Source organism: Pseudolactococcus chungangensis CAU 28 = DSM 22330 (assembly GCF_002441885.1).
Taxonomy (GTDB): Bacteria; Bacillota; Bacilli; order Lactobacillales; family Streptococcaceae; genus Pseudolactococcus; species Pseudolactococcus chungangensis.
Map to the genome: position 1 here is coordinate 57,672 of NZ_JXJT01000002.1, position 115,343 is coordinate 173,014.

127 protein-coding genes, 1 tRNA gene, 1 pseudogene and 1 riboswitch (2 of these 130 cut by a window edge) are annotated in these 115,343 nt (G+C 38.6%); of the genes and pseudogenes, 105 read left to right on the forward strand and 24 right to left on the reverse strand.

Features of this window, described 5'->3' with window-relative positions; all coding sequences use genetic code 11:
* The 14 genes from RR45_RS01565 to RR45_RS01630 form a co-directional block, all read left to right on the forward strand.
* Positions 1-682, forward strand: partial view of a DEAD/DEAH box helicase gene (locus RR45_RS01565; protein WP_031366493.1) — the final stretch only. 2,432 nt of this gene lie to the left of the window's left edge; the window shows 682 of its 3,114 coding nt (coding positions 2,433-3,114); its start codon lies off the left edge, out of view; it ends in the stop codon at positions 680-682.
* A 135-nt stretch (positions 683-817) separates the two neighbouring features.
* Complete coding sequence (locus RR45_RS01570) at positions 818-1,417, forward strand: hypothetical protein (protein WP_031366494.1); 600 nt, start codon at positions 818-820, stop codon at positions 1,415-1,417.
* Between the two features lie 235 nt (positions 1,418-1,652).
* On the forward strand, positions 1,653-2,987 hold the full coding sequence (gene murC, locus RR45_RS01575) for a UDP-N-acetylmuramate--L-alanine ligase (protein ID WP_031366495.1): 1,335 nt from the start codon (positions 1,653-1,655) through the stop codon (positions 2,985-2,987).
* Between the two features lie 84 nt (positions 2,988-3,071).
* Positions 3,072-3,560, forward strand: a complete 489-nt coding sequence (locus RR45_RS01580) for a GNAT family N-acetyltransferase (RefSeq protein WP_031366496.1) — start codon at positions 3,072-3,074, stop codon at positions 3,558-3,560.
* A 281-nt stretch (positions 3,561-3,841) separates the two neighbouring features.
* Positions 3,842-4,777: a class I SAM-dependent methyltransferase gene (locus tag RR45_RS01585; RefSeq protein WP_031366497.1), complete on the forward strand. Its 936-nt coding sequence runs from the start codon at positions 3,842-3,844 to the stop codon at positions 4,775-4,777.
* A gap of 277 nt (positions 4,778-5,054) precedes the next feature.
* Positions 5,055-6,248 (forward strand): acetate kinase, encoded by a 1,194-nt coding sequence (locus RR45_RS01590; RefSeq protein WP_031366498.1) that lies wholly within the window; start codon positions 5,055-5,057, stop codon positions 6,246-6,248.
* 226 nt (positions 6,249-6,474) lie between these two features.
* Positions 6,475-7,194, forward strand: a complete 720-nt coding sequence (gene pyrH / locus RR45_RS01595) for a UMP kinase (protein WP_031366499.1) — start codon at positions 6,475-6,477, stop codon at positions 7,192-7,194.
* Between the two features lie 30 nt (positions 7,195-7,224).
* A complete protein-coding gene (gene frr, locus RR45_RS01600) occupies positions 7,225-7,782 on the forward strand; it encodes a ribosome recycling factor (protein ID WP_003139483.1) in 558 nt (185 codons plus the stop codon).
* 155 nt (positions 7,783-7,937) lie between these two features.
* A complete protein-coding gene (locus tag RR45_RS01605) occupies positions 7,938-8,801 on the forward strand; it encodes a CvfB family protein (protein WP_031366500.1) in 864 nt (287 codons plus the stop codon).
* Positions 8,798-9,319, forward strand: coding sequence for a peptide-methionine (S)-S-oxide reductase MsrA (gene msrA / locus RR45_RS01610; RefSeq protein WP_031366501.1), 522 nt, complete (start codon positions 8,798-8,800; stop codon positions 9,317-9,319). The genes RR45_RS01605 and msrA overlap by 4 nt, the downstream gene beginning before the upstream one ends.
* Entirely contained in the window at positions 9,316-9,525 is a 210-nt protein-coding gene (locus tag RR45_RS01615; protein WP_031366502.1) for a YozE family protein, read from the forward strand. Before msrA ends, RR45_RS01615 begins: the two co-directional genes overlap by 4 nt.
* Positions 9,526-10,414: 889 nt before the next feature.
* Positions 10,415-10,840, forward strand: coding sequence for a 50S ribosomal protein L11 (rplK, locus tag RR45_RS01620; protein ID WP_003139488.1), 426 nt, complete (start codon positions 10,415-10,417; stop codon positions 10,838-10,840).
* Between the two features lie 173 nt (positions 10,841-11,013).
* Positions 11,014-11,700: a 50S ribosomal protein L1 gene (rplA, locus tag RR45_RS01625; RefSeq protein ID WP_031366503.1), complete on the forward strand. Its 687-nt coding sequence runs from the start codon at positions 11,014-11,016 to the stop codon at positions 11,698-11,700.
* A 455-nt stretch (positions 11,701-12,155) separates the two neighbouring features.
* Complete coding sequence (locus RR45_RS01630) at positions 12,156-12,482, forward strand: hypothetical protein (RefSeq protein ID WP_031366504.1); 327 nt, start codon at positions 12,156-12,158, stop codon at positions 12,480-12,482.
* A gap of 83 nt (positions 12,483-12,565) precedes the next feature.
* Here the strand turns inward: RR45_RS01630 and RR45_RS01635 are convergent, their stop codons facing one another.
* Both RR45_RS01635 and RR45_RS01640 read right to left on the reverse strand, forming a co-directional pair.
* Positions 12,566-12,865, reverse strand: a complete 300-nt coding sequence (locus RR45_RS01635) for a hypothetical protein (protein WP_218838353.1) — start codon at positions 12,863-12,865, stop codon at positions 12,566-12,568.
* Between the two features lie 87 nt (positions 12,866-12,952).
* Entirely contained in the window at positions 12,953-13,354 is a 402-nt protein-coding gene (locus RR45_RS01640) for an HIT family protein (RefSeq protein WP_031366506.1), read from the reverse strand.
* Between the two features lie 396 nt (positions 13,355-13,750).
* On the opposite strand from RR45_RS01640, the gene RR45_RS01645 reads away from it, so the two are divergent.
* The 4 genes from RR45_RS01645 to RR45_RS01660 all read left to right on the forward strand — a co-directional run bounded on the left by RR45_RS01645 (position 13,751) and on the right by RR45_RS01660 (position 18,414).
* Positions 13,751-14,959, forward strand: a complete 1,209-nt coding sequence (locus RR45_RS01645) for a PTS sugar transporter subunit IIC (RefSeq protein ID WP_031366507.1) — start codon at positions 13,751-13,753, stop codon at positions 14,957-14,959.
* Positions 14,949-15,794, forward strand: a complete 846-nt coding sequence (locus RR45_RS01650; RefSeq protein ID WP_072353443.1) for an alpha/beta hydrolase — start codon at positions 14,949-14,951, stop codon at positions 15,792-15,794. Before RR45_RS01645 ends, RR45_RS01650 begins: the two co-directional genes overlap by 11 nt.
* A gap of 858 nt (positions 15,795-16,652) precedes the next feature.
* Positions 16,653-17,396, forward strand: coding sequence for an ABC transporter ATP-binding protein (locus RR45_RS01655; protein WP_003139501.1), 744 nt, complete (start codon positions 16,653-16,655; stop codon positions 17,394-17,396).
* A complete protein-coding gene (locus RR45_RS01660) occupies positions 17,389-18,414 on the forward strand; it encodes an ABC transporter permease (RefSeq protein WP_031366509.1) in 1,026 nt (341 codons plus the stop codon). The genes RR45_RS01655 and RR45_RS01660 overlap by 8 nt, the downstream gene beginning before the upstream one ends.
* Positions 18,415-18,438: 24 nt before the next feature.
* Here the strand turns inward: RR45_RS01660 and panD are convergent, their stop codons facing one another.
* The 3 genes from panD to panB are packed head-to-tail and all read right to left on the reverse strand — an operon-like array spanning position 18,439 to position 20,551.
* Complete coding sequence (gene panD / locus RR45_RS01665) at positions 18,439-18,825, reverse strand: aspartate 1-decarboxylase (protein WP_031366510.1); 387 nt, start codon at positions 18,823-18,825, stop codon at positions 18,439-18,441.
* 2 nt (positions 18,826-18,827) lie between these two features.
* Positions 18,828-19,679 carry a pantoate--beta-alanine ligase gene (gene panC, locus RR45_RS01670; protein WP_031366511.1) on the reverse strand — a complete coding sequence of 284 codons (852 nt, stop codon included), beginning with the start codon at positions 19,677-19,679 and terminating at the stop codon, positions 18,828-18,830.
* 2 nt (positions 19,680-19,681) lie between these two features.
* Positions 19,682-20,551 (reverse strand): 3-methyl-2-oxobutanoate hydroxymethyltransferase, encoded by an 870-nt coding sequence (gene panB, locus RR45_RS01675; protein WP_072353444.1) that lies wholly within the window; start codon positions 20,549-20,551, stop codon positions 19,682-19,684.
* 430 nt (positions 20,552-20,981) lie between these two features.
* On the opposite strand from panB, the gene RR45_RS01680 reads away from it, so the two are divergent.
* Positions 20,982-21,620: a carbonic anhydrase family protein gene (locus tag RR45_RS01680; protein WP_084463378.1), complete on the forward strand. Its 639-nt coding sequence runs from the start codon at positions 20,982-20,984 to the stop codon at positions 21,618-21,620.
* Between the two features lie 39 nt (positions 21,621-21,659).
* Complete coding sequence (locus RR45_RS01685; RefSeq protein WP_031366514.1) at positions 21,660-22,118, forward strand: RpiB/LacA/LacB family sugar-phosphate isomerase; 459 nt, start codon at positions 21,660-21,662, stop codon at positions 22,116-22,118.
* 74 nt (positions 22,119-22,192) lie between these two features.
* Here RR45_RS01685 and RR45_RS01690 read toward each other — a convergent pair whose 3' ends face one another.
* Positions 22,193-22,825: a copper homeostasis protein CutC gene (locus RR45_RS01690; RefSeq protein ID WP_031366515.1), complete on the reverse strand. Its 633-nt coding sequence runs from the start codon at positions 22,823-22,825 to the stop codon at positions 22,193-22,195.
* 66 nt (positions 22,826-22,891) lie between these two features.
* Positions 22,892-24,373 carry a helix-turn-helix domain-containing protein gene (locus RR45_RS01695; protein WP_031366516.1) on the reverse strand — a complete coding sequence of 494 codons (1,482 nt, stop codon included), beginning with the start codon at positions 24,371-24,373 and terminating at the stop codon, positions 22,892-22,894.
* Between the two features lie 502 nt (positions 24,374-24,875).
* On the opposite strand from RR45_RS01695, the gene RR45_RS01700 reads away from it, so the two are divergent.
* From RR45_RS01700 to tpiA, 7 genes are all read left to right on the forward strand, one after another.
* Positions 24,876-25,235, forward strand: coding sequence for a hypothetical protein (locus RR45_RS01700; protein ID WP_031366517.1), 360 nt, complete (start codon positions 24,876-24,878; stop codon positions 25,233-25,235).
* Complete coding sequence (locus tag RR45_RS01705; RefSeq protein WP_031366518.1) at positions 25,219-26,046, forward strand: putative RNA methyltransferase; 828 nt, start codon at positions 25,219-25,221, stop codon at positions 26,044-26,046. The genes RR45_RS01700 and RR45_RS01705 overlap by 17 nt, the downstream gene beginning before the upstream one ends.
* Before the next feature lie 175 nt (positions 26,047-26,221).
* A complete protein-coding gene (locus RR45_RS01710) occupies positions 26,222-28,003 on the forward strand; it encodes a PTS mannitol transporter subunit IIBC (protein ID WP_031366519.1) in 1,782 nt (593 codons plus the stop codon).
* A gap of 98 nt (positions 28,004-28,101) precedes the next feature.
* Positions 28,102-30,075, forward strand: coding sequence for a BglG family transcription antiterminator (locus RR45_RS01715; protein ID WP_031366520.1), 1,974 nt, complete (start codon positions 28,102-28,104; stop codon positions 30,073-30,075).
* 202 nt (positions 30,076-30,277) lie between these two features.
* Positions 30,278-30,718, forward strand: a complete 441-nt coding sequence (locus tag RR45_RS01720; protein ID WP_031366521.1) for a PTS mannitol transporter subunit IIA — start codon at positions 30,278-30,280, stop codon at positions 30,716-30,718.
* Positions 30,719-30,823: 105 nt separating this feature from the next.
* A complete protein-coding gene (locus tag RR45_RS01725) occupies positions 30,824-31,972 on the forward strand; it encodes a mannitol-1-phosphate 5-dehydrogenase (RefSeq protein WP_031366522.1) in 1,149 nt (382 codons plus the stop codon).
* Positions 31,973-32,154: 182 nt separating this feature from the next.
* Positions 32,155-32,913: a triose-phosphate isomerase gene (gene tpiA, locus RR45_RS01730; RefSeq protein WP_031366523.1), complete on the forward strand. Its 759-nt coding sequence runs from the start codon at positions 32,155-32,157 to the stop codon at positions 32,911-32,913.
* 122 nt (positions 32,914-33,035) lie between these two features.
* Here tpiA and RR45_RS01735 read toward each other — a convergent pair whose 3' ends face one another.
* Positions 33,036-33,326 (reverse strand): DUF3270 family protein, encoded by a 291-nt coding sequence (locus tag RR45_RS01735; RefSeq protein WP_031366524.1) that lies wholly within the window; start codon positions 33,324-33,326, stop codon positions 33,036-33,038.
* A gap of 203 nt (positions 33,327-33,529) precedes the next feature.
* Here RR45_RS01735 and RR45_RS01740 point away from each other — a divergent pair, with 203 nt between their 5' ends.
* The 6 genes from RR45_RS01740 to RR45_RS01770 all read left to right on the forward strand — a co-directional run bounded on the left by RR45_RS01740 (position 33,530) and on the right by RR45_RS01770 (position 39,174).
* The gene (locus RR45_RS01740) at positions 33,530-34,459 is read left to right on the forward strand and encodes a peptidase U32 family protein (protein WP_031366525.1); all 930 of its coding nucleotides are present in this window, start codon (positions 33,530-33,532) and stop codon (positions 34,457-34,459) included.
* A gap of 220 nt (positions 34,460-34,679) precedes the next feature.
* The gene (locus tag RR45_RS01745; protein ID WP_425268459.1) at positions 34,680-35,708 is read left to right on the forward strand and encodes a zinc-binding alcohol dehydrogenase family protein; all 1,029 of its coding nucleotides are present in this window, start codon (positions 34,680-34,682) and stop codon (positions 35,706-35,708) included.
* Positions 35,709-35,808: 100 nt separating this feature from the next.
* Positions 35,809-37,095: a peptidase U32 family protein gene (locus RR45_RS01750; RefSeq protein ID WP_031366527.1), complete on the forward strand. Its 1,287-nt coding sequence runs from the start codon at positions 35,809-35,811 to the stop codon at positions 37,093-37,095.
* Between the two features lie 352 nt (positions 37,096-37,447).
* The gene (locus RR45_RS11585; RefSeq protein ID WP_179295321.1) at positions 37,448-37,663 is read left to right on the forward strand and encodes a TM2 domain-containing protein; all 216 of its coding nucleotides are present in this window, start codon (positions 37,448-37,450) and stop codon (positions 37,661-37,663) included.
* Between the two features lie 13 nt (positions 37,664-37,676).
* On the forward strand, positions 37,677-37,781 hold the full coding sequence (locus tag RR45_RS11590) for a DUF2752 domain-containing protein (protein WP_072353446.1): 105 nt from the start codon (positions 37,677-37,679) through the stop codon (positions 37,779-37,781).
* A gap of 250 nt (positions 37,782-38,031) precedes the next feature.
* The gene (locus RR45_RS01770; protein ID WP_031366530.1) at positions 38,032-39,174 is read left to right on the forward strand and encodes a nicotinamide-nucleotide adenylyltransferase; all 1,143 of its coding nucleotides are present in this window, start codon (positions 38,032-38,034) and stop codon (positions 39,172-39,174) included.
* A 4-nt stretch (positions 39,175-39,178) separates the two neighbouring features.
* Here RR45_RS01770 and RR45_RS01775 read toward each other — a convergent pair whose 3' ends face one another.
* Complete coding sequence (locus tag RR45_RS01775) at positions 39,179-39,505, reverse strand: hypothetical protein (RefSeq protein ID WP_143188713.1); 327 nt, start codon at positions 39,503-39,505, stop codon at positions 39,179-39,181.
* Between the two features lie 87 nt (positions 39,506-39,592).
* Between RR45_RS01775 and RR45_RS01780 the strand changes: the two genes are divergently transcribed.
* Positions 39,593-39,805 (forward strand): YdbC family protein, encoded by a 213-nt coding sequence (locus RR45_RS01780; RefSeq protein WP_003138959.1) that lies wholly within the window; start codon positions 39,593-39,595, stop codon positions 39,803-39,805.
* Between the two features lie 37 nt (positions 39,806-39,842).
* Here RR45_RS01780 and RR45_RS01785 read toward each other — a convergent pair whose 3' ends face one another.
* The 5 genes from RR45_RS01785 to thiT all read right to left on the reverse strand — a co-directional run bounded on the left by RR45_RS01785 (position 39,843) and on the right by thiT (position 43,261).
* Positions 39,843-40,193 (reverse strand): DUF3397 family protein, encoded by a 351-nt coding sequence (locus tag RR45_RS01785; RefSeq protein WP_072353447.1) that lies wholly within the window; start codon positions 40,191-40,193, stop codon positions 39,843-39,845.
* Positions 40,194-40,275: 82 nt separating this feature from the next.
* A complete protein-coding gene (locus RR45_RS01790) occupies positions 40,276-40,893 on the reverse strand; it encodes a biotin transporter BioY (RefSeq protein ID WP_072353448.1) in 618 nt (205 codons plus the stop codon).
* A gap of 259 nt (positions 40,894-41,152) precedes the next feature.
* The gene (locus tag RR45_RS01795) at positions 41,153-41,620 is read right to left on the reverse strand and encodes an aminoacyl-tRNA deacylase (protein WP_031366533.1); all 468 of its coding nucleotides are present in this window, start codon (positions 41,618-41,620) and stop codon (positions 41,153-41,155) included.
* A complete protein-coding gene (locus RR45_RS01800; RefSeq protein WP_167362560.1) occupies positions 41,617-42,471 on the reverse strand; it encodes an undecaprenyl phosphate translocase family protein in 855 nt (284 codons plus the stop codon). The genes RR45_RS01795 and RR45_RS01800 overlap by 4 nt, the downstream gene beginning before the upstream one ends.
* Positions 42,472-42,700: 229 nt before the next feature.
* The gene (gene thiT, locus RR45_RS01805) at positions 42,701-43,261 is read right to left on the reverse strand and encodes an energy-coupled thiamine transporter ThiT (RefSeq protein ID WP_031366535.1); all 561 of its coding nucleotides are present in this window, start codon (positions 43,259-43,261) and stop codon (positions 42,701-42,703) included.
* A 54-nt stretch (positions 43,262-43,315) separates the two neighbouring features.
* Positions 43,316-43,408: riboswitch (TPP riboswitch) on the reverse strand.
* 116 nt (positions 43,409-43,524) lie between these two features.
* Here thiT and RR45_RS01810 point away from each other — a divergent pair.
* The 21 genes from RR45_RS01810 (at position 43,525) to RR45_RS11495 (ending at position 64,066) form a co-directional block, all read left to right on the forward strand.
* A complete protein-coding gene (locus tag RR45_RS01810) occupies positions 43,525-44,355 on the forward strand; it encodes a lactate/malate family dehydrogenase (protein WP_072353449.1) in 831 nt (276 codons plus the stop codon).
* A 113-nt stretch (positions 44,356-44,468) separates the two neighbouring features.
* On the forward strand, positions 44,469-45,296 hold the full coding sequence (locus RR45_RS01815; protein ID WP_031366537.1) for a MetQ/NlpA family ABC transporter substrate-binding protein: 828 nt from the start codon (positions 44,469-44,471) through the stop codon (positions 45,294-45,296).
* Between the two features lie 133 nt (positions 45,297-45,429).
* Complete coding sequence (locus RR45_RS01820) at positions 45,430-46,476, forward strand: methionine ABC transporter ATP-binding protein (RefSeq protein ID WP_031366538.1); 1,047 nt, start codon at positions 45,430-45,432, stop codon at positions 46,474-46,476.
* Positions 46,469-47,146, forward strand: coding sequence for a methionine ABC transporter permease (locus tag RR45_RS01825; RefSeq protein WP_031366539.1), 678 nt, complete (start codon positions 46,469-46,471; stop codon positions 47,144-47,146). The genes RR45_RS01820 and RR45_RS01825 overlap by 8 nt, the downstream gene beginning before the upstream one ends.
* A gap of 176 nt (positions 47,147-47,322) precedes the next feature.
* A complete protein-coding gene (msrB, locus tag RR45_RS01830; RefSeq protein ID WP_031366540.1) occupies positions 47,323-47,766 on the forward strand; it encodes a peptide-methionine (R)-S-oxide reductase MsrB in 444 nt (147 codons plus the stop codon).
* 145 nt (positions 47,767-47,911) lie between these two features.
* A complete protein-coding gene (locus RR45_RS01835; protein WP_003138942.1) occupies positions 47,912-48,193 on the forward strand; it encodes a helix-turn-helix transcriptional regulator in 282 nt (93 codons plus the stop codon).
* Between the two features lie 24 nt (positions 48,194-48,217).
* Entirely contained in the window at positions 48,218-48,598 is a 381-nt protein-coding gene (locus tag RR45_RS01840) for an MmcQ/YjbR family DNA-binding protein (RefSeq protein WP_031366541.1), read from the forward strand.
* Between the two features lie 82 nt (positions 48,599-48,680).
* Positions 48,681-49,586 carry a LysR family transcriptional regulator gene (locus RR45_RS01845; protein ID WP_031366542.1) on the forward strand — a complete coding sequence of 302 codons (906 nt, stop codon included), beginning with the start codon at positions 48,681-48,683 and terminating at the stop codon, positions 49,584-49,586.
* A gap of 200 nt (positions 49,587-49,786) precedes the next feature.
* On the forward strand, positions 49,787-50,482 hold the full coding sequence (locus RR45_RS01850) for a phosphoglycerate mutase (protein ID WP_031366543.1): 696 nt from the start codon (positions 49,787-49,789) through the stop codon (positions 50,480-50,482).
* A gap of 512 nt (positions 50,483-50,994) precedes the next feature.
* Positions 50,995-51,882 carry a hypothetical protein gene (locus RR45_RS01855; protein ID WP_031366544.1) on the forward strand — a complete coding sequence of 296 codons (888 nt, stop codon included), beginning with the start codon at positions 50,995-50,997 and terminating at the stop codon, positions 51,880-51,882.
* A 180-nt stretch (positions 51,883-52,062) separates the two neighbouring features.
* Positions 52,063-52,773 carry a sortase domain-containing protein gene (locus RR45_RS01860; RefSeq protein WP_143188714.1) on the forward strand — a complete coding sequence of 237 codons (711 nt, stop codon included), beginning with the start codon at positions 52,063-52,065 and terminating at the stop codon, positions 52,771-52,773.
* Between the two features lie 84 nt (positions 52,774-52,857).
* Positions 52,858-54,972, forward strand: coding sequence for a penicillin-binding transpeptidase domain-containing protein (locus RR45_RS01865; protein ID WP_031366546.1), 2,115 nt, complete (start codon positions 52,858-52,860; stop codon positions 54,970-54,972).
* Positions 54,973-54,996: 24 nt separating this feature from the next.
* Positions 54,997-55,596 (forward strand): recombination mediator RecR, encoded by a 600-nt coding sequence (gene recR, locus RR45_RS01870; RefSeq protein WP_031366547.1) that lies wholly within the window; start codon positions 54,997-54,999, stop codon positions 55,594-55,596.
* A 342-nt stretch (positions 55,597-55,938) separates the two neighbouring features.
* Positions 55,939-56,988 carry a D-alanine--D-alanine ligase gene (locus tag RR45_RS01875; RefSeq protein ID WP_031366548.1) on the forward strand — a complete coding sequence of 350 codons (1,050 nt, stop codon included), beginning with the start codon at positions 55,939-55,941 and terminating at the stop codon, positions 56,986-56,988.
* 56 nt (positions 56,989-57,044) lie between these two features.
* Positions 57,045-57,776: a MurR/RpiR family transcriptional regulator gene (locus tag RR45_RS01880; RefSeq protein ID WP_031366549.1), complete on the forward strand. Its 732-nt coding sequence runs from the start codon at positions 57,045-57,047 to the stop codon at positions 57,774-57,776.
* Between the two features lie 277 nt (positions 57,777-58,053).
* Positions 58,054-59,352 carry a PTS sugar transporter subunit IIC gene (locus RR45_RS01885; RefSeq protein ID WP_031366550.1) on the forward strand — a complete coding sequence of 433 codons (1,299 nt, stop codon included), beginning with the start codon at positions 58,054-58,056 and terminating at the stop codon, positions 59,350-59,352.
* A gap of 89 nt (positions 59,353-59,441) precedes the next feature.
* Complete coding sequence (locus RR45_RS01890) at positions 59,442-60,866, forward strand: 6-phospho-beta-glucosidase (RefSeq protein ID WP_031366551.1); 1,425 nt, start codon at positions 59,442-59,444, stop codon at positions 60,864-60,866.
* Between the two features lie 10 nt (positions 60,867-60,876).
* Entirely contained in the window at positions 60,877-61,500 is a 624-nt protein-coding gene (locus RR45_RS01895) for a YehR family lipoprotein (protein ID WP_244148280.1), read from the forward strand.
* A 172-nt stretch (positions 61,501-61,672) separates the two neighbouring features.
* Complete coding sequence (locus RR45_RS01900) at positions 61,673-62,140, forward strand: YehR family lipoprotein (protein ID WP_072353450.1); 468 nt, start codon at positions 61,673-61,675, stop codon at positions 62,138-62,140.
* Between the two features lie 180 nt (positions 62,141-62,320).
* Positions 62,321-63,676 carry a UDP-N-acetylmuramoyl-tripeptide--D-alanyl-D-alanine ligase gene (locus RR45_RS01905; protein ID WP_031366554.1) on the forward strand — a complete coding sequence of 452 codons (1,356 nt, stop codon included), beginning with the start codon at positions 62,321-62,323 and terminating at the stop codon, positions 63,674-63,676.
* Between the two features lie 258 nt (positions 63,677-63,934).
* The gene (locus RR45_RS11495; RefSeq protein ID WP_279625289.1) at positions 63,935-64,066 is read left to right on the forward strand and encodes a hypothetical protein; all 132 of its coding nucleotides are present in this window, start codon (positions 63,935-63,937) and stop codon (positions 64,064-64,066) included.
* Between the two features lie 142 nt (positions 64,067-64,208).
* On the opposite strand, the gene RR45_RS01915 is transcribed toward RR45_RS11495, so the two are convergent.
* From RR45_RS01915 to apf, 3 genes are all read right to left on the reverse strand, one after another.
* On the reverse strand, positions 64,209-64,889 hold the full coding sequence (locus tag RR45_RS01915; protein ID WP_031366555.1) for a DUF1129 domain-containing protein: 681 nt from the start codon (positions 64,887-64,889) through the stop codon (positions 64,209-64,211).
* A 3-nt stretch (positions 64,890-64,892) separates the two neighbouring features.
* Positions 64,893-65,249, reverse strand: coding sequence for a PadR family transcriptional regulator (locus RR45_RS01920; RefSeq protein WP_084463403.1), 357 nt, complete (start codon positions 65,247-65,249; stop codon positions 64,893-64,895).
* Between the two features lie 107 nt (positions 65,250-65,356).
* A complete protein-coding gene (apf, locus tag RR45_RS01925; protein WP_072353451.1) occupies positions 65,357-65,977 on the reverse strand; it encodes an aggregation-promoting factor in 621 nt (206 codons plus the stop codon).
* Between the two features lie 206 nt (positions 65,978-66,183).
* Between apf and RR45_RS01930 the strand changes: the two genes are divergently transcribed.
* From RR45_RS01930 to pepO, 9 genes are all read left to right on the forward strand, one after another.
* Positions 66,184-67,740 carry a peptide chain release factor 3 gene (locus RR45_RS01930; RefSeq protein WP_031366558.1) on the forward strand — a complete coding sequence of 519 codons (1,557 nt, stop codon included), beginning with the start codon at positions 66,184-66,186 and terminating at the stop codon, positions 67,738-67,740.
* Between the two features lie 443 nt (positions 67,741-68,183).
* Positions 68,184-69,737, forward strand: a complete 1,554-nt coding sequence (cshA, locus tag RR45_RS01935) for a degradosome RNA helicase CshA (protein ID WP_031366559.1) — start codon at positions 68,184-68,186, stop codon at positions 69,735-69,737.
* 170 nt (positions 69,738-69,907) lie between these two features.
* The gene (era, locus tag RR45_RS01940) at positions 69,908-70,807 is read left to right on the forward strand and encodes a GTPase Era (protein ID WP_031366560.1); all 900 of its coding nucleotides are present in this window, start codon (positions 69,908-69,910) and stop codon (positions 70,805-70,807) included.
* A 15-nt stretch (positions 70,808-70,822) separates the two neighbouring features.
* Positions 70,823-72,451, forward strand: a complete 1,629-nt coding sequence (locus RR45_RS01945; protein ID WP_031366561.1) for a putative polysaccharide biosynthesis protein — start codon at positions 70,823-70,825, stop codon at positions 72,449-72,451.
* A gap of 30 nt (positions 72,452-72,481) precedes the next feature.
* Positions 72,482-72,625, forward strand: coding sequence for a hypothetical protein (locus tag RR45_RS11125; RefSeq protein WP_003138887.1), 144 nt, complete (start codon positions 72,482-72,484; stop codon positions 72,623-72,625).
* Positions 72,622-73,221, forward strand: a complete 600-nt coding sequence (gene nrdG / locus RR45_RS01950; protein WP_031366562.1) for an anaerobic ribonucleoside-triphosphate reductase activating protein — start codon at positions 72,622-72,624, stop codon at positions 73,219-73,221. Before RR45_RS11125 ends, nrdG begins: the two co-directional genes overlap by 4 nt.
* Positions 73,222-73,338: 117 nt before the next feature.
* Complete coding sequence (locus tag RR45_RS01955; RefSeq protein WP_244148281.1) at positions 73,339-74,220, forward strand: VOC family protein; 882 nt, start codon at positions 73,339-73,341, stop codon at positions 74,218-74,220.
* A gap of 81 nt (positions 74,221-74,301) precedes the next feature.
* Complete coding sequence (locus RR45_RS01960) at positions 74,302-75,333, forward strand: Gfo/Idh/MocA family oxidoreductase (RefSeq protein ID WP_031366564.1); 1,032 nt, start codon at positions 74,302-74,304, stop codon at positions 75,331-75,333.
* On the forward strand, positions 75,326-77,209 hold the full coding sequence (gene pepO / locus RR45_RS01965; RefSeq protein WP_031366565.1) for an endopeptidase PepO: 1,884 nt from the start codon (positions 75,326-75,328) through the stop codon (positions 77,207-77,209). Before RR45_RS01960 ends, pepO begins: the two co-directional genes overlap by 8 nt.
* Positions 77,210-77,305: 96 nt before the next feature.
* On the opposite strand, the gene RR45_RS01970 is transcribed toward pepO, so the two are convergent.
* Positions 77,306-77,845, reverse strand: coding sequence for an SLOG family protein (locus tag RR45_RS01970; RefSeq protein ID WP_031366566.1), 540 nt, complete (start codon positions 77,843-77,845; stop codon positions 77,306-77,308).
* 292 nt (positions 77,846-78,137) lie between these two features.
* Here RR45_RS01970 and recU point away from each other — a divergent pair, with 292 nt between their 5' ends.
* From recU to RR45_RS01985, 3 genes are all read left to right on the forward strand, one after another.
* Complete coding sequence (gene recU / locus RR45_RS01975; protein ID WP_031366567.1) at positions 78,138-78,737, forward strand: Holliday junction resolvase RecU; 600 nt, start codon at positions 78,138-78,140, stop codon at positions 78,735-78,737.
* Between the two features lie 22 nt (positions 78,738-78,759).
* Complete coding sequence (locus tag RR45_RS01980) at positions 78,760-80,733, forward strand: PBP1A family penicillin-binding protein (RefSeq protein ID WP_072353452.1); 1,974 nt, start codon at positions 78,760-78,762, stop codon at positions 80,731-80,733.
* A gap of 78 nt (positions 80,734-80,811) precedes the next feature.
* A tRNA-Cys gene (locus RR45_RS01985) sits at positions 80,812-80,882 on the forward strand.
* A 128-nt stretch (positions 80,883-81,010) separates the two neighbouring features.
* On the opposite strand, the gene RR45_RS01990 is transcribed toward RR45_RS01985, so the two are convergent.
* From RR45_RS01990 to RR45_RS02005, 4 genes are all read right to left on the reverse strand, one after another.
* Positions 81,011-82,081: a tyrosine-type recombinase/integrase gene (locus RR45_RS01990; RefSeq protein ID WP_031366569.1), complete on the reverse strand. Its 1,071-nt coding sequence runs from the start codon at positions 82,079-82,081 to the stop codon at positions 81,011-81,013.
* A gap of 139 nt (positions 82,082-82,220) precedes the next feature.
* Positions 82,221-83,279, reverse strand: a complete 1,059-nt coding sequence (locus tag RR45_RS01995) for a type I restriction endonuclease (RefSeq protein WP_031366570.1) — start codon at positions 83,277-83,279, stop codon at positions 82,221-82,223.
* A 57-nt stretch (positions 83,280-83,336) separates the two neighbouring features.
* Entirely contained in the window at positions 83,337-83,771 is a 435-nt protein-coding gene (locus tag RR45_RS02000; RefSeq protein WP_031366571.1) for an ImmA/IrrE family metallo-endopeptidase, read from the reverse strand.
* 13 nt (positions 83,772-83,784) lie between these two features.
* The gene (locus RR45_RS02005; RefSeq protein ID WP_031366572.1) at positions 83,785-84,117 is read right to left on the reverse strand and encodes a helix-turn-helix domain-containing protein; all 333 of its coding nucleotides are present in this window, start codon (positions 84,115-84,117) and stop codon (positions 83,785-83,787) included.
* A gap of 421 nt (positions 84,118-84,538) precedes the next feature.
* On the opposite strand from RR45_RS02005, the gene RR45_RS02010 reads away from it, so the two are divergent.
* Positions 84,539-84,730, forward strand: a complete 192-nt coding sequence (locus RR45_RS02010) for a hypothetical protein (RefSeq protein WP_031366573.1) — start codon at positions 84,539-84,541, stop codon at positions 84,728-84,730.
* Between the two features lie 166 nt (positions 84,731-84,896).
* Here RR45_RS02010 and RR45_RS02015 read toward each other — a convergent pair whose 3' ends face one another.
* Complete coding sequence (locus tag RR45_RS02015) at positions 84,897-85,049, reverse strand: YjzC family protein (protein ID WP_096823130.1); 153 nt, start codon at positions 85,047-85,049, stop codon at positions 84,897-84,899.
* A 175-nt stretch (positions 85,050-85,224) separates the two neighbouring features.
* Between RR45_RS02015 and RR45_RS02020 the strand changes: the two genes are divergently transcribed.
* From RR45_RS02020 to RR45_RS02060, 9 genes are all read left to right on the forward strand, one after another.
* Complete coding sequence (locus RR45_RS02020) at positions 85,225-85,410, forward strand: helix-turn-helix domain-containing protein (RefSeq protein ID WP_031366574.1); 186 nt, start codon at positions 85,225-85,227, stop codon at positions 85,408-85,410.
* A gap of 69 nt (positions 85,411-85,479) precedes the next feature.
* The gene (locus tag RR45_RS02025; protein ID WP_031366575.1) at positions 85,480-85,740 is read left to right on the forward strand and encodes a hypothetical protein; all 261 of its coding nucleotides are present in this window, start codon (positions 85,480-85,482) and stop codon (positions 85,738-85,740) included.
* Entirely contained in the window at positions 85,737-85,958 is a 222-nt protein-coding gene (locus tag RR45_RS02030) for a hypothetical protein (RefSeq protein ID WP_031366576.1), read from the forward strand. Before RR45_RS02025 ends, RR45_RS02030 begins: the two co-directional genes overlap by 4 nt.
* A gap of 3 nt (positions 85,959-85,961) precedes the next feature.
* Positions 85,962-86,219, forward strand: coding sequence for a hypothetical protein (locus RR45_RS02035; RefSeq protein WP_031366577.1), 258 nt, complete (start codon positions 85,962-85,964; stop codon positions 86,217-86,219).
* Entirely contained in the window at positions 86,206-87,462 is a 1,257-nt protein-coding gene (locus RR45_RS02040; RefSeq protein WP_031366578.1) for an AAA family ATPase, read from the forward strand. The genes RR45_RS02035 and RR45_RS02040 overlap by 14 nt, the downstream gene beginning before the upstream one ends.
* An 11-nt stretch (positions 87,463-87,473) precedes the next feature.
* Positions 87,474-88,529: an ATP-binding protein gene (locus RR45_RS02045; protein ID WP_031366579.1), complete on the forward strand. Its 1,056-nt coding sequence runs from the start codon at positions 87,474-87,476 to the stop codon at positions 88,527-88,529.
* Positions 88,530-88,546: 17 nt separating this feature from the next.
* Complete coding sequence (locus RR45_RS02050; protein WP_072353453.1) at positions 88,547-89,170, forward strand: hypothetical protein; 624 nt, start codon at positions 88,547-88,549, stop codon at positions 89,168-89,170.
* Between the two features lie 2 nt (positions 89,171-89,172).
* Positions 89,173-89,433, forward strand: a complete 261-nt coding sequence (locus tag RR45_RS02055) for a hypothetical protein (RefSeq protein WP_031366581.1) — start codon at positions 89,173-89,175, stop codon at positions 89,431-89,433.
* Positions 89,408-91,000 carry a DEAD/DEAH box helicase gene (locus RR45_RS02060; protein ID WP_031366582.1) on the forward strand — a complete coding sequence of 531 codons (1,593 nt, stop codon included), beginning with the start codon at positions 89,408-89,410 and terminating at the stop codon, positions 90,998-91,000. Before RR45_RS02055 ends, RR45_RS02060 begins: the two co-directional genes overlap by 26 nt.
* A gap of 26 nt (positions 91,001-91,026) precedes the next feature.
* On the opposite strand, the gene RR45_RS02065 is transcribed toward RR45_RS02060, so the two are convergent.
* Positions 91,027-91,779: a DUF4393 domain-containing protein gene (locus RR45_RS02065; RefSeq protein WP_072353454.1), complete on the reverse strand. Its 753-nt coding sequence runs from the start codon at positions 91,777-91,779 to the stop codon at positions 91,027-91,029.
* A gap of 57 nt (positions 91,780-91,836) precedes the next feature.
* Here RR45_RS02065 and RR45_RS02070 point away from each other — a divergent pair, with 57 nt between their 5' ends.
* The 28 genes and pseudogenes from RR45_RS02070 to RR45_RS11130 form a co-directional block, all read left to right on the forward strand.
* The gene (locus tag RR45_RS02070) at positions 91,837-94,119 is read left to right on the forward strand and encodes an AAA family ATPase (protein WP_031366584.1); all 2,283 of its coding nucleotides are present in this window, start codon (positions 91,837-91,839) and stop codon (positions 94,117-94,119) included.
* A gap of 313 nt (positions 94,120-94,432) precedes the next feature.
* Complete coding sequence (locus RR45_RS02075) at positions 94,433-94,654, forward strand: hypothetical protein (RefSeq protein WP_031366585.1); 222 nt, start codon at positions 94,433-94,435, stop codon at positions 94,652-94,654.
* The gene (locus tag RR45_RS02080; protein ID WP_031366586.1) at positions 94,647-94,877 is read left to right on the forward strand and encodes a hypothetical protein; all 231 of its coding nucleotides are present in this window, start codon (positions 94,647-94,649) and stop codon (positions 94,875-94,877) included. The genes RR45_RS02075 and RR45_RS02080 overlap by 8 nt, the downstream gene beginning before the upstream one ends.
* On the forward strand, positions 94,864-95,430 hold the full coding sequence (locus tag RR45_RS02085; RefSeq protein WP_072353455.1) for a RusA family crossover junction endodeoxyribonuclease: 567 nt from the start codon (positions 94,864-94,866) through the stop codon (positions 95,428-95,430). The genes RR45_RS02080 and RR45_RS02085 overlap by 14 nt, the downstream gene beginning before the upstream one ends.
* A 47-nt stretch (positions 95,431-95,477) precedes the next feature.
* On the forward strand, positions 95,478-95,912 hold the full coding sequence (locus RR45_RS02090; protein ID WP_031366588.1) for a hypothetical protein: 435 nt from the start codon (positions 95,478-95,480) through the stop codon (positions 95,910-95,912).
* Between the two features lie 181 nt (positions 95,913-96,093).
* The gene (locus RR45_RS02095; protein ID WP_031366589.1) at positions 96,094-96,519 is read left to right on the forward strand and encodes a universal stress protein; all 426 of its coding nucleotides are present in this window, start codon (positions 96,094-96,096) and stop codon (positions 96,517-96,519) included.
* Between the two features lie 57 nt (positions 96,520-96,576).
* Positions 96,577-97,008 carry a terminase small subunit gene (locus RR45_RS02100; RefSeq protein WP_031366590.1) on the forward strand — a complete coding sequence of 144 codons (432 nt, stop codon included), beginning with the start codon at positions 96,577-96,579 and terminating at the stop codon, positions 97,006-97,008.
* On the forward strand, positions 97,001-98,263 hold the full coding sequence (locus RR45_RS02105) for a PBSX family phage terminase large subunit (protein ID WP_031366591.1): 1,263 nt from the start codon (positions 97,001-97,003) through the stop codon (positions 98,261-98,263). The genes RR45_RS02100 and RR45_RS02105 overlap by 8 nt, the downstream gene beginning before the upstream one ends.
* 14 nt (positions 98,264-98,277) lie before the next feature.
* Positions 98,278-99,732: a phage portal protein gene (locus RR45_RS02110; RefSeq protein WP_031366592.1), complete on the forward strand. Its 1,455-nt coding sequence runs from the start codon at positions 98,278-98,280 to the stop codon at positions 99,730-99,732.
* On the forward strand, positions 99,725-101,428 hold the full coding sequence (locus RR45_RS02115; RefSeq protein WP_143188715.1) for a phage minor head protein: 1,704 nt from the start codon (positions 99,725-99,727) through the stop codon (positions 101,426-101,428). The genes RR45_RS02110 and RR45_RS02115 overlap by 8 nt, the downstream gene beginning before the upstream one ends.
* A 3-nt stretch (positions 101,429-101,431) precedes the next feature.
* A complete protein-coding gene (locus RR45_RS02120) occupies positions 101,432-101,650 on the forward strand; it encodes a hypothetical protein (protein ID WP_031366594.1) in 219 nt (72 codons plus the stop codon).
* Positions 101,651-101,834: 184 nt separating this feature from the next.
* Entirely contained in the window at positions 101,835-102,413 is a 579-nt protein-coding gene (locus RR45_RS02125; RefSeq protein ID WP_031366595.1) for a phage scaffolding protein, read from the forward strand.
* Between the two features lie 17 nt (positions 102,414-102,430).
* Positions 102,431-103,345, forward strand: coding sequence for a hypothetical protein (locus RR45_RS02130; RefSeq protein ID WP_031366596.1), 915 nt, complete (start codon positions 102,431-102,433; stop codon positions 103,343-103,345).
* 11 nt (positions 103,346-103,356) lie between these two features.
* A complete protein-coding gene (locus tag RR45_RS02135; protein ID WP_031366597.1) occupies positions 103,357-103,638 on the forward strand; it encodes a hypothetical protein in 282 nt (93 codons plus the stop codon).
* A 30-nt stretch (positions 103,639-103,668) separates the two neighbouring features.
* Complete coding sequence (locus tag RR45_RS02140; protein WP_031366598.1) at positions 103,669-104,199, forward strand: hypothetical protein; 531 nt, start codon at positions 103,669-103,671, stop codon at positions 104,197-104,199.
* Positions 104,199-104,513 carry a head-tail adaptor protein gene (locus tag RR45_RS02145; protein ID WP_072353457.1) on the forward strand — a complete coding sequence of 105 codons (315 nt, stop codon included), beginning with the start codon at positions 104,199-104,201 and terminating at the stop codon, positions 104,511-104,513. The genes RR45_RS02140 and RR45_RS02145 overlap by 1 nt, the downstream gene beginning before the upstream one ends.
* A complete protein-coding gene (locus RR45_RS02150; RefSeq protein WP_031366600.1) occupies positions 104,513-104,911 on the forward strand; it encodes an HK97-gp10 family putative phage morphogenesis protein in 399 nt (132 codons plus the stop codon). Before RR45_RS02145 ends, RR45_RS02150 begins: the two co-directional genes overlap by 1 nt.
* Entirely contained in the window at positions 104,911-105,288 is a 378-nt protein-coding gene (locus RR45_RS02155) for a hypothetical protein (RefSeq protein WP_031366601.1), read from the forward strand. The genes RR45_RS02150 and RR45_RS02155 overlap by 1 nt, the downstream gene beginning before the upstream one ends.
* Positions 105,289-105,909, forward strand: coding sequence for a hypothetical protein (locus RR45_RS02160; protein ID WP_031366602.1), 621 nt, complete (start codon positions 105,289-105,291; stop codon positions 105,907-105,909).
* Between the two features lie 55 nt (positions 105,910-105,964).
* On the forward strand, positions 105,965-106,207 hold the full coding sequence (locus RR45_RS02165) for a hypothetical protein (protein ID WP_031366603.1): 243 nt from the start codon (positions 105,965-105,967) through the stop codon (positions 106,205-106,207).
* Complete coding sequence (locus RR45_RS02170) at positions 106,204-106,725, forward strand: hypothetical protein (RefSeq protein WP_031366604.1); 522 nt, start codon at positions 106,204-106,206, stop codon at positions 106,723-106,725. Before RR45_RS02165 ends, RR45_RS02170 begins: the two co-directional genes overlap by 4 nt.
* A 68-nt stretch (positions 106,726-106,793) precedes the next feature.
* Entirely contained in the window at positions 106,794-107,042 is a 249-nt protein-coding gene (locus RR45_RS02175; protein ID WP_143188716.1) for a hypothetical protein, read from the forward strand.
* Positions 107,032-109,326 (forward strand): phage tail protein, encoded by a 2,295-nt coding sequence (locus RR45_RS02180; protein WP_072353458.1) that lies wholly within the window; start codon positions 107,032-107,034, stop codon positions 109,324-109,326. The genes RR45_RS02175 and RR45_RS02180 overlap by 11 nt, the downstream gene beginning before the upstream one ends.
* A gap of 10 nt (positions 109,327-109,336) precedes the next feature.
* Entirely contained in the window at positions 109,337-110,800 is a 1,464-nt protein-coding gene (locus RR45_RS02185) for a distal tail protein Dit (RefSeq protein WP_031366607.1), read from the forward strand.
* The gene (locus RR45_RS02190; protein WP_031366608.1) at positions 110,800-112,524 is read left to right on the forward strand and encodes a phage tail spike protein; all 1,725 of its coding nucleotides are present in this window, start codon (positions 110,800-110,802) and stop codon (positions 112,522-112,524) included. The genes RR45_RS02185 and RR45_RS02190 overlap by 1 nt, the downstream gene beginning before the upstream one ends.
* Before the next feature lie 16 nt (positions 112,525-112,540).
* Entirely contained in the window at positions 112,541-113,662 is a 1,122-nt protein-coding gene (locus RR45_RS02195) for a hypothetical protein (protein ID WP_031366609.1), read from the forward strand.
* A complete protein-coding gene (locus RR45_RS02200; protein ID WP_096823131.1) occupies positions 113,662-113,832 on the forward strand; it encodes a hypothetical protein in 171 nt (56 codons plus the stop codon). The genes RR45_RS02195 and RR45_RS02200 overlap by 1 nt, the downstream gene beginning before the upstream one ends.
* A gap of 40 nt (positions 113,833-113,872) precedes the next feature.
* A pseudogene (locus RR45_RS11130) lies at positions 113,873-115,343 on the forward strand (hypothetical protein) (its annotated part continues 155 nt past the right edge of the window); the annotation flags it as partial.

Below are 115,343 nucleotides of genomic sequence, written 5' to 3' on the forward strand. Positions count from 1 at the left end.
AGAGTCACAAAAAATTATCTATCTAGCACAGCTTGAGGCCATCCAAAATCGTGTGAGAAATATGAACGATTATGAATTTTCACGCTCGAAAATAGAAATTTTGGCGGGAATTACACGCTTACGTCAAATTTGTGATACACCTGCTTTATTTATGTCTGATTATAGAGGAATATCTGGCAAACTCAAAAGTTTGGCAGAGCTTTTGCAGCAAATCAAAGATTCAGGGCATAGACCACTCATTTTTTCTCAGTTTAGAAAAATGTTTCCACATATTGAGAGACAGTTGGAAGAAGCGGGGATTTCGAGCTATCAATTGACTGGTTCAACACCGATTAAAGATAGAATGAAAATGGTCAAGGCTTTTAATGCTGGTTCAAGAGATGCGTTTTTGATTTCACTCAAGGCTGGTGGGACAGGTCTTAACTTAACGTCCGCTGATGTCGTCATTTTGATTGACTTGTGGTGGAATCCTTCTGTCGAAGAGCAAGCTATTTCGCGAGCTCACCGCATGGGCCAAACGAAAACGGTAGAAGTCATTCGCTTGATTACCCGAGGCACGATTGAGGAGAAAATCATGGCGCTGCAGGATAGTAAACGTGATATGGTATCGACAGTTTTAGATGGTGGTGCGGATGATAGTACGATTTCTAAGGATGAAATGAAGTCTATTTTGGGGCTTTGAGTGGGAGAAATTCGTATAAGCCGAGACTATTCCTCAAAATTTTGGTACAATGTAGTTGGTATCTCTTGTCGATGATTCTTTAAGCGACTGGTGCTATTAAAACATTCTTTAACTCAAGTGAAAGTAAGGCCAATTATGGAAAAATCGTATTACAAAAATAAAATTACATTTCCGATTATGCCCGATGATGCGGTGTTAACACCAGATAATCGGGTTATTATGACCAATCAACAACTTTTAACCAAAAATCCAGATGCATCTCTCGAGCGTTTTGAGTCATCTACTGGTAATTATGCATCGTCTGGTAGTGTCTCCGAGTCGTCTACTGAAGAGGAGCAATTCGGTTCTTTTGAGACGCGTCGTCAAACGCCAACAGTCGCTGGAAAACGTCCGTTGAGCAAAAATTTTAAGGCGTCATCTGCAAATCAAGTACCGATTAAGAAAAAATCAACCTTGGTTGAAGATGCCAGAAAGCGCGCACGTGAAAATGCGGTTGCGCCTAAACCTGTTAAACCATATGTCAATCCATTGGAACGGGCATCAGCAGAAGAGCTAGGTATCAAAGGTCTAGCGAATAAAAAAGTTGCTCAAACGCAACATTCATTGGGGAAATCAGTCTCAGGCTTTGACAAAATAGCAGCTCGTGAGTCGAACGGCTCTTTATTTGATGAGCCAAAACAGGACTATTTTGCTAGTAAACATCGGCATCGTGATGGTTTTGATACAGTTGATTAATGCTAGATAATCAAGGGCCACAAAGATGACCATTCGTTATCGTTAGACATGACACTGAGAGCAGGACGACGATGTCATAAACTCTTGTAGAAAATGATTTATTTCGTACAAAAGTGAGCTCGAAGTTTAAATTAGGAAGGAATAGAGTTTAGTTGGACGTAGATAGATTGGAAATTTCATGAAAATTTTCAATCTATCTACACTATTGCCCAACCCAACTTAAAAGAGTAGACAAATGTCACAAAAAACTTATCATTTTATTGGAATCAAAGGGTCAGGTATGTCAGCACTTGCGCTCATGCTACATCAAATGGGGCACAAAGTTCAAGGGTCTGATTCAACAGATTATTACTTTACCCAACGTGGATTAGAGTTGGCGGGCATTCCGCTTCTACCATTCGACACTAAAAATATTACGCCAGACGTTGAAATTATCGCCGGCAATGCTTTCCGAGATGATAATAATATTGAATTGGCTTACGCTAATAAAAACGGGTACCACTTTGTCCGCTACCATGAGTTTCTTGGTCAATTTATGACTAATTTCACCTCGATCGGTGTCGCTGGTGCGCATGGTAAAACATCAACAACTGGTCTTTTAGCACATGTGATGCGTCACGTGACAGACACGTCATATCTAATTGGTGATGGGACAGGTCGCGGTTCCGAAGATTCTAAATTCTTTGTTTTTGAATCTGACGAGTATGAGCGCCATTTTCTACCTTACCATCCTGAGTACACAATCATTACGAATGTCGATTTTGACCATCCTGACTATTTCACAGGAATTGATGATGTCTTTGACGCTTTTCAAACCTATGCTAATCAAGTCACTAAAGGTGTATTCGTTTATGGGGATGATAAATATCTACAAAAAATAAAAGCTAATGTGCCAATTTACCGTTACGGTTTTTCTGACAGTGATGACTATATTGCTAAAGATGTGAGGCGGACAACAAGCGGTTCAAAATTTACAGCCTATTTCCATGACCAAAAAATCGGTGAATTTGTTGTGCCGACATACGGCAAACATAATATTTTGAATGCCTTAGCAGTTGTTGCCGTGACACATCAAGATGGTTTTGACACCGAAGAAGTTGCCAAATACATGGCAACATTTGGTGGCGTGAAACGTCGATTCACAGAAAAACGAATTGGTGAACAAGTCATTATTGATGATTTTGCACACCATCCGACTGAAATTGAAGCGACAGTGGACGCAGCACGTCAAAAATATCCGGATAAAGAAATTGTTGCTGTTTTTCAACCGCATACGTTCACAAGAACAATTGCCTTGATTGATGAATTTGCGACAAGCTTAAACCAAGCTGATGCCGTTTATTTAGCACAGATCTATGGCTCAGCGCGTGAAGTTGATCATGGTGAAGTCAAGGTTGAAGACCTAGCAGTGAAAATTGAAAAACCAGCTAAAGTTATTACAGTTGATAATGTGTCACCTTTACTTGACCACGACAATGCTGTCTATGTCTTTATGGGTGCTGGTGATATTCAAAAATATGAATATGCTTTTGAAACACTTTTATCACAACTGACAAGTAATGTTCAGTAATTTAAATAAAAAAACAAACGCCAATTTTTTACTAAAGTTGGCGTTTGTCTCATGTAGCGGACAAGATATAAAAAGGGGAGAGAGATGAATATCAGACATGTTACCTCAGCAGACCTAGAAGTTGCTTATAGCATAGAAATCGCGAATTTCTCAGAGAGTGAGGCGGCAAGCTACGAGGCAATTAAGGCACGAATAGCTAAAATACCGGACACCTTTTTAGTAGCTGAAATTGATGGTCAAGTCGCAGGCTACATAGAAGGTCCAGTGATTCATGCGCGCCATTTGACAGATGATTTATTTCAAACTGTGACTGAAAATCCCACAATAGGTGGCTATATTGCGGTCACTAGTTTATCTGTTGCAGATACTTTTAAAGGTCAAGCCGTTGGGACAAAATTGATTGCAGTTTTGAAAGACCTTGCGTGTGAGCAAAAACGTGAAGGGATTACCTTAACTTGTCATGATTACCTGATTCCCTACTATGAAAAAAATGGCTTTATCAACGATGGTCAATCGAAATCGGCACATGGTGGTGCTACTTGGTATGATATGGTTTGGGAAACGACAGATTAAACCAAAAAAATCTCGCAGGTTATCCAAGCCTACGAGATTTTTTGGGAGTTATTATGAAAAAATATTTTAGGAATGATTTAAGTATAACCAGGCTTGCTTAAATGAGACTTAAATCAAAGCTTAAAGTTCAAGAACAAATTGTGGAGACTCATATAAGGAAAGAGAGGGAACGAAATTTTTGAGATATTCCTCCGTCCAATCAAGATTTGATTGCGAGCAAGTAGTGGCAAATAGCAAAAAATGTTTGCTTTATCGACTTAATTGAGTATATAATAAAGGTTATGAATATGGAAAAAATCGAATCGGCATTTGGTCTGTTATTAGCCAATGTTCAGCAACTTGAAACCCATTTAGCCACGCATTTTTACGATGCCTTGATTGAGCAAAATGTGAGCTACATTGGTAAAGCTGTCTCGGATGACTTGCAACACCGTAATGAGCAATTACGAGAACTCCAGTTGACAAAACTAGAGTGGCAAAAAGTCTATCAATTTGCTTTGGTAAAAGGTGCAAAAGAAATGCACTTACAAGCCAATCACCAATTAACACCGGACGCGATTGGATACATTATCAATTTTATGATTGAGACCTTGACTTCTGCAACTAGCTTGTCTATTTTGGAGTTAGGTTCTGGTACAGGTAATTTAGCTGAGACATTATTGACTGGATTGCAGGATAAGGAGCTGACCTATACTGGCTTTGAGGTGGATGATTTGATGATTGACCTGTCAGCTAGTATTGCTGATGTCATGCAAACTTCAGCTCAATTTTTACAGATTGATGCAGTGCGGCCACAAGTTATTGATCCTGTCGATATATTGTTATCAGACTTACCAGTCGGTTATTATCCAGATGATGAGATTGCCAAGCGCTCAGCAGTTGGTAGTCAGCTAGAGCATACCTATGCCCATCATCTATTGATGGTGCAAGGTTTTAAATACCTAAAAACAGGCGGTTATGCCATTTTTGTTGCACCGAGTGATTTACTTTCAAGTCCGCAGGCCGACTTGTTAAAAAAATGGTTGCAGGATTATGCACGCGTCGTTGCTGTCATTACCTTACCAGAGGATATAGTCACTGAAAATAATAGCAAGGCAATCTTTGTTTTACAAAAGTCCGCACAGGGGAAAGTGCCATTTATTTTTCCTTTAACCAGCCTGACAAATCCGAAAATTGTGCAAACTTTTATGACGCAATTTCTTCAAAATATGATATAATTTAATGGAAAACGTTTTCAACATAAGCGTTTTTTTAGATAGTAAACGATATCTGATGTATTACTTAAAAACATCTGAGGCACTGGAGTCGTTGAGCTGACCAGAACGACTGCCACCAAAACAGTTGCCCCAACATTTTATTTAATTGAGTTTCGGCTCCTTGGTGTCAGGAAAATAGATAAAAAGTACGCAGACACTAATGTGTCTTTACATCTTTTTCCTAATTTTCTACACACTAAACCAGTCGCCTCAACATCTTAATTTAGGAGAATGGAAAATGTCAAAAACAATTGCGATTAATGCTGGTAGCTCAAGTCTTAAATGGCAGCTTTACCAAATGCCAGAGGAAACAGTGATAGCTAAAGGACTGATTGAGCGGATTGGCTTGCCAGAATCGGTTTCAACAGTTAGTTTTGATGGCGATAAACATGTCATAGTAAAAAATATTCACAATCATACAGAAGCTGTGGCGATTTTAATGAATGACCTTAAAAATCTGAATATCATTGCACACTTTTCAGAAATCACTGGGACTGGCCACCGTGTCGTTGCTGGTGGGGAATTGTTCAAAGATTCAGTTTTAATTACTAACGAAGTGGCTAAGCAAATCGAAGCGTTATCAGATTTAGCGCCGTTACATAATCCAGCGAATGCTGCTGGTATCTATGCTTTCTGTGCACTATTGCCTGAAGCGACTCATGTCGCTGTCTTTGATACCGCCTTTCACTCAACGATGCCTGCAGTTGCTTATCGTTACCCTGTGCCGAATGAATACTATGATAAATACGCAGTTCGCAAATATGGCGCGCATGGTACAAGCCATATGTATGTCTCACAAAAAGCTGCTGAATATCTCGGCAAGGCACCAGAAGACCTTAAACTGATTACGGCACATATCGGTAATGGTGTTAGTTTAGCGGCTATCGATGGTGGCAAATCAGTTGATACGTCTATGGGCTTTACACCTCTTGCTGGTGTTATGATGGGCACACGGACTGGTGAATTAGATGCCTCACTCATTCCTTATATTATGGCTAAAGCAGGTATTACGGATGTGGCTGAAATCATTGATATCTTTAATAAAAAGTCTGGTTTGGTGGGTATTTCTGAAATTTCATCAGATATGCGTGATATTATCTCCGCTTATAAAGCGGGCGATGAAAAGGCCATTCTAGCTTTCGACATGTATATCAACCGACTTCAAAAATATATCGGTCAATACTTAGCTGTCCTAAATGGTGCAGACGCCCTTATTTTTACAGCAGGTATCGGTGAAAACTCAGATGTTGTTCGTAAAGCAGTCGTTGATGGTTTATCGTGGTTTGGCTTAGATATTGACGAAAGCAAAAACGTTTTTGGTGCGGAGGGTATTATCTCAACGCCAGATGCTAGAGTGAAAGTGCTTGTCATTCCGACAGATGAAGAACTTGTCATCGCGCGTGATGTTGAAAAAATTAAGGCACAAGCCTAAAAAAGATAAAAAACTTCCTTGATGCAATGGCCTAAGGAAGTTTTGTTGTTTCTACAAGACTAGCAAGTCTGATAGGTGAGACGTTTTAGACCAAGCTACTGTTGGCGTGAGTTTAGAATGTGCTTGAAATAAACTTAGAAATCTGATTATGTTTTTTTAAAATTCTTCAATTTTGTGGTAAAATGGATAAGATAAAGTATGAAATGAACAGTATGAAAGGTGAATTATGTCTCAAGTAAAATATAAACGCGTCCTCATCAAACTTTCCGGAGAAGCACTTGCGGGTGAACGCGGTGTCGGTATTGATATTGCGACGGTTGAGGAAATCGCCAACGAGCTGAAAGAAGTTCACGATTTAGGTATCGAAATTGCTTTGGTTATTGGCGGTGGTAATCTGTGGCGTGGTGAAGAGGCTGCGGCAGCAGGAATGGAGCGTGTTCCAGCTGACTATACAGGCATGTTAGGCACGGTCATGAATGCCCTTGTCATGGCAGATGCACTTGAGCGAGTTGGTGTCACAACACGTGTTCAAACTGCGATTAATATGCAACAATTGGCTGAACCTTATGTTCGGGGACGTGCTTTACGCCATCTTGAAAAAGAGCGTATTGTGATCTTTGCTGCTGGAACTGGATCACCTTATTTCTCAACGGATACGACGGCTGCACTCAGAGCCGCTGAAATTGGTGCTGACGCCATTCTCATGGCTAAAAATGGGGTTGATGGGGTTTACAATGATGACCCACGCACCAATACGGCAGCGATTAAGTTTGAGGAATTGACGCATATTGAAGTGTTGAAGCAAGGTTTGAAGATTATGGACTCAACGGCATCCAGCTTGTCTATGGATAACAATATCGACCTTGTTGTCTTTAATCTCAATGAAAGTGGTAATATCAAACGTGTCGTTCTGGGTGAACATATCGGAACAACCGTGTCTAATTAATTTTGAAGAAAATATAAGAGGAAGACTATCATGACAAATGACATCGTAACAACGGCTCAAGACCGTATGAAACAATCTATTGACAGCTTGCAACGTGAATTTGGTAGCATTCGTGCTGGACGTGCTAATGCGAGCTTGCTTGACCGCATTACTGTGGACTATTATGGTGCTCCAACACCTTTGAATCAATTGGCAGGTATTTCTGTACCTGAAGCGCGTGTGCTTTTGATTACACCGTTTGATAAAACAGTGATTAAAGATATCGAAGCTGCGCTAAATGCGAGTGATTTGGGAATCAATCCGCAATCTGATGGTAATGTGATTCGCTTGGTTATCCCGGCTCTGACTGAAGAACGTCGGAAAGAACTAGCAAAAGAAGTGAAGAAAACAGCTGAGGGTGGTAAAGTAGCAATTCGTAACATCCGTAAAGATGCCATGAATGATGCTAAGAAATCTGAAAAAGCAAAAGAAATTACAGAAGATGAGTTGAAAACACTTGAAAAAGAAATTCAAAAAGTGACAGATGCTGCGGTTAAAGAAATCGACCAACACACTGCCAATAAAGAAGAAGAGCTTTTGACAGTTTAATTATTATAGAACCGCACAGTACACTAGTGTGGTTTTTTGATACTTTCGAACGCATACAACTCTGGACAGCAGTCGAGAAACAGTCTGCTTTTTATGGTATAATGGAGAAAATTGCATCTATTTAACCAATGAGATATGAAAATAAAGAGGATACTATGACAGATTTAAATGCCCTTATGGCAACTATGATTACCGGAAAAATCACTGATGAAAATGAGCAAAATTACTACATTCAAAAAGAGGGTCTGATTTTCAGATTACCGAAAACTGAGGGCGATTTTGCGATTGGTGACGATGTGACAGGATTTGCCTACACGGACAAGGCAGGAAAGCAACGATTGACTCTAACAGAACCCACAGCCACGCGAGACGCTTACGGTTGGGGGACTGTAACTGATGTTAGAAAAGATTTAGGTGTTTTTCTGGATGTCAACATTCCTGAAAAAGACATCGTCGTTTCAGTTGATGTTTTGCCTGAATTGAAAGAGTTATGGCCGAAAAAAGGCGATAAACTGTACGTTAAACTTGATGTTGACAATAAAGACCGTATCTGGGGAGAGCTAGCCTACCCTGAAACTTTTGTACAGATGGCTGGCAAAGCTTATGATAACATGCAAAATCAGAACTTACACGCTATTGTCTACCGCAATAAACTCTCTGGTAGCTTTGTTTATCTGCCAGAAAATAATATGCTTGGCTTTATTCATCCAAATGAACGTTTTTCTGAACCGCGCTTAGGACAAGAACTTGATGTGCGCGTGATTGGTTATCGTGAAATTGATAGAACGTTAAATCTTAGCCTTAAACCGCGCTCTTACGAGATGTTGGATGCTGATTCACAACTGATTATGACTTACTTGGCACAACAAGGTGGTCATATGCCTTTCTACGATAAATCAGCACCAGAGGCTATCAAAGCAACATTTGCCATTTCAAAAGGCCAATTTAAAAAAGCATTAGGTGGTCTAATGAAACAAGGTAAAATCAAACAAGATGAGACAGGAACGACATTACTATGAGCCAAGAACGAGCAATATTTGCGGGTGGCTGCTTTTGGTGCATGGTGCAACCCTTTGAGGAAATGCCAGGCATTTTGAGTGTTTTGAGCGGCTATACAGGTGGTACCACGCAAAATCCAACCTATGAAGATGTTTTAAGTCATCAAACTGGCCACACAGAGGCTGTTGAGATTATTTTCGATAACGATGTCGTCAGTTATCGGGAGTTAGTTGCGCTTTACTGGACGCTGACCGATCCGACGGATGCCTTCGGTCAATTTCAAGACCGTGGTGATAATTATCGTCCAGTGATTTTTTATGATAATGCTGAACAGGCGCAGGTAGCGACTGAAAGTAAAGCGCAATTACAGGCTTCAGGACGCTTCGATTTTCCGATTGTTGTGGCGATTGAACCGAGTCAGACATTCTGGCCGGCAGAAAGTTACCACCAAGGTTTTTATAAAAAGAATCCAACTCGATATGCCCAAAGTTCACAAATGAGACACGACTTTCTAGCCAAACAATGGGGGGAGAAATGAGTTTTTATATTTTTTTGATGAAACATCGGGCGTATAAAGAAATTGATGCTATCACTAAACTCGCTAACTTGGTTTATGATGACACGACGTTTCCAAAACAATCATCAAATTTCGATGAAATCTCATCTTATCTGGAAACTCATGCAAACTTTGCCTTTAATTTATCAACATTTGATGAGATTTGGGAGCTGTATTTAGCGGGTTGATTATTGCCTTACTTGATTTTTTCAAATTAAGCCACTAGTGATGGTGGTTTTTTTGTTCTTCTTTAAAATTTTAAAAAAGCTGTATTTTTGCTCTTCAAAAACTAATAGTATAGGGACAATATGTTAAATGTATACTTAAAACAACATTTATGAAACCCATTGTTATTGAATTGATATAAATAAAAAAATTTTGTGGTAAAAAGTAAAAGGAGAAAAAATGAAAAGCCTATCGGAACGTATCGGAGGTAAAATTAATAGTGTAACGGTTAAATATCGTGTAGTTATAAATACTGTATTGGTTTTGTTTTTAAGCGTCAGCATCGGGATCGGTACCTGCCAATCAAGCTGTTGCAACAAAAATAACACAAGAAAAAGTTATTAAAGAAAAAGTATTAGCTATTAAAGTAGAAAAACGATAAAGAAAATAGAATCAGTTGAAGAAGTACAAACTGAAAATGTGATAGTCGAAAGCAAAATAATGTTAAAGACAAATGATTTACCAGAAGAGGGTAAAGTTGCTGCACCATAAATTATAGAAGTAGAAGAACTATTACTTATCTAACAAAGTTTTGAATAGTCTCCTTTGATATGAAAAAAGTTTATTAAGAAATTGGTTTCTTGTTTAATTAGGAACGGCATTTTTATCATATTTTGTTTCTATAATTTTATCTCTGCAAATTGATGATCAAAACTATCATAAAACAGAAGGTGTTTTGGCACAATAAGACTTAGACAAGTCAAATAATAAATAACTTGACAAAATACAAAAATAGCGGTACAATGTTACGGTATGCTTTATAAAAAGCAGACTGCGTGGGAGGGCATTCGTCCATTAAACCACATCACGAGAAGAGATTTCGCAAGAAATCATTATTAGGAGGAAATTATCGTGGCTAAAGAAGTACAAAACATCGTTAAATTGCAAATTCCAGCCGGAAAAGCAACACCAGCTCCACCAGTAGGACCAGCACTTGGTCAAGCTGGTATCAATATCATGGGCTTCACAAAAGAATTTAATGCACGTACAGCTGACCAAGCTGGCATGATCATTCCAGTTGTGATCTCAGTATACGAAGATAAATCATTTACTTTCGTTACAAAAACACCACCAGCAGCTGTTTTGCTAAAAAAAGCAGCAGGTGTTGAAAAAGGTTCTGGTACACCTAACACAGTTAAAGTGGCAACTGTTACCAAAGCACAAGTACAACAAATCGCTGAAACTAAAATGGAAGACCTTAACGCTTCATCTGTTGAATCTGCAATGCGCATGATCGAAGGAACAGCACGTTCAATGGGCTTCACTGTCGAAGGTTAATTTTCGATTTTTCTGTCGTAATTTCAGATATGACTTTGGGTCATTTTTGAATGATAGAGAATATCAAAATGCTGCTTTCAGACTGAGGTCTGAATGATGTCAACCACCGATCGACTATGATGAAGCGGTGGAAGGTTGCTTGCAACCGCTAAAACCACAAGGAGAAATTTATAATGGCTAAAAAAAGCAAACAATTGCGTGCTGCTTTGGAAAAAGTAGAAGCAAGTAAAGTATACACAGTTGAAGAAGCTGTTGCATTGGCACAAGAAACTAACTTCGCTAAATTTGATGCGACTGTTGAAGTTGCTTACAACTTGAACATCGACGTTAAAAAAGCTGATCAACAAATCCGTGGCGCAATGGTATTGCCAAACGGAACTGGTAAAACAGCTAAAGTTTTGGTTTTCGCTAAAGGTGAAAAAGCTGAAGAAGCTAAAGCTGCTGGCGCTGACTATGTTGGTGAAATGGAATACGTTGAAAAAATCAACGGTGGTTGGTTTGATTTCGACGTTGTCGTAGCGACACCTGATATGATGGCTGTTGTTGGTCGTCTTGGTCGTGTACTTGGACCACGTAACCTTATGCCTAACCCTAAAACTGGTACTGTAACAATGGACGTTACGAAAGCAGTTGAAGAAGTTAAAGCTGGTAAAGTCACTTACCGTGCTGAAAAAGCTGGTATCGTACACGTGGCTATCGGTAAAGTGTCATTCGAAACTGAAAAATTGGTTGAAAACTTTAAAGCAATCAACGCTGTTATCGCCGCTGCGAAACCAGCAACTGCTAAAGGAACTTACATCCAAAGCTTGACAGTGACAACTACTTTTGGTCCTGGTATCAAAGTAGATCCAAACTTCTAATTCGAACGAATATTAAAAAAGTCATTTAGTTATGAATGGCTTTTTTCTTTGTTTTAAAATTGAATTGGAAATATGTTTTAAAATGATAGAGAAGACGTTTAACTCGTGATTTTTTTAATAAATAAAAGGCTGTTATTGAAAGGAAATAGGAACATTGATTTATAAAGGACTGTTATCAGTTGTCGTGACAGGGTTAGTAATAATAAGAGAATTTTAGCATTTATTATTATTATTTTAGTTGACATTAGGGTAGAGTTTGTATAAGATTTAATAAGACTAATATATTTCCGTATTTTAGGACGTTTTTTAGGTGGTAGATCGCAATATTTTCATGATTTATTGCCTAGATTAGAAGCATTAACAGGGATTTAATTCTTGTTTTATTATTTTTATATAATATCAGATATATAAATCTTAATATTCTGTTATTATTACTTTTCAGGGGGTGTTATTTTATGTTAAAATTTGTATGGTGTTACATGACGGCTGCGTTTGCTATTTTGTTTGCATTCCAGTCGATTGGAATGACGGTAATGGGCGATTACATGATGTTTGTTGGTATGTTATGCTTGAGCTTTGTCTTGATAAAAGATGATAGAATAAAGGAAATGATTGCGTCTAATATTTGTTTAGCAATTGTTATATTAACGCTTTGGTTTTCTGAGCATACCTTTCATTATATTCAAAACACAGGTATGTTGCTACTTTTTATTGGTGCCATGGTGACTGCTGAATTATTCGGAGTGTTCTGGGGGCGGAAGTTTGCTCGTAATCAATTTTAAGCAAGTGTTGTATCAATCATTAACGTTACGTTAATAGTTTCAAGATAAGCTACCATTAAGTACATAAAAAAACGAGTTCTCAATTACTTTGAGAGCTCGTTTTGAATTTTAGTCGATAGTGCATTAATCGCATCAATTCTTGGCTGTGCTTGGAACTGATATTCTTTGATGTCTTTTTTGATATCATCCATGACAAATTGTGCATAACCAAGTTCAAATTTGACGGCATCCAAATGTTTCTTAGCTTCAGCTGTTTCTGAAATAAAATCACCACTGATAGCTTTTAAGTCTTTAAAATAGTCGACAATGCCCATATTAGCTTTCCTTTCTACGACTTCACTTCCTGAAATCTTGAAACTTGACCTGCGCTCAGATCCGTCCAAGCGTGGTCATTCACGAACTTTCATTCGCACAAAGGCGTTCTCCTTTTAGTCAATGTTGCTAGATCTCTGATACCATTGTCCTAAGTATTAAGGGGCGGTTAGAGTACTCTGTAGTGCATTTAGGTCGATGTCGTGTTCTGTGAAACTAGCTTTGAAACCATCGTCTTTACTATAGCGTGGAATCAGGTGAACGTGTGCGTGGAAAACAGTTTGTCCTGCAATTGTTTCATTATTTTGAAGAATATTCATACCGCTTGCCCCTAGTGTTTTGGTAATGTGACTCGCGATTTGTGGGATTTTAGAAAATAACGTTGCAGCATCTTCGCCGGTCATTTCTAAAACGTTTCGGATATGTTTTTTTGGAACGACTAGCGTATGACCTTTGGTCGTTTGTGTGATATCGAGAAAGGCTAGGACATCATCGTCTTCATAAATTTGATAAGAGGGAATATCCCTAGAGATAATTTTACAAAAAATGCAATCTGTCATGAATGTCACCGTTTCTTTTCTGAAATTTGTTATAATTACATTATAACATCTTCTGACTTAAAAGTGTTGTAGGGTCAAGCGCTGTTGTTTTAATGCTTGAAAATTAATGTAATTAACCAAACAACTAACCAAGCAATCAAAAAAATCATTAGTTGGATACAAAATAAAGTCTACTAGTAAGAAAGAAACTGGTAGCTTTTTTTATTTGAAAATTGTAAATGACGTTAGCTACTTTGAGGGCAAGAAAAAATGCTATGAAATGTGAGACCTGTAGTTACGAAATACAAAAAATGAAATTGTATTAATTAAATAATACTGTATCTCTACATAATAGTGTCTACTCTGATATAATAGATGAGGATTGAATTGCTACGATTTTGATAGAAATGGAGTGATATGATAAAAAGAATAATAGATAGCGTAATCAGATGGGATAGTTTTATCTTAAAACAACCCATTTTTAATGCAATTTTTTCATCAATGAGGCAAACAGTACCAATACTTGCTGTAAGTGTATACTTGCAACTAACTATTAATATCTTTCTAAAACCTGATGCTCTCGTTACAAGACTCTTTGGCATATCTGTGAAGTTTCCTAATTTTATAAATTTACAGGAAATTTCTTCCCATTTAGACATTATAGTCTTAATGATCTTTGCAACAACATATAGTCTATCTTACCTATCTGTACGTCAAGTTTCTCAAAAGATCTTACCAACTCTTATTAATTTTTTAGGTCCATTCTTTATATTAACTGAGAACAATAAAGTAATGACTTACAGTACGATGCACTATTTGTTAATTATTATCGTTACAACAGTGAGTTGTGAAAGTTTTACTTATTATAAAAAGAAATTTTGTAGAAATGACTTGCAGCCTTTTTCAGCAAGATATTTATTGTGGGCTGGTATTATTTTGTCGTTTTATTTAACGATTCATAGATTTTCTATCGCCAATATATTTCAACAAATAGTAAGTGGAATATCAATAAATCAATTTTGGACTACTTTTCAAGGATTGATAATTTTTAGTTTTCTTGTTCCATTATTTTTTGGTATTGGATTTTCAATTCCAAATGAATTTTTTAGTAATCAAACTGCCCTTCCTTCAGTCATAAAAAATTTAGATGAGATATTAAAAAATAAAAATAGTATTCTCCCCTATCCTACGAATTTATACAGTGTCTACCATGCGTTTTCACAATTTGGAGGAGTCGGTAATACATTAGTACTTAGTTTTATGTTACTGTATGCTGTCTCAAAAAAACGTCAAAATTTAGGTTTTTTATCTCTTTTACCCAGCTTATTTGATCAAAACCAATTACTGTATTTTGGGTTACCGATTTTTTTTCGACCGATCATATTGTTCCCAATGTTAATTACAAGTATTATGGGAACTATAATTGGATATTTAGCAATAGTTAGTCATTTGATTAAGCCAGCTTCTTTAATAATTCCAAATGAGATACCCAACTTTTTATTAGCGTTTTTAGGAAGTAATGATGGTTGGACTTTAATTTTGAATACCTTTATTATTTTTATTTCAATTATTGTATATAGCCCATTTATTAAAATACAAAATAGTGAGGTAGATTATGAAAAATAAGATAGCTATCATCTTAAGTTTACTTTTTATGTCTGTCATTGCCTATTATGGTCACAATTGGGTTATTAACATGGATGATAAGGAATCAAAGCTTAGGAACTCTCGTTTAAAACCGATTATTTTTATTCCTGGCTCAAACGCTGATATCAATCGTTTTAATAGTTTAATATCCAAATTGAATAACACTGAACCTAAGCATAGTATCCTAAAAGTTCAAGTAAATACAGATGGTAGTTTGGATTATTTTGGTTCTTTAAATTCAAAAGACCTTCGACCGTTTATTGTTATTGGTTTTAAAAATAACAATGATGGATACAGTAACATAAAAAAACAATATGAATGGTTAAATATAGCGATGAATGATCTGCAAACAAGATATCATTTTAAAAACTTTCAAGCGATTGGGCATTCGAATGGGGGATTAATTTGGACGGGTTTTTTAGAAAATGGATATGATGAAGATAAATTTCAGATCTCTGATTTTATGTCTTTAGGTACACCCTATAATTTTTCGGAGACTTCACCAACACGTCCTACTGTTATTTTAAAAGAATATATTGAGAATAAAAATAAATTGCCTAAAAATTTATCAGTATATTCGATTGCTGGAACAGAAGATTACACTGATGACGGAGTAGTACCTGTTCAGAGCGTTATGGCAGGAAAGTATATTTTTCAGAAGCAAGTTAAGCTATTTACACAAATCACTGTTTCGGGCGAAGAGGCCCAGCATTCAAATTTGCCAGAAAATGATGAAGTAATATCTTTAATACAGGAATATTTATTGAAAACTTTCAAAAGTAAGGGAAAGAATAATTTTAATAGTAAGATATAAATCAGTTGAAAATGAGAAGATGCACTTGGAATTACCTTATAAAATAAAAAAAGACTATCAGTAAGAACCAAGTAGTTTATGATTATACAATTTTTTATCGTTTAATTTTATAGACATTGTGTAATGAAGGGATACGAAGTATTTAAGGTACAACTTTTAATTGCAAGGTGTAATTAGCTTATTGATGAAGTATGTTATCAAAATAACCCAAAAACTAACCAAGCAATTCAAAAATCATGAGTTGAATAAAAAAATAAAGTCTACCCGCATGAAAAAAAAACTGGTAGACTTTATTTTGTGTTTAAATTGATGTGTAATGCGTTATTTTATATTAAGTATGTGATTATTGAAATATTTATTATAAAAAAAGTTTATATGATATAATTGAATTATGATTGTGTCCTCATATAGACGTTGATGTGCATTGAAATTTCAAAATCTTGAGTTTTGATTAGGCTGTGGAAAATAGTTCATAATAGAATTTATAAAGAGGATGGCATGTGAATAAAATAAAGGATAGGATGATAAGTCTTTTTGAACTAGGTATAAATTCGGGGAAAATGTAACAATAGATCAACATAAAATTAGTAATAAATTGATGTATGAAATGCGGAATAGTATTAAAGGTGATAACTGTTTTTACTGTAATGCTTCTACCACTAGTTTTTGCAACTCACATTCTATCCCATCATTTGTTTTAAAAATATATCCGAGAATGATCAGCTTTTAAATTTGAATAGTTTTTTTAAAAAAATCCTTTATCTGATGAAGTAAGCAGATTAAGAAAATCGGGAGCATTTGAGATCAGCAGTTATCACATTATAGTATTTGATGTAAAAAAGAGTATAGAGAGCGTATATGACATTGAAAATTGAAAATTTAACAGGTGGTTATTTCGGGACGACCGTTCTGAAAGACGTGGATTTTACGGTCAATGACGGAGAACTTGTCGGCTTGATTGGCTTAAACGGTGCAGGTAAGTCGACGACAATCCAGGAGATTATTGGGTTGCTGACACCCTATCAAGGTCAAATTTTGCTAGATGGTTTGAGTATCCGTGAGGACGCTGAAACCTACCGTAAAAAAATTGGTTTTATTCCTGAGCAACCGTCTTTGTATGAAGAATTGACCTTGCGTGAGCATATTGAAGTCACTGCACTAGCCTATGATGTTGCGCCAGAAGTGGCTATGTCACGTGCTGAAAAATTACTGAAAACATTTAGACTTTCTGATAAGTTAGACTGGTTTCCGGCAAATTTTTCTAAAGGGATGAAGCAAAAAGTGATGATTATCTGTGCTTTTTTAACAGAGCCGTCACTTTATATTATTGATGAACCATTTTTGGGGCTTGACCCACTTGCTATAAATGACTTGATTGACCTGATGTTAGAGATGAAAAAAACAGGAGCATCCATCTTGATGTCAACGCATATTTTATCAACTGCAGAGAGGTTTTGTGATAAATTTATCGTCTTACACGAGGGTCGAGTCATTGCAGACGGTGACTTAGCAGCACTTCGTGTGAAATTTAACCTACCTGAGGCAAGTCTTGATGAGATTTATGTCGCTTTGACTGATGAAAGTTGGCAGGCGCATGGCTAAAGATATTTATGATTTATTTGCTAAAAGGCATGGCAACTGGCGGTCACAAAACCTCAAATATCTTCGCTATGTCTTTAACGACCATTTTGTTCTTGTTATCATGTTTCTCATAGGTTTTCTAGCCTATCAATACGCTGATTTCTTGAAAAAATTACCAGCGCATTGGCTACCGGGTTATGTGATAGCTGTCCTAGTCTCTATAGTGGTGTTATTTTTCGGGCAATTAGCGACATTTGTCGAACGTGCAGACCAACAGTTCCTCCTAGCAAAAGAAAAAGCTGTCCAAGCCTATCTGAAAAATGCTGTGAAAAAATCTCTGGTCTTTCCGGCGGTTGTGATTGTCTTGATGACGTTTATCATCAGACCACTGATAAGCCTACCCTTTACTTTAACGCTAGTCTGGGCTATCGTCTTAATCGCGATTAAATATATGCTACTCTCTAAAAAAGCTCAGTCCTTTGTTCAAAATGAGTTGATTCAGTGGCAGTCACTTATCAATTATGAGAAAAATCGGCAGAATGCGGTGCTGAAGGTATTTAGCCAGTTTACAGATGTCAAGGGATTACAGCAGCAGGCAAAACGTCGCAAGTATTTGGATGTCTTGCTACCTAAGACAAAAATGACCTATGATTACCTTTTTATCAGAACTTTTTTGCGAAGTGGTGATTATTGGCTGCTGATGTTACGTTTGTTAGGACTTGCTGTGCTTTCACTTATCTTTATTCATGCGGATATTTTTGCTTTGTTACTCGCTTTAATTTTTAATTACTTACTTGTTTTTCAACTGTTTCCGATTCGTCAATCTCAGGATTATCAGATCTTAACTAATCTTTACCCACTTAAAGCAAGTGCTAAAAATTTGGCAGCGGGTAAGTTGATTCGAAATCTGGTGTTTACAGTTAGTTTGGTTGAGCTAGTAGTGAGTCTGCTAACTTTCCAAAATAAACTGCTTGCAGGTATTTTTGTTCTACTTGCTGTCTTGATGGGTGTGCTTTATCCAAAATGGAAACTAAAATAAAAAATAGCGTTTCAGCGCTATTTTTTAATACCCGATTTTACCGATTTTTTCATAATCTGTGATTTTCTCTACTTTGTTGTCGTCTGTGACAAAGACAACTTGTGGTTTGAGAACTCTAGCCTCTTCTGGAGTGACTTGCGCATAGGCCATGATGATGATTTTATCCTGGACTTGGACTTTTCTAGCAGCAGCACCATTGAGGCAAATGACGCCTGTGTCCGCTGGACCTTCAATCACGTAGGTCTCAAAGCGCTCGCCGTTATTAATGTTCACGATGTGTACTTTTTCATAGGGAAGTAAGCCTGACGCTGCTAATAATTTAGCGTCGATAGTGATGCTACCGACATAGTCCAATTCTGCCTGTGTGACGGTTGCGCGATGAATTTTGCATTTTAGCATATCTAGTAGCATGATTAGGCCTCCAAGTGTATGAGTGTGTTGTCTATCAGTCGTGTTTGATCAACATAGACGGCAAGTAGCAGTAAGATGTCTGTGGTGATGATGTTGATGTCTTGTAGGGTAGCAGGGTCAACGATTTTGATATAGTCTATTTTGGTTAAGGATTGGGTCTGGATATGTGTTTTGAGGGCGGTTATAATGTTGCTCGTTTTGAGCTCACCATTTGAAATGAGGGTTTCAGCCAATGCTAGCGCCTGGGATAAGACGACGGCTTGTTGTCTAGCCTCTGTACTAAGATAGGTGTTGCGTGAACTTTTAGCTAGGCCATCTGTCTCGCGGATAATGGGGCAGACAACTAGGTCAATATTTTGGTTGAGGTCACGCACCATTTGTTGGAGTACAGCAACTTGCTGGGCATCTTTTTGACCAAAGTAAGCTTTGTTTGGTTGGACGAGGTTGAAGAGTTTGGTGACGACTGTTGTGACGCCGCGGAAATGTGTGGGGCGGCTCTTGCCCTCTAGGAGCTCGCTGATGCCAAATGTTGTGACATAGGTATTAAAGCCAGACGGATACATCTCAGAAACGCTAGGTGCGAAGATAAGGTCGGCACCTGCCTCTAGACATTTGAATTGGTCTTGTGCGAGGTCTCGTGGGTAGGTTGTTAAATCTTCACCTGCAGCAAACTGAGTGGGGTTGACAAAAATACTGACGACGACTCGGTCATTGTCAGTGGCGGCCTTGCGGATAAGGCTTTGATGGCCCTCATGTAAAAAGCCCATGGTTGGGACGAAACCAACTGTTTGATGCGCAGATTGCCATGATGCGAGTTTTGCTTTGAGTTCAGCAATGGTTGTGGCAGTTGAAATTGTCACGATTTTTCTCCTTGTCTACTACTAGTGGTACTAAATTCTTGTTTTAACTTTTGGATGATATCCGAATCAATTTTGTAGCTCTCAGTCTCGTTTGGAAAATCGCCAGACTGGACATCCTTTTGATAGCTGGAGACGGCATCTTTGAAGAGTGTGCTCCCCTCAGCAAAACGGCGAACAAATTTGGGTTGAAGGGTATCAATCATGCCGAGCATATCTTGATAGACTAGGACTTGCCCGTCAGTTGCGTTACCTGCACCGATGCCAATGGTCGGAATATGTAAAAGTTGACTAATGAATTCGCCCAATAGCGAAGGAATTCCCTCTAAGACAACCGCAAAAGCACCGGCGTTTTGCACGGCAAGGGCATCTTTAATCACTTGTCGGGCAGCAGTTTCGGTGCGCCCTTGTACTTTGAAACCACCAAAGGCGTTGACGGATTGTGGGGTTAGACCGAGGTGCGCGACGACTGGGATAGCAGCTCTTGTGATAGCGGTAATGACATCGGAAAAAGCCTTGCCACCCTCTAATTTAACGGCATTTGCGCCACCTTCTTGAATCAGACGGCCAGCATTGATGACAGCAGCTTCGGTGCTAATGTGGTAAGATAAAAATGGTAAATCGGCCACAACAAAAGCACTTTTTGCAGCGCGTGAGACGGCCTTGGTATGATGGAGCATATCAGCCATTGTCACGCTCAGTGTATCTTCATGGCCTAGCATGACCATTCCGAGAGAATCACCGACCAAAAGCATATTGATACCCGCTTCATCGAAGAGTCTGGCTGTTGTGAAGTCGTAGGCAGTTAACATTGTGATTTTTTGCTGTTTATTTTTTTGTTCTTGAAGTGAAAGGACGGTATTTAGCATGTTTTCTCCATGTTTTGTCAGTTAAAGTGCGACTTGGTTTTTTCTTTCTCATATCTTACCATAATCACGAGGATTTTAGAGTGATAAAATGTGTTTTATTTTTAAAAAGGTGTTGATTATTCGGATAATTCGGAAAATGGTCGCAAGATATCTATCTAGGACATCTTATATTTAGCATCATTAGATGATGATAACATTTGGAAATAACTTAGCGATGTCGCCTTTTATCACAATAAATCATATATTTCGGATGAAAAATTTTAGGTATCCAATCAAAATATGGTATGATAGAAGAGATAGAGTTTGGAATGAATACTTAATTAAGTGACCTTTATTTTAAAGTCTACATTCTATCTGACGCCATCTCTTATGAAAGAGATACTTATCGCATTTTTAGCGGGTTTCCCCGCTCATCATTAAAGGAGTTGCCATGATGAAACATCTAGATTACAGGCACCAAGAGAAGTGGGCGCTTGCTGATAATACTTTGATTCCTCAGTCGCCAATCGATGTGCAGACGGATCAGTTGCTAGCTAAGGTTGATACATCTTTGCAAATTAATTTGCCGAGTGATCAAGAAGTTATTGTGAAAGATACGCCGATAGGAATTCAAATCTATGCGGATGGTGATTTACAATGGCGCGGTCATGAATATATGCTCAACCGTTTCCATTTTCATGATGGTGCTGAACATTTGGTTGATGGTAAAAGACATGCAGCTGAGATTCACTTTGCTTTTGAGAGTGTTGATATCAACCAGCTTGTTTTGGCCGTATTTGCCGATGTCGATGAAGACTGTACAGATGACAGTATTTTAACTTTGTTAAATAGCTCACATAAGTTGGTTGACTTTGATATCAATAAATTGTTACCGCAAAATCATACTTTTTGGACTTACAAAGGTTCAATGACGACACCACCATTGAACCAAACGATTACTTGGTTGATTTTAGAAGAACCGATCAAAATTTCACCAGCTGAGAAAGATTTATTACAAGATAAATTACGGAGCAATTACCGTAATATTCAAGAAACGAAAGATCGCGATGTTTATCGGATTGAAGATTAAGCACCAAAAATAGAGAAAGTTGAGTAAAAAAACGAAAAAATGAAAATTATCATGGCAAGTGATCACGCAGGGGTCGAGTTAAAAGCAGAAATTAAGGCATTACTAGAAACAATGGGGCATGAGGTTGATGATATGGGACCTTATGACACAACTGCGGTTGATTTGTCAGATTTCGTCTATCCGGCAGCTCTCAAAGTGAGTCAGGAAAAAGTATGCGGCATTTTCGTTGATGGTGTGGGGTATGGTTCTGCCTTAATCGCCAATCGAATTTATGGTATTGATGCCGTTGTGTGTCAAGATCCTTTCTGTGCGAAATTAGCGCGTGAGCATACAGACAGTAATGTCTTATGTTTAGGTGGTAAAATCATTGGTTCAGCGCTTGCATTGGAGATTGTTCGGACTTGGATGACGACTGATTTTCTACCAGAAGAAAAATATATTCGTCGTGTTGAAAAAGTCAAAGCTATTTCAGAAAAACATTTGGTTAAAAATTTTTAAGCGGTTGAACTGCTATAATATAAAAATCCCTCAGACTACTATCTTGAAGTTTGAGGATTTTTTCTATTTAAAGCTTAAAGCGTCACAATTTTTGTACCATGCACATAGGAACTATTTGTCTCAATTGAAATTATTTCAGCGTTGGCAGCGCTCACGCCACCACCTGCTAAAATCTGGATACGGCCAGCAGCATAGCTGACAAGTTCAGCGATTTTAGCTGTATTGATGGGTTTATCAAGGCTGTCACCGTGCATGAGAATTTTATCAAATCCGAGAGTGATGAGTTCATCTAGGGCGGATTTTTGTAAGTCTGAGGGTATTTCATCAAATGCCATATGAAAGGTTATGGGAAGGCCCTGGCTCGCTATCACTAGCGTTTCCAAAGCTTCTAAGTCTAAGCTGTTATCATCTGTTAGTGCACCAAATACTAACTCATTTGTGCCAGCTTCAATGGCTTTCAAAATGTCAGACTCCATGATACGTAGTTCGATGGAGTTGTAGATGAAGTTACCACCACGTGGGCGAATCATACTAGCAAGGGTTGTTTTGGTATCCTTGAGGTAGTCGGCGGTTTCTTTGATGACGCCGTAGCTTGGGGTTGTACCGCCAACTGCGAGGTTGTCGCAGAGCTCAATGCGTTCAGCACCAGCAGCGACCGCTCGAGGAATATCGGTAAAGTTTTCAGCACAAAATTCTCTGATTAACAAGGGTGTGTCTCCAATCTGTTTTTTCAATTACTTTGATTATAACATACCTGTGTCTGCTCAGAAAGATTAGTTAGTTGAGCGACAAAAATTATTTTTACGGTCGGAGAGTTTGTTTAAGAATTTATCAAGTTCTGCTTTGTTCCAATTTGAGTAAAATAAGGAGGTTGAGAAGAACGGCACGTCGGCATATTTATTCTCTGGCATCCAGTTTGAGATGATGGCATCTGGCTTTTCGCCTTTGAGCTGATTAAAGGTATATATGATGATAGGCGCAGGTGTCGTATCTCGAATTTTAGAAATCAGCATCTCACGATGGAGTGGCGATGAGTTTGTTTGAACCAATATTTTAAGTGGTTTCTTGTGTTTTCTGAGAATGTTTTTAAAGAGGATAATGTAGTGATAGTAGAGATTAGGAAAATTTAAAATGAGTTTCTGAATTTTAGGATTATGGTCTCGGAGTTCGACAACAAAGTCATTGATAAATTCAAAAGTGATTGCTTCTGAGCGATAAATTTCTTCAGCTGTTTCTTCTAGGTCGAAGATTTTATTTCGTCCTCTAAAAATTTCCGCCTCTTTGTTCATGAGGGTGAGATTATAGTGGAGGTAGTGTAACTCTTCTGGTGACAAGCTAAAGGTAATATTTTTCTGGAATTGGGTAATCAAATCATGTACTTCTGACGATTTTGAGCGTTCAATCTGGAAATCAGTTGTTTGAAAAGTTTCCAACATGATTAAGTTTGCGCGACAAAAAATAAAGTAGAGGTAACGACCTTCTCGTTGTTTGGTCTCGAAATCAGGGCATGTATTGAGGAAACCAACCGCCTCTATTTTGTCGAAAAAATCATCAAATGTAACATAAGGTGAGTCGGGTATTGCAAATATATCCTCATCTGGTGTCAGGAAAGAACCATGTCTCGTATTGACTTGGAAAACGTAGAAACTCAATTTGATTCTCAAAAAAGTAGCATAATCGATGTTTGGTACAAAATCAATGATAAGTTGACTTGCTGCCTCGAGACTTGGTGTTTTCTGGATAATTTGTTCCAAATCTAATCCCCAAAAAATGTTGTGGTAGACAAATCTAACTTGGTACGCCTTGCCATGCATGGGCTTTCTTTGTAGAAAGTTAATGTAGCAGTTGTAGCAGTCCAGGTAGTCATTTAGCTGTTTGATATGAACGGAACATTTACTACGGCTAATTTCCAAATCTTTATGTAAGCTTGTAAAAGTTGTAGAAGTATCAGAGAAAATACGATACATCATTTGATATTTGACTGATTTTTCAACCAAGTAATGGTGGAGCTTAAAGAGATTGAAAGCTGTTTCTTGGGCCATTTTGAAATGATTGGCTTTGACTGAAAAAGTTGTTAGCCCTTGTTCATGACAATAGTCGAGTAGCTTATCAAAATAACTTTTAACAGTTTGTTTTGCAAGGCCCAACTCTGTCTCTAACTCGCTCAATGTAAGTTCATGATTGGGAGCGGCGTTAAGCAAATTAATCATTTTTAAGATATAATGTGAGTCTTTATCTAATAGAAAATTTTTCATTTCTAATGCTCTCCTTGTTTTTTTTAGTGGATAGTATCGGATGGCAGGTTGAATTCATCAATACCATATATTGGAAACTCTGATATCAAATAAGTGTGATATCAAGTATAGTAGAAAATAAAACATGTTTCTATTATAGCGCAAGTCATTTCGAAACTCTAATAATAAGTTAATCTTTTTTTGTTGTTTGATATAATTTTTTACGTTTGTTTTTTTTTATTATGATTATTTATAGTAAAAATAGGATAATCTACCTTTATTGATGTTTAACAATGTTATAAACATAGCTGGCAGAATGCCTGTATCTAAGCCATGAGTTACGCATAATTAGTGATAAAATTAGTATTCATATACTGTATATTATAGGGTATTATAGTTAAATAAATATATCTTAATTAAAATACTATATGATAAAAAAATGTTAAAAAGTGTAACTTGAGTAGCTATCAGTTTCTATGCTATAATAGATAAATATATCTATTAGAAGGGTAAGAGGGTCTAGTTGTACAATTATTTGAAAGCTGATTTATATCTTATTAATATGATGCTAGACCATGTTAAACTCTTGAAAAACACAGTTGGTCAGCAAATTGATATTGACTATATGATTGAGCTAGAACATATCGCTTACAATATAAGAGAAATTTCCGACGAAACCAAGCGAACCTTTCCTGAGTTGGATTGGACCTGTGTGTCGAAATTTCGTGATTTGATTACCTATGAAGTCTATCATTTTAAACCCGGTGATAAAATCGAAACCGTTAGTGATGAGATGTTATTGATGGCTGATAGACTCCCGCAGCTTAGAAACACGCTCTCACTGGAAGTGGAAAACGCTAATACTAATGCTAAAGAAAATTGATAAAACCGCCCACTATTTGGCACAAAACATTGACTTATTAAGATGCCCCCTATGTCACACATCTTTTCACCTTGATCATTATGCCCTTATCTGTGACAACCGTCACACTTATAATATCAGTAAAAAAGGTGTAGTGAATTTCCTGACGATTAAGCCAGACACCACCCATTACACACGTAAAATGTTTGAGCCACGTCGTAAACTGATTCAATCCGGTATGTACGCGCCAGTTTTGAACGAGATTCAAGCCATGCTTACCCCAGGCAACTTGCTAGATGTTGGCAGTGGCGAAGGTAGCTTTTTAGAATTGCTGGATGTAGCCGGTCATAAATTTGGCTTTGACATTGCCTTAGACGGCGTCAACATGGCGACCGACTTGACTGATATGCAAGCCTTCTTCAGCCTATCAGACCTCACCAACCTCCCTTTTGCTGACCAAAGCATGGCAACAGTCCTGAATATCTTTACACCGTCAAACTATCGAGAGTTCAATCGCGTTTTGGACCATGGTGCTCAAGTGATAAAGGTCATCCCTGACCGTTATTATTTGCAAGAATTACGCTCTGCTTTTGGTTTGCCGGTAGATTATGATAATCGGGATGTCTTAGCAAAATTTATTGAAAACTACCCTAGTCTGACGCAAAAAGAAATCAAATATGAGTTTGAGCTTCCCCAAAATCTCCAACAAGATTTTTTATCTATGAGCCCATTAGAATGGCGAATTTCTGAGGTAGACAAAAGAGAAATTGCTAAAAATCCACCCAAGAAAGCAACAATTCACGTTCAAATTTTACAAGGTTATAAGTCTTGACACACTTTTTTGTGTCAAGACTTTTATTGTTCCTTTAATTGGAAACGGTTACAATTAGTTTGTAAGTTAACCGATACTTGAAACAGGTAATGCTATTTTTATTGAACACTTTAACTTGTTTCAGCGTCAAACTTAAAAATCGTGTTCACACATCTGAATACATAAGGAGAAAAATATGAATGAGTCACAATTCAACTTAAAAGTTGCAGTTCAGCGTTTGGGAACAGCACTCTCAGGCATGGTTATGCCAAATATAGGTGGATTTATTGCTTGGGGGATTATCACCGCACTCTTTATTCCAACAGGTTATTTACCCAATAAAAACTTCGCTGAGCTAGTCGGACCGATGCTCAGTTATCTATTACCATTACTGATCGCTTATACTGGTGGTAAAAATATCTATGGTGATGGCCGTGGTGGTGTTGTTGGTGCGATTGCTGCTATGGGTGTCATCGTCGGAACAGACATTCCGATGTTTATCGGGGCAATGGCGATGGGGCCACTGGCCGGCTGGTTAATGAAAAAATTTGACCAAACTGTTCAACCTAAAATCAAAGCCGGTTTTGAAATGCTAGTGAATAACTTTTCAGCAGGTATCCTAGGCTTTGTCTTGGCACTATTTGGCTATACTTTAATTGGTCCAATTGTTGAGGCTTTGACAAATCTCATGGCAAAGGGTGTAGAGACGATTATCAACGCACACCTTTTACCACTTGCCAATATCTTTATTGAACCAGCTAAAATTCTTTTCCTGAATAACGCGATTAACCATGGTATTTTAACGCCAATCGGAACTGAACAAGTCGCAGCGACTGGTAAGTCTATTTTATTCTTACTTGAGGCAAACCCTGGACCAGGTCTTGGTCTCTTATTAGCATTCATGTTTTTTGGCAAAGGTTCAGCAAAAGCAACCGCACCTGGTGCTATCATCATCCATTTCTTGGGTGGTATACATGAAATATACTTTCCATATGTTATGATGAAACCTGCACTTTTCCTTGCAGTAATTGCAGGTGGTGTGACAGGGACATTTACGAACTCAATTCTAGGGTCCGCTTTGACATCTCCTGCATCACCTGGTTCTATTATTGCGATTGAGGCAATGGCACCAAAAGGTTTCGGGCCACATATCACTGTTTTATTAGGTGTCCTTGCGGCAGCGGCTGTCTCATTCTTAGTTTCTGCAATCATTCTAAAAAATGATAAATCAATGGTAGATGATACAGCACTCACCACCGCACAAGCTGATCTTGCTGCTAAAAAAGCAGTTGCTAAAGGGCAAGCACAAACATCATCTGTAGTTGTACCACTTAGCAATCTGGGCAATATTAAACACATCATATTTGCCTGCGACGCAGGCATGGGCTCTTCAGCGATGGGAGCGTCTATCCTTCGTGATAAGGTCAAAAAAGCTGGGCTCAGTATTGATGTGACCAATCGGGCGATTTCCAACTTATCTGATGCGGCAGATACCTTGGTCGTGACACAAGAAGAGTTGGCGCCGCGTGCAGCGCAAATGGCACCAAGTTCAACAAGAGTTGCGGTGTCTAATTTCTTAAATTCGCCCAAATATGATGACATTATCGAAAGTTTGACTGGTAGCACAAGTGCAGCGCAAACACCAGTTGCACAAGCGGTTTCTGAAGTGGATGACGAGATTGACTTGAATCTGATTGATGAGGTTGTCTTCGCACACGATGCAACATCTGTCGGTAGCGCGACTATGGGTAAAGAAACGATCCTAGCGATTTTCAGAAATCATGATGTGAAGATTCCGGTTTCAGATGTCGAGTTTCTAGCACTCGCAGCCTATAATGCACCGAATATTGTCGTTGTGACGACAAAGGACAATACTGAAATTGCAAAGCATCATGCACCTAACGCGCAACATCTCAGCGTTGACAGTTTGATAACAACACCTGAGTATGATAAAATGGTAGCACGAATGAAGAAATAGTCAGAAAAATCTAAAAATGTAAGACCCGCAAGTCGGGTTTTTGTGGTCTCTATCTAGAGTGCAATTTAATTACGATTTCAGATATTAAAGGAGGCGTTATGCTCGTTACGAAACGAGAACAGCAGATTATCGATGAAATTGTCAAGAAAGGACAAGTCAGCATTGCTGAGCTACTTGATGTTGTCGGTGTGAGTCGTAGAACGCTTTACAGAGACTTACAAAATTTGCAAGATTTTCTGCCCAATTACCAAGTCAGCCTAATCAAAATTGACCAATTTTACAGCCTTAAAGGTGAGTTATCTAACTTAACCGATAAGCGCGTGGTGGAGGATTATACACAAAATGAGCGTCATTTTATGGAGTTAATTATGTTGATTTTCGAGCAGGCTAAGTTGGCAGACTTCATAACACACTTTGCTATTAGCCAGCCGACAGCTACAAACGATTTGAAAATCATCGAAAAAAATCTGACTTTCGCTGGCAATGGTCTTGTGCGAGAGGGAGGATTAGAAGTCGTTGCAAGCGAGTATAGTAAACGAACGCTCCTCGTATCTTGTCTCGTTAGCAACTTGTCAACGCGTGATATTTTTAATTTTAATGACGCTATCTATCAAGAAAATAAAGTTGTTCAGCTTTTTCAAAAAGCGTATTTTGAGAGTGTTATGATTGCTTTCAAACGCTCAAAGATTAGCAATATTTCAGACCGCACGCAAGGGATTTTAAGACTGTTTTTCGTTGTAACATTAGAGCGATTGGGACAGCAACATCTGATTGAAAATCATTATCAGTTTAGACCGTCGAAAAAAGCTTTGGATTTTGTGACCGAAATTGTTCAAAACTTGCCTGATTTTCGAGTGAATCTTCCAGAAATTATGTATCTATCTCATATGGTAGATGTCTTGCACTTTGATAAAGGTGGGAACATCCTATTTAATGAAAAATATGATACGAGTTTTTCTTATAAAGTTCGCCAGTTCATTGAAAATGTTAGTGTAACCACTGGTCTTAATTTCAGTAGAGATGAGAAAATTTTTACCTTGTTAAATATGCATTTGCGCAGTAGTTTTATTCTACCTCAGCTTTTTTCGGATGATAAAAATGATTTGATCATTCGTGTTCAAGAAGAACATGCACGTTTATTTAAGGTGATTAATCGTTGCCTAGCTGATGTTTTTGATAAGAAATTTTCTAAGCATGAAGTGGCTTTAATTACACTCCATTTTTTAGCGACATTGGAGCGTTCTAGTCGTGTTTTCCCGATGACGGCACTTCTGATTACCAGTCGCGGGCGTGTGTCAATGGCTATTCTCGCACGTAATCTGCAGACTCAGTTTCCTTTCATCACATCAATTAAGATTATTCAAGTCAGTCAGATGCATCAGGAAGATTTATCGCATTTTGATCTGATTTTTACGACTGAAAAAATTGAAGATGATACGAAAGAATTGTCATCTGAGTTATTCATCCAACTGAGTTCAAATATCGGATTGTCCAATGTTTCAGGCATTGCGCGTGACATTCGTAAGTTGAGAGCAAAGCGGACACCACGCCAGCAAAATGATGCAACGATGGAAAATCCACTTGATTTTCAAGATTTCTTTTTGAAAAGTCAGGTCATTTTACAGAACTTTAGTATTTCTGAACTGACTAATATTGCTGATTTTAACGAAACAATTTATGATCTCATGCGTGCTGATAATTTAATTGATTGGGAGTTGCTAGAACGTTTTAAAAGGACATCGTTTGGCATTCCCAAAACTAATTTGGTTTTGATTCATGGTATTTCCAAAGTTGTGCCACGCCCGGAATTTAAAATCTTTGATTTAACGCAAGAGATTGAAGTGATAGGTATGGATAAAGAGCCTATGATGGCTAATCGGATTTTATTTTTGACAGCACCACAATCTATTGATGAGATTTATAACTATATCATGGGTAAAATCTCAAGTTCTATCATTGAAAATACCCTTTACACGACGATTTATAGCTCGGGTAATTATGATATCGTCTATGAACTATTGAGTAAAATTATTAGTGAAAGTTTTACTAAATATACGACAGAAGAGCAATAAATTGCTTAACACTCTACTAAGCCTTGTCACATTTTTTTGTGACAAGGCTTTTATTTACGCTTGTGTAGAAAGCGGTTACAATTAAAGTATCAAGAGGGAAATTAAAGGGAAAGACTTTGAGCAGATCCCTCACTTGGCAGGGTTACAAATGGAATGTCAAGTTTCAAGTTTTCATAAAGTGAAGGCGCAGAAAGAGGTAAAAATGAAGATACAAACGAATTTAATTAAGTTAGGTCAAGTCTTTGAAACACAAGAGGAGGCGATTGTGTTTTGTGGGGAACAATTACTAGCAGGAGGTTATGTCACCGCGGATTATATTCCTGCTATGATAGAGCGCAACCGCGAACTTTCGGTTTATATGGGAAATTTTATTGCGATTCCTCATGGAACGGACGCTGCTAAGAAAGAAGTTTTAAAAACTGGGATTACCATTGTTCAAGTGCCACGTGGTGTGAACTTTGGAAATGATGCAGATTCAAAAATTGCGACGATGCTTTTTGGTATCGCTGGTGTCGGTAATGAACACTTAGATTTGATTCAGAAGATTTCGATTTTCTGTGCAGATGTTGATAATGTTGTCAAACTAGCGGATGCCCAAACGGCAGAGGAAATCGCAGACTTACTTAATTCAGTAGAAGTTTAAGTTGTAGCAAAGGAATTAAAAGTCTAGGAAATTTAGAATGACTGAAGAGTTGTTTTATTTAAATGTTAACTTGTGAAAACATTCACTATTTAGAAGGGGTATAACATGAAAAAAGCAGTACATTTTGGTGCAGGAAATATTGGACGAGGTTTTATCGGAGAAATTTTACACAAGAATGATTTCGAGGTTGTGTTTGTCGATGTCAATGAAACGATTATTAATGCTCTAAATGAACGTGGTAACTATGAAATAGAGCTGGCAGAGGATGCAGCGACACGAATTCCGATTCATCATGTCTCTGGTCTTAACAATGCTAAACAACCAGAGGCAGTCATTGAGGCTATTAAAAATGCTAATATCGTGACAACAGCTATTGGTCCTAATATCCTACCTTTTATCGCAGAACTCATTGCTAAGGGCATTCAAGCACGTCAAGCTGCTAAGATTATGGCACCGCTAGATTTCATTGCCTGTGAAAACATGATAGGTGGCTCAGAATTTTTGAAATCTAAGGTTGATGCCTTTCTGACAGAAGAAAATAAAGCATACGCTACTACTTATATTGGATTTCCAAATGCTGCAGTTGATCGAATTGTACCCGGTCAAACTCATGCAGACCCATTATTCGTCGTCGTAGAACCCTTTAGCGAATGGGTTATCGATCAAAGTCAAATCCGCAATACTTTGATACATTTGAATGGCGTCCATTATGCGACGGATTTAGAGCCTTTCATCGAGCGTAAGCTTTTCTCAGTTAATACGGGACATGCGACAGTTGCTTATAATGGTTTTTACTATGGTAGTGAAACGATAGATGGTGCTTTAAAGGATGAGCGTGTGATGTCTGCGCTCTTACAAACGCAAGAAGAAACGCGTGAGCTTTTGCTGGCCAAATGGGATTTGTTCAACGAAGCGGAGCTTAGTGCTTATCACGAGAAAATTCGGGGCCGTTTTGTTAATCCCCATTTATCTGATGATATCTCTCGTGTTGCTCGTACACCTATTCGCAAATTAGGTTACGATGAACGGTTCATTCGTCCTATTCGAGAATTAAATGACCGGAATCTGTCCTTTGCAACACATCTGGCAACAGTTGCGAAGATTTTCAAATATACAGATGAGTCAGATGCCCAAGCAGTTGAACTTCAAAAACGTTTGGCGACAGAAGACTTAATTGAGGTGATTAAATCTGTCACTGGGCTTACAGATATCAAGTTAGTGACAGCAATTAAAGAGGCAGTTGTGGCACTGTAATGTGGTTGCTACTAAAAAATCTCGTTAATGCGAGATTTTTTAGTAAATTTTCTGTAGATTTTCAGCTATATCGCACTTTATTGTGAATATTCTCGCTTTTTATGTTAAAATAATAGTGCATGGATTTTATCTTGATGCAAGTCAAGTATAGTTCCAAATAATAAAATTTTAGAGGTGGACTCATGTCACGTAAACCGATTATCGCTGGTAACTGGAAAATGAATAAAACTTTGGCTGAAGCACAAGCTTTCGCTGAGGCAGTAAAAGGTAAAGCACCATCTGCTGACCTTGTGGATACTGTTATTGGTAGCCCAGCATTGTTCCTTGCACCGCTTGCTTACAACTTGAAAGATGACGTTATCCAATTGGCTGCACAAAATTCATATTTTGAAAATGCAGGAGCTTTCACTGGTGAAAACTCTCCAGCAGCAATCGCTGACCTTGGTATCGAATACATCATCATCGGTCATTCTGAACGTCGTGAATACTTCCACGAAACTGATGAAGACATCAATAAAAAAGCGAAAGCTATTATCGCAAATGGTGTGACACCAATCATCTGTTGTGGTGAAACGCTTGAAACTTATGAAGCTGGTAAAACAGCTGAATGGGTTGAAGGTCAAATCACTGCAGCTTTGAAAGATCTTACACCTGAACAAGTTTCTAACCTTGTTATTGCTTACGAACCAATCTGGGCAATCGGTACTGGTAAATCAGCTGATGCTAACACTGCTGATGAAACTTGTGGTGTTGTTCGTGCAACAGTTGAAAAACTTTACGGTAAAGCAGTTTCTGAAGCTGTTCGTATCCAATACGGTGGTTCAGTTAAACCTGAAAACGTTGCGGAATACATGAGCAAAGTAAACGTTGATGGCGCGCTTGTTGGTGGTGCATCACTTGAAGCTGATAGCTTCTTGGCACTTTTGGACTTCGTTAAATAATTTATATGAAAAGTCTCGGGTTTCCGAGACTTTTTTTGTTTGTTGTCAAATAGATGTTGACAGATTTTAAGATTGATTGGATAGAGAAAATCTTTAGAAAGCAAAAAAATAAGCCTTGTGGCTTATTTCTTTATAATCCGTAGGAATGTTTTGATTGCTTTTTTTGAAACTTTCAACATCGTAAGAGATAATGCAATCGATAGTAATACGCTCAAGAAACTTGACATAACTGTCGAGAGTATGGCGCAACTAAAAATCATGAAGATTGAAAATACAGCAATATTGAAGAAAAAGGCAATCTCGTTAAATCTTTCAGCCATCATCTTATCATATGATGCCTTTTCTTCTCTGTAATAGTCGCGCGTAGGCGCTTGCCAGTAATTTAAATCCTCATCGTCTTTAGGTGCTTCCATACTGTCTCCCTTATCGTACTTCCCTATGATACCACGCTAAGACAAAAATACACTTTACAATTAAGTTAAAATATTACATAATGGTTACGAAATCGTGTTATCCATAAATTTTCTGTTTATTTATAAATAAATGATAGATATTTCTGATGTTTTTTGGATAAAAAATATCAGACGAAAATGTCTTTTCTTGTTATAATAAATTTATGACTAAGAAAATAAAGATAACTGCAACAGCAGAAAATTTCGAACAAGCTAAAGCATTACTTGATTTGGGGATTGACACGCTCTATATTGGAGAAAGTGAGTACGCCCTTCGCTTACCAAATACTTTCACTTGGAATGAAATCCGTGACATCACAGAACTGGCACACGCAGTAGGAGCGCAAGTAACAGTAGCAGTTAATGCGATTATGCACCCTGAAAAAATGGCAGCAATCAAGCCTTATCTTGATTTTTTACAAACGATCAAAGTCGATCAAATTGCGGTTGGTGATACTGGTGTGATTTTTGTCTTGAATCGTGATAAATATCAGCTTCCTTATATCTATGATGCCTCGACTATGGTAACAAGTAGTCGCCAAGTGAATTTTTGGGGACAACAAGGCGCTATTGGTGCTGTCCTATCACGTGAGTTGCCAAAAGAAGAGTTGATTAGAATGGCTGAAAATCTCGATATTTTTGGTGAAATTTTGGTCTATGGCGCAACGATTATTCATCAATCTAAACGCCCACTTCTGGAAAACTACTATAATTTCATCAAAACTGATGAAGAAAAATCTAAAGCCAGAAATCTGTTTTTGAGCGAGCCTAAGGATGAAACAACGCACTATTCAATCTATGAAGATAGTCACGGTACGCACATTTTTGCTTCCGATGATGTTGACATGATGACCGAACTCGCTACCTTGTGTGATTTGGGTTATACCCACTGGAAGTTAGACGGCATCTACACGCCAGGTGACACTTTTGTTAAGATTGCTGAGCGTTTTATTCAAGCGAAAAAACTGCTAGAGGCAGGTGGGTTAACACCGATTCAAGCCTTTGTCCTAGACGAAGAAATTCGCAGCCTCCACCCGACAGGACGAACGCTTGGGCATGGTTTTTATGACTTGGATCCCGATGAGATTAAATAAGGTAATTGAGTTTCGACTCCTAGCTGGTGACAATTTCGTTGCCTCTATCCGTAGATTGAAAGCAGTGCTTTCAACTAGAAAAATAGATATTTTGTCCGCACGAACGTCGTTCGCTTACGACGAAATCCTAATTTGCATCTGCGATTACGCAATGCAGTGAAACTTTCTACGGAGCTGGTCAGTCATCTCAACACCTTGAATGATGAGAATGGAGAAAAAAATGGAAAAAATGTCTGCAATTGGTGCATTTGAAGGGATTGACATCACAAATAGTAAGGCACTCGTTGACTTGAAGCTTGATAAACCAACGGCAAAAGATCGTGATTTATTGGTTGAAGTCACAGCTGTGTCCGTCAATCCCGTTGATTTCAAGGTTCGTCAAGGTTTAAAAAAGAGCGAAACACCTTGCGTGCTTGGCTGGGATGCTGTTGGCACAGTGGTTGAAATTGGCGAACAAGTCACCGATTTCAAACTAGGCGATAGGGTCTACTACGCAGGCGAGTTCAGTCGTAGTGGAAGTAACCAAGCCTTTCAGTTGGTTGATGACCGCTTGGTCGCACTGGCACCTAGCAATTTGTCAGATGCCGAGGCTGCAGCTATGCCTTTGACTGCCTTGACAGCTTACGAACTCTTGTTTGAAAAAATGGGCTTCATACCCGCTGAAAATGCCAATCAGGGCAAAACACTCTTGATTATCAATGGTGCAGGTGGCGTAGGTTCTATCGCCATTCAACTGGCAAAATGGGCAGGTTTGACAGTCATTGCTACAGCGTCACGCCCTGAAACACTTGATCAAGTCAAAAAAATGGGTGCTGACGAAATTGTCAATCACCGGGAAAATTATGTTGACAGCATTCATCAACTAGGGTTTGAATTTGTGGACGGCATCGCTATTTTACATTCCACTGAGCGTCATTTTGGTCCTGCTGCAACATTAATTGCACCATTGGGACATATCGGATCAATTGTTGAGACTGATGACCTGTTACCATTGACAAATATCAAAAATAAAGCGGCTAGTTTCGACTGGGAATTTATGTTTGCCAAGGCGCAATACCGTGTTCAAATGGCAAGCCAAGGTGAAGCACTTGCGAGAATGGCTACTTTATTTGAACAAGGGAAATTGGTCAGCACCCTGAGCAAAACCTATGATGGCATCACAGCCGAAAACTTGCGATTAGCTCACGCTGACTTGGAACGCAATGCCACAATTGGCAAAATTGTTCTGACAGGCGGTTTTATTAAGTGAAATATATGTTATAATAAGAAAGTTAAAAAGTTTTGAAGTGCGACACACTTCTTTTCAAAATGATTTAAATATCTTACAATCTTGAAAATTGGAGAAAAAAATGTCTAGAAAATTGAAACGTCCTGAGGTACTTGCGCCTGCGGGTACTTTGGAGAAACTAAAAGTTGCCATTAGTTATGGTGCAGATGCCGTTTATATCGGTGGCGATGCTTATGGCTTACGTTCACGAGCTGGCAATTTCAGCTTTGATGAGATTCGCGAGGGTGTAGCTTTCGCATCAGCGCATGGTGCAAAAGTCTATGTTGCTGCTAATATGGTGACCCATGAGGGAAATGAAGTGGGCGCCGGGGAGTGGTTTCGAACGCTCCGTGATATCGGTATCTCAGCCGTTATCGTTAGTGATCCAGCACTGATTGCTATTGCAGCTAGTGAAGCACCAGGGTTACCTATTCATCTTTCTACGCAAGCAAGTGCAACTAACTATGAGACTTTGGAGTTTTGGAAAAATCTTGGTTTGGAACGGGTCGTTTTGGCGCGTGAAGTCTCTATGGCTGAATTAGCTGAAATTCGTCAACATACAGATGTTGAAATTGAAGCCTTTGTTCATGGCGCTATGTGTATCTCTTACTCTGGTCGCTGTGTGCTATCAAACTACATGAGTCATCGTGATGCCAATCGAGGAGGCTGTTCTCAGTCTTGCCGTTGGAAATATGATCTCTATGATATGCCTTTTGGTGTTGAACGTCGCTCAGTTCAAGGTGAGATTCCTGAGGATTTTTCAATGAGTGCTGTTGATATGAGTATGATTGAACATGTCCCAGATTTGATTGAAAATGGTGTCAACTCTTTTAAAATTGAGGGTCGGATGAAGTCAATTCACTACGTCTCAACTGTCAGCAATGTCTATAAAAAAGCAGTGGATGCCTATCTGGAAAGTCCAGAAACCTTTGAACAAATCAAACCTGCGCTTGTAGATGAACTTTGGAAAGTTGCCCAACGTGAGTTGGCAACTGGTTTTTATTACCAAACGCCAAGTGAAAATGAACAACTTTTTGGCGCTCGCAGGAAAATTCCGCAGTACAAATTTGTCGGTGAAGTTGTTGCTTTTGATGCCAAGACCATGACGGCAACCGTTCGTCAACGTAATGTGATTACAGAAGGTGATGAAATCGAATTTTACGGTCCAGGTTTCCGTCATGTCACAGCCACAGTAGAAAATCTTCGAAACGAAGACGGTGAACGGATTGACCGGGCACCCAATCCGATGGAGCTTTTAACTATGACCGTACCAACAGCAGTAGAACCAGGCGATATGATCCGTAAAAATGGGTCAGGCTTGATTAATTTGTATGAAAAAAATGGTGTAGCAAAAACGGTTAGAGTCTAGAAAAGTTAAAGCTAGTTTAAAAAAATTAGCTTTTTTATATAATTAGATATAAAATTTAAAAACATAAATCTGCTTGATATACTTTATTTATAAATGTCTTATTGCTTAAAGCTAATAAATAGAGTTGCGTGATATGGCAGATATTATTGTTATTAAAGGGTATGAAGTCTCAGTTGGACTAGGTAATAATAGATCTATAATTTTTTATCATATAAGTTGAACTATACATCCCCCTAAGATTGGAGATAGTGTTGAAGTTTATGGTAACAGTGACGATGTTATTGTAAGTAAAGTACAATCTCAAGCTTTTTCAGTCCCTGAATATGGTCCTAATACTAAGCCCGTTTCAAAAATTGCATATGTCCTTTTAGCTTGTCTGGACGGAGAGTTGGGTGTGCACCGCTTTTCACGAGGTCAAGTTGGGCTAGGTGTTTTATATATCTTAACTTTAGGTGGTTGTGATATTGCTACTCTTGTTGACGCTACTATTGCTTTGGTAAAACTGAGTAACTATGATGGACCTGATTTTATTTTGATTCAAAGGATGGTACTTGGAAATAAATTATAGGTGCCCTTTTCGTTTGGTGACAAATATACCTTATCCATGCTGTGGCATGACACGCGCTTTTTGTAGTGTGTTACTAGGTCATTTTACAAAAGCGTTTACTTTCCATGCCTTATTTTGATTAGTGCCAGTTTTCTTTCTTATATTAGTTTTATACTTATTCAAGAAGAAGCAGTCTTATTTAAAGCTACTCTTAAGTATGGGGGCATCAATTTTTTATATTATTTATACGCCTGTTTATGGGCTTTCCACAAGATTTTTAAGCAAATAATCCAGCATCTCATTCAGTTAAAAGCGAGTTTTATCGCTTTTTTTGATATAATCAAAATAGATTAAAATTTCTAGACTATCGGGAAAATGAGTGGAGAAAAATGATCACAAACAACATCTCAAAAGACAGATTAACCGGTAAGAAAATAGGGGTCTATTTTGGCACCTTCGCACCGCTACATACGGGACATCAGCAACAAATTTATAAAACTGCCGCTCTAAATGAGGGCGTTTTACTAATTGTCTCAGGATACGACGGTGACCGTGGTTCACAGATTGGACTACATTTGGAGAAAAGATTTCGTTATCTAAGGGAAGCCTTTAATGATGAACCCGTGGTTAAAGTGGCAAAACTTGACGAGAATGGTATTCCTGAGATACCATATGGCTGGGATGACTGGACTGATCGCCTGTTTGAGTTGATTCATGCCAACACTACATCTGAAAATCTTGAGGTCACTTTTTACGTTGGTGAAGCGGATTACGTCACTGAATTGGGCAAGCGTTTTCCCAAAAACGATGGTAATACCTATGCAGTCGAAATAGCTGATCGCAAGGATATCCAGATTTCTGCCACCATGATTCGGCAAAATCCACAAGCCTATTGGCAGGAAATCAATCGCGTTTTTCGTCGTCAGTTTTCAAAAGTTGTGACAATTATGGGCTCAGCCTCAACTGGCAAAACGACCCTAGTGCGTCGGCTTGCACGCTCGATTAATGCACCGTTTTCTGAAGAATATGCTAGAATTTATGAAGAACGAGCTAATCTTGATGATAATGAGCTGGGGATGGATGACTATGCCCGATTGATTACAGGTCAGTATGATGCGAATTCACACGAAATCAATTCACCAGCAAACCAAGGCATTGTTTTTCTTGATACGGATGCCATTGTGACGCGTGTTTATGCCAAACTATACTTGAGCAAGGCGGAGCAAGAACAGCTTGAACCCTTGTTCCAACAAACAATTCGCAATGAGCAGATGGATTTGATTTTGGTTATTCCGCCGATTACAACCTATGTCAATGATGGTTTTCGAAATATGGCGTGGGAGTCATCTAGGCAAGCTTTTCATGACGAGTTAATGCGCCAGCTAGCCGAGTTTGATTTAATGGATAAAGTTGTTTTGCTTGATGATACAGGTGATGGTCGCGACCAAGGTGGTTATCTCAGTCGTTATCATCATGCGATTGATGCTGTTAAAGCACGAACTGGTATCGAAATAAAACGCCTAGAATTTTAAAATTCTAGGCGTTTTTTTGATTTATGATTGATTTTTTGACATTTTCTGGCACAAAGGTGACTTTTTTGATTTTGCTCAAAAGAATAATCCGAATTTGATTGGATTGTAGATCCTTCATGACAACTTGCCGCTCAGTGATACTCGAGATGCTGCCAGTGAAACTAATAAGGTTACCATTTTTTTCATTAAAATGAAGATGAACGGCATGATTAAAGGAGTGGGCAAGTTCGAGATTGGCCAGAACTTCAAGATCAATTTTGGTATAATCCTGTTTTTGATGCACAGACTTCCCTGAAAAGAAGTTGTGAATTCCTTTAAAAAAATTTTTCATACAAAAATTATAACATATTTTGAGATAAATTGGTCTAGATTTCGTATAATAAGATATAGGGAAAAATAAAGGAGTTAAAGATAGAAAATGAGCGAATTTAAATTTGAAATTGAAGAACACTTGATTGTCTTGTCTGAAAACGAAAAGGGCTGGAAAAAAGAGTTGACGCGTGTTTCTTGGAACGGTGCACCTGCTAAATTTGATATCCGTCAATGGTCACCAGATTACACAAAAATGGGTAAGGGTGTCACTTTAACCAATGAAGAGTTTCAAAAATTAGTGGATGAACTCAAGAAGTAAAAAAATATCGTCAGATGATTGAAATCTGACGATATTTTTAATTGGTAAAGATGACGAAAACCATACAAATATAAAGCAGTAAGGTCATAAAGAAGGTCACTCTCCAGAAAAAATGTAGGAATTTTTTTGCACTAAATTCTCGATAATAAAATAAATCAAGTAGAAGCAAGATAAGCGCCAAAGTTGAGACAAGCAGTAAGAAATAAGGTAGGATACTCACATGCGTCACCTGGCGTGAAAAATAATGGAGACCGAAAATCAAGAAAAAAGTCGCGACATCGGGTACATTAAACGGCAGATGTTTTCTAATTTTGAAAAAGTTAAAAAAGACAGCGATGAGCGTAAATATTATTATCGGATAAAGCGTAATCAATAGTTTCATGAGCATATGACTATTTTAACTTTTTTAACTTGAAAATACAACTCGACAACAGTTTACTCGTTTATGCTTAAATCTTGAAAAGGATAGGCTAAGCTTTTTCGGTCAGTTCTGTTTTTTCAACTTTCTCAGCTTGTTTGGCAGGGATAACCGCGAAATAAGGATGTGTCTTTAAAGCACGACGAAGTGCATAACCGATGAACGCTGCCAGAATTGCTTTAACAATACCAGGAATAATGAAAGGCAGGAAACCAGACTTAAAAGCAACTTGAAGTGATAGACGTGCGACAAGTGATAACCAAATCGTGCCTAAGGCCAAACACCAGGCAGCACCGATAATGTTGGCTACGCTATATAAAATTAATTTACCACGTGCGCTTTTCACCATAAGAGCAGTTTGACCCAATAGTGAAACTTGTTGGGATTGGAGTAAGAAACCAATCAAAAATCCTCCTGTTGGTCCAAGAATCACACCAAAACCTGCAGCACCTCCAGCAAAAACTGGGATACCAATAGCACCAAGGATGAGATAGAGACAAATCGCTAAAATACTATCTAATGGTTTTAATAGCGTTGCAATAATACCTACTGCAAGGGTTTGAAGTGTGAGGGGCACAAGTGGTAGTGGAATTGTTAACTGACTTGCGACTGCAAGAAATGCCGTTGCAATGGCAATAATCGCTAAGCGTTGTACTTTATTAGTTGTCATGTTTCTTTGTTTGATGTCCTGAAACGCTTAGCGTTTTAGGAAACTTTCCTTTCTGTATTGTCACATCGTGAACTCTTAAAACTTGACCTTACGAGTTGTTTGGGTCAAGCGGGGGGATTGTGAACAGATATCCGCTCAAAGTCTCTAAAATAGCTCGGTTATTTGTAAACCCAAAATACTTTTTAAGTATACAACAAAAAATGAGACTTTGCAAATGCATTTATCGCAGAAAAATCAACCATCAGGTCGCTTTCATTCTTTATTCTGAAATATCAGCAAAATTTGCATGAACAAAATCGGCTAAAAGCTGAGGTTGAAGTTGAATACTGCGACCTACTTCACCAGCAGAGACAATCATGAAGTCTTTGTTGAGCGCAACTTCGTCAATAAAAATCGGAAAAGCATGCTTTTGACGGATACCGACAGGATTGTTAGCGCCGTGGATATAACCCGTTGTTTTTTGCAAATCTTTTTGAGGGATCATGCTGACTTTTTTATTACCGGAAACTTTAGCCAGTTTTTTCTCAGATAGATGCTGCGTTAGCGGGATGATACCGATCACCGGTCCATTGTTGCCTGTTAAAGCCAACGTTTTATAAATATCAGATTTAGAGATATTCTCTGGCAGATCATCTTTTAAAGCATTTAAGGCTAGCGGATCATGGGCAATCCCTGCTTTATCCAAGATTTGTTCAACCAGGGTTTTCTTCAACTTTCCTTTTTTCATTTATAGCGCTCCTCAAGTTTGCTCATCCATAGGCCTAACCACAGCCCTAGAACCGTAAAAATGACCGCTAATACAAGGGTAAGCAGGTTACTTCCGTCATAGGTGATACTTTCAGCGCTCTGGTTGTTTGGCACGAGGATAAGGATGGTAGAGGCAGATACGATACCTAAAATGAAATGAAAGACCCGTGAATGGTGATGTTCAAGGAGATATTCCATACTTTTGGCAAAAAGTAGCACGGCAAGGATACCACCAATTGTAATCGGTAGGAAAACATTGAGTAAATCAAAGTTTTTGAATCCGATTAACATCGGTGAGTAGAGTCCTAAAATCAAAAGGAGATTGGAAGGCGAAAGACCTGGAATTAAGACACCTAAAGCAATCAGAGCACCAGCTAAGATGAAAGTTACAAAATTGGCAGGCAGTGTGCCGAAGATATAGGGCATGCGATATAAAATGACAAGACTAGCAACAAATGTGCCAATCAACCAAGACCAGTCGATTTTATCGCGCTGTGACTGACTTTCTGCCTCTTGCCACAAGGCGGGTAAGCTCCCAACAATAGCGCCCGCAAAACCCCAGAGGACGATAACTTGATAATGAGCTAACAAGAATTCAAGCGGTCGTGATAGGAGTCCAATCCCTAAAATGCCACCAATCCCGACAGGCAGGAAATAGAAAAAATCTGCCTTGAAGTTGCGACGAATGTGTGCGAGAAAGGATAACATCCGCTCGTAAATTCCTAAGATTGCTGCGAGGACACCACCCGAAACACCTGGTAAAATGAAACCGAGAGCGATGATCACCCCTTTGATTAGTCTAATAAGCCATGACATGTTTAGTTTAACCACCTTATATTTTGTTTGTATGCTTTCATTATATCAAATATATCAAAATATAAAAAATGTGCATCAAAAAAGCGCCTGAACAGCGCTTTCGATTAATGTACTCGTTTAACTAAAAATTGATACACTTTTGATTATTTTCTGTCGCTTCGTCGTTAATAAGTCTCGACGTACATCTGTACACCGTCAACTTATTACCTAACATTAACAGAAAAATAAGTCAAAAGTTGAGTATTCATTTTTCTGTTAAAACATTATAATTGAATAATTTAGGATAGGCTTTCTTAACCGCAATGAGAATGATAATTGCAGCAAGGGCTGTCATGATACCACTTACACCGTTGATAATTAAAGAATAGCTGACAGCTCCCCAGCCTTTCCAGGCGTAGTCACTCCAGAAGATGACACCAGCGACGAAATGCCAGAAGTATTTGGCAAAGGCACTGATGATGACGGCAAGCACAATATAGCGATTTTTTCCTGTTTTAGCAAAAGGTTTCTGTGCTAGTCCTGCGAATCCCGCAAAAGTGAAAGCCAAGACGTACTCAATCAAAACTTGTGGGACGCTGAGGAAGTATACCTTTCCTAGAGCGAAATGAAGTAGTCCCCAGATGAGTCCGGTTATCAGCCCAACAAGTGTTCCGTGGCGTAGTGAAATCAAGACGATGAGTGTCGTCCCTAAGCTGATTTCAAACCAGGCAACTTGGAGCGGGATGAAAGAGAGCGCCATAGCCAATGCAGCGACAATCGCTACCTCAGCTAAGATGCGAATGCTGAATACTTGAGTTTGTGACATAAAAAAATCTCCTTATATTTCACAAGGAGGGGTCATCAGAAGTCATTCGATTGAGTCATCAAATTGACACATCCCTACGGCGGTATTAACCGCATCAGGTTCTGAGGGTAAATCTCAACCGCGATTGCGGTACCCCTTGTGTTTGTATTTTTTACAACATTAGTTTATCATGATACTAGTATAAATGCAAGCGGTATTTTTTGAAACTAGCAATATTATAGTTACAATGGCTAAGCAAAGAAGTTGAAAGTGGGGAAAATAGGATGAAAATCGGAATTATTGGGATGGGACATGTCGGCGCGACACTAGCTTATACGCTTTGTCTACAAGGATTAGCTGATGAGCTAGTCTTGATTGATACAAATGAAATGAAGGTTCAAGCAGAGTATCTTGAATTATCAGATACCGTGCAAAATTTGAACCATCATGTTAAACTTATCAAAAATGATTATGCCGCTCTTGAAAATGCTGCAATCGTCGTTTTTTGTGCAGGAGATATTACTGTTTTGGAAACTGCGACAGACCGATTGGCAGAATTGCGCGTGACATCTAAAATTGTTGAAGATGTATCACCAAAATTAAAGGCATCTGGTTTTTCAGGTATCGTCATTTCAATTACCAATCCCTGCGATGTCATAGCCCTATATTTGGCAAATAGGACTGGCTTTGATAAAGCCAAGATTATCGGAAGTGGGACATTGATTGATACCAATCGTTTGAAACATCGAGCAGAACGCGATGATGTGCTAGTCATTGGAGAGCATGGTGAAAGCCAAGTCGCACTTAATGTGTCGAGTGACATTGAAAAATTGGCGACTGGTACAGGTTGGGAGATATATGCTGCTAAACACCATACCGCCTTTGGCATTTCATCAAGTGTGGCACGCATTATTCATGTTTTAAAAGCAGATACGAGAGAATTGTTACCAGTTTCATCTTATGATGAGACTGAAAATTGTTTTTATGCCACTTTAACAGAATTTAACTTGAAAGATGGTGTTTTACGACGTGTTTTACCATCATTAAATAACTCGGAAGCCAATCGATTAGCTCAGAGTATCCAAACAATCAAGAGAAATTATCAAGAGATTTGATATAGAAAAATTTGAAGTCTGTTATAAAATTTTGGTAAGACGAGGATAGTCAAGTTAGTGTTATACTAGTTTTAGTTAACTAATGAAATAACAAATTTTGGAGGAATGAAGATATGAAAAAATGGACTAAAGTTTTGGCGGCACTTGTTGCTGTTTTGGCAATTGGAACACTTGCAGCCTGTGGCGCTAAAAAAGATGGTGTTAAAACCTATGTTGTAGGTGTCGCAAGTGACCAACAAAAAGAAATCTGGGAAAAAGTCAGTGATTCTCTAAAAGATGACAAGATTAAAATTGATGTGAAATTATTTAGTGGCTATACTGAAGAAAATCCAGCACTTGCTGATGGGTCTCTTGACTTAAACAGTTTCCAACATGTGGCATATTTGAACAACTACAATAAAGAAAACAAAAAAGATCTAACTTATATCGGCTATACTTTGATTTCACCATTCGGTCTTTACTCTGAAAAAATTAAAGACCCGAAAGACTTGAAGGATGGCGATACAGTCGCAATTCCAAATGACCCGACAAATGGTGGTCGTGCACTTCAAGCGCTCGAAGCACTTAATATTATCAAACTTAAAAAAGATGCGCCTGATTCACCAGAGGTAAAAGATATCGAGGCTTACAACACTAAAATCGAGATTAAACCAATTCAAGCTGACCAATTGGTTGCGACGTTACCAGATGTGACAGCTGCCTTTATCAATACGAACTATGTGACTGACCAATTGCATACAACACCTAAAAAATCTGCGATTTATATCGATACAGATCACTTGGATAAAGTAAGTGACCTGTATAAAAATATCATCGCTGTTCGCAAAGAAGACAAAAATAAAGAAGACTTCAAGAAAATTGTCAAAGCTTATCAAACACCAGAAATTGCGAAATTGATTGAGAAAACAAACGACTACCCAGCTTGGGAAGGCGCAAAATAAGATGTGTAAAACCGTTACACCTTTATCGCTTAGGGCCTGAGTTTTATACTCAGGCTTTTTGCTGAGTTATTAATAGGGAATCATCTATCAAAAAGGGCGACAGATTGTCTGAGAAAATGGTAAAATAATGGATATGATAAATTTAAAAGATATTAGTGTAAAATTCACACAGAAAGATCGTGAAGTTGTTGCGGTTGACAATGTCTCACTGAAAGTCGACAAAGGGGATATCTACGGCATTGTCGGTTATTCAGGTGCGGGAAAATCAACGCTTGTTCGAGTTATTAATTTACTTCAAAAGCCAACACAGGGTGACGTGAGTATTGAAGGAAAAAATCTGGTTGAATTATCCAATCGTGATTTGCGTGAAGAACGTAAAAAGATTGGGATGATTTTTCAACATTTTAATTTAATGGCATCACGGACGATCGCTGACAACGTTGCTTTTCCATTAAAAGGGTCAGGGTTGACCAAACATGAAATTGAAGTTAAAGTGGCACATTTGTTGGCGCTAGTTGGTATTCTAGATAAAAAAGACGCCTATCCGAGTCAATTATCAGGTGGCCAAAAGCAACGTGTTGCAATTGCACGTGCCTTGGCTAATGACCCCAAAATTTTACTTTGTGATGAAGCAACTTCTGCTCTTGATCCAAAGACAACGTTATCAATTCTAGAGTTGCTCCAAGAGGTGAACCGTAAACTAGGCATTACTATTGTCATCATAACGCATGAAATGCAAGTGGTTAAGGAAATTTGTAATAAGGTGGCGGTCATGGAAAATGGTCGTGTGATTGAGCGTGGCGATGTGATTGACATTTTCAATGAACCTAAAGCGGGTTTGACGCGAGATTTCATTAGAACGGCGACGCATGTCGAGCAGGCTGAGAAAAAATTACTGGCGCATACGGATCAACCTGTCTACGAACTTAAATTTTCAAATGCGACTGAACCAATCATTATCGAGCTTTACAAGCGGTTTGCTGTGACGGCAGATATTTTGTATGGGAATATTGAGTTTCTGCAAAATGTGCCGATTGGTACGATGATTGTGACGCTTGAGGGTGAGAGTGGTAAGCAACCTGATTTGGTGGCGATTACTAACTATTTAGCAGAACGACAAGTGCGAATTTCTGAAATTAAACGCTCAGAAGAAAAAGAAACAGAGGTACCAAATGATTAATCAACTTTTTCCAAATGCTGCCGATTTGTGGCCTGATTTTTGGACGGCGACGCTTGAAACTTTGCAAATGACTTTTATCACGGGCGTGATTGCGGGGATTTTGGGCTTGATTTTAGGTGTCATTTTGTTGATGACTGATGAAGGTGGCCTGACACCACAACGTTTGATTTATACGATTTTGGATAAGATTGTCAATATTGGTCGTTCTATCCCTTTTATCATTTTATTAGCTGTGATTATGCCAGTGACGCGTTTAATTGTGGGGACTTCTGTTGGGACTGCAGCAGTAACAGTACCATTGGTGTTAGGTACAATTCCGTTTTTTGCTCGTCAGATTCAAAATGCCTTGCTTGAAGTTGATCCGGGTGTTGTGGAAGCAGCGCGTGCGATGGGCGTCGGAAATTTCGGCATTATTTACCGTGTCTATTTAAAAGAAGGTTTAGTGTCGATTATTCGGGCGTCGAGCTTTACGGTGATTAATTTGATTGGTTTGACAGCAATGGCTGGCACTGTCGGTGGTGGCGGACTAGGCTCAATGGCTTTGCAACAAGGCTACCAGCGTGGTCGTGGTGATGTGACTTTCTTATCCCTTATTTTTGTTTTGGTGATCGTTTTCATCAGTCAAGTACTTGGTAATTTAGGTGTTAAAGCAGCCTCAAAAGGTCGCTGATTTTAAAGAATATTAATCCTATCAAATTAGTAAAGCCTTTGAGTGAGCGCAGTTCGCATATGCCCCCGCTTGGACGAAGCGTCACGTAGGTCAAATTTCAAGATGTCACGAAGAAAATCGTAGAAAGTCTTAGTGGGCATCATTCATAAAGATAAATCGTAGAAAGAGGTGTTGCTATGACAAAATACGACCAAAAGGAACTCAAGAAACGCTTGACCCAGGAAGAATATGCTGTCACACAAGAATCAGCAACTGAGAGACCATTTACTGGTAAATATGATAATTGGTGGCAAGATGGCATTTTTGTCGATGTTGTTTCGGGGAAACCTTTATTTTCATCAACAGATAAATTTGATGCAGGCTGTGGCTGGCCAGCATTCAGTAAGCCAATTGATACAATGGAAATTATTGAAAAGTTAGACCGTTCAATTATTGGGAGAGATAGAACTGAGGTTCGTTCGGCTGATGCAGATTCTCACCTTGGACACGTTTTTGAAGATGGTCCCCAAGAAACAGGTGGTCTGCGCTATTGTATTAATTCAGCAGCACTACGTTTTATTCCAAAAGCAGATTTGGTTCAGGCTGGGTATCCAGAATATCTTGCGTTATTCGTAGATTAACCAGTATAGTGCTTGCCTACCTATTTTGATAGCTTTGTAAAATGAAACTGAATGTCTTGTCAAAAATACGAATTTATAATACAATGAAAATATGTAAGGTCTGTTGACATTGTGCATCGGGAAATAGATTTAAGAAGGAGGTTCCATGGAGAATAATATTAAAAAATTGCGCAAGGCGATGAAATTTTCTCAGGAAGACTTGGCGCGTCTGACGCATTCCACTCGACAGTCAATTAATGCTGTGGAAAATAATAAGTATGACCCGTCTTTAGACTTGGCTTTCAAAATTGCCAAAGCTTTAGATGTTGAGGTTGATGATATCTTTATCAAGAAGACCAAGTCTGATGAAGCAGATTTCGAACTTTGGTGCGAAAAGTATAGCTGTGAATTGTGGCAAAACCAGAAACAAAAACCTTCTGTTTCTTAATATAAGTTGAAGGGACTCTAGTAGATGAAAGAAGTTGATATTTGTACTTATGCAGAGACGTTTCCAGAGGCTCATACTGATTATAAAGCAGAGTGGGGCGCGACTCGTTTACTACTAGATGATAAAATGTTTGGCATGCTAGGACAAGATAAATCAGGGAAACGAATTTTAACGGTTAAGTTGAGACCCGAAGATGGTGAATTACTGCGAGAGCAATATGCTGAAATCGTACCGGGTTACTACATGAATAAGGTACATTGGAATTCAATTGATCTCGCGGGTCAAGTTCCTGATGAGACAATTAAAGCTATGATACAGAACGCTTACCAGTTGATTTTACAAGGAATGACCAAGAAAAGACAAAGAGAAATCAATGAGTTAGTATCGGATTCGACTATAAGCTAGAGCCTTGTAAAGGACAGAGTCAGCTGATAAATAAGCAAAAAAAGTGTATAATGTATGTTATACACTTTTTATTGGAGTAAAAATGAACATTAAGCAATTAAGATATGTCGTCGCAATCGCTAATACAGGTACTTTTCGGGAGGCAAGTGAGCAACTCTATGTCAGCCAACCATCAATGTCTATCGCTGTTAAGGATCTTGAAACTGAGCTAGGGTTTAAGATTTTTGAGCGCCTTAACACTGGCGTAAGTTTGACGATTTCTGGGGAGCGTTTTTACGAGCAAGCTCAGAGTGTTTTACGCGATTTTGACACTTTTGAGGCTAAGTATCTAGCGCCGACGACAATGCAACATAGCTTTTCAGTTGCCAGTCAGCATTATGATTTCTTAGCGCCAGTTTCAGTTGAGTTTTCTGAAAAAAATCCTGAGATCAAAAATATTAGATTATTTGAATCAACAACTTATAACATCTTGAGTGAGGTATCAGATGGTCTGTCTGATGTCGGCATTGCTTACTTAAATAATCACAACCGTTTAGGCATCACTCGGATGCTAGATAAGTTGGATCTTGAGTTTGAAGAGTTGATGACTTTTAAAACGCATATCTATTTGCGCCAATCTCATCCTCTAGCCAATAAAGAGTTTGTGACCAATGATGATTTGAGACATTTAAGTCGGGCTCGATTTACGCAAGAAAATGAACAATTTCTCTATTATTCAGAAGACTTGGTTGAAACCTTTGAAAATACTAAGATATATAATGTGACAGACCGAGCATCACTTAATGGTATATTAGAGCGTACAGATGCGTATGCCACAGGTTCAGGCTTTATTGATAAGGAAAGTGTCCATGGTATTCGAGTGATTCCTTTGGAAGATGGCAATGCCAATACCTTAATTTTTATCAGGAAAAAAGGTCAAGTCTTATCAGAAGTTGCTAAATCCTATAAACGCAGTCTAGAAAACTATTTTGAGCAGAATAAGTTTTGAGATAAATCTTGAAAAAATCATGAAAATGCACGTAAAAATAGTGGTAAATCAGTCAAAAATAGTGTAGAATAATAGGGTATTGTTTTAAAATCATTTGAGTTTTGCGTTTTGCAGATTGACTGATGGGCTGACGAATCGTCGTCATTTGTTGATATCATAACAAAAACAAAACTTAATATCTTACAGGAGAAATTAAAAACATGGTAAAATTAGTATTCGCACGCCACGGCTTGTCTGAATGGAACGAAAAGAACCTCTTTACTGGTTGGGCTGACGTTGATCTTGCTGAGCAAGGTGTTGCAGAAGCGAAAAAAGCTGGTGAGTTGATTAAAAAAGCTGGTATCGAATTTGATATTGCTTTCACGTCAGTTCTCAAACGTGCGATCAAAACAACTAACTATGTCCTTGAATATTCTGACCAACTTTGGGTACCAGTTGAAAAGTCTTGGCGTTTAAACGAGCGTCATTACGGTGCTTTGACAGGTCTTAACAAAGCTGATGCAGCTGTTCAATACGGTGATGATCAAGTACTTATCTGGCGTCGTTCATACAATGTGAGCCCAGATCCGATGGCTCATGATGCTGAATTTTCTTCACATGGTGACCGTCGTTATTCACACCTTGAAGATTCAATTGTACCGGATGCTGAAAACCTTGAGTTGACACTTGAACGTGCCTTGCCTTTCTGGGAAGACCAAATTGCGCCAGCACTTAAAGATGGCAAAAACGTTTTCGTTGGTGCACACGGTAACTCAATTCGTGCCCTTGTGAAACACATCAACAAAATGAGCGCTGATGAAATCTTGAAATTCGAAATTCCAAACTTCCCACCATTGGTATTCGAATTTGACGATAACTTGAATAAAACAGCTCAATATTATTTGGAAGAAAAATAAAAGAAATTAGACCACTGCTTATGTAGTGGTTTTTTCTATACCTGAAAATGATAGTAGACGTGTAACAAGTACCCTATTTTGTCATATGTATAGCGAATGAGTTCCCTATCACTTGAGACAACTCTCATCTTTCTGGCATATGATTAGCATAAAAATGAATAAAAGTATCATAAAATAAAAAAATTAGGACAAAATGCCATTTTTTTCTTTTAATAATGTATATTTTATGTTAAGATAACAAGTGTAGTGGTGCAAAGTGCATACTCATTTTTACTTGTAATCTTTAGTTGAGGGGCTTAGGAGATTAAATTGATAAGTGGTGAGGAGGGAAGTTATGTTCAGTAAGGCATGACGGCGCAATAGTTGGTGGCTTGCGAGCCGTGATGTAGGCATGACGTTTAGGAAGTAGATGTTGTAGATATATTCAAATACCTCAAAAGTTGCGTTCTGTTTTTTTAGGTACCCGAATATAATTAGCGCATTGATGATTTAAAAAAGAAAAAGAGGAACTTATGGGATTTTCAAAAAGTAAAAAAGCATTAGCAGCAGTGACAATCGCTACTGCATTGACTGGGGCAGCAGTTTTAGCGGCACCGACAGATTTTTCTGGGACACTTGTCGCACAAGCAGCGACACAAAGTATTAATTTTAGTCAAGTCGATGCAGCGCTTGCAAAGTACAACACTTTGGTTGAAGCGGATTACACAGCAACATCTTGGGCTAATTTCAATAAGTTAGTAAATTCCGAAAATATCAAGGCATTTAAGAAGATGATTTCGGAGATGAAAACCGAGACCGATGCTGAGATTGAAGAAGCTGGAAGTGGCACAATTGCTGAAGTGCAGGCTGGGATAAATAGTACAGCAGTATTTCTTAATGAAGCGATGGATACGGTTTTAGTTAAAAAATCAGAAGTCGCAAACATTAATTTAACAGGCATTAAGACAGCGCTTGGAAGATATAAAGCTTTGAAAGAATCTGATTATACACCAGCATCATGGGCAGCCTTTAAAGCGAGCTTAGTTGATCAAAACGGTGCACCATTTGATGTCAATGCTTATGAAGCAGATTTGGCTGATTTTGAATCATTGACACCAGATGAAGTCGTTTACTTTTTAAGAATCACAGGGATGACTGCTACTCAAATGCAAGAGTCACTAGACCACGATGCAGCATTAATCAATGCAAGTATTGATTTATTAGTGGCAGGCGCAACAACGCAACCTACGGCGACAGTTTCTAAAAACTTGCCGACAACATCAGCGCCTAAAGGTGCGGTGGCTAAAACAAATGCGACACCTGTCGCAAAAGCGTCAACAGTAGCACCCCTTGCGCTTTTAACTGTTAGTGCCCTTTCAATGTTGGGGTCTGTTACTTATAAAATTCGCAATGCAGACTAATCAATAGGAGGTTTAAAAACTAAGTGACAGTTCTCGGTTGCTTGGTTTTTATTGTCTCTACCATTTTATTTTATAGCATAATAATGGAAATGAAAAAGAAATGTAAAGTGGGATATAAATGTGAGACCTAAGCAGCTAGTAGAAACCATAAAAAAAGCGTCTAAAAAAACTAAAAATCGTGTGAGTACGATCGTATTAATTGTCGCTAGCTTGATGATGGTGTTAGCGATTTGGTGTCTTATTCCTGTTAATAAGGTTGAAAAATCCAAAACATCACATCCTCAAGTTGCGATTGATCGTCAGCTACTATCGGAATATTTGAAGGAAGCTAATGATTCCAAAGAACAGACCATACCGATGCAAGAAAGTATGCTTGATTTTGATGAGAGCCTAGATTTTATAGGCCAAGTCATTATTGACAAGGTTGGCTTGGATTTGCCGATTGTAAAAGGTAGAGGGAAAGAAGACGGCACCGGATTTGATAAGGCGGTATATGCTTGTACCAATAAAACAACTCAAAAATTAGGTGTGAATAATTATGTGCTATCTGCCCATAGTACCTATTTATCCGCAACAGAGTACTTCAGCCCGCTTTTAGTCAATGAAGATGGCAGTTTTGATATGAAACAGCCCATTGTATTGGAAAAACTGAAATTAAAAATCGGTGATGAGATTAAAGTTAATCAATCGGCTGAACAAATGGAATATCGATTTAAGATTACAAAACTCTTTATTGATGATGGGCAAGGTAATTTTAACACGACCTACCAGGCTATGGCGGATAAGGTTGGTCAAGCGCAACTCACTCTGTATACCTGTACTGATATTGATGGCGAGAATCGTTTGGTCATACAGGCTGACATTCTTGATAAAAGAAGTCTAAGCTCGTAACATTGAGTCAAGCAATTTGAATTGCCGACTTTTAGCAAGGTTGGCAGTTTTTTTTTAGACAAAAGTATCGTATAATGGTAAGTAATGAAATCAAAAAATAGTTCTCAAAACAATAAATCACCTAAAGTCTTAGAAAATCCTTCTAAGGCTATCTTAAAACGTATTAATGTCTTGTTTTTTCTTATATTTGCTTTATTCTTGATTTTGGTTGGTAGACTCTATCAGATGCAAATTGCTAATAAAGGCTTCTATGACAAGAAACTTGAGACATCGGGGTCTTTATCAACGGTTACTGAAGGGACAGCCCGGGGTCAAATCTATGATGCCAATGGTGTGCCTTTGGTAGCCAATCAAGCGGTACAGACGATTAATTTCACGCGTAGTAATACGATGACAGCAGAAGAAATGCGACAAGTTGCGATTAAGCTTGTCAGTGTGATTCCAGAGTCTGTCAAAACAGATACCTTGACTGAGCGTGATAAAAAGGATTTCTTCTTAGCTGATCCTGAAAATTTAGTTAAGGTTCAAGAGCGCGTACCGGCAAAAGAACGCATCAATTCTAAAACAGGCGAAAAATTGTCTGAGGGTGATCTCTATGCTAAATATGTCAAAAAAGTGACTAACGAAGAAATTGCTTATGATGCGGAGACAGAATTGGCTGCCAAACTATATAAGCGAATGAACGCTACGTCTAATTTTGCGACGACCATTATTGCGTCAGGAAATTTCACCGCTGAACAACAAGCGACCGTTGCTGAAAATGAGCGATCATTTAAAGGCGTTACAGTCGGTACGACTTGGGAGCGAGAGTATGCAGATTCGCCTTTGACCAGCATATTAGGGACTGTAACCAGTGAAAAAACAGGTATTCCGGCAGAAAGTCTGGATGACTATCTTAAAAAAGGTTATTCACGTAATGACCGTGTCGGTACTTCATACTTAGAAAAAGGCTATGAAGATGAACTTCACGGTACCAATGCTGTGAAACAAATTACGGTTGATAAAAATGGTAAAGTGACAGGTGAAAAAGTCCTGAAACAAGGCGAAAAAGGCAAAAACCTGAAATTGACCATTGATTCGAAATTCCAGCAAGGTGTCCAAGATATTTTGAAAAATAATTTTGCTGCCCTTCAAGCTGAAGGTTTTGGCGGTTATTCAGAGGGTGCTTACGCTGTGGTTATGAATCCCAGTACCGGTGCGATATATGCTCTGGGTGGCATTCAATACGACTTAAAAACAGGAGAAGTTTCAGATGATACGCTTGGTACAATTCAAAACGTCTTCACCCCAGGATCCGTAGTCAAAATGGGGACAATTTCTGCCGGTTGGCAAGCAGGTGTCTTATCTGGCAATCAGGTGCTGAATGATCAGCCTATTCAAATACAAGGGTCACAAGTGAAACAGTCTTGGTTTACTAATGGTGCATCAACGCCGATTTCGGCAGTTCAGGCATTAGAATATTCATCCAATACTTATATGATTCAGACGGCATTAGACATTTTAGGTCAGCCCTACCACCCCAATATGGCAATTTACACTTCAAAACTCGAAGATTCTTTTAAAAAATTCCGAAAAACTTATGGTGAATTTGGCTTAGGTGTTCCGACGGGCCTTGATATTCCAGGTGAGTCACCAGGTTTTAATGGGCCAGATGAAACAGCAGCCAATTACTTGGATGAAAGTTTCGGTCAATATGATAACTATACGCCTTTGCAGTTAGCCCAATATGCAGCGACCATTGCCAATGACGGTAAGCGTGTTGCCCCTCATCTTGTGGAAGGTGTCTATGATAATAATACAGATGGTTCACTTGGCGCTCTGACTCGAAAAATTGAAACCAAAACACTGAATATGGTCGACATTTCACTTGAAAATATGAGCTTGCTCCAGCAAGGCATGTACCAAGTTACGCATGGTGGTAATATGGCAACTGGTAAAGATATCATGGTTAATGCGAGTGTGAATATTAATGCGAAAACCGGAACATCCGAGACGTATAAACTCGATGCCAATGGCAATCAAATCTATCTGTCAGTGAATAATGTCGTGGCATATGCACCGTCTGAAAAACCACAAATCGCGATTGGTGTCATGGTACCTGATACGATTATCAAATCTAACGGTACAACGACGCATGCCAATCAAAACATCACACGAGATATTGTCAATCTCTATAATTCAATGTACGGTTTTAAATAAAACTTAAAAATGAAAGGCTCAAACATGGCTTATTATCCAGAACCAATTGCCAAGCTAATCGAGTCTTACGCAAAATTACCCGGTATTGGTCAAAAAACGGCAACACGTCTTGCTTTTTACACGATTGGGATGTCAGACGATGATGTCAATCAGTTTGCAGCCAATCTTTTGTCGGCTAAACGCGATCTCCACTTCTGTAGCATCTGCGGGAATCTGACGGATGCGGACCCTTGTAACATCTGCAGTGATGAATCGCGCGATCGAACGACTATTTTTGTGGTTGAGGAATCAAAGGATGTCCTTGCTATGGAAAAAATTCGGGAATATAATGGTCTCTACCATGTTCTGCATGGCACAATTAGTCCGATGAATGGTGTCAGCCCCGATGATATCAATGTTAAAACTTTAATTACGCGGTTGATGGATAGTCAGGTCGCGGAGGTGATTATTGCTACCAATGCGACAAGTGATGGTGAGGCGACTGCCATGTATTTGGCGCGCATCATTAAGCCCGCGGGGATTAAGGTGACGCGTCTGGCGCGTGGTCTTGCTGTTGGCAGTGATATTGAGTATGCTGATGAAGTCACACTCAGTAAGGCTGTCGAGAATCGGCAGGAGATTTAGAACTTGAAGAAAATGAAAGGCTCTCTCGGACGCTATGTTTGGGAGGGTATTTTAAATTTTCAATCAAGATGACTATCTATACTCACTTAATGATATAAAGCATACACTTTTGTCTGTTTTCTATCACTTTATCGTTAAAAAGTCTTGACGTATCCCTAAACGCCTTTGCTGTCTTGACTCGAATTGATAAAAATAGCTCTAAAGTTGCTTATGCCTTATATAGTGAAACAAGTATAGTTTGACAACTCGGACTGATGATAGAAACAATCCATAAATTTTATCAAATTGTACCATCGCTTTTGTGATATAATAAATTTGACTAGATTATTTCAAGGAGACAAGATGTCAAAACAAAGTTTGATTTTATTATATGGCGGTCGTAGTGCTGAGCGTGAAGTATCGGTATTATCAGCGGAGAGTGTGATGTTTGCGGTTAACTACGACAAGTTCGTGGTGAAGACGTTTTTTATCACGCAAACTGGTGAGTTTATCAAAACGCAAGTTTTCACTGAGACACCTGTTCAGGGAACGAAGCTAATGACCAACGCGACAATTGTTGCGGCCGATATCGTGTCACCTGCTAGTATCTATGAAGCAGGAGCTGTTGTTTTTCCTGTTCTTCACGGTCCTATGGGAGAAGATGGCTCCATTCAAGGTTTTCTTGAAGTGCTTAAAATGCCGTATGTTGGGCCGAATATCACTTCAGCTAGTGTGACCATGGATAAAATCATGGCGAAACACGTTTTTGAGTCGGTCGGTGTGCCACAAGTACCGTATGTTGCGTTGACGGATTTAGCTGAAATTGACGCTAAAATCGCTGAAGTGACGGCGACTTTGACCTATCCTGTCTTTGTTAAACCAGCTAATATGGGGTCATCTGTCGGTATCTCCAAAGTCGCGTCTGAATCTGATTTACGTTCTGCCATAGAAGCAGCACTAAAATTCGACAGTCGCATTCTCATCGAGCAAGGGCTTGATGCGCGCGAAATCGAGGTGGCAGTGCTTGGCAATTCTGATGTGATGACGACCTTGCCAGGCGAAGTGGTCAAAGATGTGGCGTTTTACGATTACAATGCCAAATATATTGACAATCAAATTACCATGGCAATTCCTGCCAGTATTCCTGAGGCAACCATGGTGGCAATGCGAAAATACGCGGAAATTGCCTATCGTGCAGTTGCAGGGACTGGCTTGTCACGCTGTGACTTTTTTATGACTGCTGACCAACAGATTTATCTGAATGAAATCAATGCCATTCCTGGTTTCACACAGTTTTCAATGTATCCTCTTTTGTGGGAGAACATGGGGCTGTCCTATCCAGAACTGATTGAAAAATTGGTTGACTTGGCGCTTGAAGCCTTTAACATTCGAGAGAGTAAGCTTTCGAATTAAGCGGATTTTAGACAATGTCTTATGTGTCCCTATATGAGAGAGTGAAAGGACATATCATGTTTGAAATTGAAAAAATCAAAAAATTAAATGAGACGGAATATCAAATCTACAATTTTTTGATGGCGCACGTGGCTGATGTTAGTAAGATGACGATTCGTGAATTGGCTCAAATGACGCACGTGTCAGCAGCAACCATTGTCAGATTTTGTCGACATCTGGGATTTGCGGGTTTTTCAGAACTTAAATTCCATATGATGCAGGCAAGTGAGTTTGAGCCTTCTATTGAAAGTTACTATGCTAACTTCTTAGAGCTAAATTCTTTTTTAAAAGGGTTGACAGGTATCAGATTTCAAAAAAAATTAAGCCAGGCGTGTCAAATTATTGAATCTTGTGATTACTCGGTTTTTATGGGGATTGGAACGAGTGGCGCTCTTGCTAAATATGGTTACAGATATTTTAATAATGTTGGCATTCAATCATCCGTGATTACCGACCCTTATTTTCCAATTGTTGGCAATGGTTACAAGAATGCTTGTATGATTGTTCTATCTGTTTCTGGTGAGACTGAAGAAATTATTGAGCAGTTAGCCAAACTCAAGAAAAATTGTGTCAAGATTATCTCTATCACTAATGATGAAGAAGGGACAATTTCAAAGATGTCAGATTTGAATTTTTCTTATTATATGATTGATGAATTTGCAAGTACCAAGTCAATTAAGCTAACAACACAGTTACCAGTGCTTGCTTTAATTGAGATATTGGCACATCATGTGAAAATTACTAAATAAGAAAGACTAAGCTTGTCAAAAAAGCTTAGTCTTTTTGTTTCAACTTATGAAACAAGTTTCTTTGTGGCTAAATGCTATTCCAATTTGAAAAGAGATGCTTTATACTAAAATTAAGTAAGCGCTTGCAAAAAACTTTTCTAACTAATCATAATTGAGTTTCGGCTCCTTGAGTCTATGAAAAAAGATAAAGGTACGTAGACACTGTTGTCTCTTTATGGCTTTTCCTATTTTTCATAGACTTAGAGCAGTCACCTCAATATCTTAATGGAGAATATAAATGAACGACTTTATTAACAGGACTTTGATTCCGAAAATCATGAAATTTGTTTCTACCAAACCTATGGTGGCATTTAGAAATGGTATGCTTTACACGATGCCATTTTCAATTATTGGCTCGGTTTTTTTACTACTTGCGAATATTCCGATTCCAAGTGTTGCAAAGGCGGTTGAAAATGCAGGTTTGTCAACTTACTTCAACCAGGCGTTTGGTGCGACATTTGCGGTGATGGCATTTTTTGCAACGATTGGTATTACGATGTCCTATGTGAAAGAACAAGGGATTGAGGATACTTTACCAGCTGGTATGATTTCTTTTGCTTCATTTTTACTTTTGATGAGTTCAGAAGTTGTTGAAACAAAAAGTGGTCATTTTGTAGGCAATGTAATTAACAAAGATTGGACAGGTGGCAAAGGGATGATTGTTGCCATTATCGTTGGTCTCTTTGTCGGGATTGTCTACTCTTGGTTTATCAAACATGATATTCGAATTAAGTTGCCTGATGGTGTGCCACCAAATGTTGCCAGCTCTTTTACAGCCTTGATTCCAGGTTTCGTAATTACTGTGCTGACTTTAGTTGTCTATATCATTTTTGACCAATTTCACACGACATTTTTCGATTGGATTTATAAAGTCTTACAGACACCTCTGCAAGGCATGACGACGACTTTACCTGGCATAATCTTATTAGGTGTTTTAATACCATTATTTTGGTTCTTTGGAATTCATGGTTCAACAATTGTTGGTGGTATTATGGGGCCACTCTTGACCGCAAATTCTCTTGATAATAAAGCAATTCTTGATTCGGGTAAAGCATTGACTTTAGCAAATGGTGGTAAAATTGTGACGCAACAATTTTTGGACCAATATATGACAGTAACAGGTGCAGGCATGACGATTGGCTTAGTCGTCTTTATGACTTTCTTTGCTAAATCTCAACAGTACAAGGAACTTGGTAAATTGTCTATCATTCCAGGCTTATTTAACATCAATGAGCCAGTGATTTTTGCAACACCTATTGTGATGAATCCAATTATGCTTTTACCCTTCATTTTGGCGCCACTATGTTCAGGTTTATTACTTTATTTTTCAATCTATACAGGCATTGTCCCAATGTTTGCGGGCGTTGTCGTACCGTGGACGACGCCCCCTATTATCTCAGGCTTTTTGACAAATGGTTGGCAAGCAGCAATTTTACAAGCGATATGTTTGACGATGACTTTCTTTATTTACTTACCGTTTGCTAAGAAGATGGATCAACTCACAGTCGCACAAGAAAAAGAAATAAGCGCTCAATAAACCATATGTAAACATTAAGCTAAGCGTTAAACTAAATACAACACTAAACATTGTACGATAGTACAATAGAAAAGAGACTGGAGAAAAAAATGGCTTTAAGAAATGATTTTTTATGGGGTGGAGCGGTCGCTGCACATCAACTTGAGGGTGGTTGGCAAGCAGGCGGTAAAGGTGTTTCTGTTGCGGATGTTATGACAGCTGGTGCTAATGGTGTGGCACGCCGGATTACGGATGGTGTCTTACCTGATGAAAACTATCCCAATCATGAAGCAATTGATTTTTATCATCGCTATAAAGAGGATGTAGCTTTATTTGCAGAACTTGGGCTCAAGTGTTTTAGGACTTCTATCGCTTGGACACGAATTTTTCCAAACGGTGATGAGCTAGAGCCTAATGAAGCAGGTCTGCAATTTTATGACGACTTGTTTGATGAATGTCTGAAATATGGGATTGAGCCAGTCATTACGCTGTCGCATTTTGAGATGCCTTATCACTTGGTGACTGAATATGGTGGTTGGCGGCATCGTCAACTGATAGACTTCTTTGTTCGTTTTGCGGAAACTGTCTTTAAACGCTACAAAAACAAGGTCAAGTATTGGATGACCTTCAACGAAATTAATAACCAAGCTAACTATACCGAAGATTTTGCACCGTTTACAAATTCAGGTCTTAAATTTACTGACGGTGAAGATAGAGAACCCGTTATGTATCAGGCTGCTCACTATGAGCTTGTGGCAAGTGCGAAAGCTGTCAAAATTGGTCATGACATCAATCCTGAGTTTCAAATCGGTAGTATGATTGCTATGTGTCCGATTTACCCAGCGAGCATGAATCCGCGGGACATCATGAAGGCGCAGGTTGCCATGCAACGCCGTTACTGGTTTAGTGATGTACATGCGCGCGGTCATTATCCGAGCTACCTGACGGCTTACTTCAAGCGTCGTGGTTTTAAACTCGACATCACCGAGGCTGATAAAAAAGATTTGGCAGCAGGAACAGTGGACTACATTGGCTTTTCTTACTACATGAGCTTTGCGGTGAAAGATACGGATAATGGTGCTGGCTTTGATTACGATGAGGCGAGGGAGTTGATTCGAAACCCTTATGTTGACGCAAGCGAATGGGGGTGGCAGATTGACCCGCTTGGCTTACGCTATGTGATGAACTGGTTTAACGAGCGCTATGAATTGCCACTGTTTATTGTTGAAAATGGTTTTGGTGCAGTAGATGAAATTGTCGATGGCAAGATTCATGACGACTATCGCATTGCTTATCTGCGTGCCCATATTGAACAAATGATAGATGCCGTCGAAATAGATGGTGTTGACTTACTTGGCTACACACCGTGGGGCTTTATTGATTTGATTTCTGCCGGAACTGGCGAGATGAAAAAACGCTATGGTATGATTTATGTAGATAAAGATAACGACGGTAAAGGCACATTGAATCGTAGCAAGAAAGATTCATTTGATTGGTATCAAAGAGTGATAGCAACTAATGGGAAAGTACTCTAAAACGCTTGACATGAGTCAATATTGGTTTGAAATCAATGTTGGCTTTTTGTTGTTCAAGCGACTGATTTTAAGTAAGTTAAATTTAATTCTAAATTTCTTTGTTTTATCATTTCATTGTCATAGATATGATATAATGAGTGAAGGAACTTTTGGGGAGGGATCATCTATGAAAAAGTGGGAAAAAGGATTGTTATCCGTTGCGGTAGCTGCTGGCTTAATCATTTTGACTGCCTGTAGTCTTGTTGCAAAAGAACAAAAAGTGAGACTAGAAAAAGAAGAGAACGGTGTCAAAATTATTCTGACCTATTATGCTAAGGGCGATAAAGTGATGAAGCAAACGTTTGAAAATATTATTCCTTATAGTGAAATAGGGGTTAAGACTGCTGATGAGGCAAAAGAACAACTGGAAGAGGTTGCTAAGTCTTATAATCAGCTCAAAGGCGTCAGAGACCAATTGGTTTACGGTGAAGATTCTGTCACAGAAAAAGTCGTGGTTGATTATAGGGTTGTAGACAAGGTAAATGCAATGAAACTGACAGCTATGATGGCTGATGAAGGCAACTTGTCTAAAGGTGTTAGTCTGAAAAGCAGTATTAAATTATTAAAAGAACAGGGATTTAAAGAGGAGAAGTAAACCTTTAACATTATCGATAATAAGCCATGAGCTAGTGTTGTAAAAAATCAATACTAGCTTTTTAATATAATTGACAGGATAAAAGCTTAAAGTTATAATCAAAATACTATTTTTATAAATAATTTGTAATAAATTATGATATAATAAGTTATAAATTTAGGAGGAAGTATGGATGAAAAGAATTAAAAAAGGATTGCTATCTGTGATAGTTATCGTTGGTGCTCTTGTTTTGACAGCTTGTAGTTTGTCAGCTAAAGAACAAAAAGTAAGCTATGAAAAAGAAGAAAATGGTATTAAAATCGTCTTGACTTACTATGCTAAGGGGGACAAGGTGACAAAACAGACATCTGAAAATACGATTCCCTATAGTGCGCTAGGCGTTAAGTCAGCAGACGAAGCAAAAGAACGTTTAAAAGATGTTCTCAAGTCTTATAATGATGTCAAGGGTGTTAAAGATGAGCTGACCTATGGTGAAGATGCTGTCACTGAAAAAGTCGAGATTAACTACACTGTGGTTGATATGAAAAAAGCTAAGAAATTAGTAGGTGTATCAACTGATGGTGGAGATATTTCAAAAGGTGTTAGTCTTAAAAACAGTATTAAATTATTAAAAGACCAAGGTTACAAAGAAAAGAAATAAGTTTGTTAGACAATCGTGAGCAGTCAATCATGCCTTGGGTTATTCCCCACTGCGTGAGCTGCTCATTTTTAATTTCAAGAGTCAATTGTACCTACTTGTGATTGATGACATGATAAATGTCGAGTAATCTCGGCATTTTTTTGATAAAATAAAAGATATGAAAAAGAATCAGGTGTACTTATGAATTTAACCTTACATGAAGTAGCAGACGCTGTCAAGGCACAAAACGATGTCTTAAAATATGAGGATCAGGTGCTTGGCAATATCGAGTTTGACAGTCGGCTCATCAAGCCTGGCGACATTTTCTTGCCCTTAAAGGGTGCGCGTGATGGCCATGACTTCATCCCGACGGCTTTTGAAAATGGTGCTCTTGTCACATTTTCAGAGCAAAAAGTGGCTTTTCCTCACATTTTAGTCGAAAATACGGAGCAGGCTTTTCAAGACTTAGCTAGCTATTACTTGGATAAAACAGCGGTTGATGTCATCGCCATCACCGGCAGCAACGGAAAAACGACGACCAAGGATATGATTGCACAGATACTTGCGACGACTTACAAGACCTACAAAACGCAAGGTAACTATAACAACGAAATTGGGTTACCCTACACCGTCCTCCATATGCCTGATGATACTGAAAAACTAGTGCTTGAAATGGGTCAGGACCACATGGGCGATATTCATCTGCTGTCCACCCTTGCGAAACCAAAACTTGCGGTCATCACGCTGATCGGCGAAAGTCACCTCGAATTTTTCGGCACCCGCGAGAAAATCGCTGAAGGCAAGATGCAGATTATCGACGGACTGGTCCATGGCGGTGAACTCATTGCTCCAGCAGATAAAATTATCAACGCCTATTTACCTAACAATCAGAAAATCACACGGTTTGGTGCAGACGCGGATATTCACCTGACAGCCCTTTATGAGCATAAAGACCACCTGAGCTTTACCGTTAATTTCTTAGATGAAGATTTGACAATTCCAGTTCCTGGGAAATTTAATGCGACTAATGCCATGGTTGCAGCTTATGTCGGTACTTTAGAAGGTGTTTCGCCACAACATATCAAGAAAGCTCTGGCGAATCTTAACCTGACTAAAAATCGTGTTGAGTGGCTTAAAGCAAGTAACGGGGCGGATATTTTGTCAGATGTCTACAATGCCAACCCGACAGCTATGAGATTGATTTTAGAAACTTTTCAAACCATTGCAGGTAATCCTGATGGTAGAAAAATTGCTGTTTTGGCAGATATGAAGGAGTTGGGCGAGCAGACCGCACAATTACATGCTGAGATGATGACTGCACTTAATCCAGAAAAACTAGATTTACTTTATCTTTACGGGGAAAATATGTTATCTTTAGCACAGCTCGCTCAGGAGATTTTTCCACCTGAAACAGTTAAATATTTCCGAAAAGATGACGAAAAAGATGAACATGATAAGCTGTCTCAAGCCTTACTTAATGAGCTAAAACCAGCTGATCAAGTCTTGCTTAAAGGCAGTCATTCTATGCGTTTAACAGAAATTGTCAATCAATTGTAATCTAAGCTCTTTTGGAATAAAAAAATAAAGATAAGCAGATGAAAACGCTTTATGAAAAGGTGTTATCGTCTCTTTTTGTCTGTCAAAAATAACGATTCAGATGTATTTGTTCGACAAATTGTTCGAAAAATATTAAAAGAAATAGTTAAAAAAGGGGACCCAAAAGACAAAAGTATTAAATAACAGAGAAATAGTCAACTATCAGACAATTATCTTTGATACTTAGATTGCAAAAAATATTGAGGAGTATTCATTTTCATGAAAAAAGGATTGACCCGTGGTCTCGTTGCAGCATTGGCAGCTTGTGGTAGTAAATCTTCTGATAAAAAATCAAAAAATAAGACAAGTGACGATTTGAAAATGTCGTTTGTCCCTAATGCAAGTGAATGAAGATTTACAGTTTGAAGTTATATCGTCAGAAAAAGTAGACAAAAAACGCCAGAACGGCGTTTTTTTGTTAAATATGTTTGTTATGCTTTAACTAATGCCACGATAGGATATTTGCTGACAAAATATTAGGATGACAGGACGATTATTTGCTACTTTTACGAATTGTTAAAATGGTGATGATCATCATGCTTATCAGGTAAAGTACTACGGCAATCAGTTGGCAGTCACTCAACAACATCGGAACTTGAAAACTCAGCCAGTGAATAGGATTTTTAAATAGAAAGACGATGAGATAGAGTGTGATAAAGGATAAGCAAGATAGGATAATTATTTTAAAAAAATCTTTAGCAAATGCGGTAAAACTGATGGTTTTAAAAACAAAATAGATTAACAAAGCAATAAGCATAGGTGTCAAAACTGTAGATAAAATTGAAAAATAAGCATGGTTAACACCATCAAAACTGCGTATACTGATACTTGATAGAAAGGCAACAAAGAGAAAAGTGATACCAGACAGCAACAGATTATCTTTGATGACATCGCTAACTTTTTTATTAGGAATGGCAGCTAGAATTTCTTGACTTGCCTTTTTAGGCTGATGACCGAAAAAGTCTTCAGCTGACAGACCATCTTGTTCAGCTTGGGCAAAATCATTGATGATTTCATTTAGTTTAAGGCCAAGTGCTGTTTCATCTTTAAAAATATTGCCCCCATACATTGAAAACATCAAATTTCTAACAAAGGCTTGATTTTCTTTGCTTAAACTATTTAGGACGGTAATTGTATCGGTTTTTAATTGCTTTATATATGGTTGATAGGTCATTTTCTACCTCAAACTTTCAAAAATGTTAATATATGTGGCAAATCTTGAAATAAAATCTGCTTGTGCTAATTTTCCCTCTGCTGATAAAGCATAATATTTGCGGCTTGGACCTTCGTCAGATTTTCGGATTTCTGTTATGACCCAATCGTTTTTCTCAAACTTAGTAAGTATCGGATAAATTGTCCCCATAGACACATCGTCAACTCCGATATCAGCGAATTTCTGTGAAATTTCGTAACCGTACAGGTCAACAGATTGTCCGATAATCATGAGTAGAAAACCCTCAACAATGCCTTTTCGAAGTTGACTTTCATTGATATAGTTGATAATGACCACTTCCTTTACTATGATGTCTAACATAATCGTAACAAAAAAAATACTATTATGCAATACATAATAGTAGATGACACAACAAAAAAAAGCGCCCTCAAACGCTTTTACTAATTAAGTTTTCAATTCTTGTTCAATCAATACCAACCATTGACAAGATGGAACTGCCAAGCAGCCTCCCATGAACCATAGCGTCCAGCGACATAAGCGTCTGCGACACGTTCCTGGTTAGCTGGCGAGAAGTCACCACCGAGATAAGACGATGTCAGTTGGTAACGGCCGTAGTATTGCCCGTTTTGCGCCGTGTAAGAGCCCCCAGATTCGGTCATGGCGATGGCCTCTTTGGCTGAGTTTGCGGTAAAACCGTTGCTGGTTGAAATGCTTACTGCAGGTTGTGTAACAGCTGCGACTGGGGTAGCTGCAGGTGAGCTAGTCGCTGTACTTGTAGTAGCGGATGCTTTACTATCTGCCTTAGCATTTGTATCGAATTTGAGTTCTTGTCCGACGTATATCAGGCTGATGTTGTTTATTTTGTTAGCTGCAGCAATCGTTTGGATATGCGTTTGGTCATGATAGAATTTTTCTGCAATGCTTGAAAGTGTATCACCGGATTGAACGGTGTAAGTGATTTGGTCAGCGCTAGCTGATTGGTTTGTCACGAATAGGCTGCTAGTAAAAAGTAAGCCAGCTAGAAGTGCTACTGCTTTAATCGACAGTTTTGCTGGTGTGTTGTGTGTGTTGCTGTTATAAGTTTTCATGTTCTTTATTCTATCAGATAATTTTAGCCTTAATATGATAGATGCGTGAATTTTTAATGACGAATATGACAATTTATTACAAAAGGACTTTTAGAAATGTGCTATAATAGTAATAATTGAGTAAAAATTGAGGTAACTATTATGTTGTAAACTAGATGTCAAGTTAGACATGACAAGAGTTGATATACATACTTAAAGGAAGAATCATGACATTAGAAACAGATATTAAACGTAGACGCACTTTTGCTATCATCAGTCACCCGGATGCTGGTAAAACGACAATTACTGAGCAGTTGCTCTATTTTGGTGGTGAAATTCGTGAGGCGGGAACTGTTAAAGGTAAGAAAACAGGTCATTTCGCCAAATCTGACTGGATGGATATTGAAAAACAACGGGGTATTTCGGTGACCTCATCTGTCATGCAGTTTGACTATGCTGGCAAGCGCGTCAACATTCTAGACACACCAGGACATGAGGACTTTTCAGAAGATACTTACCGGACTCTGATGGCGGTAGATGCAGCAGTCATGGTGATTGACAGTGCCAAGGGTATTGAGGCACAAACCAAAAAACTTTTCCAAGTTGTCAAACAACGAGGCATTCCAGTCTTTACCTTTATCAATAAACTTGACCGTGACGGTCGTGAACCACTTGATTTGTTGGCGGAACTTGAAGATGTCTTGGGCATTCTCTCAACGCCGATGAACTGGCCAATCGGTATGGGTAAAAACTTTGAAGGTCTTTATGACATGACCAACAAACGGTTGGAACTTTATCGTGGGGACACGCGCTTTGTTGATTTTGAACAGGGTGACCAAGTATTTGCGCAAAATCCATTCTATCAGCAGGCAAAAGAAGATATTGAGCTGATGACTGAGGCGGGCAATCCTTTCGATGCTGAAGAAGTGCTACGTGGCGAATTGACCCCCGTCTTCTTTGGTTCAGCCTTGACTAATTTTGGCGTGCAGACTTTCCTAGATGCCTTTTTAGCTTACGCACCAGAGCCGCAAGGGCACAAGACAACAACTGATGAGATCATATTGCCTACGATCCCAGAGTTTTCAGGTTTCGTTTTTAAAATTCAAGCCAACATGGACCCGCGCCATCGTGACCGCATTGCCTTTGTCCGGATTATTTCAGGTGAGTTTGAGCGGGGCATGTCGGTCAAGCTGGCACGGACTGGTAAAGCGGTTAAGCTGAGTAATGTGACGCAGTTTATGGCGGAGGCCCGTGAGAACGTGGAAAATGCCGTGGCAGGTGACATTATCGGGGTTTATGATACAGGTACTTACCAGGTTGGCGATACGCTGACAACGGGCGCGCTCAAGGTAGAATTTGAGCCACTGCCAACGTTTACACCGGAACTTTTCATGAAAGTTTCAGCTAAAAATGTCATGAAACAAAAATCTTTCCATAAAGGAATTGAGCAGTTGGTACAAGAGGGCGCAATTCAACTTTATAAAAATTACCAGACAGGTGAGTATATGCTGGGTGCTGTCGGTCAACTTCAGTTTGAGGTGTTCCAACATCGCATGGTGGGTGAGTACAATGCCGAAGTCATCATGACACCAATGGGGAAAAAGACCGTGCGTTGGATTAAACCAGAAGATTTGGATGAACGCATGTCTAGCTCACGTAATATTTTGGCTAAAGACCGCTTCGATAATCCTTTGTTCTTGTTTGAAAATCAATTTGCAGAACGCTGGTTTGCGGATAAATATCCAGATGTAGTCTTGAGTGATACACCATTTGTTGAGAGATAGTCAATAAATGAAATGTCGATGCTTTGCGTCGGCATTTTTTTGCACAATTTGTAACCAATAATAGAAGAAAATTCTTTATCTGTCGAATCATATTGAATATCTTATTTATCCTGAAAACGTATTCTTGAGTTCATCCCTATCATTTACTTCAAAATTGTGCTATACTGATTAAGTTGTCCAATTGGGGCAACCGTCACCCAATGGAGTATTTGGATTGATAGACAACGTTTGAATTTAGACTGATAAAGTCTTAAGTTATCTATTGTATTTAGCGTTTTGAGCTTGTTTGCTTGAAATGCAGACAAGTTTTTATATATTGATAGTTGTGGTTGTCTCATTTTGAAGGCATCACGAACTATCGAAGATGTGACACACTTGCATCTTCACACAGAAAACTAGAAAAAATAACCGAAAACTCCACTTCTATATGAATGGAGAAACACTTGAAATTTACAGAACTCGGATTGTCAGAAGACATCCTATCAGCCATCGTTAAAGCTGGCTACGAAACACCAACACCAATTCAGGAACAAACAATCATGCTCGCCCTTGATGGCAAAGATGTGATTGGTCAAGCCCAAACAGGTACCGGTAAAACAGCTGCCTTTGGTCTACCAACCTTGAACAAAATCGACGTTAACGGTGGATTGCAAGCAATTGTGATTGCACCGACACGTGAATTAGCAGTACAATCACAAGAAGAACTTTTCCGCTTTGGACGTGATAAAGGGGTCAAAGTACGTTCAGTTTTTGGTGGTGCAAGCATTGATAAGCAAATCAAAGCGCTTAAATCTGGTGCACATGTCGTTGTCGGCACACCAGGTCGTATGGTTGACTTGATCAAACGTCGTGCCTTGCAACTTGGCGACATCGAAACATTGATTCTTGATGAAGCAGATGAAATGTTGAATATGGGCTTTATTGATGACCTTGAATTCATCATCAAAGCGACACCAGCTGAACGCCAAACACTCTTGTTCTCAGCGACAATGCCTGATGCTATCAAGAAAATCGGCGTGAAATTCATGAAAGACCCACAACACGTTAAAATCGTTTCGAAAGAAATGACATCTGACTTGATTGATCAATACTATGTTAAAACAAAAGAATTCGAGAAATTCGATGTCTTGACACGTTTGATTGATGTGCAAAAACCTGAGTTGGCAATTGTTTTTGGTCGGACGAAACGTCGTGTTGATGAAATCACACGTGGTTTGAAATTACTCGGCTACCGTGCTGAGGGGATTCATGGCGACTTGGCACAACAAAAACGTTTGGCTGTCTTGCGCGATTTCAAAAATGATAACCTTGACGTTCTAGTTGCAACTGACGTTGCGGCACGTGGGTTGGATATCTCTGGTGTAACTCACGTTTATAACTACGATATCACACAAGACCAAGAATCATATGTTCACCGTATCGGCCGTACTGGTCGTGCTGGTAAATCTGGTTTGTCAATCACTTTCGTGTCTAACAATGAAATGGGTTACTTACGTGCGATTGAACGTTTGACTAAGAAAGAAATGAAAGGCATGAAGCCACCAACACGCGAAGAAGCTTACCAAGCTAGCCTCGCTGTTGCTTTCGATGAAATCAAACGTGATTTAACTGATCCAAAAATTTCAGCTAAATTAGATAAATTTGATCAAGATGCTGAAAACTTACTTGCTGAATACGATGCGAAACTTTTAGTTTCACTCTTGTTGCAAGCCAAAGTTAATGATCCTGATACACGTCCTAAAGTAGAAATCGCTGCTGAAAAACCATTACCATTTAACGGTGAAGGTGGTAAAGGCGGCAGCCGTGGTGGCAATCGTGGCCGTGGTCGTAATGATCGTCGTGGTGGCGGTGGTTACAACCGTGACAAACGTGGTGGTGGTCGTGACCGTGATGACCGCAACAAAAAAGATTACTACAAAAAAGATAAACAAAAAGTTCATCCTAAAGCGACTGAAAAGAAACCTGGTTTCGTGATTCGTAATAAAGGTGATAAATAAGACGAGTGTGAAGTAACTCACGTCATAAAATTGAAAAGTCGGCAACGGCTTTTTATGTTATAATAAAATAAGTCTGTCCAATCTTGGATAGTTAGTAAAAATAAATTCAGTCGTTGACAAATATACGCAGTCAAGTATATGTCAAGATTACCTCAAAAGAAAGAAAAAATATGACATTTAAATCAGGATTCGTTTCCATCATCGGTCGCCCTAACGTTGGGAAATCAACTTTACTTAACCACGTCATGGGGCAAAAAATTGCCATCATGAGTGATAAGGCACAAACGACACGTAATAAAATACAAGGCATTTATACAACAGAAAATGAACAAATTGTTTTCATTGATACGCCTGGCATTCACAAACCACACAATGCTTTGGGTGATTATATGGTTGAGTCTGCCTATTCAACTTTGCGTGAAGTGGATACTGTTTTATTCATGGTGCCAGCTGACGAGCCGCGTGGTAAGGGTGATAATATGATTATTGAGCGCTTGAAGCAAGCCAATGTGCCTGTTATTTTGGTGGTCAATAAAATTGATAAAGTGCATCCAGACCAACTTTTGGCACAAATCGATGATTTCCGTACACAAATGGACTTTAAAGAAGTTGTGCCGATTTCTGCTCTTGAAGGGAATAATACAGAAAAACTTCTTGAAATTCTGAAAAGTAATCTCGAAGAAGGCTTTAAATACTTCCCAGATGATATGATTACGGATCACCCTGAGCGTTTTCTGGTTGGGGAGATGATTCGTGAAAAAGTCTTGATTTTGACACGTGAAGAGGTGCCGCATTCAATCGCTGTTACTGTTGACTCAATGAAACGCGATGAGGATACAGGGAAAATCCATATCATGGCGACGATTTATGTTGAACGCAAGAGTCAAAAAGGGATTATTCTCGGTAAAGGTGGCGACATGATTCGTAAGGTCGGTAAAATGGCAAGACGTGATATTGAAGTCATGCTAGGCGATAAAGTTTACCTCGAAACTTGGGTAAAAATTAAGTCTAACTGGCGCGACAAAAAAATTGATATCCAAGCAATGGGTTATCGTAAGGATGATTTTTAAGGGTGGCTATCTAAAATGGAAAATGCAGAGTTCATAGAAGAAGAGATTTCTAACTCAGAAAATCATCAGAATAAAATGCTAGCGGGTACTTTTTGGATGACGGCTGGTGATTTTCTGTCGAAAATCTTAGGTGCTGTTTATATTATTCCTTGGTATGCGTGGATGGGCAGTCATGGTGACCAGGCGAATGCGCTGTTTTCCATGGGCTATAATGTCTACGCTCTCTTCCTTTTGATTTCGACGGCTGGTATTCCAGTTGCCATTTCTCGGGAAGTGGCGAAGTATAACGCGCTAGGGGACAGGAATATGTCTTATCGTTTGGTGCGTCAAATGTTGGCTTTCATGGTGATTTTAGGGGCGTTTTTTGCTGGAATGATGTACCTGCTTGCACCGTTTTTTGCGGCACTATCAGGTGGTGGCAAGGATTTAATTCCGGTCATGAAGAGTTTGTCCTTGGCCGTCCTTGTTTTTCCGGCGATGTCAGTCATTCGGGGTTATTTCCAAGGGTTGAGCAATATGAAACCCTATGCACTCAGTCAGTTGTTTGAACAGATTGTTCGTGTCATCTGGATGTTAGTGACAGCCTTTACTATCATGAAACTTGGTTCAGGTGATTGGGTAGCAGCGGTAACGCAGTCAACAACTGCCGCCTTTATCGGGATGATTGCAAGTTCTGTTGTTTTGATTTTATCTTTGATGAAACAAGGCGACATTGCAAATATTGCTAATCCTGGGCCGTCTAAACATCAGATTAATGCGGTGAGTCTACTCACGCAAACCTTGACGCAGGCGATTCCGTTTATCGTGATTGGTTCTGCGATTCAAATCTTTAAACTAATTGACCAAACGACTTTCCCACACGTGATGCGGATGATTGCTAACTATACAGATGCTCAGTTGGCGATTTTCTTCTCTTACTTTTCTGCCAATACAGATAAATTGACCATGGTTTTGATTGGTGTGGCAACGACTCTGGGTGGTGTGAGTATTCCTTTAGTCACCTCAGCCTATGTCAAGGGTGACAAAAAAGAGACAGCGCATCTAATTAGCTACAGTCTCCAACTGTTTGCTATTTTTATGCTACCAGCAGTTGTGGGGATGAGTATCCTCGCGCGCGACATCTACACGATTTTCTATGTGTCGCCAAGCCAACTCCAGCTCAATTTGTTTGTTTTTGCTTTTCTACAGAGTTTCCTTCTTGCAAGCTATGCCTTGTTATCACCGATGCTACAAGCCTTGCACCATAGTCGTATTGCGATGCGGTACTTTGGTTTGACGCTCGTCATCAAGTTGGTGATTCAAGTACCGGCAATCTTGCTTTACGAGGCTTACGGCCCTATGATTGCAACGACAATTGCTTTTGGTGTCGGGGTTTACCTTTTCTTGCGCAAAGTGCAGCAAGTCTCTGAATTTTCGGTCAAGGTGACGTTCCGTGGGTTCTTAGGCATTGCGACGATGACCTTTATCATGGCTGTTGTCGTGAGCCTGGTGAAATGGCTACTACCTGACCATGTTCTGCTGGAAACAGTTGTATCGGGTGGCTTTGGATTCGCTGTTTACTTAGTCATGGCAGCGAAACTAGGGTATTTAGAAAAACTATTCGGTACAAAAGGCACAGCTATCCGACGGAAATTGCACATTTAAGATGAGTATAAGTTAGTATGAGGTAATAAAATGGGTAAATATCAATTAGACAATAAAGGACAGCAAAGTGTCCAAAAATTTCATGAAAAAAATATCGGAAAATCCGATAAGCAATTGAAACTTGAAGCGATTAAAGCACAGTATCTCAATAAGAAGAAATCAGGCAAAAAATGAACAATCCCAAACCACAAGAATGGCGAGCTGAAGAGTTATCTCAAGGTTATATTGCAGATTATAAACCGCTCAATTTTGTTGACGGCGAGGGTGTACGCAATAGCCTCTATGTGAGTGGCTGTCCTTTTCATTGTGAGGGGTGCTATAATGAGGCGACTTGGAACTTTAGATTTGGTGTCCCTTATACGCCTGAGTTGGAAGAGCGCATCATGGCAGACATGGCTCTATCTTATGTACAAGGGTTGACCTTGCTTGGTGGCGAGCCATTCCTTAACACTGGCACGGTTTTACCGCTTGTGAAAAGAATCAAGTCTGAGTTACCTAACAAGGATATCTGGTCATGGACTGGCTATACTTGGGACGAACTCATGTTAGAAACGCCAGACAAACTCGAGTTGTTAGCCAATATTGACATCTTAGTTGACGGTCGTTTTGACCTTTCTAAGAAAAATCTCTTGTTACAATTCCGTGGTTCAAGTAATCAGCGAATTATTGATGTTCAAAAATCTCTGAAAGCAGGAGAAGTCGTCATCTGGGAAAAACTCAATGATGGCAAACAGGTCGTAGAACAGTTTCATAAAGAAAAATTAATCTAAAGTGCTACGGCGCTTTTTTTGATGTTTTAAAGATTGGAAATGTAAGTTACTTTACTTGTTTATCAAGATAAAACTCGTTATAATAACTTTAAGTTTACAAGTGTAGACAAAACAATCATGATTTATAGAAAAGAGATGACCATGTATCCATATCAATCAAATATCAGATTGGGCGCAGTTAGCCTGAATGTTAATGATTTAGAGGCTGAAGTTCAATATTATCAAAAAGTTTTGGGATTAGATGTTTTAGATAGAGATAGTACAAGTGCTACACTAGGTGTTTTATCTACTCAAGATGCTTTAGTTCGCCTTGTGCAAATTGATTCAGAGTCACCAAAGGCTTATGGTTTATATCATTTGGCCTTGCTTTTACCGTCTCGCTCAGATTTAGGTGATTTTCTTAATCACTTAATCAAGCATCAAATAGCAATTATTGGTGGTGCTAATCATGGCTACAGTGAGGCTATTTATTTAGAAGATACAGAAGGTAATGGCATTGAGGTCTATCATGATAAAAGTGAATCTGTTTGGGATAAGCAAGGTGATAAAATCAATTCAATTACTGAGGAATTAGATGTCGCTGGCGTACTTGAGAGTGCGCATCAGCAGAATCAAAATAGTGCATTTCGCTTTCCTGAAAAAGGTAAAATGGGTCATATTCATTTGAGCGTTGCGTCAGTACCAGAGGCTACTAGTTTTTACCAGAACGTATTTGACATGACTGAAAAATTTGCGGTGCCAGCTGCGAGTTGGATTTCATCAGGGGGGTATCATCATCATTTTGCTTTCAATAGTTGGGCAGGGTCAAATCTAGTCAGCCATGCACAAAATGGGGTGTTGGGATTACTGGACTTTACAGTATATGTGACGAATCCACTCTATATGGCGCAAATTAAAACAAAGGCGGAAAGTCTAGGTCAACTACGTACTAAGATGGATACAGGACTAGTGATTGAAGACCCCTCCCAAAATCGAATTGTCATCAAATTAGAAAATTAATTGCTTGTGCTGTTCAGATGGTTATTTCTTGATAGAATTTAAAGTACCACTTTTGTTTCATGATTATGTTAAAATATAGACATGAAAAAATTGAAAATTGCTTATGTTGGCTTTGGTAAGTCGACAAATCGTTACCACATACCTTATTTGAAAATACGAAATAATTTTGAGATTGCTCGTGTTGTAACACCTACTTTGATGAAAAATCCTGAGGCACAACTTGCTTTGGAAAAAACAGGAACCCTTTTTTCAACAGATATTCAGGATATTATTGCTGACAAGACGATTGATTTGGTTGTTGTCGTAACACCCGCACAGTCGCATTTTACCTTAGCTAAGCAACTGTTACAAGCAGGTAAAAATGTCTTGTTAGATAAGCCAGCAGTTGAAAAATTATCTGAGATGCAAGAACTTGTATCACTTGCCAATGCTGCTAATCTCTTTTTCATGCCTTTCCAAAATCGGCGGTTTGATAGTGATTTTTTAACAGTTAAAAAAGTGATTGAGACGGGTTATCTGGGGCGCGTGATTGATATTCAGGTTCACATGGATCATTTCCGAGCTGATGATACAGTCGTTACAGGGTCGGACTTCAATGGTGCTTTTTATGGTCATGGTGTTCACTTAGTGGACCAAATGGTCAGTCTATTTGGTAGCCCTGAAAAGGTGCAGTACGATATTAGAAGTACTCGCCAGCCTTTGAGTACAGTCGATGACCATTTTGCCGTGGATTTATTTTATCCTAATCAACTCAAAGCAAGTGTCCATGCGACGGAATCGGCATTGGTTCCCTATCCTAAATGGTTGATTCAAGGAACGAAAGGGACTTTTATCAAGCAAGACGTTGATCAACAAGAAAATGACCTGAAAGCAGGCATTATGCCAGGTACGACAGGTTTTGGCGAAGATAGTCCACAAGCTTATGGGCGTTTGATTTATCTTAATCAAAATGGCGACCGAATTGAAAAATATATCCCGTCTGAAATAGGGGATTACGGTCGAATTTACGATGCGGCTTACGAGACTCTGGTCAATGGTGCAGACAAGTTGATAACGGATGTACAAATGTTGCGTGTCATTGACATCTTAGAAAGTGGGTTTAAGAATGGTTAGAATTCAGGATGATTTATTTGAAGCAGTTAACGCTGAGTGGTTGGAAAAAACGGAAATTCCGTCAGACCGACCACGAATTGCAGCCTTTGATGAACTTGTGATTAACAACGAAAAAACGTTAATGCACGATTTTTCAACGATTCATGAATATGATGAACCTGTCATGACTGAGTTTGCAAAATTCTACAAAAAAGCAGGAGATTTTATCGAGCGTTTTGAGTTTGGGACTGACCCTGTTAAACCTGAGTTGGAAAAAATCTCAGCCATTTCAGATTTTGATGATTTGACAAATCAATTTGCGAATTTGATTTTAAATTCGCAAGTGCCTGTACCGTTCGGTTTGTCAGTTGATACTGATATGAAAGATGCCGTGCACTATGCCTTGACATTCTCTGGTGCAGGCTTGATTTTGCCTGATACGACGTACTATGCGGATGAACACCCACGTAAGGCTGAGTTGCTTGACTTTTATGTGAGCAATACAGTTGCGATTTTACGTGATTTTGGTTTTTCAGAAAATGAGGCACAGCAACAAGCTGAAAATACAGTTAAATTCGATGCTATTTTAGCCCAGTATGTTAATACATCAGAAGAATGGGCTAAGTATGCTGAACTTTATCATCCTATTGCTATCAGTGAGTTCACGTCGCACATCAAGTCTGTCCCATTTGCCCAAATTATCGACACTTTAATTGGCAAATTACCTGAAAAGGTTGTCGTTTATGAAAAACGTTTCTATGAAAACTTCGATAAGATTGTTAATGCGGACAATTTTGAGCTGATTAAATCTTGGATGTTGGTTAAACTTATCAGAAGTTCAACTTATTATCTGTCTGATGATATGCGAATTTTAGGTTCTGAGTTTTCACGCAAATTATCGGGTACATCTGAGGCACGTAGTCAAGAAAAACATGCTTTTGATTTAGCGACGAGTCAGTATTCGCAGGCTGTTGGCCTATATTATGGTCACAAATATTTTGGTGAAGCAGCCAAGGCCGATGTGAAACGGATGACGTCTGAAATGATTAAAGTCTATCAGGAGCGTCTGGATAAAAATACTTGGTTGAGTCGTGCGACGATTGATAAAGCTATCCAAAAGCTCGATGCCATGACAGTATTTATCGGTTTCCCTGATAAATTACCAGAAATTTATCAGCAATTTACCGTGTCTCATGATAGCCTATATAGCAACATTGCCCGCTTTGATGTTGCACGTAGTCATCATCATTATGCGAAATTCAATGAAGACGTTGATAAGACTGAGTGGCACATGCCAGCGCACATGGTCAATGCCTACTTTAGCCCAGATAGCAACACTATCGTCTTTCCTGCTGCCATTTTGCAAAAGCCCTTTTACTCAGCAACAGAGCAGACGACTAGTCAAAATTACGGTGGCATCGGTGCGGTAATCGCCCACGAAATCTCTCATGCCTTTGATAATAATGGTGCCCTTTTTGACGAATTTGGCAATATGAATAACTGGTGGTCGGATGAGGATTTCAAAGCCTTCGAAGACAAGCAAGAGTTGATGATTGCTGAGTTTGACGGCTTAGAAATTGCTGGCGGCAAGGTCAATGGTAAACTGGTCGTTTCAGAGAATATCGCCGATGCCGGCGGATTGACAGCTGCCATGACCGCAGCACTCAGAGAACCTGACGCAGATTTGAAAGCCTTTTTCACCCAGTGGGGAGAAATCTGGCGCCTCAAAGCTTCAGAAGAATACCAACAAATGTTGTTGTCAATGGATGTTCATGCTCCTGGCAAACTCCGTGCCAATGTGCAGGCTAGCAATTTGGATGAATTTTTTGAAACATTTGACATCAAATCAGGTGACGGCATGTGGCGGGAACCGAGTGAGCGGGTTAAAATTTGGTAATGAGTGTTGACAATTTTGCATCGCTAAACCAAATATAATAGTAAAAATCATAAGACAAACGTGTTTTTTAACGCTTGTCTCGTGGTTTTTTTGATATTAATCTTGATTCATCTCATCTGCCATTTCATCAGCAATATCTTGCAAGGCATCAAATCGTAACATACGGACGGGGAAATTGTCTGCTTGATTTAATTGCGCGACTAAATACTTCAATTTGGTTTCGTTTTCTTCATCGTAAAACACAAAGGCACCATTCGCATTGCTGATTAAAAAGTGATGATATTCTCGAAATTGACCTGCATTTTGATAGGCATCGTAGGCATATTGAACAAAGTCAACTTGCTTAAACAAGGCTAATTTGGCTTGGTTACCCTCATTCCAATTTTGACCGTGTGTTTTAAAAGGGAAGATGGTCGCAAATTTAAAATCGTAATCTTCTTTCATTTCATTAGCAACTTCAAGCACCCAGTATTCAAAGCCTAAATGGCCACTAAAAATCAACCATTCTAGACCATCTGCAGCAAAAGATTCCAAATTTTTGCGAATGGCTCTCTTAATCACCTTTAATTTCATATCTTTTTCGTCAAAAATCCCTAAGTCAAAAGCATTATAGCCAACGATGAGCAATGTTTTCATGTTTTTTATGTATCCGTTTCTAAATTGTGCTATGATTTATTATAACGTAATATAAGGCAACAACTACAGCAAAAAGATTTTGCTATGAAAATCTTTTTGCTGTAGTTAAGTGATGTAAACGCTATATTTAAGGCTTAATACTGCAATATGCTTGTATATTCTACTATAATACTGTAAACTAATGATAACTGTATTTTATTAAAAGCGAGTAAGAAAGGCCTTTTGTATTAGTCACTAAGAGGTCAAACCTAGCGAATCAATATCAGTTAGAGTTAGTATTGAAGGGAAAGTCATGGTCAAATATCCTGGTGGTGTTGCGATTGCACGTAAACAGCAAATTAAACAACTAAAAACGGTTAAATTTGGCAAGCGCGGGATGAATTTCGAGGCTGAAATCAATGCCACAAATGCGTATTATTTAATGCATGGTTTGGCAGTGATTCATAAGAAACCAACGCCAGTTCAGATTGTTAAAGTGGATTATCCCAAGCGAAGTCGCGCCAAGATTACGGAAGCTTATTTTCGTCAAGCCTCAACAACCGATTATTCTGGCGTTTATCAAGGACATTACCTTGATTTTGAGGCCAAAGAAACACAGAATAAGACAAGTTTTCCGCTCAAAAATTTTCATGAGCATCAAATTGTGCACATGGAAAATGTTCTAAAGCAAGAGGGGATTGCCTTTGTCTTGCTCCACTTTTCTGCTCTATCAAGAACTTTTTTGCTTAAAGCAAGCGACTTAATCCCCTTTTTCAAAGAAAAAGAAGGCCAAAAATCAATTGCATTAGCATTTATCGAAACCAAAGGGTATGAACTTCCAACCAATCAATTGCCTAGCATTCCTTATCTCGACTGTATCCAAAAACTTATAGGAGGTGACTCACATTTCTAATCTACGAAAAAGTAAACGAAAAATGAATTTACGCGTCATCAGAGTTGCCAAATGGTGTCTCATCTCGGTTTTCATGCTCATTATTCTCGGCTTCGTAGCTGGTGTTGGGTTGTTTGTTTATTATGCCAAAGATGCGCCAAAACTGGAAGAGTCTAAGTTACAATCAAAACCATCATCTGTCATCTATGACAAAGATGGTCAAGTGTTAGTCGACTTGGGGATTGAAAAACGTGAACTAGCCGACACAAAAGACATTCCATTGGAGTTGGTTGATGCGGTTACCTCAATCGAAGATCACCGCTTTTTCCAGCACCGTGGTGTTGACCCGATTCGGATTATTTCATCTGTTATTCATAACACGCAAAATGATAACACGCAAGGTGGTTCTACCTTGACTCAGCAGCTGATTAAGCTATCTTTCTTCTCAACTAAAGCTAAAGATGCGACGATTAAACGTAAAGCGCAAGAAGCTTGGATGGCGGTAAACCTTGAACGCCAGAACACTAAAGAAGAAATCATCACCTACTACATTAACAAAACCTACTTAGGTAATGGTTATTACGGGATGTTGACAGCGGCTAAGAACTATTTTGGTAAAGACTTAAAGTCTCTGGATTTGGCGCAAATTGCCCTGCTTGCTGGTATGCCACAGGCCCCTAATTCCTACGATCCTTATGCCCATCCGGAAGCAGCAAAAGAACGTCGCGATATGGTGCTACGTGCCATGTACCGCTACAAAAAAATTTCGAAAAAACAAATGGATCAGGCTATCGCTGAACCAATCACCGATGGTCTACAAGCGCCGTCAACTAGCAAATCAATTCCAAGTTATCTGGATAACTACATCAAACAAGTTATTTTAGAAGTAGAAGATAAGACTGGTTTGGATGTCAATAAAGCGGGTCTTAAAATCTATACACCATTAGATAATGCAGCACAACAAAGACTTTGGGATATCTTTAATACAGATCAATATGTGCATTTTCCAGATGATCTTTTCCAAGTTGCCTCGACAATAGTTGATGTTAATTCTGGCGCGGTCATTGCGCAACTTGGTGGACGTAAACAACCGACTGATGTGACATTTGGCTTGAACCAAGCTGTTGAGACCAATCGAGATTGGGGATCAACGATGAAACCACCAACAGATTATGCGCCTGCTTTTGAGTATGGTGTTTATAAATCAACGGGAGATATTATCGGAGATACCTGGTATGTCTATCCAGATGGTAGCAACACACCAGTTTATGACTGGGATAAGCTCTATCAAGGGAATATCACCGTGCGTAAAGCAGTTTGGGGGTCAAGAAATATCCCAGCGGTCAAAACATTAGCAGCTGTCGGTCTTGATAAATCACAAGCCTTTCTTGAAAATCTTGGCATTAAATATCCTAATATGCAATATTCAAATGCCATCTCAAGTAACAATATTGGTGAGGGCAGCCAATTTGGTGCAAGCTCAGAAAAAATGGCTGCTACCTATGCGGCGTTTAGTGCGGGTGGCATTTATACGACACCTTACTATGTCACTAAAATTGTTGATGCAGAGGGTAAAGAAACAATCATGAAACCTGAGCGAAAACGTGCGATGAAAGCATCGACAGCTTATGTGATGACAGACATCCTCAAAGGTGTGATTACAAATGGTACGATGACCAACGGGATTATTCCAGGCCTCAATCAAGCTGGTAAAACTGGAACATCAAACTATGATGATACCCAGTATGATCAAGCTTTTGAAAATATAGATGGTCCTTATGACGGTAGCTCACTTGCACCAGATGAAAACTTTGTCGGCTATACACCTCATTATGCAATGGCGGTATGGTCAGGCTATGATAATCGCATGACACCAGTCTGGGGAGCAAAACTCTACTTAGCACTCGATGTTTATCGTGAAATGATGACCTATCTAGCCTCAACGACGGACAATGCTGATTGGACTATGCCTGAGGGCGTCCAAAAAACAGGTAATGAGTTAACCATCACCAACTAAATACAAAAAAATGATATGGAAATTAGTTATTCCTATCTTGACAAAACCTACCATTCTATTATATAATGGAATGGTTGTGGCGGTATAGCCAAGTGGTAAGGCACGGCTCTGCAAAAGCTTGATCGTCGGTTCAAATCCGTCTACCGCCTTTTAGAATACTTTTAATGATTTTACATGAACGTAAAAACCGCATAACAGTGCGGTTTTTATCTTTTATGCAGTCATACAAAGTCATATAAAGTTTTTAAATTTAGGTCCGATTTAGGTCCAATTTAGGTCATAAACCGTTAAAGATACTATTTACCATTTTGAAGTTTTTATTTTCGAGTTTTTTAAGCTGATGCGCATATACTTTTAAAGTGATGTTGAGATTTTCATGACCTAAAATTTTTGATATGGAAATTAGGTCAATACCTTTTAAAATTAAAAATGATGCATAAGTGTGTCTTAAAGAGTGAGGATGTACATTTTTGCCTGTCAACCTTTTGAGGGTTTTATTACATGCTGCATTGGATACTCCAAAAATAATCCGATTGCATTCGTTGTATTCCCAAAAGTTACTTTGATAGTCTCTTAAGAGGTCCAAAGTTTTATTTGATATTGGTACTTTTCTTTTAGATGCTTCATTTTTCGTATCTGCCCAGTCATTTGTGATTGAATAGTTCCAGGTCTTGTTAATTGATATGATATTAGCTTCCCAGTCGATATCATCCCATGTTAGGCCTAAGGCTTCAGCAAAGCGTAAACCAGTGACTGCAATCAAATATAAGGCAAAGTAACTCTTATATTTGATATTATTCTCAGTCTCATTGATCAGTGACAGGTATTCATCTTCTTGTAGAAATTTATCTTCTACAGATCGTGGCTGCTTTTGTGATTTAGCTTTTGCAAAATCTGCGAAATTTTCATCTATTATTTTTTCGTGTACGGCTATCTTCATCGCTGATTTAATATGATAGTGAAAATTCTCTATAGTTTCCTGTGAGTATTTCTGGCCAAACTGATTGAGTACCTCCTGATAATATGTTGCGGTAATATCAATTATTTTTATGTTTGGCATATACATTTCAATATGCTTCTTTGTCTGCTTATACTTTTGCCAAGTCACTTCAGATATATGCGGTCGTTTATGAATTTCTGCCCATCTATCAAAGAAATCAGAAATTAGTACATTTTTATCGGTCATTGTATCGTAGGAAAGCATAAGTTCTGCTTCAAGTGCAAATTGTTTAGCTTCAGCTTTTGTTTTAAACCCACTTTTTGATTTTATTTTGTTATTACCAGTCGAATCTTTATAAGAGATTCTATACTCCCATGTATTATTGTTTCTTTTTCTGAAATATGCCATTAAATCTCCTAAATCTATGGTAAAATGGGTATAGTAAAACCTACTGTATTCCAGTATTGTTTACTATATTTTGGTAAGCGTTACTCACAATCTTTTGGCCGAGGTGGTGAGTGGCGCTTTTTTGTTTCAATTATATGTTTTATAAAAATTTAGCAACAGCTTCATGAAGTTCTACAGTATATTTTGAAATGTCGAGTGGAGAATCTATTTCAAAAGTCCCACAATCTCTTACTTCAATACTCGTTTTACTAGGTTTGACAATAAAGCGCAATACCCATTTAGTTATCTTGTTGTCTACAATTATATTAAAATAACTTCTGTTGTCTCGATAGAAAATTCTATCTGGTGTAATAACGTCTTGGAGTAGCATTTTGACAACTGTATAAGCTTCAAGTTCTTCAGGAGTCGTGACTATGTCGGATGAATGGTCTTCTATTGTTTCTAATTCATTATCAGATTCAATTTCGGATGATGCACCATTAGTGTTTAATGCAGCGCTCAACTTTTCATTAACTTTTTCAGAAATAAATTGATTAAATCCTTTTGTGATAATAGGTTTAAAACTATCAAGAATTGCTTGAGTTTTTCTGCCATCATAAATCTCTGAAACAAGATAGCTTAAAAATGAGTCCGTTGGCTCTGTTAAGTTTTCAGATAGAAACGTCTTGAGTATGTTAAGGTATTTCAATTCTGATGCAGATGATACAATTTTATCTATATCAAAATTATTTTTATGGAATTTTATTATTTCTGAAAATTGATTATCTCTGATATTTTCAATATCTACTGTCAAAAAAGGTGTAGAATCCATCTTATTCGCTTCATCCAAGTCTGTGAAGAACCGATACTCTTTCCCGTTTGTTAATATGGCAAATTTAGAATTAGTTGTGCCAAAATATCGGAAAAGTTGCGAGTCGTGTTTTGTTAATCTTTCTGATACTGATTTGCACTCAATTAAAATTTGAGGTTTACCATCAGTGACGACAGCATAATCTACTTTTTCACCTTTTTTAATTCCGACATCTGCAGTAAATTCTGGAACAAACTCGAGTGGATTGAATATATCGTAACCCAAAGCTTGGAAAAATGGCATTATAAACGCATTTTTTGTTTGCTCTTCATTTGTTATGTTTCCACTAAGTTCAGATACACGTTTTCCGAGAGTCTTTAAATCATCTTTGATTTTTTCAATCTCCATAATTACCCTTTCAAGACAGCTTTTTACGTGGATCAGTTTTGCACAATGTTTTTTACTTTAATATATTAATTGAGTTCTATACTCAAAAGCTATCTTTTCCATTTCCTGTTCAGCCATGTCGTAGAATTTTTCTACCGACAGTTTAAATCTTGTCAGGAATCTTTCAGGAGTGTAATAGTAGATGTGGTAATCTATTTCCTCTAAATAATCTTTAGCCTTGCAGCTAATCATGAAACGGTTAGCTTTAGCTTCGTTAATAATATGTAATTGTGGTGCACTCAGTTTTGAAAGAGTATGCCCTTTTATTTTATGACCACATTCATGCAGTATGGCACATTCTGTTTCATCTTCACTGAGTGTAGAATCTACAAAGATAATACCATTATCAGAGCCACATTCTTCAGCATAGGGCACATACAAACCCTTATCATGTAATTCAGGAGCCCATATTAAGACTATACCTGTCTCACGCAAAATATCGTGATAGTCCATATATTCTCCTAAATTATTTATTCTTTCCTGCGATGTAGGCTGCTAAAAGCCCTTTTATGATTTCTTTATCATGGTCATCCAAGGGTTGTCCAGAAAAACCTTCAGCATTATCGATAGCGTCAAGAAGCTCAGGAGAGAATTGAGGGTGCTCAATTTCTTCATTACCTAATAGATAATCTACACTTACATGAAAGAATTTTGCAACAGCTTGTACTTTGTCAATGCCTGGATTTTGAATTCCCCATCTTCTGATGGTAGCATTTGCCAAGCCAAGTTTCTCTTCCAGTTGCCTAATAGAGATGTTTTTAGACTTTGCTAGCTCTTGTATTCTTTCGTACAAATTCATTTATTCTACCTTTCAAAAAGTACAAGAAAAATAAATATTGGTTATTGGCTACAAAATAGTTGACAAATGTAGGCTAATAAGCTATAATTATTTTTGTAAGATAAAGTTATTAATTAAGTATATAAATAGACCTATAAAAAGCACTTTGAACGTCCCGCCAAGAATGTTTATAAAGCCTTATTTAGGTGTTTTAACTATGCTTATATTGTAGGCTATTAGACAACAAAAGTCAATAGATAATATGCTAAAAAACTAACTTTTTCTTATACAAAATCTTAACTCAATAATATAGATATCTCTTGGGCGTGATAATGACTACCCAACACGAGATGTCAAGAGGTTGGCAATAGCCATAAAAGTGCCCTCGCTTAGTTGAGTTGAGAAATAAAAAAGCCCTGATGAGCTAGAAAGGAGGCATAATATGCCAGTTGATGACCATGGTTTGAACTTGGTAAATGAGTTCATTACCACAAATGGAATTGAAAAAATGAGTTTGGCAGCAAAGTATGATGTTGCTAAAAATGTCATGATTGACACTTTAAGCGGACGTCTTCGCACACCTCAGGCTCATAAAATTATCTTGAAAATCATTGATGATTTCAAGCTGCGCTAGAAAGGAAATAAAAAATTATGTTACATCACTACATTACTAATTATGGGGCTGAGATGCCTAACGGAAAAATTGAAAATCGTGTGGAATCTTGGATTCAGATCAATCTATTTAAATGGCGCTTTTGCATAGCAAAAAGACGCATCGTTTTAGATACGCCTTGGAAAGATTAAGATTTTTTCCAGCCTTGACCGGGTTTATCGGTTGGTGGTAATGGTTTACCAGGCTTGTGGTGAATTGGCGCGTGTGTTGTTTTCCCACCTCGCGGACCTACTTGTTCATAAGTCCCACCAGGTGGTTTTTCTCCGGGTTTATTTACCATATCGCATTCTCCTTTCCATGATTATTGTGAATAAAAACAGCTGCCGCGGTATTTCATTCATATATTAATTATATTAAACCGATAGTAAGTATTCAAGTTCAAAAACACAATATGTTGTGTTTTGTTGGTAAAAATAAAAGTTTAATACACTATATATAGTGTATTCGGGGGAGAAATGTGGAATAAAATAAAAAAAATGCTAGATGAAAAGCAAATTACAACTTATCAGCTATCAAAGTTAACTGGTATAAGCGAACAGAGCTTCTCAAAATTGAGAAATGGATTATCTAAAGAGCTTTCTTTTAGCTCGATGGTCAAGATAGCTGATGCACTTGATATCAGCTTAGATGAATTCAGGTAACAAAAAAGCGCTCTGGAAAGCGCTCAGTAAAAATTACTATATCTAATTATAGCACAGAAAGGAGTGTCTATGTTTGAAGAAATGCTGGCTGAGTTAAATACTCAAATTAGAAGTATGATACTTGAAAATGTAAAAGACTTCATTTCTTTAGAGGGTCAGTTTCCTATAATGATGACTCGGGAGGAGACCGCTAAACTAATTGGCATTAGTGTCAATCCATTTGATGAAAAATATAGATACAACTCTAAAAAGCATTTTCCTAAACCCGATGAAATGGGTAGATGGAATAAATTCGAAGTTATTGAATATTTTAAGAAAGGAATCAAATGACACAATTTGAAGTAAGCCAACACGCAAAGTTGTTGGCAAATAACGAAGGTCAAAGCCGTGAAATCAAACGTCTACAAGTTGAGGATAAGCAAATGAGAGTAGCTTTCAGAGATCTAGATTTGTACTGTGGTCAACTTGAAGCTGAAAATGAACGGCTTAAAGCGAAATTAGCACGATACGAGATGTTTGAGACCGCTACACAGGTTTGGGGGTATTGAGAGATGATATACACCGCTAAGTACTGGAGCGGACAGTGGAGTAAGGAATTATTACTCAAAGCTGTTAGTCGTAACAATAATCCTTGTGACAGCTTTTCGCTTTCAAAACAGATACAGCTTGATTTTGGCATGCTTGACTATCAAGCTGATGAATTCATTCAAAAATCTCTAACAGTTGATGAATTATGGCAAAACATTGTAGCGCTAATTGAAAGTGACAAATTTAAAGATGACTGGGAGAAAAAACATGGTAAAAATTAACAAACTAGAAATAGAAAATGTCAAGCGTGTCAAAGCTGTCAAACTCGAACCGACAGCGAACGGCTTGACGATAATCGGTGGCCGCAATGGTCAAGGCAAGACTTCAATCTTGGACTCAATTGCTTGGGCATTAGGTGGGAACAAATACAAACCTAGCCAAGTACAACGCGAGGGCAGTGTATTGCCACCTAATCTGCATATTGTCCTTGACAATGGTCTTGAAATACGTCGTGATGGCAAGAATAGCGACTTGAAGGTAATTGACCCGAGCGGAAACAAAGCAGGCCAACAGCTTTTGAATAGCTTCGTTGAGGAATTCTCAATCAACTTGCCTAAATTCATTGAGGCCAATAACTCAGAAAAGGCTAAAACGTTGCTTCAAATCATCGGAGTCGGCGAGCAGTTGGCCGTGCTTGAACAACAAGAAAATGAAAAGTATAACCAGCGAACTACGATTGGTCAGATTGCTGACCAGAAGAAAAAGTTTGCTGCCGAACAGGTCTATTATCTTGATGCACCTAAAGACCTTGTGAGTGTGTCTGAGCTTATCACACAACAACAGTCAATCTTGGCCAAGAATGGTGAAAATTCCCGTCTGAGATCACAACGTGACCAGTTAGCACAGCTTAAAGACAATCTTGATTCTGAGATTGATCGCTTGATTGCCGAACGTGCTGACATTGAAGCTAAGCTTGAGATTGCTGAAAAGTCTACGCTTGATCTACATGATGAATCAACTGAGCAGCTTGAGCGAAATATTGCGCAAGTTGAACAGATTAATTTGAAGGTTAGAGCCAATCTTGATAAAGATAAAGCCAATGAAGATGCTCAAAATTACAAAGACCAGTACGATGCTCTGACAACTGAGATTGAGGGTATCAGGCTTGAAAAAACTAAGCTGCTTGATAATGCTGACTTACCATTGCCTGGTCTATCCGTTGCTGAAGGTGAGCTGCTTTATAACGGTCAAAAATGGGATAACATGTCAGGAGCTGAACAGTTGAAAGTATCGACTGCAATTGTCCGCAAGCTCAATCCTGAATGCGGCTTTATATTGGTAGATAAACTTGAACAGTTCGACCTTGAAACATTAACTGAGTTTGGTCAATGGGCTGAGACAGAACAACTACAAATTATCGCCACTCGTGTCTCAACTGGTGATGAGTGCTCAATTATTATCACAGATGGTTATAGTGAAGAAGTGCCTCAAGCAGCAGTGGAAGCACCTAAATATCAATTTTAAGGAGAAATTAAATGGCATTTAACATCACAAGCGGTCCAACTGCGACTGCTCAAAAAGTTGTCTTGTATGGTGTGGAGGGTATTGGTAAGTCAACATTCGCAGCACAGTTTCCTAACCCTGTCTTTATCGACACAGAAGGGTCTACATCAAACATGAACGTCCAACGTCTTGATAATCCAAACAGTTGGCAAATGTTACTGGATGAAGTGAACTACGTTAAGCAAAGTAGAATTTGTAGCACACTCATTATTGATACAGCTGACTGGGCAGAGACATTGGCAAATCAACATATCATTGCTCGAAACGGTATCACTTCAATCGAAGATTTGGGCTATGGTAAAGGTTATACCATGGTCAAGGAAGAATTCGGAAAGTTGTTGAATCTTCTTTCGGAACTAACAGACGCTGGCATCAATGTCGTAGTCACTGCTCATGCTGAATTAAAGAAAAAAGAAGAGCCTGACCAAATGGGCGCGTATGACCGTTACCAGTTGAAACTGTCAAGACAGTGTGCACCTTTGCTTAAAGAATGGTCTGATATGGTCTTGTTTGCCAACTATGAAACAACGATTGTTACAGATTCAAAAACGAAATCAAAGAAGGCGACTGGTGGACAACGTGTCATGTTTACCACGCACCATCCGGCATGGGATGCGAAAAATCGACATAACTTGCCTGAAAAATTACCGTTTGATTTTTCATCCATTGCGCAACTGTTTCAACCTGCTGCGCCGGTCGCACAGCCTGAACCTACTCCGGTTACTCCGCAAGAACCAGTTGCTGGAGCTTGGACACCAGGTGGCGGTGAGGTAGCAGATACATCTGACAACCAAAATCAGTTTGGCCGTGATCCAATTGCGCTTGATCCAGGCATTGACCCGCAATTAGCCCAACTTATGACCGCCAATGGTGTGACTGAGGACGAGGTCAAAACGGTTGTCGTTGAGAAAGGGTTTATGCCGCCTGAGGTAGCAGTCAAAGATTATCCAGCTGACTTGGTTCAAGGTGGACTGGTTGCACAATGGGCCAATATCTATGCCCAAATCACAGCTAAAAGAGCTTACTAATAAAGGAGAAAAGAATTATGACAATGAACGCAAATGATGAAATGGAAATTTTGGGATGGGACGATGAAGTCGAGGAAGGTAGCCCGTTTGTGCTATTGCCTGCAGGTGATTATCCCTTCGTAGTTGTCAACTTTGAACGTGGCATATATGAAAAGCCTACAAATTACGAAAGTAAAGTTCCTGCAAACTGTCCTATGGCTATCGTTACAATCGAAGTCACAGCGCCTGATGGTCAAAAGACAACTTTGACCGAAAAATTATTCCTTTACAAAAAAATGCAGTGGAAAATTAATCAATTCTTTACATCAATCGGTGCCCCTAAAAGCGCTGATGGAAAAGTAAAAATGAATTGGAACATGGTCCTCGGTTCGCATGGTACTGCTAAAATTATCATCAATGACTATAAAGATCGCAAAACTGGCGAGGATAAGCAAAGCAATCGCATTGATACCTTCAACGAGCCAGCAGCTGCGGCAAATGCAACAAATTATGCTCAACCACAAGCGCCACAGCCACCTGTTCAACAAGCGCAACAACCTACACAGCAGCAAGCACCAGTGACGTCTCCGTTCCCGGCACCGACGAACACGCCGCAACAACCACAAACACCGCCAACTGGTGGCTATAACTTCGGAGGGTAAGAATGTTAGCTGAAAAAAATCTTACAGGAAAATTTAAATTTAAATCTTCAGAAGCTGTCAAAGAATTTTCTAAATGGCTTGTTAGTATCGGTCAAGATTTTTCATACAAAGAAAAAGATTACATGGTCACAGTCAAGTTTGATTTTGATGAAGACTATAATGCTGCTGAAGCAAAGGCTTATGAATTAGAAAAAGAAGCTGATCCACAAATGTCTTTAGAACTAGAGGAGGTAGAAGATGGAGCTACGTCCTTATCAGATTGAGGCTAACAATCACATTCAAGAAGAATGGGAAAATGGTAATCGAAAAACGCTACTCGTGTTGCCAACTGGCCTAGGTAAGACCGTCACATTTTCAGACCTAACCAAGACACTAGTTAGTAAAGGTGAACGTGTGCTAATCATGGCACATCGTGGTGAATTACTTGATCAAGCTGCAGACAAACTTTTCAAAGTAACAGGATTGAAAACGGCAGTCGAGAAAGCAGATGATACCGCTGAAAATTCTTTCTATCGTGTGACCGTCGGTAGTGTCCAAACACTTATGCGTGAAAAACGATTGAAGCGTTTCAGGCATGATCATTATGACACGATTATAGTTGATGAGGCCCATCACATCATGGCCAGTAGCTATCAATCAGTACTTGACTACTTTAGTAGCGCTAAAGTCTTAGGTGTTACAGCTACCGCAGATAGGACAGATAAGAAAAATCTAGGGCAGTATTTTGACTCATTGGCCTATGAGTATTCTCTACCTGATGCAATCAAAAACGGTTACTTATCACCAATGAAAGCCTTGACTATTCCACTGAAAATAGATTTGTCAGGCGTTTCAATGACTGCTGGTGATTTCAAGGCTAGTGATGTTGGTAGCGCACTAGACCCATATTTGTATCAGATTGCTGACGAAATGGTTAAGTATTGTAGTAATCGTAAGACTGTCATTTTCTTACCACTAGTCGCAACGTCTAAGAAATTCCGTGATATTCTGAACGAAAAAGGTTTTAAAGCAGCTGAGGTCAACGGAGAATCAAAAGACCGTGCTGAGATACTAGCAGACTTTGACGCAGGCAAGTACAACGTACTATGTAACTCAATGCTGCTTACTGAGGGTTGGGACTCTCCAGAGGTCGACTGTGTGATTATGCTAAGACCAACTAAATCACGACCGCTCTACGTGCAGTGTATTGGACGAGGATTACGACTTGCTGAAGGAAAAGAAGATTGTTTAATTCTTGATTTTCTTTGGCACACAGAGCGCCACGAGCTAGTCCATCCAGCCAATCTGATTGCTAAAGATGATGAGATTGCAGCCAAAATGACTGAGAAAATGGCCGAACTTGACGAAGAAGAACAGCCAGCGTTATTTGACTTAGAAGAAATTGCAGAGGTTGCAGAAAGTGAAGTCGTTCAGGATCGTGAGAATTCACTTGCTGAGAAATTGGCAGAGATGAAGAAACGTAAGCGTAAACTTGTAGATCCGTTGCAATTCGAGATGTCTATCCAATCCGAGGACCTGATGAACTATGCACCTTCATTTGGATGGGAAATGGCACCAGCTTCAGATAAACAAGTTGCCGCACTTGAAAAATTCGGTATTTTTCCTGAGGAAATTGAGAATGCTGGCAAGGCCACTGTTTTACTTGATAAGTTGAATAAACGTAAAATGGCAGGACTTACAACGCCTAAGCAGATTCGATTTTTAGAAAGTCGTGGTTTCCAACATGTTGGAACTTGGGAATTTAATAAAGCACGAGGTCTAATTGACCGGATTGCTGGGAATGGTTGGAGAATTCCGGTTGACATTAACCCTAGTGAATATAAAAAATAAAAGAAATGGATTATAAATCGTTATGTTTATATACGTACGCATGAATTGATGAAGCCTACTCCATAAGAAGTGACATCGAGCCTGTTTACTTTCAAAACAGGTGATTCTTGTTTATACATTTCAAGATGTGTTTTCACATTAGGATGTTCCATAAAATATTCTTCATTTTCGATTATTCCTTCACTTATTTTAATTAAACCTAAACGATCTAAATTTGCTATTGATTTAGTTACATCTATGATACTTTGATTATCAAAAAGTTCATCAACAATAAAATAATCATTAAGTTCAAAATATCCATTAGGCCGTATTGATATTATTTTGGCAACAGGATGAGTCATTGTATTTTTAAAACTTTTTAAAATATTAGCATCTAAAGGTGATAGTTGTTTAATGATTTCTACAAAAGATGGATGAGCAATCATGCCTTTTGATTTGTCCATAGAAGTAGTAATAAGCTTAGAAAACATCTCTCTTAATTCTTGCTCTTCTATATAATATTTTGAGGCTTCTAAGGCTGGTCCAACAATAGAAAGCGGTGGATCCTGAAGGTTACCTTCATCAATAGAGATTATCCCTTGAGCCAATGATTCTTTGTATTTTTGAACAGAATACTCTCTTTTAACTCTTTTCCTTTCAGCTACTTCATGTAGTTTTTCAAATCCTACCATGGTCATTATATCATCTAGTGCTTGACCTGGACCTTGTGCATTTGAAAATGCTGCTCCTGCAAAGCCAGCACCAAATGACATTAATGCATCAGAAATAATTTCACCCATAAAAAAACCTCTTTTCTATTTTTTATTAAATAATACCACAGAAAGTAGACAAAACCAATGACAGATAAACTTAACTTAACTTTACTACTAGAATATATACCACCATCATCGCTTGATTATCTGGACTGGGTATCGGTTGGAATGGCTTTGAAATTCGAGGGCTATCCCTTTGATGTATGGGACACTTGGTCACAACAAGATAGTCGCTATAATGCGCGTGAGATGGAAGCCAAGTGGGAATCATTAGGGCATAGTAAAGATACTCCCGTAACTGGTGCCTTCATCACCATGAAAGCTAAGGAAAACGGTTGGACGTCCTCTGCTTATAGTGGGAGTGATGGAAATGAATTTCTAGCCTGGGATGATGAAGTAAGCGCCGCTAGAGACTACAAATTCATTGATAAGGCATGGGTCGAAGGTCAAGAAATCAACGAACCTACTGACAATTGGAGCCCTGCCGAACAGCTCAAAACATACATTCAAACGCTATTCAAGAATGATGATTATATTGGTTATGTCGTTGAATCGTGGCAGAAAGATGATGGGAAATATTCCGTCAGTGGGTCTGGAAACTATACGCGAACGGCTGAGGAAATTCTCAACGATCTGGAAAGATACAAGAACGAAAAAGACCTTGGCTTTGTAGTCGGAGACTCAAAAAAAGAGGCTGGGGCATGGATTCGTTTTAATCCGCTTGACGGTAAAGGGGTCAAGAATGACAACGTTACTGATTTCCGTTATGCCTTAGTAGAATCCGATAATCTCGGTCTCGAAAAGCAAAACGCCATCATGCGCGAGCTTGAATTGCCAATTGCGGCCTTGGTCTTTTCTGGTGGCAAATCTATCCACGCCATCGTTAAAGTAGAAGCCAAAGATAAAAACGAGTATCGGGATCGTGTCGAGTATCTCTACAAGATTTGTAACAAAAACGGTTTACAAGTAGATGGCCAGAATAAAAATCCGTCCCGTTTATCTCGGATGCCTGGTGTGGTCCGTGGGGACCACAAGCAATTTCTCATTGATACCAACATTGGTAAGGCGAACTGGGAAGAATGGCAAACGTGGATTGAGGACTTGAACGACGACTTGCCAGAGTTTGAGAGTTTGGCCGAGATGTTCAAGGAAGACCCACCGCTTGCACCAGTCTTGATTGATGGCGTGTTAAGACGTGGGCATAAGATGTTAATTGCTGGGCCGTCAAAAGCTGGTAAATCATTTGCACTTATGGAGATGACCATATCAATTGCTGAAGGCATTCCGTGGTTTGGCTTCAATTGTGAGATGGGCAAGGTCCTATATCTCAACATGGAGTTGGACCGTCCGTCTGCTTACAAGCGTTTCAAGGATATTTACCAGGCAATGGGAATACCGCCTAAACATCTTGAAAATATCAGCATTTGGAACATGCGCGGTCATTCTATCCCAATGGATAAACTCACACCGAAGTTGATTAGACGTGCTCAGAAAGAGAAGTTTGACGCTGTAATCATTGACCCTATCTATAAAGTATTGACTGGTTCAGAAAATGATGCTGAACAAATGGCCAAGTTCACAAATAACTTTGATAAGGTGGCCATGGAGTTGGGGACGTCGGTTATTTACTGTCATCACCACTCTAAAGGTGCACAGGGTGGTAAATCATCAATGGACCGCTCAAGTGGTTCAGGCGTGTTTGCACGTGATCCCGATGCAATTCTTGACCTGATAGAGTTAGACGTCACAAAATCTTTACGTGATCAGCAGAAAAATAGGGCTACAGCTAAATTCTATGCCGATATTATCCGTGATGAAAAACCTGCTTACTTTCCTGAAATTGGTCAAGATGATTTCTTATCAGCCTCTGAAATGCGCAAGCATCTTACAGAGGCACTAGGGACTGAACGCGCTGAACGTATTGCAGGATTTGAATTAGGACCACTTAGCAAGCGTGTTGATCTCATGACAGCGTGGCGGCTTGAAGGAACACTCCGAGAGTTTCCAAAGTTTGATTCTGTCAATCTTTGGTTTAATTATCCGCTGCATTATTCTGATGATGCTGGAGTACTGAAAGACCTTGAGCCAGTTGGTAGTGAACCTGCCTATAAGCGTGGAGCAACAAATGGCGGTAATTCCAAAAACTCTGAAGAAAAAAAAGCTGAACGAGCGAAGAAAAATACCGAAAATCTTATATCCGCATTCACCACTTTGGATATAGAAAGTAAAGGCGAGTTACGGATTGGTGAATTAGTAGACTATTTTGGCAAGTCTAGAAATACTGTAAAAAATTGGATTGATAATCAGGATATTTTGAAAATTGATAGCAAAGGCATAGTATCTTTTGTAGAAAAAAGTAACGAATAATTAAAAAAGTGTATGCCTATCAAACTGTCAATTTAACTAAAAACTGACAGGGGGTGTCAGTCTGTCAATGTGCCTGAAAGTGACACCCAAAACACCTGTCAATTCAACTAAAAACTGACAGTCTGACAGGTGTCAAAAAAGGGTGTCAGTGAAATATATACTACGTATATATTTATCAGGTGGGTGTAGGTGCATAGACAAGTCAAAACTTGCTAATTGACATGCAAGTTTTTGACAAGTCATTGACACCCAACCGATCGCGAGAGGGTGGGTGGAGGAATGTTAAAAATTAAAAAATTGAGGTATAAAAATTATGGACTATAAACAATTTTTTGCCGATGTAGAAAACTGGATATACGAGTGTAACAATCAAGCTGCGAAACTTGGTTTCATGACAGATGGTTTCTGGGACTGGGTTGTAAAGTCTCTTGAGGAGTTCACTAAGAAATACAACAATGAAAAGTTGGCTATGAAACAAGCTAGTATGTTGCTTGAATGGCTAGATGAATTATGGAAGGATATGAAAAATGCCTAAAGAAATCAATATCACATTTACCTATGAGGAAACAGAAGAAAAGTTTGAACCGTTATCGGTTGAATACGAAACAGGAGATAATCACTCTATGTTAGCGTACTTATTGGCTTACGTTGCAGCAAATGAATCATTGAAAAAACCATGTTTTCTAAATCATTTTGAAAAAGATTTAAAAGTTCTAATTCTAGAAAATGCATTGGAGAAGATGAATGGTAGTAATTAATCTAGATCCCTATCCATCTCCAAGGCCTCGGTTTAGTAAACGAGGGACTTACATGCCATCGGAGTATACAGCGTGGAAAAAGAAATTTCTGAAGGAGTGGTTGAAGCACAACTTGAGTAAATATGACCCAGGTGTGGCAATTGCTGTTGACTTGAAATTTTACATCAAGCCACCAAAAGCGATAGCTAGAGTCAAGAAAAATCAGAATATCCTAAAATCCGAAACTTGGAGAGTGGTCAAGAAACCAGACTTGGATAATCTTGAAAAGTCAGTGCTTGATTCAGTTAATGGCCATGCGTATGAAGACGATAATCAGATCAGTGATTTACATTCATGTAAAAGGTATTCACTGAATCCGCGTGTAGAGATTGTAATCAGGGAGGATGGTTTGGGTCAAGATGAAATATCATCTGTCAGGATGGGAAAACGTGACATTAAAATTTTGAAAAGTGCCACAAATATTGTAGATTTTTGGAATGCCTGCACTGAATTTTATTCTGATGAAGAATTAGCGTGGGCTTGGCTGCATCCTGAATTAGTTGAACAAAAATAAAAACTGCGAAAAAATGGATTACTATCATTTTTGATTAGGAGGTAAAATTGGCTAGAAAAAAACAGGAACTAAGCCGTAAGACTCTAGCAAGGCTAGAAGAAGAAATGCGAATGTACCCGAAGATTCCACGGCTAAAAGCTGAGGCATTGGTCACAGCAGAGTTAAATCGTGACACTGATGTTAATTGGTGGATTCAAGGCAGTCGTAAGAAGTCAGAACCACCACTTGATGAACTCATGAAAAAAGAAGGCAATAAGGCTTATCAGTACTATGATCAGTTGGCCAAAGACATTGAGCGTACTGTGAGTGGGTTGTCCCCAGATTTACAGAAGATTATTCATGAATGTTTTTGGGGCATGAATAGTTATTATGATTGGGCGACGATTGGAACAGTATATCTAAATATCAGTTATAGACAGATATATTCTGTCAGATATGGTATTTTAGAGCAGTTTGCCATGCAGCGTGGCATAGCTTTTTAAAAAAATATCAATGGGGACACAAAAAAGGGTAGTTGTGTCCCCATTTAGTGTGGTATATTAGTATCATGGAATTCAAAAGAAAAAGCAATTAGTGGTTTTAGCACTGGTTGTTTTTTGTGTATAGATAACGCTTTCTTTTTTTGTTCAACAGGTCTATAATAAGCTTAAGGAGATGATTATTATGCATAAACAGTATAAGAACATTCTAGTTGCTGTAGACGGATCTGAGCAATCTTACAATGCAGTATATGAGGCCATTGAGACTGCAAAGCGAAATGAGGCTAAGCTCACGGTCCTTACAGTTAAGGAGGTCAACAGATATTATGATGAGTTTGATATGTCTGTGGTAGATACCTCTAAGATTAATGCTGTAGCAGAAAGTATTTTATGCCAGGTTGATAAACTAAATACTGATGGAGTTGAAATTCAAGAAAAAGATATGTTCGGGGATCCTAAAAAAGCTATCCTGAAATATGCTAAAGAAAATGAGATAGATATAATATTCATTGGCGTAACAGGTAAAGGGATGATAGATAAATTTTTCATAGGTTCTACAACACAATATGTTGTTAATCATGCGACATGTAATGTTATGGTAGTGCGGTAGTATAAAGAAGGCTGTGATGAAATTCACGGCTTTTTGTGTAGATTGGAGGTGAACAACATGACAATGACTGAAAAGCAAAAGAAATTCTGTGATTACTTTATCGAAACGGGTAATGCGACTAAGGCTGCTATTTTTGCTGGATATAGTCAAAAGACAGCCAAACAGATAGGTCAGCAGAACTTGACAAAACTTGACCTTAAAGCCTATATTGATGAGCGTTTGAAACAATTGGAGGATGAGCGCATCGCAGACGCTGCTGAGGTAATGAAGTTCTTGACCTCGGTAATGCGTGGAGAGGTTACAGAACCAGTTGCAATACTTGACGGAGATGGATATCAAAAAGTAGTAGAGTTAAAGCCAAGCGTACAAACTAGACGATCAGCTGCGGTTGATATTGGTAAGCGTTATGCGCTGTTCACTGACAAGACCGAGGTGGCTATCACTGAAATGCCTGTGTTCGTGGATGATATAGGTGAGCCAGATGGTTAAAAAACTATCTGAGCTAATTCCTAAGGCCTTTTACTTAACTTGGCGGGCAACACTTAACTCAAGTATTTTAAACATTGTTGAGAAAGGTGGGCGTGGTTCAGGTAAGTCATCAGACATAGCACATATCATCACACAGCTGCTTATGCGCTATGCAGTTAATGCGGTTGGTATACGTTATGTTGATAATACACTAGAGCAGTCTATCTATGAGCAAATGAAGTGGGCCATTGAAGAGCAGGGCGTCACACACTTATTCAAATTTAATAAGTCTCCTCTGCGCATCACCTACAAGCCCCGTGGTAATTACATGATATTCCGAGGGGCACAAAACCCCGAACGCATTAAGTCATTAAAAGACAGCAAATTTCCTTTCACTATTGGTTGGATAGAGGAACTGGCAGAATTTAAAAATGAAGATGAAGTAACGACTATCACCAACTCTCTTTTACGTGGAGAATTGGCTGATGGTCTTTTCTATAAATTCTTTTACTCATATAATCCACCCAAACGCAAACAATCGTGGGTAAACAAGAAATATGAATCATCTTTTCAACCAGCTAATACTTACGTACATCACTCTACTTACTTTGATAACCCGTTTATCTCTAAAGAGTTCGTAGCAGAGGCTGAGGCCACTAAAGAAAGAAGTCAATTAAGATATGACTGGGAGTATTTAGGTAAGGCCATCGGTTCTGGTGTTGTTCCCTTCGATAATCTACAGGTTGAACCTGGATCAATCACTGATGAGATGGCTGCTAACTTTGATAATATCCGCAATGCAGTTGACTTTGGTTATGCTACTGACCCACTGGCGCACGTGCGTTGGCATTACGACAAAAAGAAAAATGGTATCTATGCGATTGATGAGTATTACGGTCAGAAGATTAGTAATAGGCAGTATGCTAAGTGGTTACATCAAAAAGGGTATGCGAGTGACACAATACTAGCTGATAGCGCAGAGCCTAAGAGCATTGCAGAGCTTAAGACTGAACATAACGTACCACACATTAAAGGGGTCAAGAAAGGTCCTGATAGTGTTGAATATGGTGAACAGTGGCTTGATGATTTAGATTTTATCTGTATAGATCCACTACGAACGCCTAAAATAGCTTGGGAATTTGAAAACATAGACTACCAAACAGATAAAGATGGTAATCATAAGCCGCGATTAGAGGACAAAAACAACCACGCGATAGATGCAACACGGTACGCTTTTAGTGAAGATATGAATAAAGCGAATAAATGGCTAGTGTAAGAAAGGAGAATTAATTGGATATAAAATATTTGAAGTCTGACAACCCAAGTATTTTGTCAAGATTTATAGATGATGCTGTAAAAACTGACAGACAAAGTCCTATTAAGGAAAAAATGTCAGAGGGGCTCAGATACTATGATTATAAGCATGACATCTTGAAATTTAGGTTGTTTTATTATAACGAAGATGGGAAGCTTGTTGAAGAAACGAATCGCAGCAATATAAAAATTCCTCATGCTTTCTTCACTGAACAGGTCGATCAGAAAGTCCAGTATCTATTGTCAAATCCAGTTGAGTTTGAAACTGCTGATACTGAATTAAAAACCTACCTCGAAGAGTATATTGACGATGATTTTCAGTTAATGCTGCAGGAAATGGTGGAAGGTGCAAGTAAAAAAGCTTATGAATTTGCTTATGTATACCGTGCAACTTCAGGAAAGTTACTTTTTAAAGTTGCTGATAGCCGCAAGGTTGTTGTTATCTACGACGATATGAACGAAGTGATTGCTATTATTCGTTACTACGACACGGATATCACCAAAGATAATAGAAAAGTAACAGTGACTAAAGCGGAACTGTGGGATACTGAGAAAACGTGGTTCTTTGTTTCTTCGTCAGATTATAATAATCGTTTCATTTTGGATGAGTCACAAGAAATAAATCCGAGATTTCATCAAGTTGTTGAAGATAGTGATGGAAATTTATTAGGAAAAGGTTTCGGATATATCCCTTTCCTGAAGTTATCAAACAACAAGAATGAAAAGACAGACCTTGAGCCTATTAAGGCGCTGATTGATGATTACGACTTGATGGCATGTGCATTATCTAACAACTTGGTTGACTTTGACCATCCGATCTATGCAGTGAAGGGGTATCAAAGTGATAACTTAGATAACCTAGTCACTAATTTAAGAACTAAAAAGACAGTTGGTGTTAGTCAGGATGGGGGCATAGATGTCAAGACTGTTGATATCCCAGTTACTGCACGTAAAACGAAGTTAGAAACAGATAAAGAGGCTATTTATAAATTTGGAATGGCTTTCGATTCCTCACAGGTTGGTGACGGTAATATCACAAATATTGTCATTAAGTCACGATATTCGTTACTTGATTTAAAATGCAATAAGACTGAAATTCGATTACGTGCATTTATTAAGCAGCTATTGGATATAATCATTCAGGATATCAATGATCGATATCATAAGTCTTTTAAAAGACAACAAGTTGTAGTTGTTATTACACGTTCAACACTGATCAATCAAACTGATAGCGCCGATACTGAAAAAGTAGAAGCTGAAACTAAAGGTCAGCTAATACAAAACCTACTGGATGTGGCCCCGTATCTGGATGATGAGTCCCTGCTCAAAAAAATCTGCGCTGTACAAGAGTTAGATTATGATGAAGTTGTGCAGCGTTTAGGCTCCCAAGATTTCAGTCCATCTAAAAAGGATGTGATTGATAGTGAATAAGTATCAATCTGAGATTGAGAAGTTACTCCAAAAATCAGAACAGGATTTATCCAAGGAACTTTTGAAGGCTTATCAATCTGTCTATAACGAAGTTAATGATCAGGTCAGACAATTAGTTGAAGATACTGAAAAGCTTAACTTTAGTCAAAAAATGCAGGCTGAACGTTTGAAACTTATTAAGCAACAACTGCAAATAAACATTGACGAGCTTCAGAGTGTTAATAATCGTAAGATTTACAGTTACTTGGATACTGTAGGGCGAACTGGTTATAACGAATTGTTTTATGAATTCGAACAAACAATAGGTATACCTATCAGTTTTAGTATGCTTGATACTAAAACGATTGAGACGATTATCCAAACGCCTGTAGCCGGTCGTAAATTGTCAACAAGGCTTCAAGGCAATGTTACTAAGCTTAAGCAGTCAATTAATCAAGAGCTGACACGAGGTTTCGCGAAGGGCCTGGGTTATGATAAGATGGCTCAGCGCATTTCAAACGTTGGAGATTCTAAGTACAGACGTGCCATGACAATTGCAAGGACGGAAGGTGGTAGAGTATCAGCTATCACACGTCAAAAGTCTCAAGACGATATCACCGCTAAAGGTGTTGAAATTCAAAAACAATGGTCTGCCGCCCTTGATATGAAAACTCGTAGCGATCATGCTCAGCTCGATGGCACGACAATTCCAATCAAAGAATACTTTAAAGTAAGTGGTTATAAGGCTTTGCAACCTCATATGTTCGGTGAAGCTAGTGAAGATTGTAACTGCAGATGTCGGACAATATCAGTTATCAAAGGTTATGAGCATAAGCTAAGACGTGATAACGAGACGCACGAGGTTGGGGCGTACCAAAATTATCAAGAATGGCTAGACGGTAAAGAAAATGTTGTTAATTCAAGCAAAAAAGCATATACTGGAATTAAGGACATAGAGGCAATAAAAGGTTATATGTCATCTATTGATTTTAGTTCAGCTAGTCATACCGACATCACTGCTCTTGGTTCATTAGTTAATAGCAAATTTGATGTCAGTTCTAAATTAGGAGATAAGGCGGCACTTAAAAAAATATTCTCTAATTTCAGAGAAATAGGTGGAGCTGTTCCAAAAGACGGATGGGCAAAAGGTTCTGCAAAAGACTCTAAATCAAGACTTGCGGAGGCTTTCTCGTTCTATCCAAAAGAATGGGCAGAATATGCGCACGCTAACGGAAAGACCATCTATTCCAAAAATGTGGAACGTGGATTTTTCAGTGATGTGGGATTAAAAGGGAGAACATGGCGAAGTGGTATAGTTGATAATGGCGTAAGTATTATGCTTAGTAAGAATAGCAATACTGTAAGTTTCCATGAGATCGGTCACTACGTTGAACACTTCAATCCTGATGCACTGAGGCTGTCCAAGGAGTTTCTTGCATATCGAACAAAAGGCGAGCAAGAAGAGCCGATAAAAAACATGTTATATTGGTATGGTGTTAATGAAAAAACTAAAAAAGATAATTTCATAACACCATACATTGGTAAAACCTATTCTAATGCCACAGAAATTTTGAGTGTGGGATTAGAGAGTTTATTTGAACCGGGTAAAGGGCAACTTTTTTCTCAGACCAGTAGAAGGTCTGAAGTAGTGATGAAAAAGATATCTGATGATACAGAATATCTTAACTTCATAATCGGTATGATATTGAAAGGATAATGTATGGATAAGTTCGAACTTTTAGAAGCCGAATACGAGCAGCATTTTAAAGTCCCTTTTCCAACTAGAATTATAGGGTTTTGGGACCCACTTCACGACAGTGTAGAATACATTGAAAGTGAAGGGTTTGAGAAAATGAAAGCTGCAGTTGATAGTGCTATAGCTAAAAATGAACCCATTGAAGAACTACCAAAAGATGTATGGGAAAATGTAATTTTCTAAAGCACTCAATCTTTATGACTGTGTGCTATTTTCATAGTCAAACAAAGCATTTGTCACATAGACAGGTGCTTTTCTTATTGTCCAGGCATTATGACATTAAACTGATACCAACTCACCGAACGAGCGGAATATCTCGTAACTCTAACTGGGACCTACCAGAATAAAAGGAATGGAGAACGTTAACATGGAATGGATCAAAACTATTTTGGCCAAACACTTGAAAGAGGATGGCACACTTGACCTCGAAGCAGCGAATAAAGAAATTGACGCGGAATTTCCCAAAAACGCTGTGCCGAAGGAAGATTTCAATAGCAAAGTAAACGAACTTAAATCAGCTAACGATACAATTAATACATTGCAAGCTGATAATAAGGACGTTGAAAAACTTCAAACTGAAATCAGTGACTATAAGTCTAAAATCGAACAGCTCGAAACTGAACGAGAAACTACTGCAACTCGTGCAACACTTGAAAAAAGTTTGCGAGATGCTGGGGCAAAAGACATTGATTATCTTGTATTCAAACTTGGAGAAGTTGAAAAAGATAAAGATGGTTCGATTAAAGACCTTGACAGTAAAATTAAGGATTTAAAAACCACTTATGCTAACCAATTTGACCCCACTGTAGATAATAAAGGTGGGGGTGGTGGAACAGGATTCAAAACCATTGAAAATAATTTGAACGATGGGAAACAATCAGATACAGACCTCACAGCACAAATGATATCAGCATTTACTTCTGATATCCCAACTACAGAAAAATAAGAAAGAAGGAACTTCACATGTCAGCTATTTTAAACTACGCAGAAGCCTACCAAGCAGGATTACAACAACGTTATGCAGCAAATGGGTTGCTATACACTCAAAAATTATGGAATTCACCATCAAACAGTGTCCTAAAATTCAGTGGCACTAAAACCATCAAAGTTCCTAAGTTATTAATCAAAAACGGTCGTAAGGATCGAACACGTCGCTCAATCACAGCAGTTGAAGCTAACTATGAAAACCAATGGGAAACTTACGAGCTGACCAACGAGCGATACTGGTCAACATTAGTAGATCCAATTGATGTTGACGAAACTCAACAAGTAACGTCAATTGCTAACATTACAAAAGTTTACAACGATGAAGAAAAAATCCCAGAAATGGATAAACAAATGGTATCAAGTTTGTACGCACGTAAAGCGGCACTTGCTACTGACGGTTCTGGGATTGAAACAGTTACTTTGACTAAAGATAATTTCTTGCCAACGTTTGATAAACTCATGACTGAGATGGATGAAAAGGGCGTGCCTACAACTGGACGTACTATTTTCTGTACACCAACCGTTCGAACCCTCATCAAGAATTTACAACAATTCTCTCGTACTGTTCCTGTTCAAAATAATACAGGAGATATTAACCGTATCATCGCTCGTTTAGATGATGTAACTATCGAACCAGCGATCCCATCAGATCGTATGAAAACTCTATATGACTTCACAACTGGTGCTGTTGTAGATCCTACAGCTAAACAAATTCAATTTTTCCTGATCCACATTCCATGTATGGCAGCGCCACAAAAATATAGCTTTGTTGGACTTGACGCTCCATCTGCTGCGAACAGCGGAAATTGGTTATATTACGAACAATCTTATGATGATGTTTTAGTATTTGAAACTAAACATGACGGTCTGGCATTTGTTATTGAAGCCTAGAAAGGATTAAAATGAAAGTTAGAAAAGAAAATCGGGTCTTGACTGTTGATGAGGCTGATAAAGCCTTCTATTTATCAGAGGGATATGATGTAGTTGAAGCGAAAAACGGTGAGTATGTTGTCTCTGAAAAGGCGACTGGTGGCCGTACTTATTCCATTGCTGAATATTCTAAGCTCGAAGCTGAAAATGCTGAATTGAAAGCTGAAAACACAAGTTTGAAAGCAGCTACTAAAAAGCTTAAGGCTGAAAATACCGGAAAAAATACCGAAAAGTCTGAAAAAGCTGAAAAATAGCTCGTCTTTCTTTAGAAAGGGGGACATCTTTTGATTATTGACTTAGATACAGCCCATAATTTTAAAGTCGATGTTACTCAGGAAGAGCTTGATGGGCTGGAAGAAGCTATTAGAGCTTATACTAATAACAACTTTCAAGTCCGAAACGTTCGTCTTGAGGATGTGGTATTTACTTCTAGCTCGATTACTTCTCCGGACAGTACTTTAGGTTTTAAAAAGGGTAACACTATTCAAGTGTCAAATGATAAGTATAATAACGGCTTGTACTTTATTGAAGCGGTTGAGGATAACGGATTGACATTTGAAACTGATTCTTTCATACCCCACAAAGCCACTGATACGCTTGTCACGCTTGTTAAATATCCAGCTGATATTTTATTTGGTGTTCAGAAACTGTTGAAATACAGTGCTAAGATGGACGATAAAATAGGGGTTAAGAGCGAGAGTATTTCTCGCATGTCAAAAACTTATTATGATGTTAATGCTACAGAAAATATTGAAGGATACCCAGCAGCTTTGATGACCTTTTTGAACAAATACAAGAAATTGAGGTGGTCATGATGGCTACTTTTTTTGTTGAACGGTATGCAGAAGTAGGACTAAATCGTTTAAAAGAGCCAATTTATCAATGGCAACGTGATAGCGATCCAGTGAATGGGTGGTTTGATATGCTAACAGGAGATGAAGCCAGCAGTACTAATAGTTTCATTGCAGAATCAAGCCATATTTTTGTTACAGAAGATGTGACATTGGATGTTTCATCACAATGTCGCCTATACAATAACAAGTCTGGGCTAACTTTTGAAATAACTTATGTCGATAATCCAGTCGAATTAGACCACCACCTTGAAATTTACTGTAAGCGGGTGGTCTAATGGTCTTCAAAGATAATTCAATGGAAGGCAAAGAAAGATTAAAAAAGGCTGCTGCTAAATGGTTACTACAAGCGTGCATATTAGTCGAGGGTCAAGCGGTGCTTCTAGCGCCAGTCGCGACATCTAGGCTAAAGCAATCTATAGACTATATCGTCGATGATGATGAGCTTGTTGGGTATGTCGGTACTAATGTTGATTATGCTATCTATGTAGAGTTTGGGACGGGGGAGTTTGCTGAGAATGGCAATGGTCGAAAAGGCGGATGGATGTATATAGACCCGAGTGGTGAATGGTTTTTTACATGGGGAATTGAGCCACAGCCATACTTACGGCCAGCTTTTAGACAAACAAAAGGGCAAATAGAGGCGTTAGCAAAGTCAATATTTGGGGAGGTTTGATGATTGATTTAATTTCAGAGTTGACAACAGCTTTCAGGACAGTTGTACCGGAAAGTTTTTACTTAAAAAACAACAAAGAAACAGTTATCTATCCCTATCTAACTTTTTCTTATACTGGGGAACCTTTGGCCAAAAATATTAAAGGCTTTTATCTAGATGTGGATATTTTCGACGATAAAGGGAAAGATAACGAAAGAATTGAACAAGCAATGTCACAGCTAGTCGATTTTGTGGATAATGATGATAATCGTATCATGACAGATGAGTTATTTATCCGTTTTGATTACATTAAGCCTAATCCAATACCGACGAACTCAGACACTTTGCAACGCAGATACGCACAAATTTATGTGCGTGCAGATTGGAGGAACAAATAAATGGTAACTACTAGTGAAACACTACCTAAAAGTGGCTATACAGCGGATACACCTAAGCGCTATCTACTTAATGCCGGTGCGTTAGTGCGTAACCTTACATGGGATAGCTCTGTACTTAAATGGAGTTATGACGAGTTTGGGGCAACGAGTGGTGGTTCTAAGCTGACACTCAAAAATAACTTGCGACAAGTGGAAGTTGACGGGATATTCACGACACCCGTTGGTGGAGATATGATTGAGTCGAGTGAGGGGACCTTTGAAATCAATGTGATTGAACATACTCGTGACAATATCAAAATGTCTCTATTTGCAAATAGCAAAGATTCTTCAGGAACCGATTTTCCTGATGGGTATGATGTTATTACGCCTAAGCAAAAAATTGATGCCACTGATTATATCCAAAATCTTGCATATATTGGAACAATTAGTGGTTCTGATAAACCAATTATTATCATCATGGCTAATGCAATTTGTACATCTGGTCTTGAAATTGAGGTCAAGGATAAATCTGAAGCAGTTGTTACACTGACTTTTGATGCACGTACACCAGCAGGAGACGTCTCAACAACGTCACTGCCAGTTACAATCCTTTTCCCTAAAGAGCCAGTGGGTGAAGCATAATCAAAGAAGCATAGTCCATGGCTGTGCTTCTTTTTTGTAGAAAGTAGTAAAAATTATGAAGTATAAAGTGATTTATCCGTTTATTGAAAACGGTAAAAAATATTGGTCGGGCGATACATACGCAAACGACGACAAAAAACGCATTAAGGCTCTTGCGAGTACAGATAACAAAATCTGTAAAGTTTTGATTGAAAAAATCGACGACACGCCAAAAGAAAAAGCTGAAGTCGAAACGACTAAAAAAGTCGATGGCGCACCAGAAACATCTGAAACCAAATCGGAAGGAAAAACTAAATGACTAACAAATTGACTGATGAACAAATCAAAGCAGTAGAGCTGAAAAAGGCTGAAAAAAACACAAAAATCAAAGAGCGTCTTTTGGGTTACAAAATGCGTGAACTGCAGGCAGATGATATTTTTAAAATTATCGAGATTGTTAATATCTTGAATGTTGCTGATCTCGTAACAGAATTCTTGAAGCAGCAAGATGCAACTAAAATCAAATCTCAAAAAATGCAAGGTTTGTCCGTTATTGCAAGTCAATCAGACGATAATAAAAAAGAATCGTTGACTGACCAAATCAAGACAATTCAACAAGATATTTCGTCACAAAGTTTCGAGTATGTCAGTAAGGCTGTTAAATTCGTTTTGGTTCACTCAGCGGAAATCAAAACAGAGCTTAATGGATTATTGGCTGACTTGACTGGTAAAACACCAGAGGAAATTGGTAAGACAAATATCGTCACTTATTCTTTACTTGTAAAGGATTTTTTCGTCAAGCCGGAATTACGAGAAGTGTTCGAGTTGCTCTCTTAATTCAAAATCATGGTGGCATGCATAAGCTGAGAGACACGCTATTTAAAAGATATAGCGATGTCTCTTTTTTGTTATCTACAATTAAATGGCGAGATGTGCCTGACTTCCTAATCACGATGTTTGAAGAACAATCTAACGATGAATTATGGCGTATTTACTTGTCAAATCCGCTTAGAGAAGATACTTTTAATGACTTTAAGCAAAAGATTTTAGAAAGTAACAGACCTAAAGAGCAAGTCGAGCAGGAGGCACAGGCAGCGGCTAGACATGCGCTTGATATGTTGGATAGTGTGGGAGGTGATTCATTTGGCATTTAATATATTCGAATTATCGGGCAAAATTAGTGCTGATAATAAGCCGGCAAATGATGCTATTGACGAGACAACTGGCAAGGCCAAGGAATCTGGATCAATATTCAGCACTCTAGGGAATGGTTTAAAAGTTGTCGGTGCAGGTATGGTAGCAGTAGCTGGTGTTGCTGGAGCTGCCGCTGTTGGACTAAGCAAAAAAGTTATCGGGGCATACGCAGAGTATGAACAGCTTGTCGGCGGTGTAGATACGCTGTTCAAAGAAGCCTCTAGTAAAGTTCAAGGTTTCGCTGATGATGCCTATAAAACTGCAGGCATGTCAGCAAATGAGTATATGGAGACTGTGACAGGTTTCTCAGCTAGTTTAATTCAGTCTCTAGGTGGAGACACTCAAAAAGCGGCAGACGTTGGTAATCAGGCGGTTACTGATATGTCTGATAATGCCAATAAAATGGGTACGGATATAACCAATATTCAAAATGCTTATCAAGGTTTCGCAAAGCAAAATTACACAATGCTTGATAATTTGAAACTCGGATATGGTGGGACTAAAGAAGAAATGCAACGGCTTCTAGTTGACGCTGAGAAGATATCAGGCGTCAAATACGATATTTCTAGTTTTGCCGATGTAACCGAAGCTATCCATGTCATGCAAACACAGATGGGGATCACTGGAACAACTGCAGCAGAGGCAGCGGACACAATCAGCGGATCAATCGACAGTACAAAGTCAGCATTAACCAACTTATGGGCTGGCTTGGGTAATCCTAAAGCAGACATCCAGAAACTCGTCAACGATGTGACAAGTTCATTCGGCAATGTCGTCAAAAACATCACGCCAGTACTTAATAACATCGTAAAAGCTATGCCAGCCTTACTAAATGGTATTGTTTCAGCTATTGGTAGTATGTTGCCGACCTTGTTGCAAGCATTCACGTCGCTATTTACTCAGGTACTTCAAACTATTTTGGTGCTACTTCCAGGCTTAATTCCTGTATTTGTCAAGGCAGTCATGACAATCGTACAAGCGATTATTGATAATCTGCCGTTACTAATTGGTGCAGCGATTCAATTAGTGACAACGTTAGTGCAAGGTATAGCATCCGCATTGCCTACACTAATTCCAGCAGCAGTTCAGGCGATTGTGACAATCGTTCAAGGACTGATTGATAATTTGCCCCTGTTACTAAATGCAGGGCTACAACTGATAACTGGACTAGTTAACGGATTAATCACGGCGATACCGATTTTAATCGCAGCATTACCACAAATTATTACTAGCTTGGTTACTTTCTTTGTAACTTCTATACCGATAATTATTAATGCAGGGATACAACTTTTGACAGCGCTAGTCACGGCTTTACCACAGATTATCGCAGCAATTGTTTCTGTTTTGCCCCAAATTATAAATGGTATCATAACTGCTCTAATAGCAGCGTTGCCACAATTAATAAATGCTGGTATTCAGTTATTTCTAGCGTTAATCAATGCGTTACCGCTGATTATCTCGACAATAGCTGGAGCTATGCCACAGATTATTAACGGGATAACGAGTGCCTTAATCGGTAATATTGGCCAGATTATTAATGCAGGTGTGACGCTTTTGGTTGCAATAGTCCAAAACTTGCCACAAATCATGACTGCAGTTGCTGGAGCTATACCACAGATCATCTCAGCTCTAGTCAGTGCTTTGGTTAATGGTGTTGGCCAGATGGCCAGTGCAGGTCTTAAGCTGATTACTGGCGTTAAGGATTCTTTCACTAACATTAACTGGGCCAGTATTGGATCAAATATCATTAGTGGTGTTGCCGGAGGGATTACAAGCGCAGCAGGTCAATTATTAGACGCGGCCGCTAACGCAGCAGGTAATGCACTTGATTGGATGAAGAAAAAGCTAGGTATCCACTCACCATCTCGTGTCTTCAGAGATGAAGTTGGTAAATGGATACCTGCAGGTATCGCAGTCGGTATTGAGGCAGAAGGTGACACAATTCAAGATGCACTAGATTTAGTTTCTAATGGATTGAGTTTTGATACAGGAGATCTTGGTGCTAATATTATTGATCCCGCACAAGTTTCATCTATTGGATATAGCGCTCAAAGTAATGGTGCACACTCAATCGCAGATGAGCAAAATTCATTATTGAAACAGATAATTGAAATTCTGGCGAGAATATTTGATAAAGATTTATCAGTTTATCTTGATGGCCAGCTTATATCTCAACAGACATATAAATATGACAGAAAGAATCAAGAAAATGATGAAAATCGTAACCGGTTAGTTTACGGATAGGAGGTAAACATTGATAGGTAACAATAAAATGATTGTAGATGGCTTTGATACAAGCGACACGTTCATTATCCGTAAAGTTAATCGAGGCTTTACTGGGATGTACTCAAACAAAACGGATTTAATGCGCTTGACTCAAAGGAAGATAACAGAAAGAACAATCAATGTAGAAGTTACTCTAATCTCTACATATGGCTTGAATGAACTGAAAACAATACTAAACAAGTCATCAACAGTTAGATTTGTTTTTAGTGACGATAAAGATTGGTACTGGGACGGTATTCTGGATACTAGTAAAATAAATAGTTCCTATTTGGGTGCAGATATTTCGCTTGAAATACTTGTGCCAGATGGTATCAAACACGCTATCAATCCTAAAGGATCTTATACAGCCGCGCAAGGAACAGATGGTCGCTACAGCGTAACAATCGTCAATGAAGGTAATTTAGATGTTCCAATTACCATGACAGCGACCATGAACGCCGAAAACGGATATATTGGTATGTACACCGATTACGGCATTACTGAGATTGGAAACAAGGAAGAGAGCGACACTGAAGATTATGTAAGTGCTACGACTATTCTGAATACAAATGACTTTTCAGAGTTTACGCGACACACAGGAGCTAATCCAGAAAATTCAGCAAAAGGAAATGACGGATACGCTGCTATCAGGTCAGAGGGAAGCACTAACTATTTTCATCTGTCAAATGCTGGTACTAATAATAATTATTGGCACGGTGCTTCTTATGTTTATGACTTTCCAGCTGACGGCACTGGTCATGTTGGTGCTAAAAATGTTTATTGTTATTTCAATGCTGTATTTTGGGCTGGAATGATGGGTCAGACAGGGCAAATTCAGGTGTTATTTACAGATGCTAACAATCACTTAGTAATGGGATATGACATCTATAAAAACGATACGAAAGGAAATAGTGGCGTATGGGCTGCTTTGGCTGGTGATGGAAATGGAGGTAAGAAGATACTTAAAATTAACACTTTCCAGACAAGCCATTTAGACAAAGATAATCCATTTAACAAGCCACGTGGGCACGCTGATATTTACAAAAATGGTGCTAAGCTCAGATACTACTGGTTTGGTAGCTATCCAGAATTTACAGTACCAGAATTGAAAGATGTCGAAATTACCAAGTGCTACATCAATTTCTACCAGTTAGCCAATCGGACTGGAAATCAACTGATGAGCTACTTTGACCTAAGGCGCATGATGATCAGAAATGACAGCGCTGAGTCAATTCGTGACATTAAAAATAGGTATCAACCAGAAACAACGGTTAAGATGACAGGAGCCGACAGCAAGGTCTATGTCAATGGTTTGCCAAAATTGACTGAAAAAGTCGACGGGTCTAACCTCTTCACAATACCGCCTGGCGAGACGACGATTTACTTCCAATGTTCTGATTGGTGTACAACACCACCGACTTATCAAATCGAATTTACGGAGGCTAATTTATAATGCAATTCCATATTTTAGATGAAAACTATATCCCAGTTGCTGTCATGGATAATGAATTGCCGGAATCAATCCATTATCAAAAATCAAAATTTCATCAATTTTTAACAGGATCAGCAAACTTTTTTGATTTTGAAACATCAAAGTTGCATGTTGATAGTGATAAGTTTCAGGTCGGTTATTGGATAGCGTTTAGGTATGACGATCGTGACAGATTGCTATATATTGACAATATAGCAGAAGCTGAGCGAGATAAGATGATGACTATATCATCTATTAGCGATAATCTCGACCTTAATAATGAAACAATCCAGCCATTTGCAGCGCCTGAGGCGAAGCCATTTAAGTGGTATTTCGACAAGATCATGTTCGATACTGGTTACGAGATAGGTATCAATGAGATATCTAATTTGACTCGTAAATTGTCTTGGGATAGCGAGATGACAATTAGAAACTTCATTCAATCGGTTGCAACGCAATTCGATAACGCGGAGTTAGATTATGAAGTGCAGCTTAATTCAGATTTCACGGTCAAAAAACGCTTAATCCATATCAAGAAAAAAATTGGTGAAGTGCGCGACGATATTGAGCTGCGTTATAACGAAAATATCAAGACAATCAAGCGAACAACAAGCACCAGCGGACTCTACACTGCGATTCGTCCGGTTTCAAGAGATAACAATGATAAGATTATCGATATCTCTAGTATGCCGGATTGGGAGAAAAAAGACGAAAATGGAAACGTTAAATTTTTTCACAAAAAAGGCAGCACTTTAATTTTTGCGCCGCAAGCAAATGCTCGCTTTGGTAATAGAGGGGCAAATATAACCGGAGGTGGCTATATTGTCTATGACTTTAGCCACGATAATATTTCGCAAAGCGAGCTTTTCAACAGAGCTGCAAAATATTTAGAGGATCACAGTGTGCCGGCAGTAAATTATTTAGTGGAAGGCAAAACAGACGCTAAAATTGGCGATACGGTTAAAATGGTCAACGATGGTTATACGCCTCAATTGCTAACCTCTGCTAGGGTGTTAGAAAAAGTCGCGAGTTTTGATGACGATTCAATCGAGCGGGCAGAGTTTGGCAACTACAAAGCCTTACAGTCTCAAATATCAGCGGATCTGATTGCTAAAATGCAACAGCTGGCCGAGGAGAATGCACCTTATAAAGTTGTAACGCTTACGACTAACGGACTCACATTTAAAAATTCTGAAGGCAGCACTACTTTGACGGCTAGACTGTATAAAGGTAGTAAAGAGATTGCACCAGAAAAGTATGAATGGACGATTGACGGTGTGGTTATCTCAGGATCTAGCGATCAACACGAAATTACAGCAGAGGACATCGACGGCAAGGCTGTTGTACGATGGTCAGCAGCAATCAACAGTGTAGTTGTAGCGATTGATGAAGTTACGATTATTGATGTTTCTGACGGAGCGGATGGTATAAGCCCTATAAATCTGGTCATCGAATCGTCTAACGGATACCAATTTAAAAATAATATCATTAACACAACTTTTACAGTAAAACTTTATCAAGATAATAAAGAGATTGATAAAGATGGTACAAAATTTGCTTATGTATGGACTAAAACTAACTCTGATGGAACAGCAGATACCGCTTGGAATCTTGCTCATCAAACAAGTCAAAAATCAATCATAATAACAAACAGTGATGTTCGGCAGAGAGCTACATTTGATTGCACTGCTGAACCACTTAATTAATAAGGAGAAATAAAATATGTCAATTGTTTCAAGTGGACAAATCACAATCACAGATTTATCAGATGGTATGCAACTCAACGCTTTCATCACAGCTAGCGGAGTTACTACTCAAACTTATGATGCAACAGCTCAAACATGGTCTCCAAGTTACGCGAGTACCGCACAGGTCTTAACACTCAATCTTACTAAAGCAGGTAGTGCAACTTCTGTAGTTAGTGGAGTTTCAGGAACTATTACTTGGACACGATCAGATGGAGCAACAACAACAACTATCACTTCAACTACTAATACTGATACTCAATATATGAGTGGAACTTCAAATAGTGTGTTGACAACAAAAATCAATGTCCCACTTGCTAACTCAGCATCACGATTCACAGCTTCTGGATTATGGATTGACCCTAACACAGGGTTAAATGTTCCGTTCTCAGCAGTTTTAGATTTAACTGTTGTACAACTTGCTAAATCAGCTATTCTTGCGAATGTCTATGCTGGAAATGGTGGGGCGTTCTACAATTCTATGCCTGCAAGCTTAACAGTTAATGCTGATTTGTATAAAGGAGGACAACTTTCCTCAGGTAATAAGCAAATATTCTTTGGTTATTCAGATAGTAGTGTAACTACAACAAGTTCAACTGGGTATAACTCAAATCTTGGATTAGGTTGGCATTTATGCAGTGCATCTACAACTGGTCAAACACCAAATGTAACTGCTGGTACAAATACAACTTCTCAAGGGATACTAACAGTTCTACCAACGGCTATTACAAATGCTCAATCGTTCAAAGCAGTAATCATTGACCAAGCTGGTGGTACGTCGGGTACAGTAGTCAGCGGAATTGTTACGCTTCTTGATTATACAGACCCATTAACTTGTACAATTGATAGTACAGCGGGAAGTATTTTTAAAAATGGTTCTGGTACAACAACATTAACTTGTAGAGTATTCCAATCTGGCGCTGAAATTGATACTGCTGGAACAACCTACACATATAAATGGTCTCAACGTGATCAAAATGGCGTACTAAATGCTAATTTTGGTGGCACAGGAATTCAGTATAAAACCGGTAAAACAATTAGTGTTGTAGCATCTGACATCAATGTCAAAGCTCAATATACATGCGAGGTGAATCAATAATGAAAAGTACATTTTATGCAAATATCGAACTTGGTGGAGAAATCACACAAGTTAGCTTTGAAGCAACAAGTGCAAGTGATGTGATTGAACAAATCTGGCGGACTTACGGTATCTCCACTCCAATTATTGAAATTTGGGATGAGGTGACTGATGACGATAGTAGCAAGTAATAACATCACAGTAAGTAATGTTAATGATGGGACAATAACTCATTATGCGTACGCTTATAGTGCTGATGGCACTGATAGATTCACGACTGTTTATCCTAATTTGAATTTGTTGAAAGGAACCAAAACCTCTAAATCTATAACAGGCAATAATGCTGTAAACCAAGGAGGTTTATTATATAGTTTTGACAATAATAATACTTTAGTCAATCAGGGTTTTAGTGTCAATGATACTATAATCCTTGAATTTGATTGGAGTGCAACAAATCCAGCAAGTGGAAACTTTGTTTTACAATGGCAAGGTGCACCTTGGGGTTTTAATGTACCAACAATAAATTTATCTTCTACTAATGGTTCAGGTCATGTTATACATACTTATAACATTAGAGCTGCAGATGTTGCTTCAACAGCTGTTGCAACAGGTGTAGGATATCGACTTGATAATATTCCAACTAATACTGTAATTACGTTTTCTAATGTAACTATCAGAAAAGCAAAAAGTTCGCAACCTTGGATGCCTTCATCTAGTGAAGTCACAACTGCTGACTGGCCAAGCTATATTGGTCAATATTCAGATTTCTCATCTACAGCATCCACAGACCCTGCTAAATATACGCCTTGGACTATATTTAAGGGAAATGATGGTGTTGGAGTATCATCAACTGTTATCACTTACGCTATTTCAACAAGCGGAACGACAGCACCAAGCACTGGCTGGACAAGTTCTGTTCCCAGTATTGTAAAAGGTCAGTATCTCTGGACGAAAACAGTATGGACATACACGGACAATTCATCTAAAACATGGTATTCAGTAACTTATAATTCTAAAGATGGTACCAACGGTACAAATGGGACATCTGGTATTATTGTTAGTTCAGTAGCGCCAGACAGTCCGCAGACAGGGCAGTTATGGCAAGATACATCTACAACACCACAGCTTGTTAAAAAGTGGACTGGGAACGAGTGGGTGATTTGGGAATTGTATGCTCAGAATTTAAAAGCTGATTCGCTGGAAGCACTATCTGCTAAAATCGGTAAGATAAGCAACACATTTGATAACTCTTCAGGCGGTATTGATAACAAAGGAGAGATTGCAATTGAGGATTCTGTAAAGGTAGTATACTATAATGCTAATACACGTACGACAATTGACTTAGTTACAAGTACAAGTGGACAAGGGTTATTTGCTCAATACTTACCAGATAAAAATGATACTACTAAGTTTCAACAAGCTTGGTATACACCTTCTTATCTTTATTTTTCAGACAGCATAAACAACTGGACCGGTCAAATCACAGCCGAAAATGTAACGCTTGCGCCATGGACTAACTTGACGTACCTATCTGGCTACACAACGGCTGAAAATAATCCTTGCCAATATCGCAAGATTAAAAATTTAGACGGCAGTTATACCGTACAGTTTAGAGGTCAGGTAAAGCCAGTAAGCGGTAGCTTTCCTGGAACAAACTCTGAAAGTAACTTCCAAATTATAGCAAATCTTCCAGTCGATATTA

Coding starts and splice junctions, on each gene's coding strand:
- RR45_RS01745 (WP_425268459.1), top strand. CDS start 34,680: ATGGAAAAAATGTCTGCAATTGGTGCATTTGAAGGGATTGACATCACA.
- RR45_RS01715 (WP_031366520.1), top strand. CDS start 28,102: ATGCTCGTTACGAAACGAGAACAGCAGATTATCGATGAAATTGTCAAG.
- apf (WP_072353451.1), bottom strand. CDS start 65,977: ATGAAAACTTATAACAGCAACACACACAACACACCAGCAAAACTGTCG.
- RR45_RS01990 (WP_031366569.1), bottom strand. CDS start 82,081: ATGGCATATTTCAGAAAAAGAAACAATAATACATGGGAGTATAGAATC.
- RR45_RS01895 (WP_244148280.1), top strand. CDS start 60,877: ATGAGTCAATATTGGTTTGAAATCAATGTTGGCTTTTTGTTGTTCAAG.
- RR45_RS02165 (WP_031366603.1), top strand. CDS start 105,965: ATGAAGTATAAAGTGATTTATCCGTTTATTGAAAACGGTAAAAAATAT.
- RR45_RS01695 (WP_031366516.1), bottom strand. CDS start 24,373: ATGAAAAATTTTCTATTAGATAAAGACTCACATTATATCTTAAAAATG.
- RR45_RS01770 (WP_031366530.1), top strand. CDS start 38,032: ATGATCACAAACAACATCTCAAAAGACAGATTAACCGGTAAGAAAATA.
- RR45_RS01970 (WP_031366566.1), bottom strand. CDS start 77,845: ATGAAAACATTGCTCATCGTTGGCTATAATGCTTTTGACTTAGGGATT.
- RR45_RS02120 (WP_031366594.1), top strand. CDS start 101,432: ATGGATAAGTTCGAACTTTTAGAAGCCGAATACGAGCAGCATTTTAAA.
- thiT (WP_031366535.1), bottom strand. CDS start 43,261: ATGTCACAAACTCAAGTATTCAGCATTCGCATCTTAGCTGAGGTAGCG.
- nrdG (WP_031366562.1), top strand. CDS start 72,622: ATGAACAATCCCAAACCACAAGAATGGCGAGCTGAAGAGTTATCTCAA.
- RR45_RS02000 (WP_031366571.1), bottom strand. CDS start 83,771: ATGGACTATCACGATATTTTGCGTGAGACAGGTATAGTCTTAATATGG.
- RR45_RS02050 (WP_072353453.1), top strand. CDS start 88,547: ATGACAATGAACGCAAATGATGAAATGGAAATTTTGGGATGGGACGAT.
- RR45_RS02105 (WP_031366591.1), top strand. CDS start 97,001: ATGGTTAAAAAACTATCTGAGCTAATTCCTAAGGCCTTTTACTTAACT.
- RR45_RS01735 (WP_031366524.1), bottom strand. CDS start 33,326: ATGGAAGCACCTAAAGACGATGAGGATTTAAATTACTGGCAAGCGCCT.
- RR45_RS01920 (WP_084463403.1), bottom strand. CDS start 65,249: ATGTTAGACATCATAGTAAAGGAAGTGGTCATTATCAACTATATCAAT.
- panB (WP_072353444.1), bottom strand. CDS start 20,551: ATGCTAAATACCGTCCTTTCACTTCAAGAACAAAAAAATAAACAGCAA.
- RR45_RS01845 (WP_031366542.1), top strand. CDS start 48,681: ATGAACATTAAGCAATTAAGATATGTCGTCGCAATCGCTAATACAGGT.
- RR45_RS02055 (WP_031366581.1), top strand. CDS start 89,173: ATGTTAGCTGAAAAAAATCTTACAGGAAAATTTAAATTTAAATCTTCA.
- frr (WP_003139483.1), top strand. CDS start 7,225: ATGACAAATGACATCGTAACAACGGCTCAAGACCGTATGAAACAATCT.
- RR45_RS01865 (WP_031366546.1), top strand. CDS start 52,858: ATGAAATCAAAAAATAGTTCTCAAAACAATAAATCACCTAAAGTCTTA.
- RR45_RS02095 (WP_031366589.1), top strand. CDS start 96,094: ATGCATAAACAGTATAAGAACATTCTAGTTGCTGTAGACGGATCTGAG.
- murC (WP_031366495.1), top strand. CDS start 1,653: ATGTCACAAAAAACTTATCATTTTATTGGAATCAAAGGGTCAGGTATG.
- RR45_RS01810 (WP_072353449.1), top strand. CDS start 43,525: ATGAAAATCGGAATTATTGGGATGGGACATGTCGGCGCGACACTAGCT.
- RR45_RS01840 (WP_031366541.1), top strand. CDS start 48,218: ATGAAAGAAGTTGATATTTGTACTTATGCAGAGACGTTTCCAGAGGCT.
- RR45_RS01585 (WP_031366497.1), top strand. CDS start 3,842: ATGAATATGGAAAAAATCGAATCGGCATTTGGTCTGTTATTAGCCAAT.
- RR45_RS01660 (WP_031366509.1), top strand. CDS start 17,389: ATGGCTAAAGATATTTATGATTTATTTGCTAAAAGGCATGGCAACTGG.
- RR45_RS01960 (WP_031366564.1), top strand. CDS start 74,302: ATGAAAAAATTGAAAATTGCTTATGTTGGCTTTGGTAAGTCGACAAAT.
- RR45_RS02200 (WP_096823131.1), top strand. CDS start 113,662: ATGAAAAGTACATTTTATGCAAATATCGAACTTGGTGGAGAAATCACA.
- recR (WP_031366547.1), top strand. CDS start 54,997: ATGGCTTATTATCCAGAACCAATTGCCAAGCTAATCGAGTCTTACGCA.
- msrA (WP_031366501.1), top strand. CDS start 8,798: ATGAGCCAAGAACGAGCAATATTTGCGGGTGGCTGCTTTTGGTGCATG.
- RR45_RS01875 (WP_031366548.1), top strand. CDS start 55,939: ATGTCAAAACAAAGTTTGATTTTATTATATGGCGGTCGTAGTGCTGAG.
- pyrH (WP_031366499.1), top strand. CDS start 6,475: ATGTCTCAAGTAAAATATAAACGCGTCCTCATCAAACTTTCCGGAGAA.
- RR45_RS01790 (WP_072353448.1), bottom strand. CDS start 40,893: ATGACAACTAATAAAGTACAACGCTTAGCGATTATTGCCATTGCAACG.
- recU (WP_031366567.1), top strand. CDS start 78,138: ATGGTCAAATATCCTGGTGGTGTTGCGATTGCACGTAAACAGCAAATT.
- RR45_RS01570 (WP_031366494.1), top strand. CDS start 818: ATGGAAAAATCGTATTACAAAAATAAAATTACATTTCCGATTATGCCC.
- RR45_RS02070 (WP_031366584.1), top strand. CDS start 91,837: ATGACAGATAAACTTAACTTAACTTTACTACTAGAATATATACCACCA.
- RR45_RS01615 (WP_031366502.1), top strand. CDS start 9,316: ATGAGTTTTTATATTTTTTTGATGAAACATCGGGCGTATAAAGAAATT.
- RR45_RS01740 (WP_031366525.1), top strand. CDS start 33,530: ATGACTAAGAAAATAAAGATAACTGCAACAGCAGAAAATTTCGAACAA.
- RR45_RS01835 (WP_003138942.1), top strand. CDS start 47,912: ATGGAGAATAATATTAAAAAATTGCGCAAGGCGATGAAATTTTCTCAG.
- RR45_RS02065 (WP_072353454.1), bottom strand. CDS start 91,779: ATGGGTGAAATTATTTCTGATGCATTAATGTCATTTGGTGCTGGCTTT.
- RR45_RS02075 (WP_031366585.1), top strand. CDS start 94,433: ATGGACTATAAACAATTTTTTGCCGATGTAGAAAACTGGATATACGAG.
- RR45_RS02130 (WP_031366596.1), top strand. CDS start 102,431: ATGTCAGCTATTTTAAACTACGCAGAAGCCTACCAAGCAGGATTACAA.
- RR45_RS02025 (WP_031366575.1), top strand. CDS start 85,480: ATGTTTGAAGAAATGCTGGCTGAGTTAAATACTCAAATTAGAAGTATG.
- RR45_RS01590 (WP_031366498.1), top strand. CDS start 5,055: ATGTCAAAAACAATTGCGATTAATGCTGGTAGCTCAAGTCTTAAATGG.
- RR45_RS01900 (WP_072353450.1), top strand. CDS start 61,673: ATGAAAAGAATTAAAAAAGGATTGCTATCTGTGATAGTTATCGTTGGT.
- RR45_RS01885 (WP_031366550.1), top strand. CDS start 58,054: ATGAACGACTTTATTAACAGGACTTTGATTCCGAAAATCATGAAATTT.
- RR45_RS02035 (WP_031366577.1), top strand. CDS start 85,962: ATGATATACACCGCTAAGTACTGGAGCGGACAGTGGAGTAAGGAATTA.
- RR45_RS02160 (WP_031366602.1), top strand. CDS start 105,289: ATGGTAACTACTAGTGAAACACTACCTAAAAGTGGCTATACAGCGGAT.
- RR45_RS02030 (WP_031366576.1), top strand. CDS start 85,737: ATGACACAATTTGAAGTAAGCCAACACGCAAAGTTGTTGGCAAATAAC.
- RR45_RS01930 (WP_031366558.1), top strand. CDS start 66,184: ATGACATTAGAAACAGATATTAAACGTAGACGCACTTTTGCTATCATC.
- RR45_RS02080 (WP_031366586.1), top strand. CDS start 94,647: ATGCCTAAAGAAATCAATATCACATTTACCTATGAGGAAACAGAAGAA.
- RR45_RS01680 (WP_084463378.1), top strand. CDS start 20,982: ATGATGAAACATCTAGATTACAGGCACCAAGAGAAGTGGGCGCTTGCT.
- RR45_RS01890 (WP_031366551.1), top strand. CDS start 59,442: ATGGCTTTAAGAAATGATTTTTTATGGGGTGGAGCGGTCGCTGCACAT.
- tpiA (WP_031366523.1), top strand. CDS start 32,155: ATGTCACGTAAACCGATTATCGCTGGTAACTGGAAAATGAATAAAACT.
- RR45_RS02040 (WP_031366578.1), top strand. CDS start 86,206: ATGGTAAAAATTAACAAACTAGAAATAGAAAATGTCAAGCGTGTCAAA.
- RR45_RS01580 (WP_031366496.1), top strand. CDS start 3,072: ATGAATATCAGACATGTTACCTCAGCAGACCTAGAAGTTGCTTATAGC.
- RR45_RS02005 (WP_031366572.1), bottom strand. CDS start 84,117: ATGAATTTGTACGAAAGAATACAAGAGCTAGCAAAGTCTAAAAACATC.
- RR45_RS02060 (WP_031366582.1), top strand. CDS start 89,408: ATGGAGCTACGTCCTTATCAGATTGAGGCTAACAATCACATTCAAGAA.
- RR45_RS11495 (WP_279625289.1), top strand. CDS start 63,935: ATGAAAAAAGGATTGACCCGTGGTCTCGTTGCAGCATTGGCAGCTTGT.
- RR45_RS01685 (WP_031366514.1), top strand. CDS start 21,660: ATGAAAATTATCATGGCAAGTGATCACGCAGGGGTCGAGTTAAAAGCA.
- RR45_RS01945 (WP_031366561.1), top strand. CDS start 70,823: ATGGAAAATGCAGAGTTCATAGAAGAAGAGATTTCTAACTCAGAAAAT.
- RR45_RS01820 (WP_031366538.1), top strand. CDS start 45,430: ATGATAAATTTAAAAGATATTAGTGTAAAATTCACACAGAAAGATCGT.
- msrB (WP_031366540.1), top strand. CDS start 47,323: ATGACAAAATACGACCAAAAGGAACTCAAGAAACGCTTGACCCAGGAA.
- RR45_RS01650 (WP_072353443.1), top strand. CDS start 14,949: ATGAAAAATAAGATAGCTATCATCTTAAGTTTACTTTTTATGTCTGTC.
- RR45_RS01785 (WP_072353447.1), bottom strand. CDS start 40,193: ATGCTCATGAAACTATTGATTACGCTTTATCCGATAATAATATTTACG.
- RR45_RS01780 (WP_003138959.1), top strand. CDS start 39,593: ATGAGCGAATTTAAATTTGAAATTGAAGAACACTTGATTGTCTTGTCT.
- RR45_RS02125 (WP_031366595.1), top strand. CDS start 101,835: ATGGAATGGATCAAAACTATTTTGGCCAAACACTTGAAAGAGGATGGC.
- RR45_RS02150 (WP_031366600.1), top strand. CDS start 104,513: ATGGTCTTCAAAGATAATTCAATGGAAGGCAAAGAAAGATTAAAAAAG.
- era (WP_031366560.1), top strand. CDS start 69,908: ATGACATTTAAATCAGGATTCGTTTCCATCATCGGTCGCCCTAACGTT.
- RR45_RS02100 (WP_031366590.1), top strand. CDS start 96,577: ATGACAATGACTGAAAAGCAAAAGAAATTCTGTGATTACTTTATCGAA.
- RR45_RS02135 (WP_031366597.1), top strand. CDS start 103,357: ATGAAAGTTAGAAAAGAAAATCGGGTCTTGACTGTTGATGAGGCTGAT.
- RR45_RS02155 (WP_031366601.1), top strand. CDS start 104,911: ATGATTGATTTAATTTCAGAGTTGACAACAGCTTTCAGGACAGTTGTA.
- RR45_RS01815 (WP_031366537.1), top strand. CDS start 44,469: ATGAAAAAATGGACTAAAGTTTTGGCGGCACTTGTTGCTGTTTTGGCA.
- RR45_RS01980 (WP_072353452.1), top strand. CDS start 78,760: ATGAATTTACGCGTCATCAGAGTTGCCAAATGGTGTCTCATCTCGGTT.
- RR45_RS01825 (WP_031366539.1), top strand. CDS start 46,469: ATGATTAATCAACTTTTTCCAAATGCTGCCGATTTGTGGCCTGATTTT.
- RR45_RS02045 (WP_031366579.1), top strand. CDS start 87,474: ATGGCATTTAACATCACAAGCGGTCCAACTGCGACTGCTCAAAAAGTT.
- RR45_RS01955 (WP_244148281.1), top strand. CDS start 73,339: ATGATTTATAGAAAAGAGATGACCATGTATCCATATCAATCAAATATC.
- RR45_RS01705 (WP_031366518.1), top strand. CDS start 25,219: ATGCTAAAGAAAATTGATAAAACCGCCCACTATTTGGCACAAAACATT.
- RR45_RS02170 (WP_031366604.1), top strand. CDS start 106,204: ATGACTAACAAATTGACTGATGAACAAATCAAAGCAGTAGAGCTGAAA.
- RR45_RS02145 (WP_072353457.1), top strand. CDS start 104,199: ATGGCTACTTTTTTTGTTGAACGGTATGCAGAAGTAGGACTAAATCGT.
- RR45_RS11125 (WP_003138887.1), top strand. CDS start 72,482: ATGGGTAAATATCAATTAGACAATAAAGGACAGCAAAGTGTCCAAAAA.
- RR45_RS01645 (WP_031366507.1), top strand. CDS start 13,751: ATGATAAAAAGAATAATAGATAGCGTAATCAGATGGGATAGTTTTATC.
- RR45_RS01710 (WP_031366519.1), top strand. CDS start 26,222: ATGAATGAGTCACAATTCAACTTAAAAGTTGCAGTTCAGCGTTTGGGA.
- RR45_RS02020 (WP_031366574.1), top strand. CDS start 85,225: ATGTGGAATAAAATAAAAAAAATGCTAGATGAAAAGCAAATTACAACT.
- RR45_RS01915 (WP_031366555.1), bottom strand. CDS start 64,889: ATGACCTATCAACCATATATAAAGCAATTAAAAACCGATACAATTACC.
- RR45_RS01995 (WP_031366570.1), bottom strand. CDS start 83,279: ATGGAGATTGAAAAAATCAAAGATGATTTAAAGACTCTCGGAAAACGT.
- RR45_RS01905 (WP_031366554.1), top strand. CDS start 62,321: ATGAATTTAACCTTACATGAAGTAGCAGACGCTGTCAAGGCACAAAAC.
- RR45_RS01775 (WP_143188713.1), bottom strand. CDS start 39,505: ATGAAAAATTTTTTTAAAGGAATTCACAACTTCTTTTCAGGGAAGTCT.
- RR45_RS01640 (WP_031366506.1), bottom strand. CDS start 13,354: ATGACAGATTGCATTTTTTGTAAAATTATCTCTAGGGATATTCCCTCT.
- RR45_RS02010 (WP_031366573.1), top strand. CDS start 84,539: ATGCCAGTTGATGACCATGGTTTGAACTTGGTAAATGAGTTCATTACC.
- RR45_RS01630 (WP_031366504.1), top strand. CDS start 12,156: ATGTTAAAATTTGTATGGTGTTACATGACGGCTGCGTTTGCTATTTTG.
- RR45_RS01750 (WP_031366527.1), top strand. CDS start 35,809: ATGTCTAGAAAATTGAAACGTCCTGAGGTACTTGCGCCTGCGGGTACT.
- RR45_RS02085 (WP_072353455.1), top strand. CDS start 94,864: ATGGTAGTAATTAATCTAGATCCCTATCCATCTCCAAGGCCTCGGTTT.
- RR45_RS02015 (WP_096823130.1), bottom strand. CDS start 85,049: ATGGTAAATAAACCCGGAGAAAAACCACCTGGTGGGACTTATGAACAA.
- RR45_RS02190 (WP_031366608.1), top strand. CDS start 110,800: ATGCAATTCCATATTTTAGATGAAAACTATATCCCAGTTGCTGTCATG.
- RR45_RS01725 (WP_031366522.1), top strand. CDS start 30,824: ATGAAAAAAGCAGTACATTTTGGTGCAGGAAATATTGGACGAGGTTTT.
- pepO (WP_031366565.1), top strand. CDS start 75,326: ATGGTTAGAATTCAGGATGATTTATTTGAAGCAGTTAACGCTGAGTGG.
- RR45_RS01855 (WP_031366544.1), top strand. CDS start 50,995: ATGGGATTTTCAAAAAGTAAAAAAGCATTAGCAGCAGTGACAATCGCT.
- rplA (WP_031366503.1), top strand. CDS start 11,014: ATGGCTAAAAAAAGCAAACAATTGCGTGCTGCTTTGGAAAAAGTAGAA.
- RR45_RS01795 (WP_031366533.1), bottom strand. CDS start 41,620: ATGAAAAAAGGAAAGTTGAAGAAAACCCTGGTTGAACAAATCTTGGAT.
- RR45_RS01605 (WP_031366500.1), top strand. CDS start 7,938: ATGACAGATTTAAATGCCCTTATGGCAACTATGATTACCGGAAAAATC.
- RR45_RS01880 (WP_031366549.1), top strand. CDS start 57,045: ATGTTTGAAATTGAAAAAATCAAAAAATTAAATGAGACGGAATATCAA.
- panD (WP_031366510.1), bottom strand. CDS start 18,825: ATGCTACTAGATATGCTAAAATGCAAAATTCATCGCGCAACCGTCACA.
- RR45_RS02195 (WP_031366609.1), top strand. CDS start 112,541: ATGTCAATTGTTTCAAGTGGACAAATCACAATCACAGATTTATCAGAT.
- RR45_RS01720 (WP_031366521.1), top strand. CDS start 30,278: ATGAAGATACAAACGAATTTAATTAAGTTAGGTCAAGTCTTTGAAACA.
- RR45_RS01655 (WP_003139501.1), top strand. CDS start 16,653: ATGACATTGAAAATTGAAAATTTAACAGGTGGTTATTTCGGGACGACC.
- RR45_RS01850 (WP_031366543.1), top strand. CDS start 49,787: ATGGTAAAATTAGTATTCGCACGCCACGGCTTGTCTGAATGGAACGAA.